Source organism: Magnetococcales bacterium, assembly GCA_015232395.1.
GTDB lineage: Bacteria > Pseudomonadota > Magnetococcia > Magnetococcales > JADFZT01 > JADFZT01.
This window is the reverse complement of sequence record JADFZT010000003.1, coordinates 1-115,343: the sequence shown is the minus strand read 5'-3', so window position 1 is coordinate 115,343 and position 115,343 is coordinate 1. Positions and strand designations below refer to the sequence as shown.

80 protein-coding genes and 1 other RNA gene (1 of these 81 running past the window's edge) are annotated in these 115,343 nt (G+C 55.4%); 53 read left to right on the top strand and 28 right to left on the bottom strand.

The window, feature by feature from the left end; genetic code table 11:
• The 13 genes from HQL52_01920 to HQL52_01860 all read left to right on the top strand — a co-directional run.
• A protein-coding gene (locus HQL52_01920; protein ID MBF0368187.1) for a hypothetical protein crosses the window boundary here: on the top strand, window positions 1-575 show its 3' portion. It extends 256 nt beyond the left edge of the window; only the last 575 of its 831 coding nucleotides appear in the window; its start codon lies beyond the left edge, outside the window; its stop codon occupies window positions 573-575.
• Window positions 576-587: 12 nt separating this feature from the next.
• Complete coding sequence (locus tag HQL52_01915; protein MBF0368186.1) at window positions 588-1,001, top strand: response regulator; 414 nt, start codon at window positions 588-590, stop codon at window positions 999-1,001.
• Window positions 1,002-1,185: 184 nt separating this feature from the next.
• Entirely contained in the window at window positions 1,186-2,124 is a 939-nt protein-coding gene (gene metF / locus HQL52_01910; GenBank protein MBF0368185.1) for a methylenetetrahydrofolate reductase [NAD(P)H], read from the top strand.
• A gap of 2 nt (window positions 2,125-2,126) precedes the next feature.
• Window positions 2,127-3,701 carry a tetratricopeptide repeat protein gene (locus tag HQL52_01905; GenBank protein ID MBF0368184.1) on the top strand — a complete coding sequence of 525 codons (1,575 nt, stop codon included), beginning with the start codon at window positions 2,127-2,129 and terminating at the stop codon, window positions 3,699-3,701.
• A gap of 231 nt (window positions 3,702-3,932) precedes the next feature.
• Window positions 3,933-4,994 (top strand): chemotaxis protein CheW, encoded by a 1,062-nt coding sequence (locus HQL52_01900; GenBank protein MBF0368183.1) that lies wholly within the window; start codon window positions 3,933-3,935, stop codon window positions 4,992-4,994.
• 99 nt (window positions 4,995-5,093) lie between these two features.
• Window positions 5,094-7,247 carry a methyl-accepting chemotaxis protein gene (locus HQL52_01895; GenBank protein ID MBF0368182.1) on the top strand — a complete coding sequence of 718 codons (2,154 nt, stop codon included), beginning with the start codon at window positions 5,094-5,096 and terminating at the stop codon, window positions 7,245-7,247.
• Window positions 7,248-7,278: 31 nt separating this feature from the next.
• On the top strand, window positions 7,279-9,837 hold the full coding sequence (locus tag HQL52_01890) for a hybrid sensor histidine kinase/response regulator (protein ID MBF0368181.1): 2,559 nt from the start codon (window positions 7,279-7,281) through the stop codon (window positions 9,835-9,837).
• Window positions 9,834-10,964: a chemotaxis-specific protein-glutamate methyltransferase CheB gene (cheB, locus tag HQL52_01885; GenBank protein MBF0368180.1), complete on the top strand. Its 1,131-nt coding sequence runs from the start codon at window positions 9,834-9,836 to the stop codon at window positions 10,962-10,964. The genes HQL52_01890 and cheB (HQL52_01885) overlap by 4 nt, the downstream gene beginning before the upstream one ends.
• The gene (locus tag HQL52_01880) at window positions 10,961-12,646 is read left to right on the top strand and encodes a response regulator (protein ID MBF0368179.1); all 1,686 of its coding nucleotides are present in this window, start codon (window positions 10,961-10,963) and stop codon (window positions 12,644-12,646) included. The genes cheB (HQL52_01885) and HQL52_01880 overlap by 4 nt, the downstream gene beginning before the upstream one ends.
• Before the next feature lie 189 nt (window positions 12,647-12,835).
• A non-coding RNA gene (gene ssrS / locus HQL52_01875) (6S RNA) lies at window positions 12,836-12,997 on the top strand.
• Between the two features lie 240 nt (window positions 12,998-13,237).
• Entirely contained in the window at window positions 13,238-15,718 is a 2,481-nt protein-coding gene (locus HQL52_01870; GenBank protein ID MBF0368178.1) for a response regulator, read from the top strand.
• Window positions 15,705-16,520: a hypothetical protein gene (locus HQL52_01865; protein MBF0368177.1), complete on the top strand. Its 816-nt coding sequence runs from the start codon at window positions 15,705-15,707 to the stop codon at window positions 16,518-16,520. Before HQL52_01870 ends, HQL52_01865 begins: the two co-directional genes overlap by 14 nt.
• Before the next feature lie 48 nt (window positions 16,521-16,568).
• Entirely contained in the window at window positions 16,569-17,180 is a 612-nt protein-coding gene (locus HQL52_01860; protein MBF0368176.1) for a hypothetical protein, read from the top strand.
• Between the two features lie 34 nt (window positions 17,181-17,214).
• Here HQL52_01860 and HQL52_01855 read toward each other — a convergent pair whose 3' ends face one another.
• From HQL52_01855 to HQL52_01830, 6 genes are all read right to left on the bottom strand, one after another.
• Window positions 17,215-18,873 (bottom strand): sodium:proton antiporter, encoded by a 1,659-nt coding sequence (locus tag HQL52_01855; GenBank protein ID MBF0368175.1) that lies wholly within the window; start codon window positions 18,871-18,873, stop codon window positions 17,215-17,217.
• Between the two features lie 335 nt (window positions 18,874-19,208).
• Window positions 19,209-21,092, bottom strand: a complete 1,884-nt coding sequence (locus HQL52_01850) for a hypothetical protein (GenBank protein ID MBF0368174.1) — start codon at window positions 21,090-21,092, stop codon at window positions 19,209-19,211.
• Window positions 21,093-21,403: 311 nt separating this feature from the next.
• Window positions 21,404-22,270 carry a hypothetical protein gene (locus HQL52_01845; protein MBF0368173.1) on the bottom strand — a complete coding sequence of 289 codons (867 nt, stop codon included), beginning with the start codon at window positions 22,268-22,270 and terminating at the stop codon, window positions 21,404-21,406.
• A 9-nt stretch (window positions 22,271-22,279) separates the two neighbouring features.
• Entirely contained in the window at window positions 22,280-22,723 is a 444-nt protein-coding gene (locus tag HQL52_01840; protein ID MBF0368172.1) for a hypothetical protein, read from the bottom strand.
• 62 nt (window positions 22,724-22,785) lie between these two features.
• Window positions 22,786-23,280 (bottom strand): prepilin-type N-terminal cleavage/methylation domain-containing protein, encoded by a 495-nt coding sequence (locus HQL52_01835; GenBank protein ID MBF0368171.1) that lies wholly within the window; start codon window positions 23,278-23,280, stop codon window positions 22,786-22,788.
• Window positions 23,277-23,744, bottom strand: coding sequence for a prepilin-type N-terminal cleavage/methylation domain-containing protein (locus HQL52_01830; protein ID MBF0368170.1), 468 nt, complete (start codon window positions 23,742-23,744; stop codon window positions 23,277-23,279). Before HQL52_01830 ends, HQL52_01835 begins: the two co-directional genes overlap by 4 nt.
• A gap of 322 nt (window positions 23,745-24,066) precedes the next feature.
• Between HQL52_01830 and HQL52_01825 the strand changes: the two genes are divergently transcribed.
• A complete protein-coding gene (locus HQL52_01825; GenBank protein MBF0368169.1) occupies window positions 24,067-25,707 on the top strand; it encodes a methyl-accepting chemotaxis protein in 1,641 nt (546 codons plus the stop codon).
• 51 nt (window positions 25,708-25,758) lie between these two features.
• Here HQL52_01825 and HQL52_01820 read toward each other — a convergent pair whose 3' ends face one another.
• Window positions 25,759-26,007 carry a hypothetical protein gene (locus HQL52_01820; protein MBF0368168.1) on the bottom strand — a complete coding sequence of 83 codons (249 nt, stop codon included), beginning with the start codon at window positions 26,005-26,007 and terminating at the stop codon, window positions 25,759-25,761.
• A gap of 295 nt (window positions 26,008-26,302) precedes the next feature.
• Between HQL52_01820 and mobA the strand changes: the two genes are divergently transcribed.
• Window positions 26,303-26,881 (top strand): molybdenum cofactor guanylyltransferase MobA, encoded by a 579-nt coding sequence (mobA, locus tag HQL52_01815; GenBank protein ID MBF0368167.1) that lies wholly within the window; start codon window positions 26,303-26,305, stop codon window positions 26,879-26,881.
• A gap of 698 nt (window positions 26,882-27,579) precedes the next feature.
• Here the strand turns inward: mobA and HQL52_01810 are convergent.
• Window positions 27,580-28,845, bottom strand: coding sequence for a multifunctional CCA addition/repair protein (locus tag HQL52_01810; protein MBF0368166.1), 1,266 nt, complete (start codon window positions 28,843-28,845; stop codon window positions 27,580-27,582).
• Window positions 28,846-29,376: 531 nt separating this feature from the next.
• Between HQL52_01810 and HQL52_01805 the strand changes: the two genes are divergently transcribed.
• Window positions 29,377-32,313, top strand: coding sequence for a methyl-accepting chemotaxis protein (locus HQL52_01805; protein ID MBF0368165.1), 2,937 nt, complete (start codon window positions 29,377-29,379; stop codon window positions 32,311-32,313).
• 923 nt (window positions 32,314-33,236) lie between these two features.
• Here HQL52_01805 and feoB read toward each other — a convergent pair.
• From feoB to HQL52_01740, 13 genes are all read right to left on the bottom strand, one after another.
• Window positions 33,237-35,375, bottom strand: a complete 2,139-nt coding sequence (gene feoB, locus HQL52_01800; GenBank protein MBF0368164.1) for a ferrous iron transport protein B — start codon at window positions 35,373-35,375, stop codon at window positions 33,237-33,239.
• A gap of 391 nt (window positions 35,376-35,766) precedes the next feature.
• The gene (locus tag HQL52_01795; GenBank protein MBF0368163.1) at window positions 35,767-36,258 is read right to left on the bottom strand and encodes a cyclic nucleotide-binding domain-containing protein; all 492 of its coding nucleotides are present in this window, start codon (window positions 36,256-36,258) and stop codon (window positions 35,767-35,769) included.
• Between the two features lie 114 nt (window positions 36,259-36,372).
• On the bottom strand, window positions 36,373-38,127 hold the full coding sequence (locus HQL52_01790; GenBank protein ID MBF0368162.1) for a response regulator: 1,755 nt from the start codon (window positions 38,125-38,127) through the stop codon (window positions 36,373-36,375).
• Window positions 38,128-38,384: 257 nt separating this feature from the next.
• Window positions 38,385-38,813, bottom strand: coding sequence for an Hpt domain-containing protein (locus tag HQL52_01785; GenBank protein MBF0368161.1), 429 nt, complete (start codon window positions 38,811-38,813; stop codon window positions 38,385-38,387).
• Window positions 38,810-39,880 (bottom strand): chemotaxis-specific protein-glutamate methyltransferase CheB, encoded by a 1,071-nt coding sequence (gene cheB, locus HQL52_01780; GenBank protein MBF0368160.1) that lies wholly within the window; start codon window positions 39,878-39,880, stop codon window positions 38,810-38,812. The genes HQL52_01785 and cheB (HQL52_01780) overlap by 4 nt, the downstream gene beginning before the upstream one ends.
• A gap of 248 nt (window positions 39,881-40,128) precedes the next feature.
• Window positions 40,129-42,726 carry a hybrid sensor histidine kinase/response regulator gene (locus HQL52_01775; GenBank protein ID MBF0368159.1) on the bottom strand — a complete coding sequence of 866 codons (2,598 nt, stop codon included), beginning with the start codon at window positions 42,724-42,726 and terminating at the stop codon, window positions 40,129-40,131.
• Window positions 42,727-42,729: 3 nt separating this feature from the next.
• Window positions 42,730-44,919, bottom strand: coding sequence for a nitrate- and nitrite sensing domain-containing protein (locus HQL52_01770; GenBank protein ID MBF0368158.1), 2,190 nt, complete (start codon window positions 44,917-44,919; stop codon window positions 42,730-42,732).
• A gap of 114 nt (window positions 44,920-45,033) precedes the next feature.
• Complete coding sequence (locus HQL52_01765) at window positions 45,034-46,626, bottom strand: hypothetical protein (protein ID MBF0368157.1); 1,593 nt, start codon at window positions 46,624-46,626, stop codon at window positions 45,034-45,036.
• A 6-nt stretch (window positions 46,627-46,632) separates the two neighbouring features.
• Entirely contained in the window at window positions 46,633-47,223 is a 591-nt protein-coding gene (locus HQL52_01760) for a chemotaxis protein CheW (protein ID MBF0368156.1), read from the bottom strand.
• 173 nt (window positions 47,224-47,396) lie between these two features.
• On the bottom strand, window positions 47,397-49,037 hold the full coding sequence (locus tag HQL52_01755) for a tetratricopeptide repeat protein (GenBank protein MBF0368155.1): 1,641 nt from the start codon (window positions 49,035-49,037) through the stop codon (window positions 47,397-47,399).
• The gene (locus HQL52_01750) at window positions 49,034-49,534 is read right to left on the bottom strand and encodes a chemotaxis protein CheW (protein ID MBF0368154.1); all 501 of its coding nucleotides are present in this window, start codon (window positions 49,532-49,534) and stop codon (window positions 49,034-49,036) included. The genes HQL52_01755 and HQL52_01750 overlap by 4 nt, the downstream gene beginning before the upstream one ends.
• Window positions 49,535-49,597: 63 nt before the next feature.
• Complete coding sequence (locus HQL52_01745; GenBank protein MBF0368153.1) at window positions 49,598-51,841, bottom strand: response regulator; 2,244 nt, start codon at window positions 51,839-51,841, stop codon at window positions 49,598-49,600.
• 522 nt (window positions 51,842-52,363) lie between these two features.
• Window positions 52,364-55,210: an Rne/Rng family ribonuclease gene (locus tag HQL52_01740; GenBank protein ID MBF0368152.1), complete on the bottom strand. Its 2,847-nt coding sequence runs from the start codon at window positions 55,208-55,210 to the stop codon at window positions 52,364-52,366.
• 407 nt (window positions 55,211-55,617) lie between these two features.
• On the opposite strand from HQL52_01740, the gene HQL52_01735 reads away from it, so the two are divergent.
• The 12 genes from HQL52_01735 (at window position 55,618) to HQL52_01680 (ending at window position 67,730) form a co-directional block, all read left to right on the top strand.
• The gene (locus tag HQL52_01735) at window positions 55,618-56,670 is read left to right on the top strand and encodes an RluA family pseudouridine synthase (GenBank protein ID MBF0368151.1); all 1,053 of its coding nucleotides are present in this window, start codon (window positions 55,618-55,620) and stop codon (window positions 56,668-56,670) included.
• The gene (locus HQL52_01730; GenBank protein ID MBF0368150.1) at window positions 56,667-57,332 is read left to right on the top strand and encodes an HAD-IA family hydrolase; all 666 of its coding nucleotides are present in this window, start codon (window positions 56,667-56,669) and stop codon (window positions 57,330-57,332) included. The genes HQL52_01735 and HQL52_01730 overlap by 4 nt, the downstream gene beginning before the upstream one ends.
• Before the next feature lie 57 nt (window positions 57,333-57,389).
• Window positions 57,390-58,427 carry a hypothetical protein gene (locus tag HQL52_01725; GenBank protein ID MBF0368149.1) on the top strand — a complete coding sequence of 346 codons (1,038 nt, stop codon included), beginning with the start codon at window positions 57,390-57,392 and terminating at the stop codon, window positions 58,425-58,427.
• 717 nt (window positions 58,428-59,144) lie between these two features.
• Window positions 59,145-60,110 carry an alcohol dehydrogenase catalytic domain-containing protein gene (locus HQL52_01720; GenBank protein MBF0368148.1) on the top strand — a complete coding sequence of 322 codons (966 nt, stop codon included), beginning with the start codon at window positions 59,145-59,147 and terminating at the stop codon, window positions 60,108-60,110.
• Window positions 60,111-60,162: 52 nt separating this feature from the next.
• Entirely contained in the window at window positions 60,163-60,684 is a 522-nt protein-coding gene (locus HQL52_01715; protein MBF0368147.1) for a DUF523 domain-containing protein, read from the top strand.
• Between the two features lie 71 nt (window positions 60,685-60,755).
• The gene (locus HQL52_01710; GenBank protein MBF0368146.1) at window positions 60,756-61,286 is read left to right on the top strand and encodes an LEA type 2 family protein; all 531 of its coding nucleotides are present in this window, start codon (window positions 60,756-60,758) and stop codon (window positions 61,284-61,286) included.
• Window positions 61,287-61,844: 558 nt separating this feature from the next.
• Window positions 61,845-62,684: a DUF4126 domain-containing protein gene (locus HQL52_01705; protein MBF0368145.1), complete on the top strand. Its 840-nt coding sequence runs from the start codon at window positions 61,845-61,847 to the stop codon at window positions 62,682-62,684.
• 249 nt (window positions 62,685-62,933) lie between these two features.
• Window positions 62,934-63,362 carry a c-type cytochrome gene (locus HQL52_01700; protein MBF0368144.1) on the top strand — a complete coding sequence of 143 codons (429 nt, stop codon included), beginning with the start codon at window positions 62,934-62,936 and terminating at the stop codon, window positions 63,360-63,362.
• 28 nt (window positions 63,363-63,390) lie between these two features.
• Window positions 63,391-64,431 (top strand): flippase-like domain-containing protein, encoded by a 1,041-nt coding sequence (locus HQL52_01695; GenBank protein MBF0368143.1) that lies wholly within the window; start codon window positions 63,391-63,393, stop codon window positions 64,429-64,431.
• A gap of 541 nt (window positions 64,432-64,972) precedes the next feature.
• Window positions 64,973-65,803 carry a flagellin FliC gene (locus HQL52_01690; protein MBF0368142.1) on the top strand — a complete coding sequence of 277 codons (831 nt, stop codon included), beginning with the start codon at window positions 64,973-64,975 and terminating at the stop codon, window positions 65,801-65,803.
• Between the two features lie 113 nt (window positions 65,804-65,916).
• Window positions 65,917-67,071 carry an AAA family ATPase gene (locus tag HQL52_01685; GenBank protein MBF0368141.1) on the top strand — a complete coding sequence of 385 codons (1,155 nt, stop codon included), beginning with the start codon at window positions 65,917-65,919 and terminating at the stop codon, window positions 67,069-67,071.
• Complete coding sequence (locus tag HQL52_01680; protein MBF0368140.1) at window positions 67,068-67,730, top strand: DUF4276 family protein; 663 nt, start codon at window positions 67,068-67,070, stop codon at window positions 67,728-67,730. The genes HQL52_01685 and HQL52_01680 overlap by 4 nt, the downstream gene beginning before the upstream one ends.
• 11 nt (window positions 67,731-67,741) lie before the next feature.
• Here the strand turns inward: HQL52_01680 and HQL52_01675 are convergent, their stop codons facing one another.
• Window positions 67,742-69,739, bottom strand: a complete 1,998-nt coding sequence (locus HQL52_01675) for an ABC-F family ATP-binding cassette domain-containing protein (GenBank protein MBF0368139.1) — start codon at window positions 69,737-69,739, stop codon at window positions 67,742-67,744.
• A gap of 537 nt (window positions 69,740-70,276) precedes the next feature.
• On the opposite strand from HQL52_01675, the gene HQL52_01670 reads away from it, so the two are divergent.
• From HQL52_01670 to HQL52_01660, 3 genes are all read left to right on the top strand, one after another.
• Window positions 70,277-72,748: a response regulator gene (locus HQL52_01670; protein ID MBF0368138.1), complete on the top strand. Its 2,472-nt coding sequence runs from the start codon at window positions 70,277-70,279 to the stop codon at window positions 72,746-72,748.
• A 358-nt stretch (window positions 72,749-73,106) separates the two neighbouring features.
• Entirely contained in the window at window positions 73,107-75,317 is a 2,211-nt protein-coding gene (locus HQL52_01665; GenBank protein ID MBF0368137.1) for a bifunctional diguanylate cyclase/phosphodiesterase, read from the top strand.
• The gene (locus HQL52_01660) at window positions 75,314-75,925 is read left to right on the top strand and encodes a hypothetical protein (GenBank protein ID MBF0368136.1); all 612 of its coding nucleotides are present in this window, start codon (window positions 75,314-75,316) and stop codon (window positions 75,923-75,925) included. The genes HQL52_01665 and HQL52_01660 overlap by 4 nt, the downstream gene beginning before the upstream one ends.
• A gap of 163 nt (window positions 75,926-76,088) precedes the next feature.
• Here the strand turns inward: HQL52_01660 and HQL52_01655 are convergent, their stop codons facing one another.
• Window positions 76,089-76,478 (bottom strand): ankyrin repeat domain-containing protein, encoded by a 390-nt coding sequence (locus HQL52_01655; protein ID MBF0368135.1) that lies wholly within the window; start codon window positions 76,476-76,478, stop codon window positions 76,089-76,091.
• A 555-nt stretch (window positions 76,479-77,033) separates the two neighbouring features.
• Between HQL52_01655 and dsrA the strand changes: the two genes are divergently transcribed.
• From dsrA to HQL52_01640, 3 genes are read left to right on the top strand one after another with little or no spacing between them, the layout of a single operon-like run.
• Window positions 77,034-78,317, top strand: coding sequence for a dissimilatory-type sulfite reductase subunit alpha (dsrA, locus tag HQL52_01650; GenBank protein MBF0368134.1), 1,284 nt, complete (start codon window positions 77,034-77,036; stop codon window positions 78,315-78,317).
• Between the two features lie 59 nt (window positions 78,318-78,376).
• Window positions 78,377-79,450, top strand: a complete 1,074-nt coding sequence (gene dsrB / locus HQL52_01645) for a dissimilatory-type sulfite reductase subunit beta (GenBank protein MBF0368133.1) — start codon at window positions 78,377-78,379, stop codon at window positions 79,448-79,450.
• A gap of 37 nt (window positions 79,451-79,487) precedes the next feature.
• Window positions 79,488-81,380 carry an FAD-dependent oxidoreductase gene (locus HQL52_01640; protein ID MBF0368132.1) on the top strand — a complete coding sequence of 631 codons (1,893 nt, stop codon included), beginning with the start codon at window positions 79,488-79,490 and terminating at the stop codon, window positions 81,378-81,380.
• A gap of 365 nt (window positions 81,381-81,745) precedes the next feature.
• Here HQL52_01640 and HQL52_01635 read toward each other — a convergent pair whose 3' ends face one another.
• Window positions 81,746-81,961: a hypothetical protein gene (locus tag HQL52_01635; GenBank protein MBF0368131.1), complete on the bottom strand. Its 216-nt coding sequence runs from the start codon at window positions 81,959-81,961 to the stop codon at window positions 81,746-81,748.
• 93 nt (window positions 81,962-82,054) lie between these two features.
• Here HQL52_01635 and recQ point away from each other — a divergent pair, with 93 nt between their 5' ends.
• From recQ to HQL52_01610, 5 genes are all read left to right on the top strand, one after another.
• On the top strand, window positions 82,055-83,998 hold the full coding sequence (gene recQ, locus HQL52_01630; GenBank protein MBF0368130.1) for a DNA helicase RecQ: 1,944 nt from the start codon (window positions 82,055-82,057) through the stop codon (window positions 83,996-83,998).
• 386 nt (window positions 83,999-84,384) lie between these two features.
• Window positions 84,385-86,337: a hypothetical protein gene (locus HQL52_01625; protein ID MBF0368129.1), complete on the top strand. Its 1,953-nt coding sequence runs from the start codon at window positions 84,385-84,387 to the stop codon at window positions 86,335-86,337.
• Window positions 86,318-88,165: a hypothetical protein gene (locus tag HQL52_01620; GenBank protein ID MBF0368128.1), complete on the top strand. Its 1,848-nt coding sequence runs from the start codon at window positions 86,318-86,320 to the stop codon at window positions 88,163-88,165. Before HQL52_01625 ends, HQL52_01620 begins: the two co-directional genes overlap by 20 nt.
• A 54-nt stretch (window positions 88,166-88,219) precedes the next feature.
• On the top strand, window positions 88,220-89,230 hold the full coding sequence (locus tag HQL52_01615; GenBank protein ID MBF0368127.1) for a hypothetical protein: 1,011 nt from the start codon (window positions 88,220-88,222) through the stop codon (window positions 89,228-89,230).
• 511 nt (window positions 89,231-89,741) lie between these two features.
• Window positions 89,742-91,415, top strand: coding sequence for a hypothetical protein (locus tag HQL52_01610; GenBank protein ID MBF0368126.1), 1,674 nt, complete (start codon window positions 89,742-89,744; stop codon window positions 91,413-91,415).
• A gap of 335 nt (window positions 91,416-91,750) precedes the next feature.
• Here the strand turns inward: HQL52_01610 and HQL52_01605 are convergent, their stop codons facing one another.
• Together HQL52_01605 and HQL52_01600 are read right to left on the bottom strand one after the other, a co-directional pair.
• The gene (locus HQL52_01605; GenBank protein ID MBF0368125.1) at window positions 91,751-92,662 is read right to left on the bottom strand and encodes a diguanylate cyclase; all 912 of its coding nucleotides are present in this window, start codon (window positions 92,660-92,662) and stop codon (window positions 91,751-91,753) included.
• 3 nt (window positions 92,663-92,665) lie between these two features.
• Window positions 92,666-97,015, bottom strand: coding sequence for a PAS domain S-box protein (locus tag HQL52_01600; protein MBF0368124.1), 4,350 nt, complete (start codon window positions 97,013-97,015; stop codon window positions 92,666-92,668).
• 169 nt (window positions 97,016-97,184) lie between these two features.
• Between HQL52_01600 and HQL52_01595 the strand changes: the two genes are divergently transcribed.
• The gene (locus tag HQL52_01595; GenBank protein MBF0368123.1) at window positions 97,185-98,387 is read left to right on the top strand and encodes a DUF935 family protein; all 1,203 of its coding nucleotides are present in this window, start codon (window positions 97,185-97,187) and stop codon (window positions 98,385-98,387) included.
• A gap of 159 nt (window positions 98,388-98,546) precedes the next feature.
• Here HQL52_01595 and HQL52_01590 read toward each other — a convergent pair whose 3' ends face one another.
• Window positions 98,547-99,068: a hypothetical protein gene (locus HQL52_01590; protein ID MBF0368122.1), complete on the bottom strand. Its 522-nt coding sequence runs from the start codon at window positions 99,066-99,068 to the stop codon at window positions 98,547-98,549.
• Between the two features lie 343 nt (window positions 99,069-99,411).
• Window positions 99,412-100,392, bottom strand: a complete 981-nt coding sequence (locus HQL52_01585) for a ferrochelatase (protein MBF0368121.1) — start codon at window positions 100,390-100,392, stop codon at window positions 99,412-99,414.
• A gap of 170 nt (window positions 100,393-100,562) precedes the next feature.
• Between HQL52_01585 and HQL52_01580 the strand changes: the two genes are divergently transcribed.
• From HQL52_01580 to HQL52_01520, 13 genes are all read left to right on the top strand, one after another.
• Window positions 100,563-102,125 (top strand): cobyrinate a,c-diamide synthase, encoded by a 1,563-nt coding sequence (locus HQL52_01580; GenBank protein ID MBF0368120.1) that lies wholly within the window; start codon window positions 100,563-100,565, stop codon window positions 102,123-102,125.
• 160 nt (window positions 102,126-102,285) lie between these two features.
• Window positions 102,286-102,642, top strand: coding sequence for a sulfurtransferase complex subunit TusD (gene tusD, locus HQL52_01575; GenBank protein MBF0368119.1), 357 nt, complete (start codon window positions 102,286-102,288; stop codon window positions 102,640-102,642).
• Window positions 102,643-102,657: 15 nt separating this feature from the next.
• On the top strand, window positions 102,658-103,059 hold the full coding sequence (locus tag HQL52_01570; GenBank protein MBF0368118.1) for a DsrE family protein: 402 nt from the start codon (window positions 102,658-102,660) through the stop codon (window positions 103,057-103,059).
• 105 nt (window positions 103,060-103,164) lie between these two features.
• Window positions 103,165-103,458 carry a sulfurtransferase complex subunit TusB gene (gene dsrH, locus HQL52_01565; protein MBF0368117.1) on the top strand — a complete coding sequence of 98 codons (294 nt, stop codon included), beginning with the start codon at window positions 103,165-103,167 and terminating at the stop codon, window positions 103,456-103,458.
• A gap of 90 nt (window positions 103,459-103,548) precedes the next feature.
• Window positions 103,549-103,920, top strand: a complete 372-nt coding sequence (locus HQL52_01560) for a hypothetical protein (GenBank protein ID MBF0368116.1) — start codon at window positions 103,549-103,551, stop codon at window positions 103,918-103,920.
• 21 nt (window positions 103,921-103,941) lie between these two features.
• Window positions 103,942-104,673: a 4Fe-4S dicluster domain-containing protein gene (locus HQL52_01555; protein MBF0368115.1), complete on the top strand. Its 732-nt coding sequence runs from the start codon at window positions 103,942-103,944 to the stop codon at window positions 104,671-104,673.
• A 13-nt stretch (window positions 104,674-104,686) separates the two neighbouring features.
• Window positions 104,687-105,883 carry a polysulfide reductase NrfD gene (gene nrfD, locus HQL52_01550; protein ID MBF0368114.1) on the top strand — a complete coding sequence of 399 codons (1,197 nt, stop codon included), beginning with the start codon at window positions 104,687-104,689 and terminating at the stop codon, window positions 105,881-105,883.
• A gap of 556 nt (window positions 105,884-106,439) precedes the next feature.
• Complete coding sequence (ltrA, locus tag HQL52_01545; GenBank protein MBF0368113.1) at window positions 106,440-107,843, top strand: group II intron reverse transcriptase/maturase; 1,404 nt, start codon at window positions 106,440-106,442, stop codon at window positions 107,841-107,843.
• A gap of 538 nt (window positions 107,844-108,381) precedes the next feature.
• On the top strand, window positions 108,382-109,428 hold the full coding sequence (gene gspC / locus HQL52_01540) for a type II secretion system protein GspC (protein ID MBF0368112.1): 1,047 nt from the start codon (window positions 108,382-108,384) through the stop codon (window positions 109,426-109,428).
• Window positions 109,429-109,608: 180 nt separating this feature from the next.
• On the top strand, window positions 109,609-111,771 hold the full coding sequence (gene gspD, locus HQL52_01535) for a type II secretion system secretin GspD (protein MBF0368111.1): 2,163 nt from the start codon (window positions 109,609-109,611) through the stop codon (window positions 111,769-111,771).
• Complete coding sequence (gene gspE, locus HQL52_01530) at window positions 111,758-113,275, top strand: type II secretion system ATPase GspE (GenBank protein ID MBF0368110.1); 1,518 nt, start codon at window positions 111,758-111,760, stop codon at window positions 113,273-113,275. The genes gspD and gspE overlap by 14 nt, the downstream gene beginning before the upstream one ends.
• 311 nt (window positions 113,276-113,586) lie before the next feature.
• Complete coding sequence (locus HQL52_01525; GenBank protein MBF0368109.1) at window positions 113,587-113,814, top strand: hypothetical protein; 228 nt, start codon at window positions 113,587-113,589, stop codon at window positions 113,812-113,814.
• A 6-nt stretch (window positions 113,815-113,820) separates the two neighbouring features.
• Entirely contained in the window at window positions 113,821-115,317 is a 1,497-nt protein-coding gene (locus tag HQL52_01520) for a trypsin-like peptidase domain-containing protein (protein ID MBF0368108.1), read from the top strand.
• The last annotated feature ends 26 nt before the right edge of the window (window positions 115,318-115,343 follow it).

Here is a 115,343-nt window from a genome sequence, read left to right as displayed (position 1 = left end):
ATGAGGATGTGTTGGATGAGGATGGCCAGGAGCAGATGGGCCTGATCATCAGCCGGGTAAAACGCATGGAGAGCCTGATCAACGGGGTGCTGCAATATTCCCGTATCGGTCGCATGCGGGAGGCGATTGTGCCGGTCAACCTCCACAAGCTGCTGGTGGAGGTGATCGATAGTTTGAGTCCGCCCGGACACATTCAAATCACCATCCCCGATGAGATGCCTGCCATTACCGGTGAAAAGACCCGTCTGGGGCAGATTTTTCAGAATCTATTGTCCAATGGGATCAAATATATGGACAAGGAGGCCGGTTTGGTGGAGGTCGCCTGGGAGGCGGAAGGGGAGAGCCATTATCGATTTTCTGTCACCGATAACGGTCCCGGCATCCCCAAAAAGGATCACGAGCGGATTTTTCAAATTTTTCAGACCCTCCAGGGTGGTGACGAATATGAATCCACCGGTGTGGGGCTCACCCTGGTCAAAAAAATCGTCGCCCTCCACGGGGGGCGGGTTTGGCTGGAATCGGCACCGGGAGAGGGGAGCACTTTTTATTTTACCCTGGCCCGGGAGGCCTCTTAGGAAGGAGCTGTCATGAATGCCACGCAACCCATTCTCCTGGTGGAAGATGACCGGGTGGATGCGATGACCGTCAAGCGGGCCTTGAAAAAGATCCATGTCACCAATCCCCTCTTCAGGGTCGGTAACGGCGAGGAGGCGGTGGCTTGGCTGGATGACAAGGAAAACCCCTGGCCCTGTATCATCCTGCTGGATCTCAATATGCCACGGATGAATGGGCTGGAGTTTTTGGAGGTAGTCAAAAAGGATCCGGCCAAAAAAAGAATTCCAGTGGTGATTTTGACCACCTCCAAGGATGAGCTGGACCGGGTGAAAAGCTTTGATCTGGGGGTGGCGGGCTATATGGTCAAACCGGTGGATTATATCCAATTTGTAGATGTCATCCGCACCATCAGCATCTATTGGACCTTGAGCGAATTGCCGGAGTAGAAATATCCGGCTGGCCAGTCAGCGAAATCGATAGGCTGTAGCTGAATCGATGGCTGTCGCTGGATAGAGGGTCTGAATGGGGTTGATGGCGTTGGCTGGATGGCTCCCCCGAAGGCAAACCAGAGAGAGATCATACCGGGTGCACCTTGATTGAGGGGGGTGTCTGGTGGAACAAGAGGAATCGATGGAGAAGATTATCCAGGGAAAAGCGCCCACGGGCGGTGTGGCTGGGGCGGGTATTTCCTTTGAATTTTTCCCCCCCAAGCTTAAAGAAAAGGAGCCGGCCTTTTGGAAGGCGGTCAACGGCCTGGCCCGTTATGGTCCGGAGTTTGTCTCCATCACCTATGGCGCCGGGGGGGGCAGTCGGCAGCGGACTCTGGAGTTGATGGGGGATGTGGTTCGGGGGATAGATGTTGAGACCGTGGCGCACCTGACCTGTGTGGGGGATGACGCGAAGGCCCTGACAGCGGTTCTTGACACCATCGACAGCCACGGCATTACCCACCTGCTCGCCCTGCGGGGGGATCAGCCCCAGGATATGCCCCAAGGGGCGTTGGAGCGGGGGGCTTTTCGTTATGCGGATGGTTTTGTCGCCTTTATCCGGGAAAAATATCCCCATTTTCGGGTGGGGGTGGCTGCTTATCCGGAGGTGCACCCGGAGGCTGCGGATGCCCAAACCGATCTGAGCCATTTTCGCCGCAAGGTGGAAGCCGGGGCTGCGTTTGCCGTGACCCAGTTTTTTTTCGAGAACAGCGCCTATTTCAGCTTTGTCGAAGCGTGTCGTAAAGAGGGGATCAACATTCCCATCATTCCAGGGATCATGCCGGTGACTGATTATAAACAGATCCGTCGCCTGGCCCAACTGTGTGGTTCAGCCTTGCCCGGTTGGTTGACTTCCACCATGGAGCGGCTTCAGGGAGATCCGGCCCAAATGAAGGCAGCGGGCATTCAGTTGGCGGTTCGACAGTGTCGGGAGCTCCTGGACGGTGGGGCGCCGGGACTGCATTTTTTCACGTTGAACCAACAAGGCCCGGTTTCCCAGATTTTGGATGCCTTGGGGTTCCAGGCTGACGCGGCCCCATCTGCCACCTCTTCCGGGGGTGATGCCCCCGCCGGTGCTTGACCTTGGACAGTGCCCTGCTGGAACGCTTCAGTCAGTTGATCGCACGGCATACCGGCCTGATTATTCCTGAGCCCGACTATCTCCTGCTTGCTAAACAGATCCGGCTGCGCACCCGGCGTTTCGGCTTTTCCGGTCCCGAGCTTTATCTCTCCCTGCTGGAAACCCCCACCCATGAGAGCGAAATGGAGTGGCGGGAGTTGGTGTTGGAGCTGACGATTGGAGAGAGTTATTTTTTCCGGGATGCGGGGCAGATGGCCCTGCTCAAACGCACCCTCCTGCCGGAACTGCTGGCCAAACGTTCTCCCAACAAACCATTGCGGATCTGGAGTGCGGGTTGCTCCACCGGGGAGGAACCCTACACCCTGGCGATGATGCTGGAGAGTCTCTCCCTGACCTTGGATAAGTCGGGGGTGTTTATCTTGGGGAGTGATATCAACGGTACCGCTCTGAAAACAGCCCGTCAGGGGATCTATGGTCCGTGGTCGTTCCGGGGGATGGATAAAGACCTGTTGGATGTTTATTTCCAGCGGGTCAAAGAGGAGTGGCAACTTGTTGAGCGGATCCGTAAGCGGGTCAAGTTTTCCCGAATCAACCTGATTCGCGATGGTTTTCCAGGTATTGTCGGAGATTTGCGGGAGATGGATCTGATCGTCTGCCGTAACGTTTTTATCTATTTTGATCAGGAGACCGTTGCCCGGTTGATGACTAAATTTGCCCAGACCCTGCGTCCCGGGGGATATCTTATGACCGGTCATGCCGAGCTTTCCCCCGAGGTACGTCAGGCCGCCACCCGGGGGGAGAGTGGCTTGGTGTTGAAAACCTTTCCCGAGTCGGTGGTGTTTCAGCGTCCCCTGGAATCGTTGGCTGCGGACTTCCCTTCTTTTCCCTCTTCGGAGGTTCCTCTGGCTTCTCCTCCTCCCTTCAAGTCGGAAAAAGCGGGATTCAAGGGGGGGGTGGGTTCATGGTCCAAAAAGCCTGTCAGCACCTCGAAAAAAACCACTGCCCAGCCCTGGAAGGGAGGCCGTTCGACTTCTGCCAAGCCGACTCCCAAAGGGATTGCCAAATCGCCGGATGTGGAGGGGCTTTTTGCAGAGGCGTCGGATCTTTTTGGGCGGGGGGCCTATGCCGAGTCCGCCGCCCGAGCCAAGCGGGGATTAAAACAGTCATCGAATCATTTTGGTCTGCTCCATCTGTTGGCCCGCTGTCACGCCAACCTGGGGGATCGACGGGCGGCAGAAGGGTGTTGCCGCCAGGCGATGCAGGTGGATGGCTTCAACGCCGCGCCCCTTTACCTTTTGGCCCATATTCTTGAGGAGCAGGGGCAGGATGGAGAGGCCAGGGAGTTGTTGAATAAGGTGATCTATCTGGACCCAACCCACATTCCGGCCTTTTTGGAGTTGGGGGCGATCTATCAGCGGCGGGGGGATCTCCCACGGGCTCAAAAAATGCGCCAGTCCGCTTTGGAGCTGCTACGCAGTTTGCCGGATGATGCCAGCATTGAGACCTATGAGGAGTGGACGGCTGGGGCGTTGGTTGCTCAAGTGGAAGGGATGTTGGGAGAAAAAAATAGGGAGTGAATCATTCTGAAAGGGAGGATTTTGTTCCCGGTAGTGCCCTGATTGAATTCTGGATGGTTGAGTGTTCGAATTCCATGTGGTTGGGGGCTCGAATTCCAGGTTGTGAGGAGGTCGCTTCTTTTTGGAAAATTGGAATTTAATTGTAAATAGTTCGTAATAACACTAAATTAACCTGTCATTTTGTCTTGAGTGGTAGGGTGTTTTTCCATCAGAAAGGCTTTGGCTCTCTCCATGGACCATTCCCTGGATCAAGGTTCCCATCTGGTTTTCAGCCTGACCGGTAAGCTCTACGGGGTCAATGCCACTCTGGTGCGGGAGATTGTCCGGCTGCCGGAGATCACCCCCATGGAGGAGGCCCCTCCCTATATCGTCGGCGTGCTCAACCTGCGGGGGCAGGTGATTCCGGTGATGGATCTCAATATTCGGATGGGGTGCCATACCAAACCCTATCGTTTGACCGATGCCATCCTGGTCTTGGATGGGCCGGATCGGGGGTTGGGGCTGGTGGTCAATGAAGTCCTGGAAGTGCGGGTTCTGGGGGAGGGGGAGGTGGACCAAGCCCCGGCTTTTGGCGAATTTGAATCCCGACGTCAGCAAAAATTTATCACCGGGGTCGCCATCGACGGCGAAGAGATGGTGATGCTCCTGGATGCGGCACGGCTGTTCCGTTTTATTCCCCTGGGAGGGGATCCAGGGGAAGGGGGTGAGGAGGAGTCTGAAGAGACGGAGTTGGAGCTGCTGGCTGAGCCCCGGCTGTTCAACCCGGAGGCTACTGAGTCCGAGAGAGGGGTTTTTCGGGAACGGGCCAAACGCCTGATGCGTGCTCTGGATGAGCAGGTCATGGAGGGCTTGGCCTCTTTGGCAGTGGTGGAGTTGTATGGCGAGCGGCTGGGGATTGGTCTCGACATCGTTCGAGGTTTTACCCAGCTTCGGCAGGTGACGCCGATTCCCTGCTGTCCTGATCATATCGTCGGCTCGATGAATCTGCGGGGTGAAATCCTGACCATGGTGGAAATATCGGGATTTTTGGGGATTCCCCCCTTGCCCGATTCCCCTCCTGCCATGGCCTTGGTGGCGGTGGTGGGGGAGATTACCGTGGGGGTGTTGGTGCATGATGTGGTGGATGTGATCCACTTGTCCCCTTCGGAAATCACCCGGGCACCCTCTGCCGTGGGCACCTTGAAAAAGGACTTTTTAAAGGGTGCGGCTCGCTATGAGGAGGAAATGTTCAGCCTCCTCAATCTGGAAAAGGTGTTGGGGAGCGAAGAGCTTTCCGTCAACGAAACAGTATAAGTTCCGACCGGGTATTTTTTTGGTAATTCATCTGGCTGTCGGAGAGGGAGTTTTTCCTTTGACGGCCTCTGGAAATAGCAGGCGGGGGAGAGAATAACCATGGGGAAGATGCGACTGTCCACCAAATTGATCGGATTGTTTTTGCTGATGGGTTTGGGGCCATTCATGTTTGTAGGGCTCTATGCCTACCAAACCAGCAGCGAAGCCTTGCAGCAGGATGCCTTTAACCGTCTTGCCCTGATCCGGGAGTCCAAGCAGGCCGAGATCAATCGCTATTTTCAGGTGATCAACAACCAGGTGCTGACCCTCTCCGAGGATATCATGATTGTCGAGGCCATGGAGGGACTCACCGGGGCTTTTTTCGCTGCGGAAGAGGAGGTGGGGCTGGGGTATGATCAAAACCTCAAAGAGAACGAAGAGCGTCTGCGGGCGCGTTATGTGCAGCAGGAATCCGATACCGACAACGCCCCCGACAACGCCCTCTCCCTCTGGTGGCCCCGCAATCGGGTGAGTCGTATTCTGCAACATCTCTACATCTCGACCAATCCCTATCCCGTGGGGGAAAAACACAAGCTTGATACCTCCCGGGACCATTCCGAATACAGCCGCCTCCATGGCCAGTTCCATCCGGTTTTGCGTAATTTTGTTGATAAATTCGGCTATTACGATCTATTTCTGGTGGAGCCCGATAGCGGCCACATCATCTATTCGGTTTTCAAGGAGGTGGACTTTGCCACCCGTCTGAGTGATGGCCCCTACAGCAATACCAATTTGGGCCGGGTGTTCAAACAGGCCCTGGCTGCCAATGCCGGTGAAAGCGTCTATCTGGCTGATTTTGAGCCCTATCCTCCCTCCTATAACGCTCCAGCCGCCTTTATCGCCTCTCCCATCTACAACGATGACGGCAAAAAGAGCGGTATCCTGATCTTCCAGATGCCCATCTCCCGTATCGACGGCATCATGACCAACGATGGTCGTTGGGAAAAAACCGGACTGGGCAAGAGCGGGGAGAGTTTTTTGGTTGGCCCTGATTTTAAATTTCGCTCCAACTCCCGTTATCTGATTCAGGATCAGGACGATTTTCTCTCCAGCTTGAAAAACAGCCATATTTCTGACCAGGATCTGGAGAAGATCCAGGTCCACAAAACAGTCATCGGTATTCTGAGTTTTAAGACCGAGCACGTTGAGGAGGCCCTGACCGGAGAGACCGACCTGGAAGAGAATACGGTGGATTATCTGGGCAATGAGGTGCTTTTGGCCCATGCGCCCATTCGCATGCCGGGGGGGAGTAAATGGGCGCTCATCGCCACCATCAGCCAGCAGGAGGCCTATAAAGCGCTCAATAATCTCAATCGGATGATGTGGATTTTGGGCATTATCTGTAGCGTGGTGGTGGTGGCTGTGGGGTGGTATTTTGCCCGTTCCATCAGCCGTCCCCTGAACGAAATCATCAACGTGGTCTCCACCTCATCCGCTGAAATAGCCACCACCGTCAACCAGCAGGAGCGGGTTTCGGCGCAACAGGCGGTTTCGGTCAATGAAACCAACACCACCATGGAGGAGCTGGGCACCTCTGCCAGACAATCTTCCGAACAGGCTGATTCGGCTGCATCCGGGGCGCAAAAGGCCCTGGAGTTGGCTGAGCATGGCATGGGCCGTGTGGAGGAGATGTTGGAGGAGATGGGAGGGACGCGTTCCAAGGTGGAGGCGATTGGACGGGAAATCTTGAAGCTTTCCGAGCGCACCGGGCAGATTCGGGATATCACCGATACGGTCTCCGAGTTTGCCAACGAAACCAAAATGCTTGCCATGAATGCCGCCGTCGAGGCCGTTCGGGCCGGGGAGCACGGCAAGGGGTTTTCGGTGTTGGCGGTGGAAACCCGCAAGCTTGCGGATGAGTCCAAACGTTCCGCTGCCCGGATCAACGATCTGGTGGGTGAAATTCAAAAGGCCACCAACACCACGGTGATGGTGACCGATGAAGGCACCAAAACCGTAGAGCAGGGGGTACTCATCGCTCAAAACACCGCTGAAACCTTCCGTGAGGTGGCTGAGTCGGTCAATGCTGCGGCTGAAAGCGCCCAGCAGATCTCCATGAACGTTCGCCAACAGTCGGTAGCGATCAAGCAGGTCGTGGAGGCGATGAAATCCTTGAATACGGGAGCCAAGGAGACCTCTTCGGGGGTAGGCCAGATCAAAACCGGCATCCAGACCCTCAATGACGCCGCCCAAGTACTCAGGAACATGGTCTGATTGGCCTGAGAAATAAGGGTTGGAGAGAGGCATGATTGAAGACGTCGAACTGAGGGAACTGTTCCAGGCGGAGAGTGAAGAGCATCTCCAAAAGCTGGACGAATCCCTGCTCCATCTGGAGAAGCATCCCGATGACAAGGGGGTGCTCAAGGAGGCGTTCCGTGAGGCCCACAGCCTCAAAGGTTCAGCGCGGATGCTGGGGGTGGGCGACGTTGAGACGTTGGCTCACCGTTTTGAAGATGTCCTGGGAGCAGCCTCCAGGGGGGAAACGGTTTTTACCCCTGATGTGGTAGACCACATGATGGGGGGGCTGGATGACATCCGGGTTTTGGTGCATGAGGCGGTCACCGGTGAGCCAGCTGGGGTCTCCATCACCGACGCCCTGGCCCGGATGGAGGGGAAAGGGGCTAAAAAAACAGCTCCGCCAGCCCCACCCGAGACGATTTCACCCCCTCCTCTGGTCGATCAAACACCCCCAGCCCAATCCGCACCCCCATTGGTGGACATTCAAGCGCCAGTCGTTGAAGTGCAGGCCCCGGTGGTGGAAGTACAAGCGCCAGCCCCGGTGGTGGAAGTTCAGGCCCCGGCCCCGGTGGTAGAGGTCCAGGTTCAGGCCCCGGTGGTGGAAGTACAAGCGCCAGTCCCGGTGGTGGAAGTACAAGCGCCAGCCCCGGTGGTGGAAGTACAAGCGCCAGCCCCGGTGGTGGAAGTACAAGCGCCGACCCCGGTGGTGGAGGTCCAGAGATCAGAACCGGGTTCTCAGCACGTTTCTTCTGCCACTCCAGCGGCCTCAGACTCTGAAGAGAGCAGCCAACGTTCAGGTTCTGGAGAGAGTAGCCAGCGCCCTGTCGATGAAGAGTCCTATCGAGTCGATACCATCCGGGTGGAACCTCGCCGACTTGACCAGCTGTTGAATCAGGCTGGGGAACTCACGGTGGTCAAGACCCGGGTCAAACGGCGGCTCACGGAGATCGAAGAGGCGATTGCTCTTTGGGAAACGAGCCTGCGGGAAGTCCACGCTGCCGATGGCCATGGTTTGAATGGTGGAGAGGGTGGGGAGAGCAATCTGGATCGGTTGGGGGCCGGTCTGCACCAACTGCGTCATGCGGTTTTTGAGGATGAAGCGGGTCTGGACATGGTGGCCCGGGAGTTGGAGGAGGGGATTCGCAATCTGCGTCTTTTGCCTCTTTCCACCATCTTCAACCTCTATCCCCGCATGGTTCGGGATTTGGCCAGGCAGCTGGGCAAACAGGTGGAATTGATCCTGGAAGGGGGGGATACCACGGCGGATAAGCGGGTGATCGAGGAGATGAAAAGTCCCTTGATGCACATGATCCGCAATGCTGTGCATCACGCTCTGGAAATGCCTCGGGAGCGGCAGCAGGCGGGCAAACCCCCCTTAGGCACAGTTCGGCTTAAAGCTTCCAGAACCGCTACCCATGTGGTGATCGAGGTGATCGACGATGGCCGTGGGCTTGATCCCAATGCCTTGCGCCGGGTGGCGGTCAAAAATGGCCTTTATTCCCCAGCTGAGGCCGAAACCCTCTCCATGTCCCAGCTCAAGTCGGTGATTTTTTCCTCTGGTTTTTCCACCTCGGCCATGGTCACCGATGTCTCTGGGCGAGGTGTCGGGCTGGATGTGGTACGCAACAACGTCGAGCGGCTGAAGGGTTCCATTCAGGTGGATTCAGAGGCTGGTGCGGGTTGTCTGTTTACCATTCGTCTGCCAATCACCCTGGCGACGACGCCGGTTTTTATCGTTTCTGCCCGCAAGTGCACCTTTGCCATTCCCCTGGATTATGTCGAGACGGTACGACGGATTCCTTTGGATTCGGTCTTTCCCATTGATGGTCGGGATACCATTGATCTTAATAATGAGCCGGTCTCTGTGGCGCATCTGGGGGATCTGCTGGATCTTCCCCCTCATCTGGTCTCCTTGGACCCCTCTCCCCTGACCCCCTGTCTGGTCATCCGCTATGGAGAGGAGCGGTTGGGGGTGTTTGTGGATGAGCTTTTGGACGAACAGGAAGTGGTGTTAAAACCCCATGGGGCGATCCTGAAACGGGTTCGCAATGTTTCGGGGGCAACGATTTTGGGCTCTGGGGAGGTGTGTATGGTGCTCAACCCCCAGGATCTCATCAAAACCATTCAAAAACGCACCATCGCTCATCTGGGCGCCAGAGGGGGGGAGTCGGGTTCGGAGGAGGAGGTTGCCGACCAGGAGAGGAGGCAATCCATTCTTTTGGTAGAGGATTCCATCACCACCCGTACCCAGGAAAAACGGATTCTGGAGAGTGCTGGATATGATGTCGTGGTGGCGGTAGATGGCCTGGATGCCTTGACCCAGCTGGGCAGGCGTCCCTTCGATGGCGTGGTCTCCGACGTTCAGATGCCCAACCTGGACGGCCTCGATCTGACCCATCGCATTCGTTCCAACAAAGCCTATCAGGAACTGCCTGTGATTCTGGTTACCTCTCTCTCCTCGGAAGAGGATATGCGTAAGGGCATGGAAGTGGGGGCCAATGCCTACATCACCAAACCCACATTTGACCAGAAAACCTTTCTGGATACCTTGAGGAGAATTGTGTGATTCGGGTTCTTTTGGTGGATGACTCCCTGATAGCACTGACCGTTTTGCAGCGAATGCTCAAAAACGAGCCGGGTATCAAGGTGGTGGGCACCGCTGCCAACGGCATTGAAGCGCTCTCCCAGATCAATCATTTGAAGCCTAACGTGGTCTGTACCGATCTGCATATGCCCAAAATGGATGGGTGGGAGCTGACCCGGCAGATTATGGCCCGCCATCCCCTGCCCATTCTGGTGGTGAGTGTTTCGGTTCAGGAAAAAACCAACGAGCACAATATTTTCGAACTTCTGGAAGCGGGGGCGGTAGATGTCTTTCCCAAACCCCGGGGCGGATTGACCGTTGCCGATGAGAGTGTCCTGGCCCAGGAATTTGTTCGTAAAATCAAAATTATTTCCGGGGTGGTGCCCATCAGCCGCCACGCCAGCCGCTATGCCTCTCTTCCGGAAAAAAAGAGTCCATCCCCATCGCTCTCCAAGGGTCAGGTCAAAACGCCCATACGTCTGGTGGTCATTGGTGCTTCCACCGGCGGACCCCAGGCACTGTTAACCATTTTATCCTCTCTGCCAGCCCGTTTTCCCACCCCCATTCTCTGCGTTCAGCACATCAGCTTTGGTTTTTTGGAGGAGATGATCTCCTGGATGAAAAGCCATTGCAAAATGCCGGTGGAGATCGCACAGGTGGGGAAGAGGCCTCAGGCTGGCGTGATCTATTTTCCACCGGAACGCAGCCATTTGGTTGTGGATCGGGAGGGACAGTTTGCCATCCCCGGCCCTGCTGATCTGGGCATGATCCCCAATGCTCAGTTGGGTCATTGTCCTTCTGTGGATGTGGTTTTCCATTCAGCTGCCAGGCGTTTCGGGCGGTCGACTCTGGGAGTACTGCTCACCGGTATGGGCAAGGATGGGGCGGAAGGGCTGCTCTCCATTTACAAAGCCGGAGGCATGACCATCGCCCAGGATGAGGCTTCGTCGGTGGTTTTCGGTATGCCCAAACAGGCCATTGAGCTGGGGGCGGCCCGGGTGGTGCTGCCGGTGACGGATATAGCTCCCTTTTTGATGAAATCGGTTCAGATCAACACCGGTCTGTCACACACCACAAGCACGAAGCCGGGACGGGGCATCCAAACATGAAAAAGGCTGAGTCCATACTGGTCGTTGAGGACTCCGCCACCCAACGGGTGGTTTTGGAGAGACTCCTGCGGGAGGCTGGATTTACCCCTCTGGGAGCGAAAAATGGTTTGGAGGGATTGGAGCTGGCCCGGACCCATATACCACGCTTGGTGATCAGTGATGTGGCCATGCCTGAGATGGATGGCTATCAGATGTGTCGGGAGATCAAGCGGGATCAAGCTTTGGCCAACATTCCGGTGATGCTTTTGACCGGGCTTGATGATCCCAAAGAGGTGATTCGGGGCTTGAGCGCTGGAGCGGATCATTATCTCACCAAGCCTTTCGACCCTGATGATCTCCTCTCACGCATCCGCTATCTGATGGAAGCCCCTTCGGATGAGACGGATGCCGGTGACGAGGATGGCTTGAAGGTCAACTTTGCCGGTGAGATCCATCTGATCAAGGCAACCCGCCGCCGGACCCTGAATTTACTCCTCTCGACGTATGAAAGTGCGGTACGAAAAAATCGTGAGTTGAATCAGTTGCAAACGGAATTGCGACTTTTGAATGAGCAGTTGGAGGAAAAGGTTTTGGAACGGACCCGGGATTTGGAGGATGCCAACCGGGCTCGAAACACCTTTATCTCCAATCTGAGCCATGAATGGCGCACCCCCATGAATGCCATTATCGGCATGACCGATCTGGTTTTGATGTCGGAACTCAACGCCGATCAGCAGGAAAATCTGGACATTGTCCGCTCAGCAGCTGACTCCTTGATGAACCTTCTCAACAGCCTGCTTGATTTTGCCCGTCTGGAGACCGGCTCCCTCAAGGTGGAAAACCATCCATTTGCTCTTCGGGAAAGCCTCAAGGGTTTTATCCAGCCCTTTTTGGAGCGGGCAGAAGAGAAGGGGCTTTCATTTTTTTATCAGGTGGATCCGAAAGTGGGGGATCGGCTGGTGGGGGATGTCCGACGGATCCGGGAAATTTTGTCCCAGTTGATTGGCAATGCCGTTAAATTTACCGAAGCGGGAGGGGTTCGTGTAGAGGTTTCCGAACTGGAATCGACGCTCTCAGAGGGGACGCCTCCCTCTGATCATCTCTTCTTACGGTTTGCAGTGATTGATTCCGGTATTGGGATTGTTCCGGAAAGACAGGCACTTCTTTTCCAACAGTTTACCCAGGGGGATGGCGGCACCACCCGAAAATATGGCGGTACCGGTATCGGCTTGAGCCTGGCCAAACGTCTGGCCGAACGGCTGGGGGGGGAGGTGGGGTATGAAAACCAGGAGAGCGGCGGATCCTGTTTTTATCTGGATATCTCCCTGGAAGTGGCCGATGGGGAAGAGGCGGACCAACTGTTTGCTGATGAGGTGCCGCTGTCACCGGAGGAGCTTGGCTCACCCCTCTCCCATGGTTCCCAGGAGGCGGACCCGGAAACATTGACTTTGGATACCTTTCCAGAGGCGATGGAGCGAGAAATCGGTCGATTTCTTGTCGCCATGGAGGGGGGGAATCCCCTCGCCACTGATCTACCCGCCCAATGGCTTAAAAAGTGTGCCGGGTTGTTTGGTGATGAAGCCCTGCGCCGGGAGGTTTTGCGGATGGTGTTGGCAGCCCGCAACTCTGATCGAAACAAGGCCCGGGAGCATCTGGAGGGAATTGTCGACTGGCTTCAGCACTATCGAAATGCCAAATCATGATTCCATTTTTTCTGCCGGGAGAGGTGGTTCATGACCGTTTTTTGTCGATAGGGTGCTGATTTTATGCCGCAATTTACAGGGATTATTTCATACTGTTTCCGAGGGTCATTGGATGACTTTGTGTTGCGATAAAAATGGTTTACTTCTTCGCTCAACTGGTGTTTGATAGTAGACAGGAAAAAGAATGAGATTGTTCTGCGGCGTTTGTGAGGATCTGATCCACCTGAGCCGTTCTTTGTTGCTCTGGAACCACGCTCTGGCCGTCAAGGTTCGCCTGGTGCGGCCAATCGGGGATCCCCTTTACAATCGGGGTTCAGGCCAAGGAGGTTCCACGGCGTCCGCGGGACATTTTAAAAGACGTACGATACCTTCGTACGTCTTTTTGTTTTTTAAGTGGGTGGGGGGCTTTTCAGAACTTTCCCGTCTTCGTCCAAACATCCCGGCACCCTCCTGTTTTTACCCACACACACCCATGCTATCCCGTTTTAACCTACGTTCTGTTTACCCCATCCGCTGTTCCCGTGGCATTTTTTCCTGGTTGGATCGCTCTCCTTTGGCCTACTCACCAAACCTGACGTGGGCTTTGTCATCATGAATCCCCCAGACAAGGCCACTCTCAATACCATTAAACCAGGAGAGGAACCGATCCAAATCCTCCTGGTAGACGATCAGATTATCACCAAGGCCGTGTTGCAGCGGATGCTTCTGGATGAACCCGACATGGAGCTGCATTTTTGCAACCAGGCTACGGAAGCCATGGCAGCAGTGGCTCGGATTCGCCCCACGGTGATTCTTCAGGATCTTTTCATGCCGGGGATCGATGGCTTGACCCTGCTTTCCCATTATCGTGAAAACGCAGCCACCCGGGAGGTGCCGGTGGTGATGCTGACGGTTCAGGATGAGCCGGAAGCCAAGGCCCGGGCTTTTTCTTTGGGTGCCAACGACTATGTGATCAAACTGCCGGACCGGGCGGAGATGGTCGCCCGCCTGCGCTATCACGCCCGGGCAAGCGAAAACCGCCGACGATATCGCCGCAGCGAGGCGCGGTTTCGCAATTTATTCGCTTTTTCCAGAGAGGCCATTTTTATCGCCGATGCGGTTACGGGGCTGCTGGAGGAGTGTAACGAGGCCGCTGAAAAACTGATGGGTCAGGCCCGCCAGGAGCTGATCGGCCAACACCATACCCGGCTTCATCCCCCGGAAGAGACCGCTTTTTATCAGACTCTTTTCACAGGCACCGCTCAGTCCCGGGATGCTCATCCCCTTTTTATCCAGCGTGACGGTGACGCCTGGATACCGGTGGAAATTTCCTATGCCCACTTTGACGATGGGGAGCGGGAATTGGTCCAGGTGGTGATACGGGATATTTCCGAACGTCGGCGCATTGAAAAGCGTAACCAGCGGATTTTGCAATCCCGGACTGCCATCAACACCCTCCTGCGCTTGGGGTTGAAGTCGGGTCTTTTTGCCGAGCAGCTCAAGGTAGCCCTGGACCTGATCCTGAACGGCTCCTGGCTCGCCACGGCCAATAAAGGGGCCATTTTTCTCCTGGATGAGAAAGAGGAAGTCTTGAAGTTGGCGGTACATCGGGGTCTCAATAAAACCCTCCTCAATGTTTGTTCCCGGGTGCCCATGGGACACTGCCTTTGTGGACGGGCAGCCCACTCTCGGGAGATTCTTTTTGCTTCGGGTGTGGATCATCGCCACGACAACCATTTTCCCGATATGCAGCCCCATGGTCACTACTGCGTGCCGATCATCTCCAAGGATGCCATCCAGGGGGTGATTACCCTCTATCTGGCCCAGGGACACACCCAGGATCCGGAGGAGGAGGAGTTTCTCCTGGCTATGGCCAACTCCTTGGCCGGTATCATCGAACGCAATCGGATGGACAAGGCTTTGGAGCGGGCCAAGGAGGCGGCGGAAACAGCCAATGCCGCCAAAAGCGCCTTTCTGGCCACCATGAGCCACGAAATTCGTTCGCCGTTGAATGCCATCATCGGTATGGGGGAGTTGCTTCTTGAAACCGAACCGGATTTGGAACGGCAGCGCTACCTGAAGGTTTCCAAACAGGCAGGGGAGGCGTTGCTGGCCCTCATCAGCGATATTCTCGATCTATCCAAAATCGAGGCGGGGCAGTTGGATTTGATCCGGGAGCCCTTCAATCCGGCCATGGTGCTTGAGGGCAGTGTGTCCATTCTCACCCCCCGAAGCCGGGACAAGGGGTTGGCCCTTTCGTGTCAGGTAGCACCTGATCTGCCTCAGGAGGTGATGGGGGATGCCGATCGGGTGCGACAGGTATTGTTGAATCTTTTGGGCAACGCCATCAAATTTACCTCGGCCGGAGAGGTGGAAGCCCGTCTTTCCCCTGGGGAGGGGGATTACTTGCACTTTGCGGTCAGGGATACTGGAATTGGTATTCCCCAAGCCAAGCAGGGGCTTATATTTCAACCTTTTACCCAGGCGGATGCCACCACCACCCGACGTTTTGGGGGAACGGGGCTGGGGCTCACCATCTGTCGGCGACTGATCGAAAAGATGGGGGGGTGGATCCAGGTGGAGAGTGACGAAGGGGAGGGGAGTACCTTTCATTTTGAAATTCCCCTGCCGGTTTCAACGGCTACCACAGCGGAAAGCTCGCCACTTCCTGGCAAGGTGAGAGCCCTGGGAAAAGAAAGTGTTGGCGAAGATCAGACGGCTCCTTCCCTGTTGTTGGTGGAGGACGCTGATGACAATGTTCTGTTGATACAGGCCTACCTGAAAAAAAACCACTACCAGATCGAGGTGGCTGAAAATGGTCAGGTAGCGGTGGATAAATTTACTTCAGGGGTCTACGACATGGTCTTGATGGATATTCAAATGCCGGTGATGGACGGCTATGAAGCCACTCGGCGCATGCGGGCCTGGGAGGAGGAGAACGACAAGCCCCCCACCCCAATCATTGCCCTGACCGCCCACGCCCTCAAAGAGGTCACTACGCAAATTTTGGACGCCGGTTGTGATCTGCACCTGACCAAGCCAGTCAAAAAAAGCCGACTGTTGGAAGTTCTGTCCCGCTATGAGCCCTCCTGATATTCCTGAATCAAAACCCTTGAGGGAACCAAACCTGGCGGCATCAGGCGGAGGTGACCTGGAGGTAAAGATTCCGGTCACCCGGATTCTTTATTTTTTGTTGCTGGTGGAGATTGTTTTTTTTGGGGTGGACTGTCTGATCTATTTTAACGACATCATCGATTCCAGACATATCCGCAGATTATTGGACATCACCAAGGAGACCAACCTGCCCACCTGGTTTTCCAGCATTCAGTTCGTGGTGGTGGGGTTGGTGGCGGCTGCGGCTGCCCTGTATCGCTCCCACGAGGGGCGGGGGCGATTGGCTTTGGGGTGGTTGTTGGTGGCGCTTTTTTTTGTTTTTTCCGGGATCGACGATACCGCCATGATTCATGAGCGGTTGGGCTCATTTGCCGAGGATCTAGCCAAGGATGCCCGTGAAAAAAGTCTGTTTGTTCAGGCTATCGATGCTTGGCCCAGCTATTATTGGCAGATAGTGGTTTTGCCTTTTTTTATTGGATTTGGGCTCTTTATGACGGTTTTTTTCTGGCGGGAGCTGAAAGGTCGGGATGTGTGGGTGCTGTTTGCCGCAGGCCTGTTCTGTTATGCCGGTGCAGTGGCTCTGGACGTGCTGGAAGGAACCAAGGATTACAAGGTGTTGATGAAGGCCCTGTCGATGAAGTCAAAGGAGGTGCGCCACCTGATGCGCAGTGTGGAAGAGGTGACCGAAATGGTGGGGACCACCCTTATTTTGACCGCTTTTCTGGAAAATTGGCGGCGCTTGGCGGGTAAGGGGGGGGTTACCTTTCGGGTGGTGGGGTAAGGTTTTGCCTGTCGGACATGATTCGTAGCCAAACAGAAATTATCGTTGGTGAGGGAAGAAATGGAGGCACTTTGGGATTCGTTTGATGTTATTTTTCAGAAGGAGGTCTTGAGGTTTATCTCCTCCTTCGTTCTTCTTCTATTGGCATGGGGCGTTGGTCAGGGTCTGACAGTTTCCTGGAATATCCGTCAAAAGCAGAAAGAAAACGATTTAACCACGGCTCGTGATTTTCATCTGCTTTACGGTGAGTTTTTCGCTATCTGGAAGCTTTGGAACTATTTGATTCGTGATGTTGGCCCAAGTGAGCTTCCGGAATTATCCAGATGCGATTTATTGACTCGGATTTGTGAGTCCGAAGGGCGCCTTGAATCAACCCTGGTGCGCATTGCTTGTGAGCGAAGCCTGACGAATTCAGATATTGAAGTACTTGGAAAGTTTCGGCAACTTTACCAACAATTACGGCAATCCATTCGAGACAGGAAGCCACTCAAATGGGATTCTTCTGAACATCCTGATTATGTTGCATTTAAGACGTTGGCACCAAAAGTTGCGTCACTTATCGTAAACCACAGTGGGGCATCTCCTCAAGTTGAGGAACCATCAGAAGCTCTCAAAAAAATCACTTCGAATAAATGGGAGCACCATATCTATGGATTTTGATGGTGTTTGTTGAGACCTTTTTCTGTCCTGATAATCAAGTGAAGAAAAAAGCTGTCGCCGTCCAGCAGATGGCTGCCAAGCCTGCCGCTATGGAGGCGTTGGGGATCTGGGTTTTGACGTGATCCATCAGGTCACAGCCGGTACACATGGAACTCAATACCGTGGTATCCGAGATGGGGGAGCATTGATCCCCATAGACCGAGCCATCCATCACCGCCGCAAAGCAGATGGTCATGAAGAGCTGGGGGTGTTCGAGCCCAGCAGATTGGGCCACTGCCCAGGCCAGAGGCATGGCCAAGGGGAATGCAACGGCATAAGTCCCCCAGCTGGTGCCGGTGGAAAAGGCGATGATGATGGTGAGTACCTGCAAAATGACCGGCAGCAGCCAATAGGGAATCCGATCCCCCAACAGCTCCACCAGATAGATCGCCCCCCCGGCCTCTTTGCTGATGCCGCCGATGGTGATGGCCAGCAGCAAAATTACCGAACCCAGCAACACCCCTTTCATTCCTTCGGAAACCCCCCCCATCACATCGTGGAGGCTCATTCCCCTGAAAAGCGCCATCAACAGGGCGATCAGGAGTGCGGCCCCAAAGGCCCACCTCACCTGGGGGGAGCCAAAGGCGATGAAGGTGCCGATGGCAATGCCGATCAAGGTTAAAAGGGGGATGAAAAATTCAGCAACGTGAGGGGAATAACCCTCTGGAATATTACTGAATTGCAGCTCCTTGGCACTCAAGGGGCTGGCATCGGGGCCGTCCAACTCGCCTGTGGTGCGGGCTCGAGTGACCGCCTCACGCATCTGCCTGGACATGAAGGGGAGTTTGTCGATGGAGAGCAGGAAGGTGCTTAAAACGGCAAATATGGCGTAAAAACAGAAGGGGACACTGGCAAAAAAGAAGCTGATCCGGTCTCCTTCGGTGAGGAGAAAGGGAACGCCAGCCACGAAAATAAAGGCCTGCACATAGCCGGGCCAGGCGTTGAAAGCCAGTTGGGAGGCGATGGGGGAGGAGGTGGAGTCGACGATGTAGGAAAGCTCTTCGTGGCTGATGTTTTCCTTGTCGGCGATGGGTTTGACCGTGGTCCCCACCAGCACCGAACTCATGGTGCCTCCCTGGAAAAAAATCACCCCCAAAAACCAGGCGACCAGTTTCGCCGAGCGGGGTCCACGCACCACCCGCCGGGTCATCAGCTCTGCAAAGGCCTGGGCGGCTCCGGTGCGTGACCAGACCCCCATCAATCCCCCCAGCAACCAGAGATAGAGCAGCAATACCCCTGCGGCTCCGGTGGTAGCGAGTTGGGGCACCAAAACGTCATCGGTGATATCGGGTCGTCCCAATAGAAATGCCCCCGCCACAATACCCCCGAAGAGGGCGGTGACCGGTTCCCGGGAGACGAAGCAGAGGAGAACCGCCACGATGGCTGGGAGCAGGGACCAAAAACGCCAATGTTTTTTGGCGATGTGGTGTTTATAGAGGGTGTGGGTGGTCCCATCAATGATTTCGGTGTGGCTGACCACCTCCGACATCACCTGAGGGGCGGCTTCCTGTTGGTTGAGCTCAGCCAGAATTTCCGGGGTGAGGCGGGCTTCGTGGGCCGCTGTGATGTCCGGAAGATATTGGGGCTTACCCTTCTTGACATAATAGAGGTTCCCCTTCTCATCGCTCTGAACATCCAGGGTGACCGATTCCATGGTCCAGGTGGGGGTGACCCAGGCTCCGGCATAAAGGGCCAGAAGAGCGCCGACGACGAAAATCCAGGGGGTGGGGTTTTTCAGTCTTTTATCCATCGCCTGTGCCCTCAGAATAAAAAATGGAGAGGTGAAAATAGTCGCCAAAAAACGATTTTCAAAACCTTGACAGACTAACAGAGGTACAGCTTCCGGTCTACGAATTGGTCGAACGGGGGGATCATTCTTGGGAAATTCGGAAATTTAATGGTTGTGGAGGGAATAAGTGCCCCAAACATCAAAAAAAGCCCCCGATGTAGCCTGGGGGCTTTTTTTGATGATCGTGATGATCGCTGGCTTTAGAAGGTTTCTTTCCAGGAGCCTGCTTCGATGGCACCACCGGCAGAGCTATCACCGGCATAGCCCAGGGTTTCCAGGACTGTAGCGATGTCGTCGTTGAAGGTGAGGGCGCTGTTTTCACCAATGGTGACGCTGCCACCGCTCGCTACCGCTCCGGTAAATTCAACCCCGGTGCCCATGGTGACATCCGTGCCGTTATCCGGAGCCAGGATGATCGCCTTGGTGATGGAATAGTCGCCGATATCGACACTCCCAGGGGTGAGATAGGTGTAGATCAGAAGATCTTCCGCATCCCCACTGGAGTTGACCAGGGTATCGGTACCAAAAGTGGCACTCTGGGTGTGGAGGGTGACGGTCCCACTCGGGCTGATCTGCAGGATGGCACCATCTGCCAGAATCAGCTCTTCGATGTAATAGACACCGGGTTGCAGAATGACGGTCTGATTCGCTTCAACCGTCACCGTGCCATAATCTCCAGGAGGAAGGATGTTGCTGCTCTCTTCTACTTCTTCCTCCCCTTCACTGCCACCACCACCGCTGTCACCCTCGGAACATTCACCCAGCTCGTCACCATGGCCCAGATGACCATCGAGAGCGGAGGCGTTGACCGTCATCGTCTGCTCTGCAGGAGTGCCGGGTTGGTGGCAGATCGTTGTCTCTTCTTCCCCTTCACTGCCGCCACCACCGCTCTCTTCCGCTCGGGCATCCGAAATCAGGAGATCAAAAACCGTTGAGATTCGGTTGGCCAGGACATTTTTCTTGAGAGGCCACAAGCTGACAGCTGATCCACCGCCACTCTCTCCACCTTCACTGGCCCCACCGCCACTACCCCCACCGTCATCGGAGTCGGAGATGGTGACATCCCCATCCGTTGCGGAGCCGGGATAGCTGCCGAGGCTGTCAAAATCGATGGTTTCTTCTTCCAGAGGGCCGGATTCCGTCAGGATGTTGCAGGTACCGATATAGGCATTGGAACTGCTACTACCGCCACCGCTGGCTTCCCCTTCACTGCCACCACCACCGCTGTCACCCTCGGAACATTCACCCACCTCATCACCATGACCCAGATGACCATCCAGAGCGGAGGCGTTGACCGTCATCGTCTGCTCTGCAGGGGTGCCGGGTTGGTGGCAGATCGTTGTCTCTTCTTCCCCTTCACTGCCGCCACCGCCGGAATCATCCGCTCGGGCATCCGAAATCAGAGCGTTGAAAAAATCAGGCAAAAGTTCGACAAAAAGGGTGTCCATGAGGGGGGGCAGTCCAGCTGCCGAGCCACCACCACTGGTACCCCCTTCTGATTCGCCCCCTTCAGAGGCCCCTCCACCGTCAGAAGCTCCACCTCCACTGCCGCCCTCTTCACCGCCCTCTTCATCCCCACCTTCTTCAGCTTCGCAATCGATGACAGTGTTGTCATTGATGGTGACGGTGGCGTGGATTGTCAGGTTGGCTGGATCCTCCACCATGATGGGATGCGCCCCACTATCGGAGCCTGCGCAGGAGACCTCCACCTGGGTGATGCGTTGACCAATACCTTGAGAATAGGCGGTATAGATGTCGGTTTGACCAGCTGGGGTGGGGGTAAATGTGACCGTAAATTCACCCATGCCGGATATGGTTTGGGTCACATCCACGGAGCCGTCGCCGTTGACCACAGCGCCACTCAGGGTGTTGGGATCGCAGTCGTTGGCCAAAAGCTGACCGATGACGATCTGGGCCCCCGATTCCGCTGCGTCGAAGGAGTTGCTGCCCTCTACCACTTCCACCGAGGTTTTGGCACCCCCCACATACATCTTGGAGATGCTGATACCGATGGTTGCCACCACCACCATGACGATGATGGCGACGATGATGAGGGAGCCCTGTTGCGGGGTTTGGCGTTTCATGACTGTTTCCTTCAACTGGGGCAGATCCCAGGCCGGGCCGTTCACTATAAGAACCGACCGATATCGTTTGGGTTGACGGTGCCGCCTAACAAAAAAGATGCAAAACAAAAAAACGCAAAAAACGTAGCAAAAAACGTAAGTAAAAAAAATTTAGCCATTCCGCCCTCAATATAAAATTATTGATGGGGGATTGCAAGAAAAATGCGTGTTCCAGGGGGGGTCGCTGTTTTGTTGAAATCGTTGCCAATCTATTACAAAACAGTGAAATGGAGTTCAATATTTGCGTTGGAAATCGGTATGTGGATTTTATTTTACGTCTGTTCCCGCCAGTTGCCCAGAGTAAGGCTTGCTGGAGTGGATGTGCATGATTCAGGAGGGTTTTTGTCGAGGCAGGGGACGCTGAGGTTGAGTTCTTCTCCGCTGCTTACCCCTGAAAGCTTGATTTGGACGAATTTGATATTCTCAGGGTCGAGAATGCCGAAATCAAATGTATGTGAGCCGTTGCCTTCAAGGGAGGCTCTTCGTTTTTCATCAAAATCGTTGCTGTTGGACTTTAAACGCACTTCGATGGTGAGGGATCCGGTGATCTCATAATCGAAGGTCAGATAGATTGTCTCTCCGCTATAGCTGGGAAAGGAGAGAAGATTGTTATCGGACTTACTGGTGCCGTTTTGGGAAAAAGTAAAGCTGCCGTCGGCGTTGACGCTGTTGCTGCCGTTCATGCTCCAACTGGTGGGCGCATTGCCGCCATTGGCCAGGTTGCTGCCTTCGCCGTTGCCAGGCGTGCAGAGGAGTTGCCGCTCCACGGTGCGTTGGTTGTTGGTGGTGATGTCTACGGATTCGATCAGATATTGATTGGGTGTGGTGGCGGTTTGATCGGTGATGCGGGCGGTGATGGTTTTTTGATCAATGGGGAGTGACAGGGTGGTGACGGGATCCACGGTCACCCCTCCGGCCACCGCAGAGGGATCACAGTTGGCTTGGAGCAGGAGGCTTTCTACCAGCTTCAGGCCTGACTCACTGCCATCAAAGGCGTCGCTCCCTTTGACGCTCTGAACCATGATATGGCTGGTTCCCATCTCTATTTTGGAAACCGCCAAGCCAAGTGTTCCCGCCAAAACCATGATAACGATGGCTGCGATGAGTAGAGAGCCTTGCTGGCGGGAGGCTTTGGTCATCTCTTCACGTCAGTTTCTCATGTGGACTCCGGTCTGGAAGGGAATTTCGATGGTGCCACCCCCGGCAAAATCAGAGAGGGTGTACTCCAGAACGAATCGCAGCTGAACGTAACATTTGCTGGTATCGATGTTGAAAGTGAGACTGCCAGCCTGGATATTTTGGCCCAGGATATCGCTGTCCATGAAGATTTCAGTGTCGGTTTGGCTGAACTGGATGGTGTTGGCTGGAGAATCGGCATCGTCAAACTGGAGGTCGTCCGTACCCCCTCCTGGATTGGAGACAGTAGCGCACTGCCCTTCCTGCAGTTCACGCACCATGCGTTCCATGATGACGTGGCCCTGGTTGGAGAGAGGGACGATATCCCGGCTCATGAAATAGGACTTCATGGTGTTGCTGATCATGGTGGAGCCGACGCTGGCCAGGATGGACATGATGACGATCACCATGATCATCTCAATGAGACTGAATCCCCTTTGGGAATGATGGGCAGAAGAGTACCTGGGGAGGTGGCAAGTCATCGTACGAATACCCGTTGGGAGATGGCCAGGGTGTTACTGTCGGAAGAGGCAACTTTTACGGTTACCGTGACACAGCCATAGTCGGAGCTTGGGCTGGGAGCGGTGTCATAGTCGCAGGTAACGGTCGTTCCGGAGAGGGTGCCCTCACCCAGGGTGATCAACCGGTCGAAATTGATGTTGGCACCAATATCGAGATCGAGATCCCCTGGATAGTTGGTGCTGTTGATCCGATCAAATCCGGCAGAGCCGTTTTCATTGACATCACCATAGATCTCTTCGAGTACTTCCTGAGCCAAAAATCGGGCTTGGATATTTTCCCGGACAAAGGAGCTGGAGAGGGCCTCCATGAACATGGGGACGACACCGGCGATGGTGATGGAGATGATGACGATGAAGATGATCAGCTCAATCAGGCTGAAACCCGCTTGACGGTGTGCTTTAAAAATACGGCAGGTTCCCGGAACCTGTTGGAAGGGTGAGATGTTGTTCATTGGATGATCACCGCACCGGTATTTTTGATCACCACTATATCCATGCTGTTGCCATCGGCGGTTACAGTGATGGTTGTCGTGGTGCCACCAGGGTCTCCCTTGCCATCGAAGGTGATATCGGCAAAGGGGCTGTCAAAAGTCACATTTACCAGATCATCGCTGGCTATGGTGGAGCCGTCAGCATCCTGACGTATGAGATAGGAGTCGGAGTCTACATAGACAAAGGAGTGATCCTGGGTGGTTGCGCCCAAGGCCAGGGCATTGCCAGCCATGGCCAGGGATTGCGTATAACGGATCTCCTGGGCAACCTGCCTGGCAGCGGCATCGACATTGAGGAGGCTATCCGGGGCTCGATCCACGGCGAAAACGCTGATGATGCCGATGATCACCATCACCATGATCAGCTCCACCAGGGTGAAGCCGCTTTGGGAGGAGGGGGGGGGCGTTTTAAGCGGTGCAGCCATATACTTGAACCCAAGGATTTGCGGGGGTGTCGGAAGCGTGGGATATTTAAGATCTCTCCAACATTCCCCGGGTTTAGTCAGCCAGCCATGCCCGTGTGTTCGTTATCGATAATCTGAAATAAAGGCAATACTACGCCAGATATCTCCCATTATAAGGTATTTCCCGATAATTTTCCATGATATCGTGCCGGGTTCTCTCTACCATGTTTGGATGGGGGAGCGGTGCATTTGGTTCCTCTGTTTTGGATGCCTGAAAAATGGCGACTTGGAGGGGTGGGAATAGACCTCCGGGTCGCGGAAATACCGATAAGAGGGGTGGGTGATGGGGGAAAATGGATTTTTCAGAAATCTTTCCGTGGGCCAGCGCATGGGCATGGGGTTTGGCCTGACGGGGCTGATGTTTTTGGTGGTGGTGTGGCAATATCACACCACCCTGTATGAGGCCCTCAATCGCTATGACCATCTCATGGAGGTGCATGAGACCAAAAAAAGCCTCTCTTTGAATATCCACCGCTACATGCTGGAAGCCCGCCGTAGCGAAAAGGATTTTTTGTCCCGTAAGGATCATCAATATATAGAGCGTGTCGCCCGGCAGGTGGATTTGGCTCTTCAGGATGCCCGGCAGTTGCAGGGGATCGAGGAGCGGGCCGGGGGGCAACGGGTGGCCGAACGCATCCGGGAGCGGTTGGGGGTCTACCACAACGCCTTCAAACAGATCGTCGAAGCCTGGGAAATCAAGGGGCTCGATCACAACCAGGGGTTGCGGGGACGCTTTCGAGAGACCATCCACGCCGTAGAGGAAAAAGTCGGTCAATTTAAAACCAGCGCCCTCTATCTCACCCTGTTGCAGATTCGTCGGGCAGAGAAGGATCTGGGACTGCGCCGGGAGCAGGCCTATCTGAAGCGGGTAGTGGCTTTGGGGCAACAATTCAACCGGCAAGTTCAGGATTCAGGGCTTGTGGCGGCGGATAAAACCAGACTCAGCCAGGGGATGGAGCGTTATCTCAACCATTTTCAAAGCTATGCCGATGGTGTTCTGGCCGGGGAGGATATTGCAGGAGGAAAAGGGCTTTTTCGGGATGAGGCGAGAGAGCTGGAAGCCTTTATACAGGGAGCGCATGTGGCCGACCTGGAAGAGGATATTCTCTCTTTGCGCCGTCGGGAAAAGGATTATCTGATTCGGGGGGATGAACGTTATGCCCGGATGGTGCAGAGGGGGGTGGAGCGGGTTTCAGCCAATATCGCCGCTTCGAAAATCTCCTCTGATGATCGTTCAGCACTGCTGGCACTTCTGAAGCGCTATGAAACCGACTTTTTGGCCCTGGTGGAGCAGAATCACCAAATTGTCCGCTTGACCTCCCTGATGCGGGGGGCGGTGCACCAGGTGGAACCCTTGGTGGAGGCCCACGTGGTTGAGGCGGTGGCGGATATGGCTCGGGCTGAAAAGGTCACCCGGGCCAACTCCCAGTTCCGGACGACGTTTGCACTCTTCCTGGCAGCGACGGCCATCTTGGTGGGGGGGGTATTCTCAGTATTCATGACCCGCCGTATCACAGACCCGGTGACCACCCTGATTCGCCTGGCCGATCTCTTCAGTGGTGAAGAGCCCGATGATCAAGCTCCGCCGCAAAAGGATGAGATCAAGGCTCTGGCGGCGGCCATGGGGCGGATGAGCGGAACCCTGCGGGAAATATTTTTCGTTCTTTCCGAACATGCCGAGGATGAGTCTGAAATAGCCAAGGGGTTTGGGCGGTTGATCGTCGAGATGGAGCAGGAGGCAGACACCCTTCAGGAGCGCCTGCAAGCCTTGAGGAAGGGAAATGAGGCGGATGAAGATCTGAATCGGGTGCATCAATCAATGGCACACCTGCGCGACCTGATTCGGGCGGTGCGGGCGGGAAACAGCGCGGTGATGGAGATGTCTGAAGAGCTGGATGCTTTAGTGGACCGTTTTCCGGTGTAACTGGAAGAGGCCTCCGGGCCGGAGGGGAGGTTCCGACCCGGGGCGATGCTTTTACCAGAACCAGCTGAAGGGATTCCACCAGGTGCTGCCGTAATAGGGATAATAGCCACCGTAGTAGGGATAGCCTCCCCAGCCACCGGGATAGCCGTAACCGCCATAGCCGGGGTAGCCGTAGCCATAGCCGGGGTAGCCGTAATAGCCGCCAGGATATCCCCAATAGGCCTCACTGGAGGTTGGCGTTGTCATGACCGCCATTCCGAGTAGTGCGGCGATGGCCAATGCGGTGGCGCGTTTTTTCATGAGTCTTCTCCCGTTCAAATGATACCAAAACATGAAATCTCCGTTCTGATTCCGGTGATTGCCTGGCGTTGGTGTGCTCCCGAAATCATCACGCAGAGGTGAAAGCCAATGGTTTGGTTGGGCCTCAATTTCTTGGATTTTTGTTAGCGGATTTGGTTTCCTGTTTCAACACATTTTTTTTAGGTTGATTTGGCTGCTTCAGAGGGAAGTGGCCGTTTTTTTGAAAGGAGGTGGGATGAGGGAAACAAAGCAGTTCCAGCCTCTTTCCGACAGACCTGGAGAGGCGCTGGTTGGCGTGATTCTGGCGGGTGGGCTCTCCCGGCGGATGGGGGTGGAAAAGGGCTTGATTGCCTTTGGCGGCAAACCTCTGATCAGCCACGTTTTGGAGCGCCTTGGACCCCAGGTGGATCGGTTGGTGATCAATGCCAACGGCGATGCCAGGCGATTCCAGGAGTTTTCTCGGGAAGTGATCCCGGATAAAAGAGCCGACTATCCGGGGCCTCTGGCAGGGATGGAGGCAGCTTTTTTGGCAACTGATGCGGCTTGGTTGGTCACAGCCTCGGTGGATCTGCCCTTTCTGCCCCGTGATCTGGTGGCCAAGCTTTCGGCTGGGATGGGGGAGGGGCCGACAGCGGTGGTGGCTGAGAGCTGTCAGCGCACCCATCCGGTGGTGGGGCTGTGGCCCCGGAGCGTGCTGCCAGCCATCACCCGGGCTCTGGATGAAGGCCAGTTGCGGCTGATGCGATGGTTGACCCATCTGCCCCACCGTCGAGTGGATTTTCCCCTCTCAGCCACCGGTCGGGATCCCTTTGCCAATCTTAACTCACCAGCGGACTTCCGTCGTGCTGAGGGGTGGCTTTCGTCGGTGGATTGAATCTCTGTCAGCCCTGGGGGGGGCTGAAGCGACCCTTGTGACTCTCCCACCTCGGCATTTCTTTGATGAAACCAAAAGGCGATTTGCAACCGCTTTTTTCCTCCTTGTGCCATTTTTTGTCATCCCGTCAGACGATTGCAAAGAGACCAAAACCTTTCATAGCCCCAGCAGAACGTTAACTCATTCAATAGGCAGGATTTTCCCCCGGTTTTCCGCCGTATGAGGGAATGGGTGAGGGGGGGTGGGGCGGGTGTCGAAAAAGGTGAGTCAGGGCAGGGGGTTGGCGGGTTTATTCGGGGATGTCGGATTGTTTGGTGTTTGGCATTATGATTGCATTGATTATGGCAACAGCCAGAAAAGAGACCATCCACATCTCTTCCCTTCGCTCAGGCAACAGGGAAGCCGGATGCTCTCAACGGTAGCGAACCTCCCAGTTCCCATCGGGGCTGCATGATCATCCAGGATCGGTTTCCGACGTGGAGATCACAGCCAAACCGAACGGAATTTTGGGATGACGACTTCCGGCGCCGGAAGTGATTTTTCAATTTTGATCAAGTGCAGACCGCCCGGCGGATGCCAGGGGGATGGATTTCTCTCCGCCTGTTTTTGTTGGGCTCCTGAAGTGGATTCAAAAACGAAGCCGTTGATCCCTCCCGGGTAAACTTGCTGGCTTCGGATGCCTGATCTGCCTACCTGTTTTATTCCCTTTTGTAACGCCTCGTTGATTCTTCTGTGCTATCTGCTCTCTCTGCCAAGACTGTTTTGACCAACCGTACCCTTTCCTGGTGAAGCGCCTGGGCGAATTGATCTCCCTGGAATCCTTGGGCGAGCAGTTTTTGATGATCCACCTTTTGGCAGGCCTTTAATCCAGCCAGCAAAATGTCCCCTTCGGGATAGCCCTGTTTTTCTGATTGGCCCCGTCCCTGGGCATCGGCCTGGCAGACGGTGAGGAGATTTTGGAATCTATCCGGATGGCGGAAGGCATCGGTGGCGACCAGGAGCTTGACGATTTTTTTGGCCTGCATCTCCTCCGCCAAGTGACAGCGGATGTGAAAGCGGGCGGCCAGCACAGCCAGTTTGCGATAGGATTTGGGGGCTCGAAGCCGTTGGCAAAATTTTTCCACCAGTTGGCCCCCCACCTCATCATGTCCGTAGTGATGAGGGAGTTCATCCTTGGGGGTGGCTCCCTTGCCGAGATCATGCATGAGGCTTGCGAACCGCACCGGCAGGTGGGAGGATAATTCAGCAGCCCGGTCCAGCACCTCCAGAGTATGGACCCAGGCATCCCCTTCCGGATGGTGTTTTGAGGGTTGGCTCTGGCCAATGAGGGCGGCCAGTTCCGGAAAAATCACCGCCAGCCCCCGGCTGATGCGGAGGGTTTCGAAATACCGGGAGGGGCGGGGGGAGGCCAAAGCTTTGACTGTTTCCATCCAGACCCGTTCCGGGGTCAAATGGTCGAGTTCGCCGGAATCAACCAGCTGGGTCATCAGGTTCAGGGTGTCCGGAGCGATCTGAAATCCCAGGGCATGAAAACGAGCAAAAAAGCGTGCCACTCGCAGCACCCGCAACGGATCTTCCCCAAAAGCCGGGGAGACGTGGCGCAGAATTCGGTTTTTTAAGTCCTCTCTCCCCCCGAATGGATCGATGATGCGCCCTGTTTTATCCATGGCCAGGGCATTGATGGTGAGATCCCGGCGCTCAAGATCTTCTTCCAGAGTCACCCCAGGATCAAAGTTGACTGTAAATCCAAGATATCCCGGGCCGGACTTGCGTTCGGTACGGGCCAAGGCATACTCCTCCCCACTCTGGGGATGAAGAAAAACTGGAAAATCAGCCCCCACCTGCCTGAAACCCAGGTCGAGCATGGTCTGGGGGGTCGCTCCTACGACCACCCAATCCTGGTCGGAAACCGGTAACCCCAAGAGATGATCCCGGACTGAACCACCGACTTTGTAGGTTAACAATGGCCTCACGATTGACTCTCTCTTAATGTCGCTATCAGGAATGTTAGGCAAATATACAGCAGTTGCACTCTTGAAAGCTGGGAAAATGACGGATTTTTCTGACAGAAGAGGGAAGAGGGAAGAGGGAAGAGGGAAGAGGGAAGAGGGAAGAGGGAAGAGGGAAGAGGGAAGAGGGAAGGTAGGCGTTACACTTTCCAGAGAAAGATTTTTTTATAGGCCATGAAAACGGCTATTTATTAAAGATTTAATCGATGTGGGTGTATGTTTTTTCTTGTTGCATTTATTGGGATGATGTTGCAGTATTTTTTCGGTTGATAGGGGGGGATTCTAGACGCATCATCCGAATATGTCCTTTTTGCAGGATCACTTTGGCTGAGGACCGCTTGGCGATAACCCCCCTGTCTGCCCGTTACATTTCTATCTTTCATGCTTGAATATACACGAATTGGTTGGTTTCTTTGTTTGTAATCAATAATTTTTTCTGTTCCAGTCAATGAGGTCGGTCCACTATTTCGGTTATCTGGAGGTATCATGCTGAAGTTGGGTAACATCAAAATTCGGACGAAACTGATCGGATTCTTTCTGACGGTTGGTCTGATTCCCCTGACCATTGTGGGCTATATCTCCAGTGATCGGGCTGAAGAAGCCTTGATGAAGACTGCGTTTAATCAATTGGTCGCCTTGCGAGAGGTAAAAAAGAGCCAGATCGAAAAATATTTTGCAGAGCGGGAAGGGGATATGGGGGTGCTGGTAGAGACCGTCAACACCCTGCGCGAGGAATCCTTCCGCAAATTGGGGGCGGTACAGCAGATCAAAACCACCCAGATCAAAAATTATCTGGGCTCCATCAAGGAGGATGTCCAACTCCTGGCTGGCAATCACATGATGATTGATGGCCTGGAGGCTTTCGAGGCGGGGTGGGACCAGCTGGGTAGCAGCGTCACCTCAGAGCTGCAGCGGATGTATATCACCGAAAATCCCAATCCGGCGGGTCAAAAACATCGGCTGGATGCCAACACGGAGGATACCCTCTACAATCGGGCTCACGCCAAATTTCACCCCTGGATCCGCAATTTGCTGGAAAATCGAGGTTACTACGATGTTTTTCTGGTCAATGAAGCGGGCAAGGTGGCTTACACGGTCTACAAGGAGCTGGATTTCGGGACCGACCTGAATAGCGGTCAATGGCGGAATACCGACTTGGCTAAAATCTACCGTATGGTCTCAGACAATTTTCGGCCCGGTTATGTCGCTTTCACCGATTTTTCTCCCTACGCCCCCAGCGCCGGTGCTCCTGCCAGCTTTATCGCGGCTCCTATCTTCGATCATGCAGGCAAACGCCACGGTGTGTTGGTTTTCCAAATGCCCATCGACCGCATCAACGCCATCATGGGTGAACGCACAGGTCTAGGTAAATCGGGTGAGACCTACCTCATCGGTCCCGACAAGCTGATGCGTTCCGACTCCTTCCTGGATCCCAAATATCACACCGTGGCCGCCAGTTTCGCCGATCCCGTCAAGGGTAAGGTGGATACGGAGTCAGCCAGGCTTGCTCTCAGTGGCAAGCAGGGTGCGAAAGTGATCCTTGATTATAACGACAACCCGGTGCTTTCGGCCTATGCTCCCATAGATTTTCTGGGGGTGCGCTGGGCAATGCTGGCGGAAATCGACGTGGCTGAGGCTTTCAGCCCGGTGGATGATCAGGGCAACGAATTTTTCAAGAAGTATCAGGAAATGTACGGCTACTATGACGTTTTCCTGATGAATCCCAACGGCTATGTCTTCTATACCGCCACCCGGGAGGCGGACTATCAGACCAATATGGTGGATGGCAAATATGCCAGCTCCAACCTGGGTGAACTGACCCGCAGTGTGCTGCAAACCAAGCGTTTCGGCATGGCTGACTTTGCTCCCTACGCTCCCAGCAACGGCACTCCGGCGGCTTTCGTTGCGCAACCGGTGGTCCATAACGGCAAGGTAGAGCTGATCGTGGCCTTGCAGCTACCCCTGGAGGCGATCAATTCCATCATGCAGATGCGGGTTGGCATGGGTGAATCCGGTGAGACCTATCTGGTGGGACCGGACAAGCTGATGCGCTCCGACTCCTTCCTGGATCCCCAGGGCCATACGGTTGCAGCCTCCTTCGCCGGTAGCGTCGCCAGCAACGGGGTGGATACCCAAGGGGCTACGGAGGCGCTTTCCGGACAGGTGGATGCCAAGGTGATCGATGACTATAACGGCAACCCGGTGCTTTCCGCCTATACACCCCTCACGGTGGGCGGTATCACCTGGGCGCTTCTGGCTGAGATCGACCTGGCAGAGGTGGAACAGCCCATCAATGCTTTGATACTGGCTCTGACCATCGCCGCTTTGATTGTTGCCGGTATCGTTGTGTTAGTGGCTGTGATGATCGCCAACACTCTGGCCAATAACATTACTGGCTGTTCCGGCAATCTGAGTAAGTTAGCCGACGGTGATCTCGGTATTACCTGTGCTTCAGAAGATCAGGATGAACTGGGTCAGCTGACCAACGATCTGGGGCTCCTGGGTCAAAAGCTGCGGGAGGTGGTATCGCAAATTTCCGTCGCTTCCGGTCAGGTGTCGGGGGGCAGCAACGAACTCTCCGACAGCGCCCAACAGCTCTCCCAGGGGGCCACCGAGCAGGCGGCCTCCATCGAGGAGACCTCCTCGGCCATGGAGGAGATGGGTTCCAATATTCAGCAAAATACCGACAACGCCCAAACCACTGAAAAGATCGCCTCCAGCGCCGCCAACGATGCCCAGGAGGGGGGTAACGCGGTGAATGAAGCGGTCACCGCCATGAAGGAGATCGCCAGCAAAATCGGCATCATCGAGGAGATCGCCCGGCAGACCAACCTGCTGGCGCTCAACGCCGCCATTGAGGCTGCCCGGGCTGGTGAGCACGGCAAGGGATTTGCGGTGGTGGCGGCTGAGGTTCGCAAGCTGGCTGAGCGGAGTCAGACGGCTGCCGGTGAGATCGGACAACTCTCCACCTCCAGCGTGCAGGTGGCGGAGCGGGCCGGGACGATTATCGATAAGCTGGTACCCGATATTCGCAAGACCGCCGAGCTGGTTCAGGAAATTTCCGCTGCCAGCTCCGAGCAGAATACCGGTGTGGCCCAGATCAACCAGGCCATCTCCCAGCTGGATCAGGTGATTCAGCAAAATGCCGGCGCCTCCGAAGAGATGGCCGCAACGGCTGAGGAACTCTCTTCCCAGGCCGATATGTTGAGTGACGCTATCAGCTTCTTCAAGTTGGATGGCAACACTTTGGCCGGCATGCCCCAGCAGGGTGGTGGGCAACCCCGGAGAGCCCCAGCTCCTCAGGCTGCTGCTCCCAGGCGTGCACCAGCCAAAGCCCTTCCGGATCATAGCGGCGGAGGTGGTGGTGGCGTGAGCCTGGATTTGGGCGGTGGTGGATCTGACGACGAGTTTGAAAAGTTCTAGACGATTCGTTTCAATCCAACGGCTGAATCAATCAAAAAAAGGGTGGGCACGCTATCTACGGTGCCCACCCTTTTTTTTGTTGGATGACCCCTGAAGGGGGGTGATTCATATATTGCAGTTCTCTCTGAAAATTGGACACGATTCCCTGACTCGTCATCCCCGCGAAAGCGGGGATCCAGGGAGATCGTGATGGCCTTCAAGAAAAGCCCATACTAATTCCGGTTCAGAAGGTGAGTCGAACAAAACAAACGTTTAGCCACAGAGGACACGGAGAACACAGAGAAAACCAAAATCGAGCCAAAACGCGTTCCAGGTAGTGTTCGGAATATTCAGCTGTTTTTCATGATTATCCTCTGTGGCCTCTGTGTTCTCTGTGGCAGATTTTTCGGTTTTGAATGAAGATCAAACAATGGCCTTAAGCTCATCGTTTGAGCCAGAATTAGTATGAGTTGATTTGAAAGTCATGGGGATGATTTTTTTGTCTTTGGTTGTTCAATCTGAGCGAGCAGGATTTGGCGGATCTTGCCACCTATCTGAGCGCCCAGATCGTTCCGGTGGAGGAGGGGGGTGCCGTGGAGGGGGAGTCCCTTTATCCTAAATCCGGCAGTTGGGCCTGTGCGGCTGGTGCAGGATATTGGTTCGCATAGTGAATTGGGAGAAATCGCCGTCACCTGATTGGTCACAAGACTTTCTCCCGATTGGCTTGGTGGATCAAGAGGCTGGGGCATGTGCGTACGCCCAACTGCCGGATTTAGGTTTATGGGGGGTCCGTTTTTTCCCGCTGTGGGGAGGCAGCTGGTGGAACAAAAAAAGCGTCCCCCAGGCTGTTTGCCAAGACCAGGGTGACGCCTTTTTTGTCTGAAAACATCCACTTTTCCCACCCCTCGAAGGTGGGGAGAGTGGGGTTCCTCACATCGCTGACCTTATGCCACATACCCCCCTAAAGAGACGATGCCAAAAGCCAGTACCCAGGCGATGCTCAACGAAAACACCACCGAAAATCCAGCCCACCCCCAGCTTTTCGTCTCCCGCTGAATGGCCGCGATGGTCGAGAGGCAAGGGGAGTAGAGCAGGAGAAAAACCATCAGGGCAAACGCAGTGAGAGGGGCCATGGCATGGGAGATTTCCTCCCGGAGGGAGTCGGAGCCCTCTCCATGGCTGCCTTCATCCTGGGCATAAAGCACGGCATAGCTGGCCACCACCACCTCCTTGGCAAAAATACCGGTGACGATGGCGACGGCATCCTTCCAGTCAAACCCCAAAGGCTCAAAAACCGGGCTGATGGATTGGCCCAACACCCCCAGATAGCTTTTTTCCAGCCGCTCCTGATGACGCTGCCGCTTAAGCTGGCTGATGGTTTCAGCGGTCTCAGGGGTGGTCTGCTGGGAGGAAAGGCTGGCAATCTGCCCTTCATAGTCGGTGCCGAAGGGAATCTCCTGGGGAAAGGCCTGTAGGAACCAGATGATGATGGAACCCGCCACGATCACCCCTCCCACCATGCGGACAAAATCGTAGGCTTTTTCCCAAATGTGGAAGAGAATCGATTCCCAGGTGGGGAGCCGATAGGGGGGAAGCTCCATGACGAAGGATTCCTTGCCGCCGTGAATCACAAACCGGCTCAGAAACACCGATGCCCCCATGGCCACCACGATGGAGATGATATACATGGAAAAGATGACCAGTCCCTGGCGATCTGTAAAAAAGGCGCCCGCCAGAAGAATAAAGGCCGGCAGCCGCTGGGAGCAGGACATGAAGGGGTTGATCAGAATGGTGATCAGCCGGGAGCGGGGGCTTTCGATGGTGCGGGTCGCCATGACAGCAGGCACATTGCAGCCGAACCCCATCACCAGGGGAATGAACGCCTTGCCGTGGAGTCCGAAGATATGCATCACCCGGTCCAGCAAAAAGGAGGCCCGAGCCATATAGCCGGTTTCGTTGAAGAGGGCTAAAAAGAAAAAGAGAATCAGGATATAGGGTAGGAAAACAATCACTGCTCCCACACCGGCAATCACCCCCTCTACCAGGAGATCGTGCACCAGCCCCGCAGGCAGGATGGCGCTTACCCCGCTGGAAAACCACTGCACACCGGAGTCGATCCATCCCGCAGGAAAGTTACCCATGGTGAAGGTGGTTTCGAACATCAGCCACATCAAAAACAGAAAGAGGGGCAGTCCCAAAAATTGATGCAGCAGGAAATGATCCACCTGCCGGGTCCACTCCATGCGCTTGGCCGGATCTTCCACCGTGGTACGGGTTTCGGAAAGGAGGCCGTTGATAAAGCCGTATCGGGCATAGGCGAACATGGTTTCGCACTCATCGCCATGGGAGCGCTGTAGATCGAACCGCTCCCGGCGGACCATTTCGATGAGTACCGTGTGGTCCGCTTCCTGGCGCTCCAAAAATTCATCGTCCCCCTCCAGGAGTTTGATCGCCAGCCATCGGGTTTGATGGCTGTCCATCTCGTCCGGGTGGAGTTCGGCGATCAGCTGTTGCACATTGGTGACCGAACTCTCCAGATGGCTGTCATAGGTGATATCCACCGGTTGGATTTCGTCATGATGGGGGCGGGCAATAACCGCATCCATCAAGGCTTCCAGCCCTTCACCATTGCGTGCGGAGGTCTCTACCACCGGGCCGCCCAACATGCTGGAAATCTGATCAGTAGCCAGCCGGATGCCCTTTTTATGGGCTTCGTCGATCATATTCAGAGCGTAGACCGTGGCTTGCCCCATTTCCAAAAGTTGGGTGGTAAAAAAGAGGGAGCGCTCCATGTTGCCCGCATCGAGAATGTTGATCAGGACATCCGCTTTTTCAGAATGGAGAAATTCTCGGGCCAAGCGCTCTTCCGGAGATTTGGAGGTGAGGGAGTAGATTCCCGGCAGGTCCAAAAGTTGGATGGTGTGGCCTTTATATTCAAAAACCGCCTCCTGAATATCCACCGTCACCCGGGGATAGTTGCCGATGTTGGCATTGGCTTTGGCGAGTTTGTTGAAAAGTGTCGATTTACCGCAGTTGGGATTGCCGATCAACCCCACTGTGATGGTGCGCTTGGTGTTTTCCATCTTTCTTTCCGTCCCCCTTTGGACGTAAACCGTTTTACTCTTTACGCCAGATGGTCGCTTCCAACCTGAAATGTCTACTTTGACATATCGCTAAAGGCGTCCAACGCCAGCCTTGAAACAGTTGGCGGATCGATCGAATAAAGAGGTGTTTTCAAATGGCTGACCTGTCGTTCGAAAGGAGGCTTTGGAAAACGGCCTCTCCATCGCTCGAAGAAACGAAGCATGGTCTTCGTACTGAGGAGAAATGTCAACTGAAACCGGGGAAATGACGGGAAAATAAAGAGTTAAAGATGGCTTTTCAGGAACATCTGCTGATTGGCTGGATGGTCTGCGGGCTTGTTTTTGCTATCGCTCGGTCTGTTGCCCACCACTTCCATTGAGAAGGGCTGATCTATGGGCCGGATTGGGCCTCCCGCAACGCCTTGGTGAGCACCTGGTTGGCCATATCCGCTCGGGCCTGGTTGGTGTTCATGTCATCCAGACGCTTGATCAGGATTTCTATCAGTTTGTCTTTGATTTTGATCTGGGTGTCACAGGGCATTTTGACCAGGGTTTTGTCGTCGATACGAAAAACCGTTACCTGGTTGATCGCTATGACGTTGGTGGCCCGGGGGCGGGAGACCAGAAAGGACATCTCACCAATCACGGCTCCAGCGGTGAGCTGTATCAGCTCCTTTTCCCCCTCAGCGCAGTTTTTGGTGACTTTGACATCCCCGGTGACCATCACATAGAGGGGGTAGGTCTCTTCCGGCCCTTCCTTGATGATATAATCACCGGGCTGATACACGGAAAAAAAGCTGTCATCTTTCAGAATGAGCTTTTTTTCCTCTTCGGTCATATCCCAGAAAAATGGGATTTGTTCCAGCAGTTCCAGAATGACCATGAAACTCTCCCCCTTCCCCGGTTTGTCGTTTCAGTCGGCCTGTTGGTGGTTTCCGAATCCTAACCATAAAGGCACGGGAAGGATTCCATCTGTCCGGAAAAAGGCTGGATAATTTTATTTTAGGCCGGTCACCTGATGAATGTCGATGGCTTGATTGAGGCTCGCAATCGGCACGCTTTGGGAGGCTCCCACCCCAACCTTGTCCCGGATCATCTCCAGGGTTTTGTGGCTGATGGAGAGTCCTTTGCCAGAATCAGCCCGGGCCACACAGCGGGCGATCTCCATGTTTTTGCCGATCAGCGCCAAGCTGCGCCCATGGCGTTTACCGCCCAGATGTCCGGCCACCACATGTCCGGAGTGGACACCCACCCGCAAGGTGACTTCACGACCGGCATATTTGCTGAGTTCCGCTTGCTTGGCCAAGATGGCCAAGCCGGCCTGTACCGCCCTTAAGGCTCCGGTCTCCTGACGACCAGCAGAACCCATCAACGAATCCCCCGCACAAGTGGCTTGAATGATGATGTCGTGTTGGTCGAGGACATCGCTACAGGCATCCAGAAAATGATTGAGCAGGGTCACCTGCTCCTCGGAGGTGGTCTCTTCACACAGGGCTGGAAAGTTGTGAATCGTACAGTAGAGAATGGTGCGGAATTGATCTTCAGCCACCACTTGGCTCAGGGCATCAGCGCTTTCCACCTGGCGAATGACATCTTCGGTCCAGTAGTGGCGCATCTCATTGCGGCTTGATTCCAGGCGCTCTTCCGAGAGCACCCGCTCTACCTCGGCGGCAATCCGGTCACCAGAGAAAGGCTTGGCCAGGAACGATTGAATACCCACCGATTTTACCTGCACCATATCGGCCTGGGTGTTGCGCTTGGTGGCAAAAATGATGGGGAGTTTGCGCAGGTTGGGGCTTGGATGCTTGCGGATTTTGAGAGCCAGCTCCAAACCATCCATGTGGGGCATGGTGAAGGCGGTGACCACCAGGCTGAAGGGCCTGGCATTGAGCAGGCCGAAGGCGACCAAGCCATTTTCAGCCTCTTCCACATCAAATCCCTGGGCTCTGAGAGGCTTGGCAACAGCCCCCCGGTCCTCGGCATTGTCTTCCACCACCAGAATGCGTTCAGGTCGGCCTCGATGTTTGTCAATTTCGGTCAGGCGTTTGATCCGGGAGATGATTTCCGGCACGACAATGGGCTTGGTCAAATATTCATCCACCCCCATCTCCATCGCTTCCTGGATGTGCTGCTCTCCGGCGTTGGAAGTCAGGAGTACGAAGGGAATATCCTGGGCCAGGGATTTGCGGATGGATTGACAGAGCTGGATGCCGTTCATGGCGGGCATTTCCATGTCTGAAAGAATCAGGTCCACCTGGTTTTCATCCACCATGTCCAGGGCTTCCCGCCCATCCCACGCTTCGATCACCCGGAAACCCTCTTCCTGCAGGGGGGGGACGATAATCTTATGGGGCAGGTCGTTGTCATCCACAAACAGGACTGTTTTTTGAGGCGGATAGAGCGCACCGCTCACCTGTTTGACCGCTTTGGGTACAAAGGGGATGGTCAAAAAGCGGTCGGCCCGGTGGTGAATGGCCTGTTCCCGAACCTTGGCGTCGGTGGAGAGAAACACCACCCTGGTATCCGTAAGATCCGGGTGGTTTTTAATGCGGTCGCACACCTCCAGTCCGTTGGCTTCCTTAAGCTGGGTCCGTAAAAAAACCAGGTCCGGCTTTTGGGCCGCAATCGCCTCAATAAAGCCCTCCGCACTGGAATCAAGGACCGTACTCTGGAAACGCTCTTCCAGAGCCGATTGGATGATGCGGTTGATCATGGATGAATCGGTAATCAGAAGGGTATTGATATGGGACATGTGGTGGCCTGTTTTTTTAAAAAAATTGATTTGATAGGAACTTTTTTCCGCCAAAGTGGCTGGGGGGTCAAGGGTTGAAGTGGAGAGCGATGCCGAAAGAGGGGGGAGAAAAGGGGGTCAGAGGTACCTTGGGCCAAGGTGGTCAATGGCCTTTTTAGGAGGGATATCAGAGGGGTTGTTGAAAATGGCGCGAAAGGGAAAGAGAGATTGGGGTCATCCCGGAATTTGCGGGAATTTTTTTCGACCACACCCTGATTTCACAGGGGGGCCAGCAGGCTTTTCATACGGTGGGTCAGGTGGCGCACATCCTTTTGTTCTTCTATGGAACCGGGATCAGCCCCCTCAAAACAGCGGCTGGTGAGTTGTATGGCGGCTTCAAGAAGGTCACGAATGTGTGGATCAAGATCCGATTGCTCCCCACGCTTGCGGGTATTTCGGGCCACCTGGGCCACCAGGCGGGAAAATCCTTCAACGCCCTGGAGATTGGCAGCCCGGGCAGCGCCGTGGAGGCTGTCAAACTCCTGATGTACGCGGTTGCAGCAGGTTTCAACGGAGAGTTCCGCTGGGCACAGAGCAAGGGCTTCCTCCGCCCGTTTCATCCGTTCCCGGCACTCCCTCTTCATGGCTTCCAGAAGGTCAGGGAGCTGTTCGGCCATGGGGTTGTCGGGGGGCTTGGCGTGGGTCATTTGATCAAGGACTCCAGGTGGGAAGCGATGCTCTCCAGAGGGAGAGCGGTCTTAGTCGCACCGATGGCCAGGGCTTCAGCGGGCATGCCATAGACAATGGCACTTTTTTCATCTTCAGCGAAGGTGTGGCATCCCGCCCGGTGCATGGCGAGGAGCCCTTCGGCCCCATCGTGGCCCATGCCGGTGAGAATACCACCGACGCTTTGACCCGGGAGATGTTCGGCCAAGGATCGAAAAAGAGGGCTTGCCGAGGGACGGAAGCCGTTGACCGGTGGGGTGGCGTTGAGCGCGATGGAGAGGCCGGAAAGATCCCGTTTCAAGACCATGTGGTAGCTGTCCGGGGCGATCAGGACCGTGCCGGGAAGGGGAACCTCCCCCTCTTCGGCCAGTTTGACCCGAAGTTGGGAAGCGCCATCCAACCAGGAACAGAGCCCTCCGACAAATCCTGGAGAAATGTGCTGTACCACCAAAACCGGAAAGGGCAAATCCCCCGGCAGATTGGAAAAAATGTGGTGCAGCGCCTGGGGGCCTCCGGTGGAACAGGCCAGGGCGACCATTTTAAAAAATCCGCTGATGGGGGGGGCAAACGGATGGGGAGCCACATGTGGCGGCGTGATGGCGGGAGGTGTGGGAGAGGTTGGCCGACGGTGGAGATAACGGCGCACGAGCTTGATCTCGGACATCGCCCGGATGGTGTCGATGAGATGGCTGCGAATGGCGTTAAAATCGGGATGGTGCATCCCCCGGGGTTTTTCAATCACCGCCAGCGCCCCCTCCTCAATGGCCCGGAAGGTGATGCTGAGTTCTTCGTCATCAACGCTGGAAGAGACCACCACGATGGGGGTGGGGCGGGTGGACATGATCAGCCGGGTCGCCTCGAAGCCATCCATGATCGGCATACGGATGTCCAGGGTGATCAGGTCGGGGCGCAGGGTTTTGACCATCTCCACCGCTTCCTGGCCATTTTTGGCGTGTCCCACCACCGTTATATCCACTTCCTGCTCAAGGAGCGCCTTGAGCAGCAGAGCCACCACCTGGGAATCCTCAACGATCAAAATGCGAATCATGAGCGGATTGGGAAATCTGTCTTTTTGATGAAAGTCATATTAAACCTTGATGGATATTGTTTCGATTGTTGATGGGTGTCGTCTTGGCAATTTTGATGGATTTTATCTTATCCCCGTTGGATTACAATCGCTCTTTGGGGCACACCATGTCCACCATCCCGGGTATCCATCTTGCCCGTTTTCAGGGGAAAGGGTGTCTGGGAGGGGAGAAGGTTTTATTGATATACAGGGGGACTTTACTCTCTGGTTCAATATAATAGCAGCTGTTCCACCACCTCCAGCAGCGCCCGGGTTTCGAACTGGTTTTTGACGATATAGGCATCCGCTCCCACCTCGATGCCCCGCTCCTTGTCTTCGTCCCGTCCCAGTGAGGAGACGATAATCACCGGGGTCTCCTGGTGGGTGTCGCTCTGCTTGATGCGTCCGGTGAGGACAATACCATTGGTGATGGGCATCTCGACATCGGTGACCACCAGGTCGAAGGAGCGGGTTTTGAGAATTTCCCACGCCTCTTCACCATCGGTCGCCACGCTTACCTGGTAGCCGGCATTTTGCAGAATCGATTTTTCCAGAGTGCGGGTGGTGATGGAGTCGTCCACCACCAGGATATGGGGGATTGGCTTTTCAGCGGTTTCCGACTCTTTGGGGGTCCAGCTCATATCGTTTTTGAGGCGTGGGGCTGACTCCACCAGATCCCGGGGGTCGAGGACAATCACCACCTGGCCGGTACCGGTCACCGCTCCCCCGGAGACGTTTTCCACCCGATGGAGGGGGGGTTGGAGTTTTTTGACGACGATTTCCCGCTCCCCTTCCACTTCATCAACGATGAGTGCTGCCATATGCCACTCCTGGGCCACCACCACCACTTTGATGGTTTTGTCAGGATTGGTAGGGGGTTGTGTCGATTTTTTTAATCTTAAAATATCAGAAAGGGCGGCCAGGGGGACGGGATGGTCGTCGAGAAGGATGGCATCGTTGTTTTCCACCCGCACAATCCGCTCAGGGGTCAACTCGATAATGCGTTCCACCGAGAGGGTGGGGATGGCGAACAGCTGTCCCCCGGTGTGGACCAGCAGTCCCCGCTCCGTAGCCAGGGTGAGGGGCAGCTCCAGGGTGATGGTGGTGCCCTGACCTTTTTTACTCAGGAGGGTGGCCCGGCCATTGATGGCGTGCATGTTGGAGCGCACCACATCGAGCCCAACCCCCCGCCCCGAAATGGCCGTGACGATCTCCCGGCTGGAAAACCCCGGACGAAAAACCAACTCCAAAATTTTTTGTCGGTCCAGCCGCTCAACCTCCTCCCGGGTGAGGAGCCCCTTCTTGACAGCCTGTCGGGCGATCCACTCCGGGTCGAGTCCTCTGCCATCATCCTGAATCCGGATGAGGATTCGACTCCCTTCCCGGGTGATGTCAATGGTGAGGCGTCCCTCTTCCGGCTTGCCTGCGGCCAACCTTTGGTCCGGGGGTTCCAGACCGTGATCCAGGGCGTTGTTGAGGAGGTGGGTCAGGGGGCTGCGGATGCGGCCCAGAATGGAGCGGTCGATTTCGTTGTCATCACCGCTGATGGTAAAGGCGACTTTTTTCTTCAACTCCCGGGCCAGATCCCGAACCGAGCGCACCAGAGGACGGGTGAGGGTCGCCACCCGCACCAGACGCAGCTGGCGGATGTCGTGCTGCATGGAGTGGGTGAGCACTTGCAACTGCCGGGTGGTGGCGAGCAAATCCTGCTGGAGATGGGCTGAAGCGCGGCGCAGCTCTCCCAGAATGTCGAGGGTTTTGACCGATGGCGTCCCACCGGATTCGATGGCGCGTCCCAAATTTTCAGAAAGATCCAGAATCGAGCGGGTCGCCCGGCCATGGAGTTCCATATCCACCAGGCTTACATGCAACTCTTCCGCCCAGGCCCCCAGTCGTTCCATGCGCTCTACCGGTACCTGCAACACCTCCCCTTGACTCGATTTGCGACGCTCCTTGGTCGTGTCAGCCTGGGTTGAGGCGGGCGGGGGGCTTTTCTCTTCGGTGGCTGGAATCGTTTCCGGCTTGGGTGGTTGGGGCTTGGGGGGCTTTACAGTTACAGTGGGCTCTTGGCTTTGGGATGGCTGGGATGGCTTGGGGAGTGGGGCTTCCTCCCTGGTGGGCCTCTCCATGGCCATCGGGGGCTTTTGCCGACGAATGCCCATGGGGGGTGAATCGGTTTTGGTTTCAGGTTGCGTTTCAGGGGGGTCTGGCAACGAACGAGGGGGTGAAGGGGAGAGAGTCTTCTGAACTTTGCGGTCGGGTGCCGAGTCCTGGGAGGGTGCCAATCCATCAGCTTGGGGTGCTCCAACACCTTTGGGTTTGGAGCCACTGACCGGTGCCGGGGTAGCCATCAGCTCGGGGGGCAGGGCAGGGGTGGATCGCGTGGTCGCTGGGAGAGGCTTGCCACCCGGTTGGATCGACTGGGTCAAGCCGTGGATCCGATCCCCCAACGCCTGGACTTTACCGGCTGAGGCCTCCTGTCCCAGAACAAATCCCTCAAAGGTCTCCTTCATAAAGTCGAGGGTTTCCAATATCAGATCAGCCATCTCTCCTGAAGGGGCCAGCGAGGCCCGCTTGAGTACCGTGAAGAGGGACTCCAGACGGTGGGCCAGATCAGCAACCTGCTCCAGGCCAATTCCCCGGGAAGCCCCTTTGACGTTATGAGCTGCCCGAAAAATATCTTCCAGAAGCTTTTTGCGATCCGGGTCCGGAAGCTCTCTTTCAAGCTTCATCAGACAATCGGCAATGGCATCTATCTGTTGGCCCAGTTCCATCCGGAAGACGCTGATCAGCTCTTCCTTCAAGGCGGGGTCCAGGTCTTTGAACATGACCTATACCTTATAGAAGCGGATGGATTCCTTGAGCTTGCCGGACAGGTTGCCCAGATCAGTGGTCGCCTGCACCGCCTGCTGGGTCGCCGAGACAAACTGTTGGGTCACCTTGTTGATTTCGGTCATGGCGGTAGAGATCTGGTCGATGCCGGTGGCCTCCTGGCGCACCGCTGCGACGATCTGCTGGCCAGCCATGGCGGTCTCCCGAATCACCTCCGACAAGCTGCGCACCGAGGTGCCGGTCTGCTCCATGCGGATCACCCCCTGATCCACCTCCTTGGAGCCCTCTTCAGTAGCCATCACCGCCTTGTCGGTGGCGTGGCGGATCTCTTCCAAAATCCGGTGCACCTGGGTGGTAAACTGCTGGGATTGCTCGGCCAGATTTTTGACCTCTTCAGCCACCACCCCAAATCCCTTGCCCGCCTCTCCCGCTTTGGCTGCTTCGATGGCGGCGTTCAAGGCGAGCATTTTGGATTGCTGGGCCAGGTTGTTGACCGAGGAGGTGATTTCGCCGATGCGCAGGGTCTGCTCTGAAAGGTCGAGAATGTTTTGGGCGATTACCTCCACCTTGGCGCGAATTTCCCGCATGGAGGCCAGACTCTCCTCTACCGCCAGATGGCCCTGTTCGCCTTCGGTGCGGGTGCGATCAGCCATGCGGCCCAGGGTTTGGGCCTTTTCCAGGGTCTGGGTGGAGGTGGCGCGGATCTCCTCCAGGGTGGTGGTGGTTTCGTTGACCGCTGCGGCCTGCTCCGAGGCGCCGGAAGATTGCGCCCGGGCCGAGCCTTGGACCTCTTCCAGGGTGGTGGCCAGCGCCTGGGTGACCTCTTCGGTCTGGCGGGCCATCTGGGCCAGGCTTTCGATCATGGCGTTCAGATTTTGCCCCAGCTGGGAGAGTTCGTCATCCCCCTGGGCCGGGGTGCGTTGGCTGAGGTCACCCGTCGCGACCCGAGCGATGGTTTGGCGCAACAGATCCACCCGTTCCCGAAAACGCCGGGCCTCTTCCCGATCTTCCAGGGCGCGTTTTTTTTCCTCTTCGGTGTTGATCTCGATCCGATTGGCCATCTTGTTGAACGACAGCCCAATGCGACCGATCTCATCCCGAAAGGCCCCTCCCATGCGTTCGCTCAACGCCCCTTCGGCAAAGCGTCCCATGGTGCGTACCAGCTGTCCGGTTTGGGAGGTGATGTGATGGGCGATGGTCAGCACCAGGATCAGGGTGAGTCCGATGGCGCCGATATTCAAGGCGATGAAGAACATGAAATTATACCGGGTTGAGGCCATCAAATCGCTGATATGGCTTTTGATGTCCGACACCAGCTGATCTTCCACCTGTTTCAGGTGATCGATTTTGCAGGTGATGAGATCAAACCATTGGGAAGCGGTGGCTTTGGGGAAGGCAGCTGTGTGGTCACCCAGCAGGTTTGTTTGAATCTCCTCCACCTGGGTGACACAGTCGGCAGCCATGACCGTGGTATAAAATTCCCGGCTCGTGGTGTCGGCATGGCTTAGATAAAGATTGAGATAGATCTTCTTGGAGGCGTTCAGTTCCGTCAGGCGGACCGCATCCTGCCGGGTGGCTTCACCCATATGGAGCACCTTGCCGGTTTCGGCCCGCTCCAGCCCCAGAAGATCTTTTCCTCTGAGCAGCATGAGATAGCTGATCAGATGATTGCCGACACCGGCCCGGGTGATGGAGCTGGAGACCTTTTCCACCAGATCCAGCAGGCGGGCATTGGTGGTGGTATAGTAGGAGAGGGCCTCCCGGGCGGGAATGGCCACCTGGTCTACTCGATCTCGCAGCTGTTTGAGTCCATCCAGTTGGTTATGGATGGTGCGGCCCACTCCCTCCAGGTCATCCCCGTCCAGTTGCCCCAAAAAGGTGCCCAGGGAGGCTGCAAGGGGGGCTTTTTTATCATCGGTGGCTTGGCGCTGGTCGGCCAGGGGAGTGGCATATTTTTTACCCTGAGCAGCCAGATAGAGGGATGTGCGGCCCCGCTCTTTTTGCATTTCGTGGACAAACACCCCCACCTGAACCGAAAAGACCGAGAGCCGGTCCAGGCGTTCCAATTCCGACATCAGGCTTTTTTGCTGCTGATAGCCGGAGCCTGCATAATAAAGAAGGCTTAAGACCGGCAGGGTCAGCATGAGAGCGAGTTTGGTTCGGATTCCGAGATTGCCGATGGTTTTCATCTTGTGTTGCACCTTGTGGGCAGTGAGCCACGCGATTCATTGGATGGGGATCGATCAGCTCCATGGATGAAGCCGGACGATTTGATCGCAATCAAATTGGATCGTTGAAAATGATTAAACCTTGTAAGCGGAAACAGTCGTTTCCAGCTTACGCACATGTTGCGTCATGACATCGGTGGTTCGGTCCATCTCCCGGGCCGCAGCCACAAACTCTTCGGTCACCCGGTTGATTTCGGTCATGGCGATGGAGATCTGGTCGATGCCGGTAAACTCCTGACGTACCGCCGCACCGATCTGTTGGCTGGCCATGGCGGTCTCCCGGATCACCTGGGAAAGATTTTCCACCAAAGCTCCGGTCTCTTCCATCATGGCAAGCCCTCGATCCACCCCCTTGCCTCCCTCTTCGCTGGCCACCACGGCTTGGTTGGTGGAGTGGCGGATCTCTTCCAGAATGCGGTGGACCTGGCTGGTAAATTGATGGGACTGTTCGGCCAGATTTTTGACTTCATCTGCGACGACTGCGAACCCTTTGCCCGCTTCTCCGGCTTTGGCCGCTTCGATGGAGGCGTTCAGGGCGACCATTTTGGATTGCTGGGCCAGGTTGTCCACGGCAGCGGTGATTTCGCTGATGCGTTGGGTGCGATGGGAGAGGGCTTGGATCGCTTCGGAAATATTTTCCATGCGTTGACGGATCTCCCGAACCGCTGCCACAGACTCCTCCATGGCCACCAAACCCCGTTCCCCTTCTGCCTGGGTGTGATCGGCCATCCCGCCCAACCCCTGGGCTTTTTCGAGATTTTGCCGGGAGGTGTTTTTAATCTCTTCCAGGGTGGCGATGGTTTCGTGAATGGCGGCAGCTTGTCGGGAGGCCCCGGCGGATTGGGTCTTGGCTGCATTGCGAACCCCTTTAAGGGCAGCGGCCATCTCCTGACCGGTATTCCGAATGTTCAGGGCCATCCTGCCCAGGTTGCCGATCATGGTGTTGAGCCACTCTCCCAGCTGGGACATATCCCCTTGGCTGGCCACCACGTCGAAGCGTGCCCGCAGATCCCCCCGGGAAACCCCTTCGATGAGCCCCCCCAAAACCTTCACTTGCCCCTCGATGGCCTCCCGGGAGAGGCTTTCGCGTTTCAGGTTTTTCACCAGGCTCTGGATATAGGCCTCCATGGCCAGCTGCATGTCCAGGGCCAAGAGGCGGTTCAAGGCGATGAGGCTGCGACGACGGCGGAAGGGGCGAAAGCGATAGCGTTTGACAATCAGGGGGAGCAGCAGCTGAAAATAGATGCTGTAGCCGCCGATATACCAGCTGGGGTCGAGCCCGATACGGTAGTGGACCAGACCGATTTTATAACGCTTGGCCACATAGTCCGCCCCATAGTCGCCACTGAAAAGTCCCAGCAGATAGTCCCGTTGGGTGGCTTTCAGGGCTTCGGTGGCGATGCCGGTTTGGCCGATGATGGTGACCAGTTCCGGAAATTGTGCCACATGGTTGTAAAACTCTTCCACAACCCCTTCAGCGTGGCGCACCATCAAAGGATGCATCTCCTGAAGCAGGCGGGCATCCCCCTGGGAAAGCTGTAGATAGCCCCAACGTTTTTCGATGGCCATCCCGGAGACGATATCTTGGGCCTGGGTGGTCTCGATGCGGCCACTCTCCGGCAGGGGCTCTGTTTCAGGCTTGGGGGGGAAGATTGTTTCGGGCTGCATGGTGGGTCACTTTCCCTTTTCGTGGCGAACGGCGAGGGTTTGGCTGGCAAAGAGGGGCTCCAGATCCAGAATGGCGATGCGTCCCTTGTGGATGCCCTCTACCACTCCTTTGCCCGCCCCGCCGTTGGGGTTGAGGGGGGGAGTGAGCTGGCCAGCAAGATAACGGTCGTTGCCGATCACCTCATCCACCAGCACCCCAGCGGTGATCTCCCCCGCATGAACGACCACGATGCGAGCCTGGGGTCCCATTTCCAAATGATCTTGGCCAAAAAAATGTTTCAGCTCCACCACCGTCAGCAACTCCCCTCGGCGGTTGATCACCCCGGCGATAAAACCCGGGCTACATGGGACTGCCGCCAACCCCACAGGAGAGATGATCTCATCGGTAAATCGATAGGGAATGCCGTAGTGTTCCCGGGGGCCCAGTCGAACCAATAAAAACAGCTCCCCTTGGGCTCTCTCCTGCTTGGGAAGATCCCCTCCGGCCAGGGCTTTGGCCCGCTGCTGAAGAACTTCCCGATCCCGCTTGGAGGCAGGCAGGCGGGTGGTGGGATCGTTTTTGTGAACGGTCTCTCTGGAATCAGAAGTGTGATTCATCTTTGTATCCGATCATCAAACGGTTTCACCAGGGGATGGTTTTTTCAAGCCATGGTTTCCCCAACCCACAATTCACAAGGTCGCTGCTCCCCCATCCCGTGGGTGGAATTTTCACCGGTGAGAGGTGATTCAGTCAAAAATAGCCCCATCAGCCATGGTCAATCAGGGTGGGGTCATGGGTCGTAAACCGATAGTTCTTTCTGCAACACACTTGCCAACTGGGAATAGGAGATGGCCCGGGCGTTGTGAACCTGCCAGTCGGGATGGCCACTCTGTATGGCCCGGGCGGCATTTTTGAGCGCTTTGATGCCTGCCTGACGGCGTTTGGATTGAATCAGGTGCATTCCCAGATGAAAGTGACACTCCACAAAGCCCCGGTCGAGAAAAATACCCCGGCGCAGGCTTTTTTCCGCTTCCCCAAAACGGCCCGCTTCCAGAAAAGCCTGACCCTGAATCAGATAGATGTGTTTGTCCGTGGGGTCAGCGGCGATGGCGGTTTGGCAGAGTTCCAGCGCTTGATCCATCTGACCCAGGTTGGCCATGATTTTGGCCTGAAACTGCCCCATGAGCGGGTGTTGTTTTTCACCCTCTGCAAGCTGCTCCAGTTCGGCCAGGGCCTCTTGCCACTCTTCCCGGGCCAACCGGGTGATGAGCTGTTGCCTGGTGGAGGCTGTGCCCCTGGTTGTGGAAGGATCGAGCAGGGCTGGCGTGTCCGGAGTGGATGGGGCCTGGGTGGCTGTGAAAATCCCAACCTTTGAGGCGGGGGGGAGGGGCTGGGCTGATGATCTCTTGCCGGGCTTGGCTGATGGGGGCCAACTCTCTTTCAGTGCCGTGGTCGAGGTGGGAGGGGATTTACCTTTCCATCCCGGGGAGGATCGGGGGCTGGATATCTCTTGCCAGCTGGGTTGGGCCGGGGGGGAGGATTCGGCTTCGGTCAGCTTTCGGAAGTAGAGATGATCCCCATGGAGCCGGGCTTCACAACCGGGCACTTGATCCAGCACCAGATCCGAAGCTCCCAAAATGAGATATCCCCCGGGAACCAGACAGTCGACAAATTTGGCCAACACCCGGCGAACGGTTTCAGGATCAAAATAGATAAAAACATTGCGGCATAAAATCAGATCCAGGCCGTTGGTCTGGCTCAATACCGACGGAAAAGTGTCGTCTACCAGATTGAGGTAGGCGAACTGGGACATGGATCGAATGGTTTCGTTTACCCGCCAGGCGTTATTTTCGCTAATAAAATAGCGTTGGCGCAGGGTCATCGGGGTAGCCCGAAACGACCACTCGGGATAGCGGCCGATCATCGCCTGGGACAGGGAATTGGTGTTGATGTCGCTGCCCAAAAGATGAATCTTCCAGAGGGGATGGTCGGGGATGGTTTCCTGGAGCAGAATGGCCAGGGTGACCACCTCCTGCCCGTTGGAGCAGCCCGCACTCCAGATGCGTAAGCTCAGCTCCCCAGCCTCCCGTTTGGCCGCCACAGTCTGGGGAAGCCAGGTATCCCGCAAAAAGGCGATTTGGTTTTCATCCCGAAAAAAATAGCTCTCCCCAACGGTGATGCGGCTGATCAAAAATTCCAGCTCCGGGGAGGTGTCGGGCAGATTTTGAAAATGGTTCAGCAGGGCTTGGCAATCTGCCAGGTTGAAGCGTTCATAGAGTGCTGCCAGGGTTTCGTTCAGATTGTCCAGCTGATGGGGGCGTATGACGATGCCGGTGCGCTGACTGATGAAGGCAACCACTTTGGCCCGACACTCCGGATCCGGGGGGGAGGGGCCTTGTTGTCCTCCTTTGCCGGTGTGCTCCCAGGTCACGTGCCAGCCTCCAGCTCCAGCTGGGAGATAAGCTGGGCATCCACCCCATCGGTCGGGGTCATCTCCGTCAAGACGATATCCAATATGCGGATGGGATCCAAGACCAGGGTCAGCTCCCCCTCCCGGGTCTGAAAAAGCCCCAAAAATGGCTGGTTGCTTTCGGCAAAGAGATCGGTTCGCTGCAAGCCGCCAGTCTGGACGCTCTGCACACCCAGCACCTCCTGCAACACCAATCCGGCCCGTTTTTCTGCCGCTTCGATCACCACGATGGGGGTTTCTATGGAATAGGAACCAGGCTCACCCAGCCCCAGACGCAGGGAGAGGTCCAGAATGGGCAGCCCTTCTCCCGCCAGATTGAGAAGACCCAAAAACCATTCCGGCGTTTCCGGTACCGGTTGCCAGGCTGCCAGGGGCAAAACCCGGACAACGTTTTGCAGGGGCACGGCCAGTTTTCGGGAGGGAGTGGCTAAAAGCAGCAGTTGCTGAATATCATTCATGGGGGACCACCATGGCTTCGAGGCGGATTCCGGAAAAAGCCGGAGTGTGGCAAGGGAGATGAACTAGCCGTTGTGGCCGTCCAGAGCTTCGCCGAGAGCGTCCAAAACTTCGTTTACTTTTAATGGTTTGACCAAATACTTGTCAAATCCTGCCCGCAGGCCGTTTTCGACATCCTGGGGCATGGCGTTGGCGGAAAGGGCGATCACTGGAATGTGTTTGGTTTCCGCCATGTTTTTCAATTCTTTCAGGGCATCGTAACCGCTCATGCCGGGCAGGTTGATGTCCATGATAATGGCTTGGGGAAGGGCTTCCCGGGCCTTTTCGATGCCGATTTCGGCGGTTTCGGCCTGGAGACAGGTCATCCCCGGAATCCGCCGGATAATGCGCATCATCAGGCGGGCGTTGGAGGGGTTGTCTTCGACATAGAGAATGGTCTGTTCATCGGGGAGTTCCAGGGGTGTTGGAACGGTTTTTTCATCCATCACCGAGGCCATTTCCCCCATCTCCTGGTCGTTGATGTCGGCCATGGGCAGGCGAACCCAAAAGCGGCTGCCTACCCCTTCTTCGCTGTCAAAACCGATTTCCCCGTGCATCATCTTGATCAGTTTTCGGGTGATGGTCAGGCCGATACCGGTGCCTTCGATATCGGTGCTTTCGGCATTGAGGCGACTGAAGGGCTCAAAAATCTGGGGGCGCAGATGTTCGGCAATGCCTTGGCCGGTGTCTGTGACCGTTATCTGCAACATTCTGGAGGCGGTTTCTTCGTGGCTCACCACCACATGCCCCCCAACCCGATTGTATTTGACCGCGTTGGAGAGGAGGTTCAACAGCACCTGTTTAAAACGGGTTTTGTCTCCCTGGATCCAGGGCAGCTGTTCCGACTCACAGCGGTTGATGAGGGCGACAAATTTTTTTTGGGCTTCGGTTCGGGTCAGGGTGAGGCAATTTTCCAAAATAGGGGCGGGGTTTAACCGGGTGGGATTGACCTCGGCCCGGCCCGCTTCAATCTTGGCCAGATCGAGCACTTCGTTGATCAACTCCAATAAATGTCGACCCGCTTCCAGAATGTGTTCCAGGGAATCGGCCTGGCTTTCGCTGAGAGGCTCTTCGGGATCTGACTCCAGGAGTTGGCCAAAACCCAGGATGGCATTCAGGGGGGTGCGCAGTTCGTGGCTCATGCGGGAGAGAAAGTCGGACTTGGCCTGGTTGGCCAGTACCGCCTCGTCCTTGGCCATGCGTAGGGCTTCAGCCACCCGTTGGCGGTCGGTGATGTCCCGGATTATCCCGACCGTACCGATAAATTGGCCCTGGGGGGTGTCGGTGGAAATCTGATACATGCCGGAGCTGTTGACCTCCACCACCAACTGGCTGGAATCCATCGTCTCCAGGCGTCCCACTTTTTCGTGGCCGGGTGATTTGGTCTTGAGTACCACCTCCAGGCCCATGGTCTTGCGGGACCCGGTGCGTTTTTCATCAAACAGTTTGGGGGGAGCCGGGGGGGGGTCGGAACGGCTTTTGTAGTCCGGCAGGACTTTTTTTCGGGAAACCTGATCCACCTGGTGGGGGGCGATGAGGATGGAAAAATGCTCTCCGATCAGTTCGCTTGGTTCATACCCCAATTTGCGGATGGCATGATTGACAAAGGAAAAACAGCCTTCCTTATCGATGCGGTAGATGATGTCCGGGGCGGTCTGCACCAAGCTGCGAAATCGGGTTTCCGACTCTTCCAGGGCCTGGGTGCGTTCGGAGAGCTGTTCGTTGATCACCCGCAGCTGGGCCTGAATTTCGGTCAGCTCGGTGTTACGGCGGATGGCGTTATCGTAGATGGAGAGCAAAAAGTTGAGAATTTGTCGGCGACTGGATCGGATCTGGTGCTCCCCGGAATGGAGCTGGACCGACAGGGGGGGGCGGCTTGCGCTCTCTTCGGCCTGTTCCTCGGTGTTGACAGCCACCAGTTGGGCTACGTTGCGGACTATTTCCTCTTCGTCGAAGGGTTTGATGATATAGCTGTCGGCATTGGCTTCGAGGCCGAGGAGGATATCTTCTGTTTCAGCCAGTCCCGAGAGCAGCATCACCGGGATTTGCATGAGCTTCGGGTCGCTTTTGATGCGATGGCAGAGTTCATAGCCATCGATACCCGGCATCCGGATATCGGTGATGACCAGATCCGGAAGGGAGAGGGTGTGGAGGAGGCGCAGCCCCTCATCACCATCTCTGGCCAGAGTGACCCTATACCCGGCCTTTTGTAAAATGGCTTTGAGCAGGAGCCCCTGGGTGATGCTGTCCTCAACGACGAGGATGTTCATGGATTGGTTTCCATCGGTATTGGCAGCTTATGGAAGGCAAGCCCGGCAGCCGGTAAATGGATCTGGATCCATGTTGGCAATCAGCTGTTTGGCGTACTCATCCTGAGGGTGTACAGCCAGGTTTTACCTAAGGTGGATGGAGAGAGTGGTACTTTAAGCTGGAAAGGATATTTTATTTTTCCTGGCTTGGCATGGAGTTTCTTTGTTTTTTTCGAAATAGTTCGATATCGGACAGTTGAATGTTCAGGGATTGAGTTCTTTTTGACTTAAATCACTTTATTGATCATAGCTCCAGCGGCAACCAAGGGAGCAGGTTTGGTGACAACTCTGAAAGGGATCTGTTTTTTTGATGCCTGGAAATGGGCGGTAGCCACCATTTATAAAATTTATCATCGGTCAGAAAGGCAGGAAATTCAGCGAGGTCAGGAAGATTTGGTTTTCAGCAGGGTGGGGGAGGGTATTTTATCTCCTCCCCCACCGAATCAACAGTGACTGGATAAGCTGTCGAGCATTTTGTTTCGATCAGAAGGGTGGTGGATCGTCATCTATCTCAATAGCAGGGGAAGGCTTCCCAGAAGGGGCCTGTTCCTTGGCAGCTACCTGAGGGGCTTGTTCCAGGGTCTGGGTGGCTTCTTCAGGAGCCTGCTCACGAGGTGCTACCTGAGGGGCCTGTTCCTTGGCGGCTTCCTGAGGGGTCTGCTCACGAGGCGCTTCCTGAGGGGCTGTTGTTTTGTCAGCTACCTGAGGGGTCTGCTCTGGAGGCGCTTCTTGAGGGGTCTGCTCTGGAGACGCTTCTTGAGGGGGCTCTTTATTGCTGGAATCCCCTGAGGTCTGCTCGCTATTTTCCGATGAGGATGGCTGTGAAGAGTCCGTTGCTTCTGCCTCTGTGCGCTCCCGAGCCGGTTTGCGCCGACGCCGACGTCTGGAGCGGGAGGCGGTGCGGGGTTTGGCTTCTGTATCTTCTGCCTCGGTGCTGGCCGCTTCATCGTCAGGCGGGGCCGAGGGAGGCGCATCGGGGCTGGCCGCTTCATCGTCAGGCGGGGCCGAGGGAGGCGCATCGGCTACGGGTTTGTCCGGGGTGTTGAGTACATAAAGCCCGGGAACTCCAGTGGTTTTAGCCGGGCTCGGAGGTGGGGCAGCTGCTTCATTGTTGGCAGCTGGGGGAGCAGCACTATCCGACTTTCCATCAGCCTGCTCAGAATCCTTGCTGACAGGGAGGGGGGGTGGGGACGGATCTCCCAGGGGTGTGACAGGTTGGGGGCCGGAACCGGGGTGTGCCGGGGGCTGGTTGGCCTCTGGCGCGTTTGGCTCCGATGACGGGCTCTCTTGGTTGGGCTGCTGATTGGCCTGATCGGATTGTGACTGGCTGTTTTGGCCGCCATCCTTACTTTCCCCAGAGGATTTTTTCCGCCTGCGCCTGCGTCTGCGTTTACGACCGCTCTTTTCTTCCTGTTCCGCCGAGGTGCCCTCTTTGTTCTCTTCGGGGGCATCGGGCTGCTGGGGAGCAGGGTTTTCTTTACGATTGGACTTGTTGCCTTTTTCCCCTTTGTTGCCCTTGTTGCCCTTGCTGCCTTTTTCTCCCCGGTTATCCTTGTTGGCTTTTTCTCCCCGGTTATCCTTGTTGGCTTTTTCTCCCCGGTTATCCTTGTTGCCTTTTCTGTCTTTATTGCTTTTTTGGTCGCCGGAGCCGTTGGTTGCATCACCCTTGGGGCGGTCCCGTTTGAACAGTGGGGTCTCCAGGTTTGCATCCCCCTGGATGATGATTTCAACCTTGAAGGTTTCTTCCAGCTGTACCAACTGGTTGCGTTTGCGGTTGAGAAGAAAATTGGCCACATCCTGGGGTGTTCGGAAATAAATTTGCCCTTGTTTGCCGCTGCCAGCTTCTTCTTCGATCAGGCGAAAGATGTGGATGGCGGAGGAGTCCACCGAGCGGATGGTGCCCAGACCCTGACAGCGGGGGCACTCCTGGCGGTTGGTTTCACTAAAGGTGGGTTTCAGCCGCTGGCGGGAAAGCTCGAACAGTCCAAACTGGGAAATTCGGCCCAATTGGATTTTGGCTCGATCCTGCTTGAAGGCTTCCTTGAGCCGTTTTTCGACCTCCAGGTTGTGCTTTTTTTCCTCCATGTCGATAAAATCGATCACCACCAGCCCGCCCAGATCCCGCAGGCGCAGCTGTCGGGCAATTTCGTCTACTGCCTGGAGGTTGGTCTTGAAGGCGGTGGTTTCGACATCTTTTTCCCGGGTGGCCCGACCGGAGTTGATATCGATGGTGACCAGGGCTTCGGTGATGTCGATCACCAGATAGCCGCCGGAGCGCAGTTGAATGTTACGCTCGTGCATCAACTCGATCTGGTTTTCTACCTGAAACCGGGAAAAGAGGGGCAGGGGGTCTTTATATTGTTGGACCACCTTGACATAGCGGGGCATGAGCAGCCGCATGAAATCCTTGCCCCGACGGTAACCCTCTTTGCCTTCGATGAGAATTTCCGTCATATCGGAAGAGTAGAGATCCCGAATGGTGCGAATGATCAGATCTCCCTCCTCGTGGATCAGGGCAGGGGCATTGATTTTGGCTGATTTTTCTTGGATCATCCGCCACAGACGCAGCAGATATTTCATGTCCCGGGAGATGTCCCGCTTGGTATGGCCCAGGCCAGCGGTGCGGATAATGAGGCTCACCTCTGGTGGGACTTCCATGGAGCTGACGACTTTTTTCAGCTCTTTGCGCTCTTGAGGATCCTGGATTTTTCGGGAGATGCCACCACCACCATGATTTTCAGGCAGCAGGACGGTATAGCGACCGGCCAGGGAAATGTTGGTGGTGAGAGAGGCCCCTTTGCCTCCCCGGGCTTCCTTGACCACCTGAACAAGCAGGGTCTGGTTGGCGGAAAGAATTTTTTGGATGGGTAGTCGCCGCCGCCGGTGTTGAGATTTGGGTGGGCGGGGTGTTTTGGAGGGAGTAGGCTTTTCCTTGGTTTCCTCTTCCTTGTTTTCATTCCCAGGCTCGTTATTTTCGTCCTCTTCCTCTTCATCTTCGTCCGCTTCCACCTCATCCCAGGGTGTGGGTTCTTCAGCGGCAAGGGGTTCGGGAGGGGGGGGAGGGGTGTCCCGGCCTTTTTTTTCATCGACGGGATAGAGTTTGGGATGCAAATCCGATACGGAAAGAAATCCTTGCCGACCTCCGTTGAAATCGACAAAGGCGGCCTGGAGAGAGGGTTCTACCCGGGTGACCCGGCCCAGATATATGTTACCTTTGATCTGTTCCTTGGTGGCTGTTTCAATATCGAGGTCGAGAAGGCGATTATCCTGAACAATCGCCACCCGGACTTCTTCCGGATGGGTCGCGTCCATAACCATGCGTTTGGTCATGCGGTGTGTTGACTCCTGTCTTGACAGCCGTTCGCGGCGCGTCCCTGTTGGGGGCCACTTTAAAATTGGGAACGGCTGGGTTCATTGGGTTTATAAAAATGTGTGTTGGGTTTCGTGTGATGCCTGACAAAGCATTAAAAAATTATTTCGATATTCATTTATCATACGGGATTTTGCCAGAGGAAGCAAAGTCGCCCGGGAAATGAAATGAATCCATCGTGCGGGGGCAAATCAGCCCCCAAAAGAGAGGGGTGAATGGACTAAACGGGCTGAATCAGGCTGTTTTTGGCTTGGATGGGAGCCATAATCAGCCCCAACAAACAATCATGGCTCCTCCCTGGAAACAAAAATGGCCTCCCTGACTCAAGGAGTGAAAACCTGATGGTGAACAATGGCGAGAAAAACGTATGACTGAAAAAAATAAGGGTGAACGCCGGGAAGTGCAGCGTATCCGGGTAGAGGCGGATGTGGCGGGCATGCGCCTGGATCGTTTTATCCGGGAGCAGCTCCCAGGCGTGCCCATGGGGGCGATTCAGCGTTTTTTGCGCACCGGGCAGGTGCGGGTCAACGGCGGACGGGTCAAGGGTCATCGTCGCCTTGAAACCGGGGAAGAGGTACGCTTGCCTCCGGTGCATCTGGAACCTCTTCCGGATACCCGTCCCCGGGGCCTCCCCAAAGGGGTTTTGCAGAAACTTGAAGCGGGCATTATCTATCGGGATCCTCATCTATTGGTTTTGAATAAACCCGCTGGCCTGCCGGTCCATGGGGGCAGCGGACAGCCTTGGGGGGTAGTGGACGGCCTGCGGGAAATTTTTGCCAACGAATCCGGGGCAGGCCAGCCGGAGCTGGTCCATCGCCTGGATAAAGGCACCTCCGGATGTCTCCTCTTCGGCCTGGATCGCCCCACGGTTCGGGCTTTGGCGGAATCGTTCCGGGAGGGGCGGATCAAAAAGGAATATCTGACCCTGATTCGAGGACACTTGAAGCCGGGGCAGGGGCGTATTGATCTCAATCTGGTCAAGGGCGTCACCCGCTCCGGAGAGCGGATGGTGGTGGCTGGGGAGGAAGGCTCCTCTGCCCAAACCCGCTATCGGGTGGTGAAACGTTTTGCCGACTCCTCTCTGGTAGCGGTGGGGCTCGATACCGGCCGCACCCACCAGATCCGGGTCCACTTTCAGTGGTTGAAGCATCCCCTGGCCGGGGATTCCAAATATGGGGACCGGGATTTTAACCGTTCCTTGCGGGAGTTGGGGCTCAAACGGATCTTCCTGCATGCGGGGAGGCTCTCTTTCACTCACCCGATTTTGAAGACATCCATCCAGGTGGAAGCCCCCCTTGATGCCCCCCTGCAAAAGGTTCTGGAGGCGCTTTCCAACAGGGAAAACAGCTGCTCTATCAGCGGTAATTGTGACATGCCAGTGCGGAAAAACCGCTCTGGTTCCCGGAGAAAACGATCATGAAACAGTGTGAATTGGTGATTTTTGACTGTGACGGCACTCTGGTGGATAGCTTGGCGGCCATTGCCCGGGCGGCCAATCTGGGGTTGGCGGATGTGGGTCATACAGAGGCAATACCCCACTCCCAGGTGGCCCAGGTGGTGGGGCTCTCCCTCCACGAAGCGGTGAGTGTGTTGCTGCCGGGGGCCTCGGAGGAGACCATTACCCAGGGGGTGCAGCGCTATAAGTTTCACTATAAACAGATGGTCGAAAGCGGCGAGTTGACCCCCCCTCTCTTTCCAGGGGTGCGGGAAACCCTGGAAGCGATTCACCAGGCCGATTTGCCCATGGCCATTGCCACCGGTAAATCCCGCAAGGGGCTGTTGCGATCTCTCAGCGACCACGATCTGGGTCACTATTTTCAAGTTCTCACCACCGCCGACGATGCCCCATCCAAGCCCCATCCCCGGATGGTCGAGTTGGTTTTGGAACAGACCGGGATCGATGCAAGCAAAACCCTGATCGTGGGGGATACCGACTATGACATCCTGATGGGTCGGGAAGCGGGGATAGCGACCTGTGCGGTGACCTACGGCTGCCACGACCGCCAACAGCTGGCCCGCTCCAAACCCGACTATTGGGTCGAGCGCCTTGATCAATTGCTGCCTCTGCTGGGGCTTGAATAAGGGCCTGAAACTGGGGTCGAGGGGTTGTCGGCACTCTTTGGCTGAAGGAAAAAAAAGATGGCTACGCTGAGTTTGCCCCCCTGTAAGCGCCTGCTTCTCCTGGGTGGAGGTGGGATGGTGTTAAGGCTTGCCCGTTGGGGTCTGGAGGTGGGCTTTGAGGTGCAGGTGATAACCGCTCCCCGGCATGCCCAATCCCCGGTGGCTGAAGGGCAAACCCTGGTGGAAGCGCTTGGGAAGCTTGACGTTGATTTTGTTGTTTTGGAGAGCCTGGACGGGGCGTTGGCAGATCAAGCCATCGGTTCTATGCACGATACTTTTGCCCTGTCGATCTGGGCGCCCTGGACCCTGGATCGGCAAACCATTGCCCAACGTTTTGATGATCGCCTTTTCAACCTCCACGGCACGCGTCTGCCCAGGGATCGGGGGGGTGGGGGCTTTTCCTGGCGGATTTTGGCCGGGGATCGGTTTGGCCTTTCCCTCCTGCAACGGATGGAAGGGCATATGGGCAGGGAGATGGATATGGGGGAGGTGGTGGCATTTCAGGAATTTCTCTTCCCCCCCAGCTGCCGAACCCCTCAGGATTATCAGGCCCTCCAGGAAACATGGGATTTTCGTCTGGTGACGGAAATTCTCAAACATCTCCTCAAAAAGTCGCTCTCTTTTACCCCCCATCCCCAGCCCGACTATCTCGCCAGCCAGTGGCCCCGGCTCCACACCCCCACCCACGCTTGGCTCGATTGGTCGTGGTCGGGGGAGATGATCGAGCGGTTTATCTGTGCCTTCGACGATCCCCATCCGGGGGCCGGTACTTATTTGGAAGAGGAGCCGGTGCGCCTGAAAAAGGCCATGCTGAGCGGTGGGGAGGGGGGATTTCATCCTTTTCAGGGCGGTATCGTTTTTCGGAAAAATTCCCGATGGCTCTCTATTGCGGTCCCGGGGGGGGTGTTGGTGGTCGAGGAAATTTACAGTAACGATGGGGAGGATATCCTGAAAAAAATCAAAGTGGGGGATCGTTTTCATACCCCCCCTGAAAAGCTGTCCCAATGGGCGTGGCCGGTGGATTACACCCCGGGGGGAGTGGTTGGTAAAAGATGAATGGGGTCGGATAAGTGGCTCAATGGTGGAGATGTGGCGGTTTTGGATGATCAGGGAACAGAGTCGGGAACATTTTTCTCCCTTGGGATCACTCATCTTCCAGAGCGTATGAAACGAATCGGCAGCTCCAGCTGAATAACAGTGGGCGGATTGGCAGATCGTTCAAATTTTATAAGTCGGAAGTGTGAATCCGGGGGAGTTTCTGAATGGATCGATCGGAATGGTTCGAAGGGGTATCAGCTTGATCGGGTTACCCTAGCAGACCCCCGTCCACTTTAGTCAGGGACGGGGGCTCTGGAAGGTAGTTTCTCTCTCATACTCCGGGAAATCCCGCTACGTCTTTGCCAGAACCAGTTTTCAAAGATGTCCCTGTCTTCGTGTTTTTCATGGAAAGCATACCAGGGATGACCGCAATATGTGAGTTGTCTGGTTTACTGCAAGGGGTGGGCCAACTTCAAAATTGATCGTAATTGGTTTTTATAAGACAATGAAATAAAAAGAAAAATTTCGAATCATTCCCGGTGGGCTGGAAGAGATGGTTTTTTCTATGGGGGTATTTTTTGCCGGATGGGCATTATTTTGTCGATGATGACCCGGTCGGAAATCTGACAGATCGTCAGATATTTGGTCATGACGTTTGATTGGTGCCTTGGATCAGTCGCACAAATGGTCGGGTTTCGATGATGGTCGTACAGGTTTTTGGCTGGGAGAAGAGGAATGCGGGCGCTGGTGGTGGATGAAAAAGGGGGGTTGGCCTTGCGGGAGGATGCCCCAAAACCCCAACCTGCCGGGGGGGAGGCGCTTATTAGAGTGATCCTGGCCGGTATCTGCCGCACTGATCAGGAGTTGGTGGGAGGGTATAAAGGGTTTCGGGGGGTGTTGGGTCATGAATTTATCGGCGTGGTGGAAGCCGTTGCCGATGGTGCCAGCGATCTGGTGGGCAGCCGGGTAGTGGGGGAAATCAACCACGGCTGTGGGAGGTGTGACACCTGTCTGAAAGGAGAGGGGGGGCACTGTGCCCAACGGCGGGTGCTGGGGATTCATGGTTGGGATGGGGCGTTGGCGGACTATTGCGTGATGCCGGTAGAAAATCTCCACCGTGTTCCTTCTGGGGTGAGGGATGAGCAGGCGGTCTTTGTGGAGCCCCTGGCCGCCGCCCTGGAAATATTGGATCGCATCCATCTGCGGCCCTCGGATAAGGTCACGGTGATTGGGGATGGCAAGCTGGGGGGATTGATTGTTCGGGTGCTGCGCTTGAGCGGTTGCCAGCTACAGGTGGTGGGGCGGCATACCCATAAGCTCCAAACCTTGGCCCCCTTGGGGGTCGATGTGTTGATGGCGGAAGAAGCGGAAGATTTACCCCCATCCGACGTGGTGGTGGAATGTTCCGGGAGCGCTTCGGGATTGACCCTGGCCCAAAAGCTGGTGCAACCCCGGGGAAAAATCATTTTGAAGAGCACCTTCCGGGCTCTGAGCGAAATATCCTTCACTGATCTGGTGGTGGGCGAGGTTACCCTGGCAGGCTCCCGCTGCGGCCCCTTTGCCCCGGCCTTGCGTCTTTTGGCTCAAGGGCTGGTGGCGGTGGATTCCCTGATCGAAGAAGTGTATGGCTTGGATCAGGGCTTGGCCGCTTTCAAAAAAGCCGGAAAAAAAGGCGCCCTGAAAGTTTTGGTCAAGCCATGAGAGAGTGCGACACCTTACAAAACCGATATGGCCCGATGGGAAACCGGAGCGCGTGAATTCCAACAAAAAAATTACCATCGGTATCAGTGCCTGCCTCCTGGGGGAGCCGGTTCGCTACGATGGCGGCCATCAGCTGGATCACGCCTTGGTGCAGGTTCTCCTCCCCAGGGCCACCCTGATCACGATCTGCCCGGAGGTGGAGTGCGGCTTTGGGGTACCCCGTCCAACCCGCCGCCTGGAAGGAGATCCCCACGCTCCCCGAATGGTCACCGTGGAAGAGGGTGTGGATGATACCGAACGCTTCATGGCTTGGGGAAATAAACGCCTGGTAGAGTTGGCCCATGTGGATGGCTATATCCTCAAAGCCCGCTCCCCCTCCTGTGGCTTGAAGGTGGCAGTCCATCAACGTAACGGCGAAGTGGTTTCCTGGGTGGGGAGGGGGCTCTTTGCCATGTTGGTACAGAACCAATCCCCCTCGCATGGGGGGCAATCAATACCCCTCCTGGCTGAATCCGAAGCGTTGCAGAAGGGAGATGCCCTGGAAACCTTTCTCAAGCAACTGGCAGGCGGTTGAATGGATGGAGAATCAATGGTAAGCAGAACAGATGGCTAAACGGGGCCGGGTGTTTGGAATCTTGGAGGCGGATGATGGGGATTAAAAAATGGTTGGTGGTGCTTCTTTCGTTGATGTTGGCCGGTTGTGCCACAGCGCCCAAGGTGCTGGATCCCCCGGAGATCTCTCTGGCAGGACTCAATATCGTCAAAGCCAATTTTTTTGAGCAGCGCTATCGGCTAAAGCTCCTGGTGGAAAACCCCAACGCCGTGCCCCTGCCTGTGAGCGCCATGAAGTTTCAACTTGATCTTGATGACGAGCCCATCGCCAAAGGCATCCGCTCCGAACCCTTTACCGTTCCCTCCTATGGCGAAATTCGCCTGAGCGTCGAGGTGACCACCGATCTTTTCAGCACCATCAGCCGCATTGCCAAAATCATCAAGGATCGTAAAACCTACCTGGATTATAATATCTACGGCGACGTGGATATCGACCTGCCCCTGGCCGGATCCATCCCCTTCGACAAAGTCGGACGCATCGGTATCCCCTCATCCCTCTCCGAAGATGATAATAATGACGATGGGGAAAGCTCGGAGACATCCGTGGGGGGCGAACGGATCTGATGTCATTGGGTGTCTAAGAGGGGGGCTGAAAGCGTTATATTTCATGCGTTTGACGCTTCGAGGGGAAAGATCCAAGACCAAAAACAAGGCCAAAGGATATCGTCATTCCAACTTTAGAATGGCACGCACGCTTTACCCCGATATGGCATTTCCGGGAGGAAATTTGCGTAGGATGTGGTGAGCAACGCGAACCGCATCAATCAAGCCTGATGTGCCATTTTTATTTGGAATGACTAAGAATATAGATAGAACGACTAAGATCAAAGACAAGACCGTGGGGGCAAGCCCCCACACCCCCAGGGGGTTGTAAAGCAAAATCAAAGGATAAGATCAAAGGATAAGATTATAAGATCAAAGGATAAGATCAAAGGATAAGATCATAAGATCAAAGGATAAGATCAAAGGATAAGATCATAAGATCAAAGGATAAGATCAAAGGATAAGATCAAAGGATAAGATCAAAGGAAAAACCTTTGGGGGAAAGAATTCCCCCAAGCCCCCATCTTTTTTTTTAATAGTTAGAGTCAAAACCATATCATTTGACCCGGGAGCTGGGAATTGGAAGCCTATCAAGAGCTTATTACCGCCATAGCACTCGCCATGGGAGTAGGATGGGCCAGTGGCATCAACCTCTACGCCACCATGCTTACCCTGGGATTTATGAGCATGACCGATAACATGGTCCTGCCCCCAGACCTGGAAGTGCTGGGCAATCCCCTGGTCATCGGAGCTGCCGGATTAATGTATGCAGTGGAATTCTTCGCCGATAAAACCCCGGGAGTCGATACCGCCTGGGATACCCTGCACACCTTCGTGCGAATTCCCGCAGGCGTGGTGATGGCCGCCGGAGCCGTGGGAGATGTCTCCCAAGCCGGGGTCATCGCAGCCGGTATCGTCGGGGGTACACTGGCAACCACCAGCCACGTCACCAAAGCAGGCAGCCGGGTGATGATCAACACCTCCCCGGAACCCTTCTCCAACTGGACCGCCTCCTTTGCCGAAGATTTGGCAGTTATCGGCGGCTTGTGGGCAGCGCTGCAACACCCCGTGCTGTTTTTAATCGGACTGTTCGTTTTTCTGCTGTTTCTCATCTGGCTGCTACCCCGCTTGTGGCGAGGCATTTCATCCCTGTTCAGCAAAATCGCAGGCTGGTTCGGCGGAGGATCCCCAACACCCGCTCAACCCCCCTGGCCACCAACACAACAACAACCCCCACATCCCCCACAACAACTGCCAAACTCACACCAGACTCCAAACCATCATCCCCCCATGCCCCAAACCCCAGCACCCCCGCCGCCCACTGCCCAAACCATGCCGCCAGAACTGACCACACCCACCGCACCCAAAAAACGCGGCATCAGCAAACGCATTACCCTGCCAGATCGTGACCGGGATTGAGGCTTGATTTCCCAGGGTGAGCGGATTTGGAAAAAAGGGCTTGGCGGCTTTGGTTTGAGGGCGTTATTCCTCCCCCAGGGCGATTTTTTGATCGTGCTTTGCTTCAAACTGTTGTCCAGGATCTGTGGAGGCCGCTGTCAGAGCGTTGGGAAGGGGTTACTTTGAGCTTGACTTTCTGTTGATTTTTCACGTTAATCGTAGGGTGAAAAACGTCCCCAGTCCTTCCGATTAAAAAAGGCCCGCCATCCTGTGAATACGGTCAAGATATTTATCACCATCATGTCCATTCTGGGCGTTACCCTGCTGTTGGTGGCTGGGATGCGTTGGTTTTCGGGGGATGTGGCCATCGGCAAGCGGCTTGCAGAAAACAACTGCGAGGTGTGTCACGATCTGACCGTTGAGCAGATCCATGAAAAGGGGCCGTTCCTCTGGGGGATTTATAATCGTCCTGCGGGCATCACCGGATTTGCCTACAGCCCGGCTTTCACCAAAATGGTCGAGATGGATCCTTTCGTCTGGGATGACAAAAATCTGGAAGCCTTCATCACTGACCCCAGCCAGTTCATACCTGACACCCGCATGGCCAAAAAGGATTCCGACCATCCTATTTCCTTCGATGGCGTCACCAGTGCGGAAAATCGTCAGGATTTGATTTCCTACCTGAAAACCCTGCAATAGCCTGAAGCCCTGTCCAGGCCAATCTCTCGTGGATAAGCCAGAGGTTCCATCCGACCCCCAGGAAAATTTTTCTGCTGGGGGCAAGCGCGCACGCGCTGGATTTTGGTTTGGCCTTAAGTTGGCTGTTGCTGTTGGTATTGTGACTTGGTTGGTGCAGCGGGGGAAGTTGGATCCGGGGATGCTTTTGGCTACTGGTATTCATCCTTGGCTGTTTGCTGGGGTGGTGGTGTTTAATTTGGGGGTGATTGTGGTGGCGGCTTATCGTTGGCGCTTGTTGTTGGAGTGTCAGGGGATATGTCTGCCTTTTTTCAAGACCATTCAGATTACGTTTATCGGATTGTTTTTTAATTCTTTTCTGCCGGGTGGTGGGGTGGGGGGGGATGCTTTGCGGATTGCTTATGGGGTGCGGGCGGCACCGGATAGGCGTTCGGCGGCGGTGATTTCCATTTTTGTGGATCGTTTGGTTGGGCTTTATACGTTGTTTGTTTTGTGTGTTGTTGTGATGGTTTTGAACCCTGGGGAGGTGTTGGCCAATCGTCCGTTGCAGTTATTGGGTTTGGTGGCGGTGGTGTTGGTGGTTGGCGCGCCGTTGGGGGTGGTGGTGATTCATTTGGTGTGGCGTCGGAGTGAGAGGCTTCGGGAATTATTTGGTCGGGTGGGGATTTTGCGTCGTGTGGAGGAGGCGATTGTTTTATATCGGCGGGGTGGTTGGCGTTTGGTTGGGGTGTTTGGGGTGTCGTTATTGATGCAGATTTTGGGGATTTTGAGTTTGGTGGTGTTGGCGATTTTGGTGGGGATTGATGGGGTTTCGCCTTTGGGGTATGCGTTTGTTACGCCTTGGACGTGGTTGGCGAATGTGTTGCCTGTGAGTCCGGGTGGGATTGGGGTTGGGGAGGCGGCATTTGATCAGGTATGTCGTTGGGTGGAGCCGGTTGTGAGTGGTGCGGCGTATGGCACTATTTTTTTCGTTTATCGGATTAGTGTGGTGTTGGCGTCGTTGCCGGGGTTGGCGGCGTATCTTTTTTACCGTGATGATGTGGAGAGTGCATTGAAGGAGGCTGAAGGGTGATGTTTTTTTTAGTCTTTTGAATTTAAACTATTAAAAAAAAAGATGGGGGGATTGGGGGGAATTCTTTCCCTCCAAGGTTTTTCCTTTGATCTTGATTTTGCTTTCAATCCTTTGATTTTGTTTTCAATTTTTTGATTTTATCTTTTGATTTTGCTTTACAACCCCCTGGGGGTGTGGGGGCGAGCCCCCACGGTTTTTCTTTTGATTTTATCTTTTGATTTTATCTTTTGATTTTTCCTTTTTTATCTTTGTGATTTTCCCTTTTTCAATTTACAAGCTGCCAAGGTGACCACACCCTTCATCCTTCCTTGTCATTTTTTTTCACCCTGCCCAAATTTTTCATTCAACCAAACGCGCTGACCAGCCGAAGAGAATATGAAGAGGTGGAGTGCGAACCTCTACAGCTGCTTGACAGTGGGCTTTGTGTCCACTAAATTGGGATGATCAGAGGAGTATAAAGCCGAAAAGGCACACGCTCCCCCGTCATCCTGACGAGGTATGGGGCAACCCACTCCCTGACGTATAAGTTGGAGACTTTGACATGGCTCTCTCGATCAACAGCAACTCTGCATCGTTGCTGGTGCAGCGCTATCTGCGCTCGTCTACCAGCGCCCTCAACGTTAATTTCGAACGCCTTTCTTCCGGTCTCAGAATCAACGGCGCCAAGGATGGAGCTGCCGAACTTTCGGTCAGCACCCGCCTGACAGCACAGATTCGTGGCTTGAACCAAGCGGTCGCCAACGCCAATGATGGGCTTTCTCTGGCTCAGATTGCCGACGACGCCTTGGAAGAGACCACTGCCGCCCTTCAGGATATCCGCGATATGGCGGTGCAGGCGAGCACTTCGACCCTCACCGACAACGACCGCTATGATTTGCAGGTTCAGGTGGCGGACTTGGTTTCGGAGATCGACCGGATTGCCGAATATACCGAGTTTAACGACACGGTACTCCTCAGCGGCACTTTTACCGGAAAGACCTTCCATGTGGGGGCGAACGCGGGTCAGACCATCACCATCTCCATTGATGATGCGGGTGCGAGTGCTTTGGGTTTTTCCACGGGTGGTGAAAAGGTCAACGTTTCCACCACGGGTTCGGCTTCCACGGCGATTGGCTTGGTGGATAACGCTTTGGATTCGGTGACTTCGATCCGGGCGACGTTGGGTGCGGCGCAAAACCGCTTTGAGTCGATTATATCCAACCTGGAAAACATTTCCGACAACACCGACATGGCCCGCTCCCGAATCATCGACGCCGACATCGCCGAGGAGACTACGGGGCTGGCGCGCAATGCGATCTTGCAACAAGCGGGGGTAGCGATATTGGCCCAAGCCAACCTGCAACCGCAGATGGTGTTGGAGTTGTTGGATTAGCGGTTTTTCTCTTCGGTACGGATAAAGTTATCTTCTCAGCTTGCCAACCCTCCTGATTTTGGGGCAATGTTTCCCCATGTCCTGTTTCATCTTGCTGTCAGGAGCGGATTTTCATGATTACCCGCCTCATCATCAAACACTATAAAAGCATTGAGCATCTGGATCTGAAACTCGGACCCATCAATATTTTGGTGGGCCCCAACGGCTCCGGCAAAAGCAACGTGGTGGACGCCCTGAAATTTGTTCGGGATGCGCTGCGTTTTGGGCTGGATCGGGCTGTTTCAGATCGGCATGGGATTGATACTATTCGGCAGTGGACTCCCCGGGGGGCGAAGCAAGTTTCCTTTGAAGTGCATGTTAAAAATGATTTTCTTCAAGGTGGGCTTAAATTTTCTCTAGGATCCTTTAAAGGTGATTACTCGGTTATCAAAGAAGAAGGTTTTTTATTGGCACAATCTGTGGGATTTGAGCTTGATTATGAATTTCCTTGTGATGGTTTTGTTGAATTTTTTCGTGATAAAAAAGGAACAATAAAGTCTTCCAATAGCGAAATAACGGATAGATACATTCTTAGAGATAAGAGCGATTTGTTTTTCAATTTGCATGTTGGTCCATTTTCTGCGCTTCATGGTAGTTTGGTTCGTTGTGATACTTATTCAATTTTCCCAAATACCCTCCGAGCACCTCAAAACCCTTCCAATGACAAGCAGTTGAACTCCGATGGAAGCAATTTGACTTCCATCTTCAAAATGATGCCCAAGCTGGATAGTGGGAAGGAAGCGAAGCAGGAGATCATATCTGCTCTACAACGTATCATGCCCAGCTTGGAGGCTATTCGGATTCAGAGTCTTGGTGGGATGATGGTACCCGTTTTCCGAGTTAGGGAGAGTGATGGCAAGGGGCATGATTTCCAGGTTTCTCAACTCTCGGATGGCACACTTCGGGTATTGGGGCTGCTGACCGCTCTTTATCAGCCGGAGAAAACTGGAACGATAGCCCTGGAAGAGCCGGAGCAAACCGTTCATCCAGGCGTGTTGGCGGTAATTGCCGATGCCATCAAAGAGGTGAGCGACCAGACCCAGATTATCGTCACCACCCACAGCCCGGATCTGGTGGATCATTTTGATCCAGAGCATATTCATGCCGTGGAGATGGTGGATGGGGTGACGAAGGTTGGTCCCATCAATCAAGCCCAGGTGGATGCGGTTCGGAACCGGTTGTTTTCACTTGGGGAGTTGATGAGCCGGGAAGGGCTCTACAGCGAATGAGCAGGCCCTTCCACAAGCCGGTGCTCCTGGTGGAGGGGGAGGGGGATAAGGAGGCGGTGGGTAAGCTCATTCCTCTCACCTTGAACCAGCTTGGTATCAAAGGGATCCATCCGGCCAGAAATCCCATCAAGGTAGGGGATATCCCCAAGCTGGAGCGGGAAGGGGAGCTGGAAAAATTTGTTCACTATGCCTGTACCAGGCGGGATGGAGATTCGGTGTTGCTGGTGGTGGATTGTGACGACGCCTGCCCTTTGGAGGTGGTCCGGGCGTTTTCTCAGCGTATCCAGCGGATGCACCGGCCAGAAGAAAAACCGGTCGGGATCGTTTTTTTCCACCGGGAGTTTGAAACCCTGTTTCTTTTTTCCCTGCCGACTCTTGCCGAGCAATTCCCGGATTATCGTTGGCAATTGGAATCGTTTGATGTCGAAAAGGATATGGAGGAGATCCGGGGAGCCAAGGAGCAGTTGAGTGGTTTGATGGGGTCCAGTAAGCGCTACAAACCAACCCGGGATCAGACTCGATTATTGGCCGGATTGGATTGGGAGCGGTTGCGATCCAACTCCCGCTCCTTCCAACATTTTGAAAAAACCCTCCTCTGGCTGGCTGGGCGTCACCGTCGGGAACTTTCGATCTATCCAGCTGTGAAATCCACCTCCTGATAACCGCGGATTCACCCCTCCAACCCTTCCAGCGCCTTCCGGGCAGCTTCCTCTTTTTCTTCGATCTCCATGGAAGCCCCTTCCCAATCGTTCATGGTTTGCTCCAACTCCTGGGCGACGATTCGGTTTTGATCGAGAAGCTCCGTCAGGTGCGACTTTTGGGACTCCTCATAGAGGCCCGGGTCGGTGAGGCGGGTGTCGATGTTCTCTTTTTTTTCTTCCAACTCCTGGATGCGACCTTCCATCTTATCCGCCTTTTGCCGCAAGCGTTTGGTCTCCTGGTGGAGCTTGTTACGGATTTGGGCGGCGAGGCGTTTGTTCTCCTTGGCTTTGGCCCGGCTACCCGTGTCCGGCTTGGAGACATCCGAGCCATCGCTGCGGGCTGATCCCACCGTGCCCCTTTGGCTGGTCACCCGCTCCAGATAGTCATCCAACGAACCATCCAAAGCTTCCACCCGCCCCCCCGAAACCACCAGATAACGGGTGCAGGCCGCTTCCAGTAAATCCCGGTCATGGGAAACCAACACCAGCGTTCCGCCATACTCTTCCAAAGCCTCTTCAAGAGCCGTCCTGGCTTCCATATCCAGATGGTTGGTGGGCTCATCCAACAGGAGCAGATTGGCCCCGGTCAAAAACAGCCGCGCCAAAGCCAACCGCGCCTTTTCTCCCCCGGAAAGCACCGGGATCTCCTTGAAAACCGCATCCCCGGAAAAGAGAAACCCCCCCAGCAGCGTGCGAATATCGGTTTCCTTGGTGTTGGGGCGGGCAGTCTCGGTGGCTGAAGCAAGCACCGTGTGGTTGAGATTCAAGCTATCCATGGCGTGCTGGGTAAAAAGGGCGCTCTTCACCCGGTCACCCAGGGTGATGGTGCCGGTATCCGGGGTCAGTGCGCTGGCCAGGAGCTTCAGTAAGGTCGATTTTCCCGCACCATTAGGCCCCAACAGCCCCACCTTATCCCCCCGTTGCATCTCGACAGAGGCGTTTTTGAACACGAGAGCCCCGTTGAATGATTTTGCCAGATCGTGAGCGGTCAAAGTCTCCCGGGCACAGGGGTTGGGCTTGGGCAAGCGGATTTTGGGGGCCTGCTTCGGGGAGCGGTGGCGCTCTATGGGTTCGATGCGCTCCCGAGCCTTGACGCGGCTTTGCACCTGACGGGCTTTGGTGGCCTTGGCCCGAAAACGGCGGATGAAGCGATCCAGCTCGGCGATTTTGCGGGCCTGCTTGTCGGCATTTTTTTCAGTCAGCTCAATGGCTGCCGCCTTCAGCTCCAAAAAACGATCAAACGGGGCGGCATAGCGGGTCAGAACACCCTCTTCCAACTCCACCGTGATGCGGGTGACCCGATTCAAAAAAGCCCGTTGATGGGAGATGATCACCACCGTGCCGGGAAGTCGGGAAAGATGGCCCTCCAGCCAGGCCACCGATTCCAGATCCAGATGGTTGGTCGGTTCATCCAGCAGCAGCAACTCCGGACCAAAAAAAAGCAGCCCGGCCAACGCCACCCGCATCCGCCACCCTCCTGAAAAGGCGCTCAGAGGCCGATCAAGCTCCGCCCGGGTAAAACCCAAGCCCATGAGAATCGCCCCGGCGCGCCCTTCGGCGGAAAAGGAGTCCAGCTCCTCCAGACGATGATCCACCTCTCCCCAGCGTTGGGTGAGGGCGGTATGGTGGTCGCTGTCGGCGGGGAGGCTCTCCAGTTGTTCATGCAGGCTTTCTCGCTCCAAACGCAACGCCATCATCTCCCGGTGGCCGTGGAGCACCTCTTCCAGGATGGGCCGCTCCGAAGGGGCGAGTTCCTGCCGCAGGCTGCCCATTTGCAGGCGTCCCTGGAGGCGAATCTCCCCTTCATCCATCTCTTCCAACCCTTCGATCAATCGGAACAGAGTGGATTTTCCCGTGCCGTTGCGGCCCACCAGCCCCACCTTTTCCCCAGGGTGTACCACCAGAGAGGCCCCCTCCAGGATGGTTTGGTGGCCATAGTTTTTGTGAAGATTTTCAATATGGATCATGGTTTGACCAATGGTTGGGCTCGGGGATGGTTGGGTTGGGAAAAGTGTCGAAATGTGAGAGTGATGAGAGGATCCCGGTTGGGGACGAGGAAAATTTTATAGTTAAAAATAGCATTTGATTAAATAAAAAAATTGAATAGAGTTAAGTGGTTGTGAAAGGGGTTGGCAGGGCAAAAAATGGGGTTTGATTTTTTGAATGGGATTGATTCCCACTGGCTGATCACCAGCAAATATTCGGTGGTAGGTTGTTTTTTTTCGCGCTTCCACTTCTATTGAACGGTGCCCTGTTTTTTGAACGGTGTCCTGTTTTCGGTTTTTTTTAACCTCATCCAGTCTACCAGATTGTACTCCTTGTTATTATCCAACCGACAATATACCAGAGATTTACCTCGCCGGCAGGGGCCGGAATCCTCTTCCCGTGGCGGTTTGGGCACAAGTGCGGCGCTCGGCAGGTTCCAGCTCTCCACCGACACTCTATCTGTATCATTGGGAATATGGTTGCCGGTTGAGGCGTATGGCTTTGGGGGAGTTTGAATCATGAACCGGTCTGTCACCCATGTTGCCGGGGAAGGGAACGATCTGATCCGGGAGTTGCTGAGTCACGCTTCCGATACCTTCCTGTTGACCGACGGCGAAGGCCGTTTGACCTTTGTCAGCCCCAATGTTCTGGAGGTGTTTGGCTGCACAACGGAAGAGGCCATGGCCATCGGGAAGGTGTCTGGTCTTCTGGGGCAGGAGTTTGCCCACCAGGAGGGGCCTTTCAAGCAGGGCAATCATGCCAACATCGAAACCCGCATTGTGGATCGAGCCGGGGGGGTGCGCACTCTGCTGGTGGATGTGCGGCGTTTTGCCTCCATGGAGGGGGCCACTCTCTTTGTTTGCCGGGATATTTCCAGGCACAAACGGTCGGATGAGCGCAATGAGCAGGTTCAGCAATCCACCATCGCCATCAGCGCCCTGTTACGCACCGCCCTGGAACCCCTGACTCTGACGGAACAGCTGAAGCGGGCGCTGGATCTGATTTTGGCCATTCCCTGGCTTGCCATCCAGTCCCGAGGCTCCATTTTTTTGATGGACTGTGAAAGTGACGAGCTGGTGCTGTCGGTTCAGCGGGGGTTGAACGTTGGCCTGCTTTCCCATTGTGCCCGGGTTCCCATGGGCTATTGTCTCTGTGGTCGGGCGGCCCAGGAGCGCAAGCTGGTTTTTGCCGATGGTCTCGACCACCGCCACGATGTCCAATATGAAGGGATGCAGGACCACGGTCACTATTGTGTGCCCATTCTTTCCGGCGACAAGCTCTATGGCGTGATCAATCTCTATCTCCAGGATGGCCACATCCGGGATCCCCAGGAAGAAGATTTTCTCCACTCCATGGCCAACACCCTGGCTGGCCTCATCGAACGCAAACAGGCTGAAGAGACCATCCGGCGGTTGAGTCACGGCAACAAGTTGCTGCTGGATGCGGCGGGGGATGGCATCTATGGCGTGGATCGGTTGGGGCGCACCACATTCGTCAATCCCGCCTCTCTGCGGATGACCGGCTGGCAGACAGAGGATCTGGTGGGTCAATTTTCCCATAAGGTGATGCACCACTCCCATCCCGATGGCCGACCCTATCCACCGGACGAGTGCCCCATCCATCTGGCATTTAAGGATGGCATTGTGCGTCATGTGGACGATGAGGTGTTTTGGCGAAAGGATGGTACCTCGTTTCCCGTCGCCTATACCTCCACCCCGGTTCGGGAGGAGGGGAAGATCACGGGTGCGGTGGTGGTGTTTCGGGATATTACCGAACGCCTGCGGGTGGATCTCGCCTTGAAGGAAGCCAAAGATGCAGCGGAAGCGGCCAACCGGGCCAAATCCTTCTTTTTGGCCAATGTCAGCCACGAAATTCGCACACCCCTCAACGCCATTGTCGGTTTTTCCCAGATTTTACTCAAAAACAAGGGGTTGATTCCGGATCGATTCCATCAATATCTGGAAAATATTCGGGTCTCCGGTATCAATCTCACCGAAATTATCAGCAATGTGCTGGATCTTTCCAAGATCGAAGCGGGCAAGGTGGCGGTGGTGGAAGAGGAGCTGGATCTGCAATTATTGGTGCAGAGCCTGCTTCATGTCCATAAATCCAAGGCAGCGGAAAAAGGGGTGCGCCTGGGGTTTAACCTCGATCCGGGATTTCCTTCGGCCATTCGTAGCGACCGAACCAAAATCAACCAGATATTCATGAACCTGGTGGGTAATGCCGTCAAATTTACCGGCATTGGTGGCGAGGTGGTGATTGAAGTGAGCCGGGCAGAAGATCGGCTGATGAATCTTGTGGTTCGGGATACCGGCAAGGGTATTCCGCCGGACCGTCTGGAAACCATCTTCGAGCCTTTTGAACAGGTGGATGGCTCCATCACCCGGGGAGAGGCCGGGGTGGGGCTGGGGCTGGCCATTGTCAAAAACCTGGCCCGGGTGTTGGGTGGTACGGTGGCGGTGGAGAGTCAGTTGGGTCGTGGCACCACCTTCAGCGTGCAGCTACCCTTGATTCCCGGACTGGGGGTGATGGAAGGGTCTGGAGAGCCTGACTGGAGTGGCCTGCAATTCAGCTCGGATGTTCGTTTGCTGCTGGTGGAAGATCATCCCATGAACCGGGAGATGATGCTGGCGGTGCTTGGGGAGGTGGGTTTGGGGGCTGAAGTGGCTGAAAACGGCCTCCAGGGGGTGGCGATGGCCCGGGAGCTGAAACCCCATTTGATATTGATGGATATTCATCTGCCCCAGATGGATGGTCTTTCCGCTACCCGAAAAATTCAAGCCGAAGAGTCTACCGCCAAAATTCCCATCGTGGGTATTTCCGCCGATGCCTTTCCAGAGCGGCGGCGGGAGGCATTGGCAGCGGGAATGGTCGATTTTTTGGTCAAACCAGTGGATCTGGCTGAGCTGATGCCGGTGTTGGAGCGTCATTTGGCCACCTTTAAAAAAAATCCATCACCCAAGAGTGATGGATTGAGCCAGCTGTAGCGGAGATTCCTCCCTCACTGGTTTTGATTTTCACCCTCAGCAGCTCTCTATCTCTCTATAGGGATGGCTGCCGTCGTCGCCAGACTCTTTCCCTCGGGTCCAGCCGATGGATCGCTCTATCCTTTCCTTGGCTCCCTCCCTTCCCAGCCAATCCAGTTTGCTCCACCTCTATTGATGATGATTCCAGCGGGATAAATCCTGTTCGTTGGTTTTTCAATCTTCTTGGAGCCTGTTTCGTTTTTGTCATCCGGTATAGTATGGTCGAAAAGTTTGCAGATTGCTTTTTGTCACTATTTTTTGTGCGGTGGAACCCAATGATGCATTTGGATAAATCCCTTTTAGCCCAGTGGAGTGTGACATGATGCGCCGTCAGGTGTGGTGGGTATTGATGATTCTCGGGGTGATCGGGGTGGCTGCGGTGGTGGCTTGGCTGGCGGCCTGGCCCATCCATCCGGCTTGGCTTGAGGAGGTCCATACCGCTCTGATGAGCTCTTTGGTGGTGATTGCGGGGGGGGTGATACTCCTGGTTTTGCAGATTTTGCGTCTGTTTCGCAAAGTCCAAAAGAAACAGGTCGCCTTGACAGTCACCACCGATGTTCTGGATGCAGAAATCGAAAGTCGGGGTGTGGCGGAAGAGCGCATTCAGAGTTTGGCCCGGTTTCCCGAGGAAAACACCAATCCGGTTCTGCGTGTGGGAAGCGATGGCATTTTGCTTTATGCCAACTCCGCCAGTGATTTGTTGTTGCGCACCTTGAAGGCGGCTCAAGGGGAGAAGGTTTCGGGGGCATTTTTGGAAGCGGTGGTGGCAGCCTTTGGTTCCAGAAAGAGTCAGGAGCTATCGGTATCCTGCGATGATCGGCTCTATTCCCTCCACTTGGTGTCGGTTCTGGATGCCGATTATGTCAATGTGTATGGCTCGGATATAACCGAAAAGGCCCGAGCTGAAGCGGAAATTCGTAGTCTGGCGCGGTTTCCCGAGGAGAACGCCAATCCGGTCTTGCGGGTGGATGGAGAGGGGCGGCTGATTTTTGCCAATGGTGCCAGTGCCCCACTGCTGGACACCTGGAAAGTCCAGGAGGGGGAGTGTCTTCCCGGAGAGTGGCGTTGGGTGGCGGAGGATTGTCTTAAATGTGGCTCCGGTAAGGAGCTGGAGTTGATTTGTGGGGAGCGGACCTTTTCCATCCAGCTGGCTCCGGTGACTGAGTCGGGCTATCTCAATCTTTATGGTCTGGATGTGACGGAGCGAAAATATTATGAGGAGCAGCTTCTTAAACAATCCAACTTCGATACCCTGACGGAACTGCCCAACCGGGCACTGTTTCAGGATCGTCTGGATCGGGCTTTGGTGGCGGCGCGCAGTGGCCAAAAGCTGGTGGCGATTTTGTTTATTGGCCTGGATCGATTCAAGGAGGTCAACCAGGCCTTGGGTCGGGATGGGGGGGATGATCTGCTCAAAGCGGTGGCTGTGCGCCTGAAGGAGAGCTTTCCGGCGGCCACCACTGTGGCCCGTCACAGCGGCGATGTCTTTGCAGGCATTCTTTCCGGGCTGGGCTCGATTGCCGAAATTGTCGATCGGGTACAGGAAATACGCGATCACCTCTCGGAATCCTTTCTGATTCGGGACAATCCCCTGGACGTGGCCTTTTCCATCGGGGTCAGCGTCTACCCCAGCGATCACCGGGAGGGGGGGCGTCTGGTCCATTTTGCCGACCTTGCCATGTTTCGTGCCAAGGCTGACAGCCGTGACGGCTATCGTTTTTATGAAGGGGGAATGGACGAGGAGGCCCGGGAGCGGCACAAACTGCTGGGGGATCTGCGCCGGGCTTTGGAGGAAGAGCAGTTTCGGGTCCACTATCAACCCCAGATGGATCTGGCGACAGGTCAGCTTTCCGGGATGGAAGCTCTGGTGCGTTGGCAGCATCCGGAAAGAGGCATGATTTCCCCGGGGCGGTTTATTCCCCTGGCGGAAGAGAGCGGATTGATCGTGCCTTTGGGGTGGTGGGTGCTCAAGACCGCCTGTCGCCATAACAAATCCTGGCAAAGGCAGGGACTTAAGCCGTTGCGGGTGGCGGTCAATCTTTCCTCGGTGCAGTTTGGTGAGGCGGATCTGGTGAAAGGGGTTGGACGTATCCTTGAGGAGAGTGGGCTTGATCCGGACTATTTGGAGTTGGAGATTACCGAAAGTGTTGCCATGCACGACGCCAATACCACCATCGCCACTCTGAAAGCCCTCCACAGCTTGGGGCTCAGGCTCTCCATCGACGATTTTGGCACCGGTTATTCCTCTCTGGCCTATCTCAAACGGTTTCCGGTGGACAAGGTCAAGATCGATCAATCCTTTGTCCGGGATCTGGGAGAGGATTCGGAGAGTGGGGCCATCTGCAACGCCGTGGTGCAGTTGGGTCATGCCATCCGTCTCAAGGTGATTGCCGAGGGGGTGGAGGAGGCCCCTCAGCTGGAGCTGCTCCGGGGGATGGGGTGTGACCAGATTCAGGGTTATCATTATAGCCGTCCCCTGGCTGAAGAGGCCTTCGAAGCCTTTTTGGCAAAGCATGGGGCGCGCAAATGAGTGAGCGTAATAAATCTGGTTCCGCCTCATTGCTGGAAGCGGTTGTCAGCAATCCACCGGTCGCAACGGTGGTGGTGGGGGGGTCGATTTTGTTGTTGCAGTTTGCCATTGCCGAAGCTTCCGGGCCGTGGCCTGAGATTCACTATTTGACCTGGATTGTGCCCTTTATACCGCCTTTTTTTATCACCCGGGCTGCCAAGCGGATCAATCAGCGGCGGGCGGAATATGATTTTATCAAGGATGCCGAGCCGTTGGTGTTCGTGGCCTTTCCTAAAGAGCTGGCGGTTAAATCCCTCCTTTCCACCTATCCCGATATGTTGAGTAAAAGCGCGAGCCGTCACCTTCAACAGCCTGAAGAGGTGTTGTTGAATCAGGAGGTTTTGGATGGCGTCTATCTGGCTGATCCCACGGAGCGGGAGCGCATAGCCAGCCATCTGATCGAGGATCTGAAGGCGACGGGGGAGACCGGTACGTTGCGGCGCAAGCATATCCACCTCCTTCCCCATGGTGAGACCGAACCGGTGCCGTACCTGATGAACAGTGTTCTGAAAGTGGGACAAACCGGTCTCAAGTGGCAGGGCACCCTCATTCGCCAGGGATGGCTTTGACAGGGGAGAGATGGAAAAGGTCAGAGATCAGAGGAGAGATTTAAAGAGAGAGGGGAGGGGCTGTTTGGCAGGAGAGGGAAATAAAAAGGGGGCCACCCGGCACGACTTCACCTGATGGCCCCCTCGGAGGGGTCATGGGTTACGACTTTGGAAATGAGGCAAGTCAGGCGGAAAAATCCGCAGAATGCTCTAAAAGCAGGGTGATCACCTCCCGGTGATTGTTGCCGATGGCGAGGCTGAGGGCGTTATGGCCCCACCAATCTCGTAGATGCACATCCGCCCCGGCATTGATCAGACGGTTGGCCAACTCAGCCCGACCGTTTTCCGCTGCCCACATCAGAGGTGTTCTACCCCTGAGATCAACGGTATCGGGATCCCCGCCGCGAGTCAGGAGGGTTTCCACCATCTCCGAATCGAGAGAGAGAGCCGAGGCCCGTTCAATAGGAACCGTTCGCTCATTGGTCTGATTGGGTTGTTCATCGGCTTTGAGACTGACAAAGCTTGAGAGCATCAGGCCTGGAATGATCAAGAGCAGTCCGGTTATCCTCTTCATGTTCTGTCTCCTTGCGGCTACCAGCTTGGCAAATATCGCCAAAATTCGGATTCGACATGATCGGCTGTCGTGGCCGGATCCGGTGTGGGTTAATTGGATTGATGGCTGGATATGTCTGTTTTAATGCAAAGGGTGTGCCGGGCTCTTTTGTGTTTGAATTTAATGATATATTTCAATGTATTGCAAGATTATATCTATTGCCTGAGCAGAGGGGGAAGAGGGGGTGAGGGGGCAAAATGGACCAGGGTGGGGCTGATTTTTCCGGTTTGGTCAGGGGAAGGGAGGGGGCTGGGGAAGGGGTGAGTCACGATTCTGAAGAGGTGTCGGGTGGTTGCTGGATACAGGATCTCTTCTCATGATTAATTTATTTTATTCTTATATTTGCAAAATTAAATTAGAATATCGTTATTTTCATATTGTCTGAGGGCCAATCCCCAGGTAAGATCCCCTGAATTTGTCTGAATTTTGTTTCGTAATCCGAGAGAGAAGCGTTCCGGATAGAGGGAGAAGTTGGCGGTCCCCAGTCCGCCAAGAGACGATCTAGAGGAGTGTCACATGACCCAGAATGCCCAGAAACAGCCTTTGAACACCCCGATGTTGAACGAATTGGAGTCCGGTCCCTGGCCGAGCTTCGTGACCGATCTGAAAAATTGGTCTGAGACGCGTCCCCAAGTGGGTCAGCTTCTCAATCAGCTGGAAGAGTCTTATCAAAACCGTTGGAACTATTGGCAGGGCACCATCCTGAACGTGCCTGGCTACGGCGGCGGCGTGATTGCGCGTCTCTCCGAAAAGGCGGATAAATATCCTGACATCGCCCAGTTCCACACCATCCGCATCATTGAGCCTTCCGGCTGGCACTATTCCACCGCTGCCCTGCGCAACCTGGCTGACCACAGTGAAGAATTTGGTGCAGGCATCCTTCAGCTCCACGGCATGAGTGGCGACATTCTGCTCTTGGGCTTTGACAACGAAAACACCTTCAAAGCCTCCGAAGCGCTGATGAACGACGGTTGGGATATGGGTGGCTCCGGTGCCGCCATGCGTACCCTGCAGTGCTGTGTGGGTCCGGCCCGCTGTGAGATGGCTTGCTACGACACCCTGAAAGCCACCAAGCACATCACCGACACCTTCATTGAGTATCTCCATCGTCCCGAGTTCGTCTACAAGTTCAAATTCAAACTCTCCGGTTGCGCCAACGACTGCGCCAACTCCATGCAGCGCTCCGACATGCCCCTCATGGGTACCTGGCGCGGGCCGATGCAGGTCAATCAGGAGAAAGTGGCTGAGTTTATCGATGACAAGGGTATCAAATATCTCATCGACAACGTCCTCACCCGCTGCCCCACCAACTGCCTCTCCGTCGACACCGACAAAAAAGAGCTTTTGGTTGACAACGACGAGTGCGTCCGCTGCATGCACTGCATCAACGTCATGCACAAGGCCCTGAAACCCGGTAAGGATCGTGGCGTAACCGTGCTGTTGGGCGGCAAGCGTACCCTGATCGTGGGTGACACCCTGGGTTCGGTGCTGGTGCCCTTCATGAAGTTGGAAACCGACGAAGACTTGGTGGCCCTCACCGACTTCATTGATCGGATTTGGGAATTCTGGAACGACAACGGTATGGATCACGAGCGGATTGGTGAGTTCATCAAGCGCGTTGGTATGGCCACCTTCCTCAAGGGTGTTGGCATTGAGCCCGACGTACAGATGGTCCGCGCCCCCCGTACCAGCACCTACATCAAGTTCGAGGAGCTGGCTCCCGGCCGTTTCGATGGAGAGCAGAATCAGGATCCTCCCGTCTGGAACCGTGAAGTGGAATCCACCGAGGCGGCCTCCTGATTCCAGGGGTACCGAATCGGTTAGCCAGTATTCATGAACATTAAGAGGACTGAGAAAACATGAGCAATACGCAAATGGCACCTCGGGATCAAGGTGCTCCCGACTATACCAAAATGCTCCATCCTGCCATGACCGCGAACTATGGCAAATGGGACTATCATGAGCGGGTTCGTCCCGGCGTTCTGGTGCATGTAGCCGAGAGCGGCGACAAGCTCTATACCGTACGTGGTGGTTCCCCCCGGACATTGAGTGCAGCCACTGTCCGCCATATGTGTGACATCGCTGATAAATATTCCAAGGGCTTCATCCGTTTCACCACCCGCAGCAACGTCGAGTTTTTGTGTGACGACGAAAGCCAGCTGGATGACCTGATCAATGCCGTCGAAAAGGAGCTGGGCTTTCCCATCGGTGGTACCGGTCCTTCGGTCTCCAACGTGGTCTGCACCCAGGGTTGGCTCCACTGCAACCTGCCTGGCTCCGACGCCGCTGGTGCGGTGAAGGCGCTGTTGGATGAGTTGATCGACGACTTCAAGAACGAAAATCTCCCCAACCGGGTGAAAATTTCCACCTCCTGCTGCCAGATCAACTGCGCCAGCCAAGGGGATATCTCCATCATCGTGCAGCACCATCATCCCCCGCGCATCGACCACAACAACATGCAGATCTGTGAGTTGCCCAAGGTGGTCGCCATCTGTCCGGCTGCGGCGATTCGTCCGACAGTTGTGGACGGCAACCAGACCGTTGAGGTGGTTGAGGAAAAATGCATGTATTGCGGCGCCTGCCACGGCCAGTGCCCCAGCATGGAAATCCGCGACTCCGATACCGACACGCTCTCCATCTGGGTGGGTGGTAAAATGGCCAACACCCGCGGCGGCCCTGCCCTGCAAAAGCTGGCTGTTTGGGGTCTGCCCAACAATCCTCCCCGTTGGCCCGAAGTGGGTGAGGCGGTGAAGAAGATCATCGAGGCCTACAGAGAAGGTGGTAAGCCTTGGGAGCGGATCGGCGAGTGGATCGATCGGATTGGCTGGCAGCGTTTCTTCGAAAAGACCGGCTTCCCCTTCACCCGCTACCACATTGACGATGGCCCAGAAGCCCTTCAGACCCTGAACCGGTCAAGCCACGTCCGCCTCTGATGCCCAAGCGCCTTAAATACCGGAGGAATTTGCAGCAATGAGTAAAGAAACAACTATCCTCAAGAGGCAGTCTCGGGAAGACGTGGAGGCCGGGCTGAAGTTGCCGGATGCGGAGGAGATCATCGTCCGCAACGCCCGAAGCTATAAATGCCCCACATACGTCCAACGTATGCCCCCTTGTCGTAACGAATGTCCTTCCAGTGAGGATATTCGTGGCTATCTGACGTCCATCGCTCAGGCGGACATGTTCAAGACTCCCATCGAGGATGCCTTGGACAAGGCGTGGTACACCCTGACCGATAAAAATCCCATGCCGGCCATCCATGGTCGGGTCTGCCCACACCCTTGCGAATCAGGATGTAACAGACAGCACATGGAAGATGGGGCCGTTGCCATTAACAACATGGAACGGTTGATCGGCGATCACGGGATTGACCGTGGGTTGAAACTCAAGATGCTGACCGATGAGAAGAAGGGCAAGAAGATTGCCGTCATCGGTTCCGGTCCCACGGGTCTCTCCTGCGCTTATCAGCTGGTTCGCAGGGGCTATGACGTCACCATTTTCGAAGCCTTCGAAAAGGGTGGCGGTATGCTGCGTTACGGCATCCCCTCCTACCGTCTGCCCGAAAAAGTCCTTGATGCTGAAATCCAGAACATCTTGGATCTGGGCGTTGAGATCAAATACAACACCCGCGTGGGTCGAGATATCTCCTACCAGGATCTCAAAGACCAGTACGATGCCGTCTATCTGGGCATCGGTGCACACAAGGGTACCAACCTGAACGTTGAAGGTGAAAATTCCGCCAACGTTTTTACGGGTGCTGGATTTCTCAACCGGGTCAATACCGGTGCACAAGTGGAAATCGGCGCTCGGGTGGTGGTGATCGGTGGTGGTGACTCCGCCGTTGACGCCGCCCGCGTTTCTCTTCGCCTTCACTCGGATAACGAAGAAGCCTGGGAAAAGGCTGAAAAGAGTGGTGATACTGCGGCCATGGAAGCGGCCAGCAAGGCGATTGATGAGGAAGTCGAACGCTCTGGAGCCACCATCGCTGCTGAAAAGCCCGCCATGGACTCCGCCCGGGTGGCCAAACGGGTTTCCAAATATTCCCAGGTCACCATCCTCTATCGCCGTACCCGGGAAGAGATGCCCGCCATCTCCAAGGATGTGGATGAGGCGGTTCACGAGGGTATCAAGTTTGAGTTTCTCTCTGCACCCATCGGTTTCGAGACCGAAGGGGGCCGGGCCACCGCCATCAAGTGCATCCGCATGGAGCTGGGTGAGCCGGACAAGTCCGGTCGTCGCCGCCCGGTACCCATCGAAGGTTCCGAATTCACCCTGCCGGTGGATACCGTGATTGTTGGTATCGGTCAGGTGCCGGAGCTGGAGCAGGGGATGGAAGACCTTGCCAACAAGTGGGGCTTCATTGGTGCCAGTTCCACCATGCAGACCAAGGAAAACGGCATCTTTGCCGGTGGTGATGTGTTGGGACTGGGTATCTCCACCCGCTCCGTGGGTCAGGGCCGTATCGCTGCCCGGGCTATTGATGGTTACCTTAAAGGGAAAAGATATCAACTTCCCCACAAGGGCCGTCCGGTGCGTCATACGGAAATGCGCTTGGGCATCTATCCGGCTGCTCCTCGTAACGAAGAGAAGCAGATCCCGGTGGAAGAAGCGACCAAGGATTTCCGGGAGATCAACCAAACCCTCAGCATTTCCGAGGGAATCGCTGAAGCCAAGCGGTGCCTCTCCTGTGGTCTCTGTTTTGTCTGTGACCAGTGTCGGATCTACTGTCCTCAGGAAGCGATCCATCGCAACCTGAAGCGGCCCCAGGGTCGTGTGATGTTTACCGATTACACCCGCTGTATCGGTTGTCACATCTGTCAGGAAGTCTGCCCCTGCTCCTATATCCAGATGGGTATGGGTATGTAATCTGTAAGATGTAGCAAGACTCTTCGGGGGGGCTGATCACCGGCCCCCCCGAATATCCCCCCGGCTTTTCCTGTTTGACCGACGTTTTTTTCCAGCCTCTTCTTTTTCAACTCCCCTGAAATATAGCCGTGCCAACGGAAAAGGCGCACCTGCTGAACCGGTACGCCAAAAACCGTGGGAGCCTATAGGATGTGGTGAGCAACGCGAACCGCATCCATCAAGGCTGATGGGTCATGTGACCTTGATGGATGTGGTGAGCAGCGCAAACCACATCCATCAGGGCTGATGGATTATTTTCTCCTGGAACAACCCTGTAAGCGTTTATTCTGTCTTTTTCAGAAAAGTGTCATCCAGCAGAAGAGGCCTTACTCCTCTTCCTTGGTCAACTCTCTGCCGTGGGCAAGCCAGACCGCAAAGGTCTCCATAGCTCCCTTCAGCTCCCGGGCTTCCCGGGATTGCAGGATCTCCTCGGTTTCCACTTCCAGGTCGAAATCCGCTGCCAACTCCTGGATCAGACGTGTCTCGGCATCTTGAATGGTTTTTTTCGCATCCGTCAGAATTCGATCGATTCCACAGACCATGTTAGGCTCCCTTGTTTGATCATTGTGACGCGCTATCGTAACATAAAGGTTTAACGACATCCTCCTGTTCTTTTATCTTTTCCGGTGCTCTTCGTGTCTCACGTAACCAACCAGCTCCATCCAGCCGATTCTTCCGCCCTCACCTGCCTGAATACCGTTTTTGGTTATGAGGCCTTTCGGGGTGATCAACAAGCGGTCATCGACCATCTCATCGGGGGAGGGGATGCCCTGGTGTTGATGCCGACGGGGGGGGGGAAATCTCTCTGCTATCAGATACCGGCTCTCGTCAGGCCCGGTATCGGGGTGGTGGTGACCCCCTTGATTGCGCTTATGCGGGATCAGGTGAACGCCCTCAGGCTGGCCGGGGTGCGGGCCGCCTGTATCAATGCCACCCAAACCAGCGAGGAGCGCTGGCAGGTGATCCAACGGGCCTCCCAGGGGGATCTCGATCTTCTGTATGTGGCTCCGGAGCGGCTCACCCGGGAAACCTCCCTCGATTTTCTCGCGGGGCTTGATGTTGCCCTGTTTGCCATTGATGAGGCCCATTGTGTCTCCCAGTGGGGCCATGATTTTCGTCCCGATTATATGGGGTTGGGGGTGTTGGGGGAGCGTTTTCCGGGCGTACCCCGCATCGCCTTGACCGCCACAGCCGATCCCCGCACCCGGGAGGAGATTGTGGAGCGGCTGGGTTTGGGGCATGCCCGGGTTTTTCTCGGTGGATTTGACCGCCCCAACATTCGCTATCACGTCGCTCCCAAGGATAATGCCCACAAGCAGCTGCTTGCCTTTTTAAAGGGGGAGCATCAGGGGGAGTCCGGTATTGTCTATCGCATCTCCCGGAAAAAGGTGGAGGAGACCGCTCGGTGGTTGGTGGATAAGGGGTTCAATGCCTTTCCCTACCATGCCGGATTGCCCGGGGAGGAGCGCCAGCTGCATCAGGATCGTTTTTTGAAGGAGGAGGGGGTGGTGATGGTGGCCACCATCGCCTTTGGCTTGGGCATCGATAAGCCGGATGTGCGTTTTGTGGCGCATCTGGATCTGCCCAAAAGCCTGGAGGCCTATTATCAGGAAACCGGTCGGGCGGGGCGGGATGGTGAACCGGCCAACGCCTTCATGATCTACGGCATGCAGGATGTGGCGACCCTGGGATTTTTTATCGATCAATCGGTTGCTGGCGAGGAGCAGAAGCGGCTGGAGCGGCAAAAGCTCTCCACATTTTTGGGCTATTGCGAAACCATTCGCTGCCGTCGCCAGGTGTTGCTGGAATATTTTGATGAGGTGTTGGCCGAGCCTTGCGGCAACTGTGACACCTGCCTGGAGCCGGTTGAAGGGTGGGATGGTACGCGGGAAGCGCAGATGGCTCTCTCCTGTGTCTATCGCACGGATCAGCGTTTTGGGGTGAACTATCTGGTGGATGTGCTTCGGGGGGTGGAAAATGATCGGGTGGTTTCGTTTCGCCACCACCGTCTATCCACCTACGGCATCGGTAAGCATTTGGGAGCCAAGGCGTGGCGCTCCATCTTTCGGCAGTTGGTGGCAGCGGGGTTTTTGCGGGTCGATTATGAAGGCCATGGGGGGCTCAAACTGGAGGAGTCCTGCCGCCCGGTGCTCAAGGGGGAAAAACAGGTGAGGTTGCGGAAGGATCCTGTTCGCACCCGGAAAGCCAGAGCCTCCGGGGCGGCGTTTGATTCATCGGGAAAACCAACCGCCTGGAAGTCCAGGAATTCTGAGACGGCGTTTGATTCTTCAGAAAGCGCAACCCTTTGGGAGCGGCTGCGGGAGATGCGTCTGAGGATTGCCAAGGAGCAGGAAGTGCCTCCCTACGTCATTTTTCATGATGCCACCCTCCGGGAAATGATCCACCATATGCCAAAATCTTTGGATGAGATGGCTGGAATTCCGGGGATTGGGGCTTTCAAACTGAAACGCTATGGAGAAGTTTTTTTAAAGCTGCTCAACCTTTCCGAGGAGAGGGCTCCCCCAGGGAGAGATCCGGTGAAGGCCAAAGGTGATCCTGATCTGTCGTCGGAGTTCTGACTTGTCCATTGGTGAGCGGCTGACTGGTGGCAAGGGGGCGTTTTGCAGAAGAGGTGAAAAGCGGTTTTGGAATCGTTTTATCCTGGCGGGAAAAGGGTGTATGCTTGATTGCTGGGAGGGGTTGGATTTTTTGTATCATTCATATCGTTGGGTTGGACCGTTTTGACTGGATCAACGGGTTCATCCCATTCTTGCCATATCCACTGAGACCTCGTTGCCAATTGGTGAGCTGACTCAACTGGATCGACCCATCCCTTGGGCTTCCTCGACAGCTGTTTTTTTCACTGCCAGTTGGGGATTATTTATCGGCCATCGGCAAGCTTGGGTTCCTCATCATGGCAAATCCCACAGATTTATCGCCTTCCCCCGAGAGCGGAAGTAACCCCGTGGCACTGGCCAGACAGGCCCTGCTCCAGGAGCCGGGGCATCTCTCCATGGGCTTGCTGTTGGGGTTGGACCAAACCGTCCGGCAGAGTCAAAAGGGGGAGGGAACCCCGGAGAGCCGGAAACAGATGGCCGCAGCCGCCAAGGAGGCCCGGGAGCTTTTGGTGGATGCCAGCCAGCTCTATGACCTCTCCCCGGTCTGTCGGGAAATCCTTCAGGCTGCCAATAAATTTGGTGATCAGGGCAATTTAAATACCAAGCTTGAGCTGCTGCGCAAGGCGGTGGCTTTTTCCGGTTCACCGGTCTCTCCGGCTCTGCGCCGATTGTTGGGCGAAACCCTGGCGGAAAAAGCCATCAACTCCGTGCGCTCTCTCCTGGGGGATGGCAAAGATGGGGGCAAACTGGAGCAGGCCCATCTGCCTCTGCTCACCACAGCACTCACTCAACTGGAAGAGGCCAGCCGCTTAAAGCCCAAAGATCCAACCATCGAGTCGGCCCTCACCAAAGCCCAGCGGTTTGTTGCGGAATTGGGTGCTGCCGGGAATGATGGCAAAGGTGCCGGGAGCGCCCCCAAAGCCAAGGGCAACTGGAGTGGAGAGCCACTGGCGCTGCCCTCCCCGGAAGCCGCCCTGCTGAAATCCTTTTCCGGAAAAAAACAGAAAAGCAAAACCTACCTGCTTACCCTTCTGCTGGCGGTCTGCCTGGTGGGGGTGGTGCTGTTTAAATATGAAGCCATTCGTCCACAAAAAATATTGAGCCTGGTGACCGGCGAAGTGGCCATGGGTGAAGGGGGGCCGGTGGCGGTTGAGGCCACGGCTGATGGTGAAAGCCAAAGCTCCGGGGTCGGCAACGCCGCTTCCGGAGCAGCTTCGAGTCCGGGGGCTGACTCCGGGCAGATGCCAGGGGGCTCGACTGTCGGGGGTGGGGTGGATATGGAGATTCCTGCTCCCCGGGATGGCCTCACCTCTGAGGAAGCGTTGGCGCGCATTGAGGATCTGGGGGTGAAGGTGCCGGAGGGGGGTGGCGGTGCTGGTTCAGGGTCGACCGGGCCTGCCGACGCTTCCCCAGGGATGGCTTCGGCTGGAGGCGCTTCGACTGCCACGGATGGTGCCCCTGAGATACCCGCTCCCCGGGATGGGATTTCCACAGAAGAGGCGTTGGCCCGCATCGATGAGATGGGGGTGAAGGTGCCTGGTGAGGGAGGGGCTGGCGGTTCCAGTTCTGGGGCTTCAGCTGCTGGAGATGCTGCCGCTTCGGTGTCGGGTGTCGGTGCTTCGGGGAGTGATTCTGGCATACCCGCTCCCCGTGACGGAATGTCCACCGATGAAGCGTTGGCCCGTGTGGATGAGATGGGGGTCAAGACGCCGGGCGTTGCCACTGGCGATGGGGGTGGTTCTGCCGGTGCAGGGGCTTCCGTATTTTCCTCAACCTCTGCTGGCGCTTCCGCTACTTTGAGTGCCGGGGCTGCCGGGAGTGCCCTGGTAGCTGAAAGTGCTTCAGGGGGGGAGCGTGGTGTCAGCAGGAGTGGCAGTACGGGGGGAGTCGTCTACCAAACCCGAGCGCTTTCTGCCCAGGAGGCCGCAGCCCGCCAACAAAAATGGACGCCCCTGATCGATTCTGCCGTGCGTATCCATCTGGATACAGAGACCTTCCAGCAGCTCTATCTCAAATCCATTGACGGCGAGTCTGTCCGGGCCATCCGTACCCCGGATGATTATCTGCCCCCCATGGAGATTCCCCTCTCTGCCATCACCACTATTGAGCCGCTGGCCGATCCTCTGGTGCTTTATGTCGACCGGCGGGTTCGGGTCAAACTCAAACAGGGTTTCACCAAAAAAGGGATCCTGAGAAATACCGATCCGGAAATGCTCTATCTGGAAAAAAAGATTTTTGGTGGCTTCCTACAATTCGAAATAGAAAGGGAGAACGTGGAAGATGTCCGCCTCGCCTCCTGATTTTCCAACCGGAACCGAACCTCCTGCAAAACCGATCCCCACCGATCCGGTCGATAGCCCCAAGGGGGATGGGGGGGTGTTGGCACCCATTAAAAAGCGCCACATTTTCGGCATTGGACTCCCCAAGCGAGATCAAAAAATTACCCTCGTTTGGGTGCCGGGGCGCTATAAAATGCAGCTGCCCGGGGCCGAGGAACTCAGCCAGCGTTGGAATCGCCAGTTTGAAGCCGGGGAGATGGCGACTCTTTTGGGGGATATCGCGGCTTATCTGACCAAGATGCTCAAAGCCTCCAATCTCACCCTGGAGGAGCGGTCCAATCGCCTTAAAATGGCCCTGCTCTACGCCTTCCCGGTGATGGAAAACATCTATTTTCGTTATCGCAAAAAGGTCACCATTCCCGCCAGCGATGCCTATTCCGCCATGCTCAACGGGGCCATCCAGGCTGCGGAGGCTCTCCTGAAGGGCTATGGCAATCTGTTCGATCTCTATTATCGCCGTCCCAACTATCGCTATGCCAAAATACGCGACCAGGTGCCTGAAACCGCCTTTCACATTCTGGAGCTGATTTGGTTGCTGCAACACCTCAACGGCCTGCTCTATCGCAACCTGCCTCCGGTCTATCTGGGGATGGCCAACAAGCTCTATTTTATGCTCAGGAGCTATGAATCGGTGGAGGAGCGTTACCATCACCTCTCCTCATCCGGGCTCGGCCTGGAGACCGGTCTTGCCGGTTTCAGCGTGCCTCATTTGGGTACTGACAGCTTCGAGTCTCTCTATATCAAGATCCAGCTGTGGTCCATGCTCGATTCACAGCGCTGGTCTCCCAGTGATCTGCATTTCTTGACGGCCTTTTTGGAGAGCCATAAAAATCAGGTCCGGATTGATCCCTGTGACGGACAAGCGCCTGGCAAAGGGGAGGCTCTCATCGCTTTTGGACAGGAAATTCCACCTGTTTTGGGTCAGGGTGAGCCTGGCAAAAAACGGGATTATCTTTTCAGCCTGGAGGCAATCCGCAACGTTCTGGAGGGGTATCTCAAAGGGGGTTTGGGGGAGGTGTCGGGTGGGGGAAATGGTGTCACGGAAGGGGAGCCCCTCTTCAGACTGCATCCCATGGAGCGGCCCCACCTGTTGCAGGGGCTGAAACGGGATTTTTCTCTGGGAAGCGTTGGCATCAAACGGCCCCATTTCCGCAAGGATCCCGATCTTCACCTCTTTTTTGGCTTTATGAACGCCTACGCCATGATTCGCAACCGGAGGGAAAAGGGGGCGGAAAAATTTCGTGAAGAGTCCTCCTTTCATCTCACCCTGGCCCGTTCCTCATCGGTGCTGACCAATGTGGAGGATAAGCGGGATCTGGAGGAGATCAACCAGTGGCAGATCGATCCCGAGGTGACGGGGCGGGGAGAGATTCAGCTGCACCTGATCGAGGGCTACGCCACCCGACCTTTTCGTATCGGCACCATGGTCGCCTTTGCCCGTCCCCCTGACTACACTTTCAGCGTGGGCTACGTTTCCCGGATCGTTCGGGAAGAGGAAAATTTGGTCGATTTTTCGGTGCGTCTTTTGAGCGCCGACTCTCAGCCTTCGCTCATCCATCGGCTTTTTGAGGAAGATGAAGCGGGGGATCCCCTGAAAATCATTCACTTCAGAAAGGGCAAGCGGATGTTTTGTCTCTATCCCCGTCTGCCGGGCTATCATCCCCTGTTGCGGATGGGAGAGACCGTTTCGATCCCTTTTAACGATAAACACTATAAGTTCAAACTCGGTCAAATCACCTATGGGGGGCCGGAAATCATGATTCGGGAACTGTTGCCACCGGAACGCTAACCCCCGGTACATATTTTTCCCGAAGCCCCTTTTGACATCAGGAGCCTTATTGATATGAACCCCGATGCCCCCCCCGAGGAGCCCCAATCCCCCCCGGTGGAATCGCCTGCCGAGGCATCTCCTCCCAAGGTCTCCCGCCGGGAAGAGAGCCACTCCGAGGCTTCCCGCCCGGTGAAGGTTTCTGATGAGGAGTTGTTTCCCGAATATGAAGGGGACCGTTTTATCCCCAAGGGGGAGGTGGGTAACTTTATCACCGACAAGTTGGGACTCTCCGGCGACCGCTATCAGTGGGATTTTATCCTCTATGTCGAAGCCCTGATTTTGACCATAGCGAGCCTCTATGTGGGGTTTATGTTTATCGCCCCTAAAGCCGGAACCTTGGCGCTGTTTTTGATAACCGGGGCCATGACCCCCCGCATGAACCAAATTCTCGACCTCAACCGTCACCACATCTGGGTGGAAAAAAAATCTCCCCTGGTGGCCAATTGGCGCACCTTTACCGCCATCATGTCCATCGCCATCGGGGTTTTCGTGGGGTGGCTGTTGATGGGGTCGGTGATTGAAACCGGCACCTTGGAATCGGAGCTGGGGGAAATCTTTGCCGTTGGGCCTTTGGGAAGTGCCTTTTTGGAGTGGCGGTTTGAATCCAGTCTGATTTTACTCGGTCATGTGGTGGGTTTTTTGGCCGCCCTGCTGTTGGCTTTTCTCTATAAAACCTTCGGTGCGATGTTGGTGATCGTTCTCAATGTCAGTTTTTGGGCGATCTCCCTGATTCGTTTGATCCATGGTGATTTGGCGGCGGGGGAGTCCCTGACGGTATTCAGCTATGCCGGGGCTTTTGCCACCTTTTTTCCCCATCTTTTCTTCATGTGTGCTGCCTACGTCCTCACCTGCCTGGTGGCGATTTTTCTCTCCAAGGGATTGGTGCGCTATCGGCTGAAGGAGAGACGGCTTTTGAAGGTCTTTTTGGGGGTGATGCCTCTGGCCCTGGTGGCTTTTGTGGCCCTCGCTGTTTCAGTCTCCCTGCAGATCTATTATGTCCCCTGGATGTTGACACTGTTGTAGTCAATTCCCGGAAAACGATCTGTTTTGCAGTCACTTCGTAGGCGCTTTCCCGGTAGCGCGTACCTGCTGAAGAGATGTTTCTCCAGTAGGATTTTTCCCCTGCCTCAGGGTGGGGCAGGTTTCCTCCCGGATGGATGTTGTGTCTCTCGGCTATTTTTCCACCTCCCCGGTTTGGTCATGTTATGATGGATCTTCAATCGTGATATTCCCCTTGATCCCAATGGATCCCCATGTCTCCTTCGATCCCAGCCAAAAGAGCGTTCAGCGTTAGAAGTTTTTCCCATCTTCCGATTTTGCTGGTTTTTCTGGACTGTCCCACAGATGATTCCAACCCCGACCACACCCGCCATCGCCAAAAGAAACTGTGGGCGGTGGGGGCTGTTCAGGAGGGGTGATGGTGGCTCTCCCTTTTCTGAAGTTTTCAGGTAGGCTGAGAGATTCCGGGAGGGGGAGGTTTCTATCTCTTCCTTGGTATGGGTTTCTGCTGCTCTCTTGGCTGATGGTGGGGAGCTTGGTTTGGCCCTTTCAGGAAGCCCAGGGGGAGGAGGGGTTGGCATGTCGTGCAGATTCCCAGTGCCCGGTGGATCAAGCCTGTCTGATCAACCAGTGCCAACTCCCTCCGCTCTATCTGTTTCTTTTTACCCACACCGAAGATCACATCAATCACACTCTGAGCGAAGAGCGTTTTCAAAGGCTCCTGCCCACAGTCACAGACTTGAGCCGTGATTATCCCGATCTTACGCCATCCTGGACCCTGGCATTTATGGGGGCGGACGCTGAAACCCTGGCAGAGCGTCACCCTGAAACCGGCTTGCTCAAGGTTTTGCAGGGGGAGGATGCTTCCCAGGGGGGTGTTCTCCATTTTGGTTACCACGGCGCTCACGAACCCACCTATACCAACAATGCCCTGACTTCCCTGGAGGGAGATCAGGCCGATTGGGAGCGCACGGTGCAAGGGGCGCTGGCCTATCTGACCCTGGGCAAGGATCCTCTCTTGGGAGGGGTGGATCCCAGTCGTACGGGAGGGGTCAAAAAGGTCGAAGAGGTGTGGGGAGAGATCCAGGTGGTGAGTGGTCTGGCTCTCGACCAGGCCCTGGTTTTTACCCTGGATCGGTTGCTGGGGGATTTTGTCATGTTCGGCTTTCCCGACCACGGCCCCCTCTCCAATCCAGACTATGGGGCGGCTCTCAAGCGCCTGATCTCTCGTCTGACCCCGGAGCACCGCACCCCTGCCGGGCTCTTTTGGATGAACGGCCACCTGCGTATCAACGACGGCAACCCCCTGGATGGGGTGGGGGCGTTAAACCTGATCGAAAGCAGTGAAACCCTGGCCGGGGAGTTGGCGCTCCTTGATCCGGCCCGGCTCCAGGTGATCAACGCCCATCTGGCCAGCAAATATCTCTACGCCAAGGAGAGCCCCACCGACTATGCCTACGATCACCCCGAAGCCCCGGAACTGACAGAGGCCGATCTTTGGAGCGAGGAGGCGCGGGAGGGGCGTTATCAGACCACGGCTGCCAATCTGAAATATTTGGCTGCTGAGATGCTTTCCGGGATGGATGGCAGCCGATTTGTCTCCCCTCGGGATTTGGTGGACCTTTTCGTCGATGAATCGGGGGAGGAAATTCCCCTGGAGCGTGTGGAGAGAGTGGCCCGCGCCCTGTTGCAGACGGTAGACGGGGCTTTGCCCGATTTTGTGGTGGCCCGGGGATACTATTATTCTCTGGCGGAGTGTTGGTCGTTGTTGGTCCAGGCCCTGGCCACCTATGACAAACTGGGGGAGCTGCCCGATGGGGTTTTGCTAAAGCCGGTCTATGGGCCTCTTGCCAGCACGCCGGCCATCTCCCAATCACGGCTTGTGGCGATGTCGGATCTTTTGCAGGCGGCTCAAGGGGAAAGCCTCAAACTGGAAGCGGGTTCTGGCTTTCCCATGCCCCAAAACATCATTCCTGCCCAGGTGACGCTCCCGGGGGGGAATATCAATGCCGCTGAATATCTACAGGCTGTGGCCCGGGTGTTGGTGCGAATCAGCGAATGGTCCCCAGAGAGCGAGTCAGGCCTGGGGGGGATGGTGCGGGTGGCGCCACTTGCGGGGGTGGCTGGAATTCATGAGCTGCTGGTGGCTGTTCAGGAGCCCCGCTATCCCGGTACCAGCTGGACATTGAAGCCCGCCAGGCACCGATAAAAGCCAATACCGTTAGGCGATGATCCCTTCATCTGTTTAATTAGGGCCTGTTAACACTTGAGGTGAAGATCGCGTTTTTGCATATAGCAGTTCTATCTCAAAATTGGACACTCTTCCCTGACTCGTCATCCCCGCGAAGGCGGGGATCCAGTGAGCTGATGATTGCCCTCAAGGAAAAAACCAAATCTTCAAGAAAGGCCGGTATTTTGCTGAAAGTGATGCAAGATTTGGAAAGGTTTGCGCCACACTCCCTGGATTCCTGCATTCGCGAGAATGACGGTAAAAATGCAACGGCATATGTCCAATTCTTGATTCGAATGGCTATACCAGTTTAATCAGGAAACCAGGCGGTTGCGGCCCTGCTCCTTGGCCAGATAGAGATTTTTATCAGCGAATTCGATCAGCTCCTGAGGGGTGTTTGTCTGGGAGGGAATCGCCGTGGCAAGCCCCAGACTCAGGGTGACATGGTCGGCGGCTGCAGAGTAAATATGGGCAATTTTTTGTTCCACAACCTGACAGCGCAGTTTTTCACCGAGTAGAACCGCCCCCTCTCGACCGGTTTCCGGAAGCACACAGACAAACTCTTCCCCCCCATAGCGCGCCAAAAGATCTGCCGGACGATCCAAAGTATCCTTCAACGTGGTGGCGATACGGCGCAAGGTGTCGTCCCCTGCCAGATGGCCATAATGGTCGTTATAAGGTTTGAAACAGTCGATATCCATCATGATGAGGGATATTTCGGAGTGGGAACGCACAGCGCGATTCCACTCCTGGTTTAAAAACTCTTCGAAGCGGCGGCGATTGGCGATGCCGGTCAGTCCGTCGATGGCGGAGAGATTTTTATAGTGATCCCGTAGCGCTTTCAGTTCCAGATGATTGCGGACTCTCAAACGCACGATGTAGGGATTGATGGGCTTGGTGAGATAGTCAATTCCTCCCAACTCCAAGCCGACGGTTTCGTGCTGCTCCCGATCCAGGGCGGTAATGAAAATGATCGGAATTTCCTGGGTGCGGGGATCCGCCTTGAGTTTGGTGCAGGTTTCATAACCGTCCATCTCCGGCATCATGATATCCAGGAGAATGAGGTCTGGTAGTTGTGTTTTGGCGGTCTCCAGGGCATCGGGTCCGTTGGTGGCATAGAGAATCCGATGATCCTGGCGAAGTATTTCGCTCAAGATGCGCACGTTGTTGGGGGAATCATCGACCACCAAAATGGTCTGCTTGGGGAGTTTTTTGTATACGTCCATGAGTTACCGGGATAAAGCTTCCAGTTGCTGGATGAGATCGTTCAAGGGTTTCAAGGCGCCATCATGGTCCAGCTGATGAATGCTGCTTTCAAGCCTGTCCAGAAGTACTTGAAAGCGGGGATCTGCCTTGAGCTCTTTTTTGAGGAGTTCCAGGTGACTGTCAGTCTGCATATCCCGGGCTGCGAGAAATATGGCCAGTTCCCGTGAGCGACACAAGGACTCTTCAATATCGATGGTGTTTTCGGAATGGTTCCCTTTCACTTGCGTCGGAGTGGTCTGTTCGTTGTACCCGACCAGGATATGAGCCGACTGCTCCAGAGCAGCCAGGTTTGTATTCAATCGGGGCAACTTGTCAGCGGCCATTTCAGCTTTTCCCTGCCACAAAATATCTTCGATTTGGCCAGCGGTTGTTGCGAGATCCATGGCGGCGATATTGGCTGCCGAACCTTTCAGACCATGGGCCAGGGAGAGGGCTGTTTCGGTATCTTCCTGGTTGAGGGCTTCTGCCAGTGTTTTGTAGAGCCCCTGGGCCTCTTTGGCAAAATCAGTGATGATGCGAGCCAGAAATGTGTGATTGCCCTCACACCTCTGTAGGCCTCGGGGGATGTCGATGCCTGGCAGGTGATCGGGGAAGGTGGGATGATCATCTCCGGGAGCGGTGGCCTTGTCGGGGGTGTTTTCGGTCGATTCTGTCCTTTCATCCCTCTGATTGCTGGGGGTGACCCATCTGCTGAGGGTGTCGAAGAGCGCTTTGATTTCCAGGGGTTTGGCGATATGGTCGTTCATGCCAGCCTTGAGGCAGCGTTCCACATCCTGGGTCATGGCGCTGGCGGTCATGGCGATGATCGGTAGCTCCTGAAATTTCCCATGGCTGCGAATGATCCGGGTGGCCTCGAAGCCATCCATTTCCGGCATCTGGATATCCATGAGTACCGCATCAATCAGTTCCCCGGACATCTCCATGGTTTCCACCGCTTCCCGACCGTTTCGGGCCAAGGTGACGCGGATTCCCCGGCGGGTCAAAATTTCCTGGGCCAACTCTTGATTGGTCTTGATATCCTCCACCAACAATATTTGGGCACCCTCAAACATCATCAGCCCCTGGAGTGTTGCCTGGGGGGGGAGTGCGGGTATCGCATCCGTTGCACCCTGCTCGAATACATTCAGGATGGCGTTGAACAGCGTGGAGAGACAGACCGGTTTGCTTAAAATTCCCGCCAATCCCATATCCTTGGCCGGTCCCATCACCACATTTTGTTTCAAGGCGGAGGCCATCAGCAGAATGGGGGGCTGGGGAATATCTGTCAGCTCTCGGATGGTGCGTGCGATCTCCAAGCCGTTTTCAGCCCCCATCAGCCAATCCACCAGGATCAGTTCATAAGGGCCTTCCCCAACTTGCATCCCCCGCTGCAGCTCACCAATCGCCTTCTCTCCCGAACCGACAGTCTGGCAGAAAAAGCCCAGGGAGGTGATGAATTTTGCCAATATGTCCCGGGAGGTGGGGTTATCATCCACTACCAGGATCCGCAATCCTGAAAGCTCTGCTGGCGTATTGAAACGTTTTTCATCCCCTTGGAGTTGACAGGGAAAACGGGCCGTGAAGGAGATCGAGGTGCCTTGTCCCGGTTCGCTTTGGATATCGATATGCCCCCCCATCATCCCCACCAGATTATTACAGATGGAGAGCCCCAAACCCGTTCCGCCATAGCGACGGGTCGTGGAAGCATCGGCCTGCTGGAAGGGTTCCAAAAGCCGCTTGACCTGCTCCGGGTTCATACCGATACCGGTATCCCGGACCGTAAAGGAGAGGAGGGTTTTGTTGGGAGCGGTTTCCACTTGGGTGATGGAAAGGACGATTTCACCCCGTTCGGTAAATTTAATGGCATTGCCGCAAAGATTGGAGAGCACCTGTCCCAAGCGGGTGGCATCTCCCACCAGATCCCGGGGAAGATCGATTGGGGCGGAGACCAATATTTCGATCCCCTTGCTGTCTGCCTGGGCCAGGGTGGTGTCAATCAGCTGGTTGAGCACCTCCTCCAGGTTAAAGGGGGCACTTTCCAGCTCCAACTGTCCCGCTTCGATTTTGGAAATATCCAGAATATCGTCGATGATACGCAGCAGGGATTTGGCGGAAAGATCGATCTTGTTGAGATAATTTTTTTGCTGCTCTTCAAGCTCGGTCTGGCGCACCAGATAGCTCATGCCGATGATGGTGTTCATGGGGGTGCGGATTTCGTGGCTCATGTTGGCCAAAAATTCCCCCTTGGCCCTGTTGGCTGCCCGAGCCGCTTTTTCGCTCATGCGCAGGGCATCTTCCATCTGCTTGTTTTCAGTCACGTCTCGGGCCACCACAACGATGCCACCAACCGTGCCATCCGTTTCCAGATGGGGAAAATAGGAGACATCCATCCACAAGCGACCCGTTCCGGAAAAATCAAACCAGGCCTGATAGTGGACGGTATTTCCAGCCAGGCATTTCTCCAGATTTCCCTTGATGTTCTCAAAAATGGCCTCGCCAAGGAGTTCAATGACCGAATGACCGACAATCTCCTCCCGTTTTTTGGCGTGGTGACGGAGGTAGGCGTCATTCACAGCCAGATAGACCAGATTTTGATCAAGAAAGGACATGTGGTCCGTTGAGGCGGAAACGATGCTGGCATAGCGACTCAGGGTCTCTTCAGCCTGTTTGCGTGCAGTGAGGTCATTATAGATAGCGACGATTTCACCGGATTCCAGTTTGTAAACATCGTTTTCCAGCCAACTCTTAAGATTGTCGTCAGTATAGTAGGTGATGGGATGATGGGTGGGTTTCCCCGTGCGATGGACCTTCTGAAAGACCTGAAACAGGCCGAACTCCTTGACTCCAGGAAAGGCCTCGGTCACGCGTCGGCCCAGTACGTCCTCGCGTTTGACATTGCTGATGGCTTGGCCTGACTTGTTGAGGTCTTTAATAACGAAATCTTCCCCATCATTGACCGGTTCGTAGATCGCTACACCACTGACCATGGTGTCGAACAGCATGCGAAAGCGCCGTTCACTGGTTCTCAAGGCGTTTTCGGTTCGCTGGTGGGCTTCCGCCTCCCGCAAGCGGAGAATGGTTTCTGATATTTGGTGGGAAAGGGTGGTTAAAAATTGAATCTCCAGATCATCGAACTGCTCGGTATGCCGGGAGAGGAGATTGAGCACACCAAAAGGAATCCCTCGGTTTTTCAGAGGGAGGGAGATCACTGAGGCAAACCCCCACTGACGCGCATCCTTCCGATAGGCTGCAAACAGCGGATCCTGGAAAATATGGTTGGTCAGAGCTGGCATCCCGGTCAGGAGGGCCATCACTCCGGGTTCCCAATCCTGGCTACGGGATTTCCAGGCCCCTTGCATGGCTTCGAAGGCCTTTTTTTCCAAGCCGTAAAGGGCAACGGGAATGGTCTGTCCACCAGCTTCTCTTTCGGCAAATTCCACCCAGGCCACCATAAAATCAGCCTCTTCGACGATGGCTTGGCAAAACTGGTTCAGCGTTTCCGCTTCCTGGGTGGCAGAGGCTAAAATTTCAGAAAAGTGGTAACGGGTTCGCAGAATACGATTGGCTTGAGAGAGTTTTTTTTCCGCCTGTTTGCGTTGGGTGTCATCTTCCTGAACCCCAACGAAATGGCTGATTTTTCCCTCACTGTCCCGGACGCCTTTGATGGAGATCGATGCCCAGTAAAGTTCTCCCGATTTTTTTTTGTTGAGAAATTCTCCGCGCCAATCCTTGCCCGACAGGATCTGCTGCCAAAGTTGGGTATAGACAGCCGGTGGGTGCTCTCCCGACTTGAGCAGATTGGGGTTTTTTCCCATCACCTCCTGGGGGCTGTAGCCGGTCAATTCCGAAAAGCGGGGATTGACATAATCGATGCGTCCCTGGGTATCGGTAATGATGACCGATACCGGGCTCTGCTCCACGGCACTCGACAGTTTTTTCAGCTCCAACGCCTGCTTTTCCAGCTTGGCCAGGCTCTCATGGGCAATGCCCAGCACAAAGGCGGTGACCCAGATGGTGATGAGGGCGTAGAGTCGGTTGGTGAGCACCACCCAGGGGACGCCCCCCTCGGGGGAGTGGAGATAACCTACCAGGGTCAGGAGGGAGGAGAAGAGGGCCAACCAAAGGATGTGGCGGCGTTTAGGATACCACCAGCCGGTAAAGACCACCGGCACATAAAGCACACCACCCGCCACCCCCAGGGGCAGCAGCAGATCCAGAGCGAGACCGGCGGCGGCCAGGAGTGTCGTCAAAAACACTTGGCTGATTTGGATGCTTTCGGGGCCGCTGGAAGTGGCTTTTGAATGGACGGCCGGGGTGGTGGATGGTGATGCCATCTCTTAAAGTCCCCAGATGGATTTTTTTTGGGTCATTTTAACAGAAAAGCGGTAGTTGCTGAAGTGCTTCTCATTCTCCTGGGGGTTCGGTTGATTTTAGGATAGCGGTCAGATTTCTGCGAAGTGTGTGTTTTTCGCTCATTTTTTTGACCTCTACAGGAGTTGCCCCATGCCTAAAACAACCAAAGCCCCCCAATCTCACCTGTTCCAAGAGGTGGCCACCACCAGCGATGGACGGGATATCACCCGAGGTTATGCCGTCTTTCCCGGACTGATGACCCCCCAGGACTCGGTCCTGCAGGATCGGGGAGGGGATTATGCCGTTTATGAGGAGATCCTTCGGGACGATCAGGTCGCCTCCACCTTCCAACAGCGCCGATTGGCCGTCACCTCATCGGAGTGGGAGGTGATTCCCGGGGCCGAGGATGCTGAAAGCCTGAAAGCCGCTGATTATCTGCGTGAGAGCCTGGAGCGGATTGGCTGGGACAATGTGACCGACAAGATGCTCTACGGGGTTTTTTATGGCTTTTCAGTGGCGGAGTGCCTCTGGGGGCGTGAAAATGACTTGATTGTTTTGAATGCAGTCAAGGTGCGCAAGCAGCGTCGTTTCGCCTTTGCCACTTCCACTTCGGTCGGTAACCCTGAACCCGCTGGAGGGTTACGGCTTCTCACCCTGGACAATTCTCAGGGAGAGGCGCTGCCCGAGCAAAAATTTTGGCATTTTCGAACCGGTGCCGATAACGACGATGAACCCTACGGCCTGGGGCTGGCCCACTGGCTCTACTGGCCGGTCTTTTTTAAACGCAACGGCATGAAACTTTGGCTGGTTTTTATGGATAAATTTGGCATGCCGACGGCCCGTGGCACCTATCCGACCCACGCCACGGAAGATGAAAAACGCAGGCTCCTGGAGGCGCTTCGAGCGATTCAGACCGATTCCGGCATCATCGTGCCTGAAGGGATGCGGGTGGAGTTGATCGAGGCGGCCCGTTCCGGGAGTGTCAGCTATGAGGTGTTTTTGGATCGGATGAACGCTGCCATCGCCAAGGTGGTCCTCTCCCAAACCCTGACCACTGATGCCGCAGGGGGGCAGTATAAATCCGATGTTCATCAAGCGGTGCGCAACGAGGTGGTGAAGGCGGATTCCGATTTGGTTTGTGCCAGCTTCAACAACAGCGTGGTCCGCTGGCTCACCACTTGGAATTTTCCCAAGGCATTGCCACCCAAGGTGCGCCGCCGGGTGACCCAAGAGCCTGATCTGCGCCCCCGGGCCGAGCGGGATCGGATTCTCTATGACATGGGATTCAAACCCAGCCTGGATTATGTGCGCAAAACCTATGGGGAAGCGTGGGAGAGCCGCGTCGAGAGTTGAACTGAAAGGATTTTCTTATATTCCCAAACCCAATCGCTCCTCCTGTACCGATCACCGGCAGGGATGGGGCGGTCGGTTGGGTTCCCCCCCCGAAGAGGTGTTGCATGCACTCCCTCCGGGGGTTGGGGCCGGTGGAAGAAGAGCGGGAAAGGGGGGGAATCAGGTCAGCTCGTAGGGCTCTTCATCGTCAAAGTCGGAATCGATGGGAACGGGAGTGGCTCCGGGATTGTTGGAAATTTGCAGAACATCGCTGTTGGATTGGCGAATCACACCAATGCTTTGGGTGATTTCGTTGGCTGTATTGGTGGCTTCAGCGGTGTTTTTGCGGATTTCATCCATCCGTTGGGAGATCAGGTTGGTGGCTTCGGCGGTTTGCCGGGCGAGATCCTTGACCTCGTTGGCCACCACAGCAAATCCCTTACCCGCTTCACCGGCACCTGCGGCTTCGATGGCGGCGTTCAGGGCCAGCATGTTGGTTTGCCCGGCGATGTTTTTGATCATCTTGACCGACTGCCCAATCTCCTGGGCGGAGGTGGCCAGTTTTTTGATCACGTCGGTATTTTTCCGGGTAAAACGGTTGGCTTGATCCAGGGCTGAGGCGGATTCGGTGGCCTTTTGGTAGAGGGTGTTGATCAGTGACTGGGCTTCTTCCAGTGTCTGGGCTTGAGGTGCGCTGTTCATGGTGTTTGCCGTTCTCCCCTGGGCGGATCCCGTTTCTCACTGCTTATTAAATGTAATCGACCCGTAAGTTTACCCCAAAACAGATCGGAATGGGTAGGATTTTACGTTGGCTTTTCAACGGGAAGTTTAAATCCGGTTTCCCCCCGAGGGGTTGTTCCTTTTCCTCTCCTCTGAAACAAGCCCCCCCAGCAGCCCATTTTGCAAGGCAATTCCTGGAAAAATCTAACAATATCTAGTCTGTAAAGAGCTGAATTTCTACTGTATTCCTTGGGATGCCTGATCCAAATCAGAAGGGGATACATTGGGTATAGCCAGACTGGATCAGGGGGCTGGTCCGTCTGATTCAGCTTTCCCAGCCAGACAATTCCCGACGAACGATACGGGTGAGGGCATCGATCCATTGGGGGCTTTCATTCAGGCAGGGCACATAGAGAAACGACTCTCCTCCCGCCGCCAAAAATCGCTGACGTTCCGTTTTACCGATCTCTTCCAGGGTTTCCAGGCAGTCCGACACAAAGCCGGGGCAGACCGCCACCACCCGTTTGACACCTTCCTTGGGCAAGGCCTCCAGGACGGTATCGGTCCCGGGGGTCAACCAGGGCTCACGGCCAAAGCGGGATTGAAAAGTGAGCCGCCAGCCATCATCGGCCAGTCCCAAGGCGTTCGCCAGGCGCTGGGCGGTGGCGGCGCAGTGATCGCCATAGGGATCCCCTTCATCCACATGGCGTTGGGGCAGGCTGTGGAAGGAAAAGAGATGCAAGGCGTGGGGGGTATAGCCAGGGGTGGCCCGCACCTGGTGGGCCAGGGCGGCAATGTAGCCCGGGTCAGCATAAAAAGGGGAGGCCATGCGGAAGGCGGGTATAAAACGCCGATGAGCCAGGGCCGCCTGAAAAGCATCGGCGGTGGAGGCGGTGGTGGAGGCGGAAAATTGGGGATAGAGGGGAAAAAGCAGGAGCCGTTCCACCCCTTGGTCCAACATTTTTGCCAATACTGAGGGGATGCCGGGGTTGCCATAACGCATGGCAAATTGAACCTGGATGCCCTCGCCCAGGCGCTTTTGCAGGGCGAGGGTCACTTCCCGGGTATGGTGGAGGAGGGGGGATTGTCCATCCTTCCGCCAGATTTTTTGATAGAGGGCGGCAGAGCGCTTGGGACGGGTGTTGAGAATGATGCCGTGGAGCAGGGGCCACCAAAGCGCCCGGTTGAGATCCACCACCCGGCGGTCGGAAAGAAACTGTTTCAGATAGCGCCGTACGGCAGCAGGGGTTGGGGCATCTGGAGTTCCCAGCTGGGTGAGGAGCAGGCCGGTGCGGGAGTTGGACATGGAGGCATATTCCTCAAAGGGGGCGGATCGCCACGCTGGCATCTATGGCTATGGGTGTCCGATTGGATCAAGTCGATTGTTTTTGATGGTCGCTATTTTTAATCAACCGAAGGATCCTGACGAGGAAAAAAACCACCCTGTCCACAAGGAAAAAAACCACCCTGTCCACAATGGAATGGCCCTACGGGGCGTTCCTCTATTGCGTCAGAATAATTCAATGGAAACCAAGCACCAAACAAATTCCGCAGGGATTGTGGTCATGCGGGGTTGACGAATGGCGTTTCAGGGCGCACCTTCGGCGACGGCCAAGAGGTAAACCGCACTTTTCAAGGATCGCACCATTGAACGGGCAGGTTCCCCGCATATTGATTTCAGCTCCCCGGAAAAGCTCTGGCAAGACCATGGTTTCCATTGGTCTGACGGCGGCTTTTGCCAGTCGGGGCTTGAAAGTAGGCACTTTTAAAAAAGGGCTCGACTATATCGATCCCCGCTGGCTGGGGGTTGCCGGGGGGCGAGAGTGCCATAATCTCGATTTTTTTGTCATGGGCCGGGAGGGTATCCAGCGCAATTTTCACCGCTATAGCCAGGAGATCGAACTGGCGCTGATCGAAGGCAACATGGGGCTTTTCGATGGCCAGGAGATGGACGGCTCAGACAGTGGGGCGGCTCTGGCCAAGGCGTTGGATTGTCCGATATTGCTGGTGGTGAATTGTCAGGGGATGGCCCGCAGTGTCGCCCCTTTGGTTTTGGGGCATCTGGATTTTCCCGGCGGGGAGCAGATTGGTGGAGTGATTCTCAATAACGTCGCCACCCCCCGTCAGGAGGACAAACTCCGCCGGGTACTGGAGCAATACAGCCGGGTGCCGGTGTTGGGGGTGTTGCCCAGAAGTTCCGAAGTGGTGATTGATGAGCGCCATCTGGGGCTGGTGCCCGTGGGGGAGAAGGAATCTCTGGCCAGTCGGGTTACCGCCATCGGTCAGCATGTGGCCCGCCATCTCGATCTCGACCAGATTTTGGATTTGGCCAAGGGGGCTGGCGCCTACAGCTGGCCCGGGGCATCCAATTCCCCTGTTTTGCCGGTGGCTACACCCCCCAAGGTGCGTATCGCCATCGCCACCGATCAGGCCTTTTCCTTCTATTATCCCGAAAATCTGGCAGCGCTACGGGCTGCTGGCGCTGAGCTGATTCCCTTCTCCTTTCTCAAGGATTCCGCCCTGCCCCCTGTGGATGGGCTCTATATCGGCGGGGGGTTTCCGGAAATGTTTATGGAATCCCTCTCCGCCAACCGGGCGCTCATGGGGCAGATCAAAGGGGCTGTGGAGGCGGGGTTTCCAGTCTATGCCGAGTGTGGCGGGTTGATGGTGTTGGCGGAAAAAATTCACTGGGAAGGTCGTGCTGCCCAGATGGTTGGGGCTCTACCCATAGAGGTGGAGATGAACCGACGGCCTCAGGGCTATGGTTACATGGAGATCGCTGGTACCGGTGCTTTGCCCTGGCCTGGGAAGGATAAAAAAATACGCTGCCATGAGTTTCACTATTCTCAGGTAGTCAAGGGTGCGGATAAAGTTAAATTTGCCTACCGGGTTGAACGTGGATCCGGGGTGGATGGTGTTCGGGATGGCTTGATTTATCGGAATGTTTTGGCCTCTTACGCCCATATTCATGTGGATGGCGCGCCCCAGTGGGCCACCTTCCTGGTGAATTTTTGGCAAAGGGGGGTTGGCGTCACTTGACACCCCGCCCAGGAACCTTATATTACCTCATTCTAATATGAACATTTCGTAATGTACTCTATGAAGGACCCGGTATTGGGCTGATGTCGAGGCGGCGGGGTGGCAAGTCGGGAACCACGTCAAGATCGGTCAACGGCGTTTTGCGGAGGATGGTATCGTCATGAAACTGGCTGTATGCATTTATGAGGGCCCTTACAACCACGAAGCATCGGACAGCGCCTACAATTTTATCCTGGCAGCGCTGGAAAAAGGGCACACAATCCAAGGGATCTTTTTCTATCACGATGGCGTGTACAACGTCACCAAGCTGATGGAGCCCCCCCAGGATGATCGGCACATCGCCAACCGCTGGTCGGAGTTGGGCGGTAAGGGGATCGACATTGTTGTTTGCATTGCTGCGGCCAAGCGCCGGGGTATTGTCGACGATGTGTTGGTACCCAATGTGCGGATTTCGGGGCTTGGTCAACTCACCATGATGGCCATTGAGGCCGAACGCATGGTGGTTTTCGGAGATTGATGGGAGGCTGTCAAGATGTCGGAAGAAGTCAAAAAAATCATGTTCACCGTGCGAAAGCCTCCCCACGGCTCCATCTATGTCTATGAGGGGCTGGAGGTCAAGCTCATCATGGCCGCCTATGACGCCGATATTTCGGTGGTGTTCATGGACGATGGCGTCTTTGCCCTGAAACAGGGTCAGGACACCAAGGAGCTGGGTATCAAGGGTTTCGCGGCTACTTATGGCGTGATGGTGGACTATGAGATCAGCAAAATGTATGTCGATCGCAAATCCATGGAAGATCGCGGCATGACCGAAGATGACCTGCTGGTAATCGGTGAGGACGAAGACACCGAAGAGCCGGTCAAGCCCAAGGTTGTGGAGGCCGAAGAGATCGCCGCCATGATGGGCGAGCAGCACAATATCCTTGTTTTTTAGGGGGTTGTACTCCAGAACCTGATGTTTCAGGGGCTGGTATTCCCAGGCCCCGCAGGCCAGGAATTGCGTTCACATCATCAAGCGTAAGAGTAGGAGAGAACGAGAATGCTCCATACTGTCAATAAATCCCCCTTTGGGAACGGCTCGCTGGAAAGCTGCCTTCGTTTTATGAATGCCGGGGATGTCCTTCTGCTTTTGGAGGATGGCGTCAACGGCGCCATTGCCGGTACCTCCATGGTTGGTCTCATCGAGCAGGCCATGGCCAAAAATGAAGTCTACGCCATCAGCGCAGACCTGAAAGCCCGGGGGTTGACCAACCTGATCCCCGGCATCAAGGTCATCGACTATGCTGGCTTCGTTGACTTGGTGGAAAAGCATACGACCCACGCTTGGCTTTAAGCCCAAGGGTTGACGTTGCGAAGAGATGGCCGACTTGGGTCCGCTCAAGTCGGCCATCTCTCCTGTTCCCGCCATGACGGTGGGGTTTTCGTGATCGTTCCCGCAATCGGAGGAATGGCAGTGGCTTGGTTTCGACCGGCAGCACTATTGATCGTCTTCATTGTGGTGGGGTTTGCAGCTGTTTTGCCGCAACCCGCCCATGGCCAGGAAGGCCCTCCCGTCACTCTGCAAAAAGCCAAGGGTGAGGCTTGCGTCGAAGATACCGCCTGGATGCGACGCAATCACATGGACTATCTGAAACATAAGCGGGATCGCACCGTGCGTGAGGGTTATCGCGCTCCCGATGAGAGTCTGCTCAACTGCAGGACTTGCCACACCAGCCGGGAGCAGTTTTGCGACCGCTGTCACACCTATGTCGGTGTGAAACCGGACTGTTTTGAGTGCCACAACTATCCCAAATGACCACCAACGGGGTTTAGGAACATGACGATGGACAGAAGATCGGTTCTTGGACTGGGAGGAGCCGTTGCCGCGGGTGTGGCGCTGGCCCCGGGTGTCCACCTGATCGCAGCGACACAAACCACCGAAGCCTCCGGCAGCAGCCGCTGGGCGATGCTGATCGACGTGAACAAATGTTCAAGCGATTGCAACGCCTGCACCGATGCTTGCCGCAAGGAAAACAACGTACCCCTCTTTGGGGATCCTGATCGGGATATACACTGGATCCGCAAGATTGAAATTCGCGACAAAGAGGGGCGGCGTCCCACTGTTAGCCTGCCGGTTCTCTGCAACCACTGCGAAAACCCACCCTGTGTACACGTCTGCCCAACGGCGGCTTCTTTCGTGCGCAAGGATGGTATCGTGCTGGTGGATAAACACCGTTGTATCGGGTGTCGCTACTGCATGATTGCCTGCCCTTACAAGGCCCGCTCTTTGGTCTATTTTCCCACTGAACTGCCTGCTGACGGTAATCCGGACGTGCCGATTCGAGGCAAGGGTGTGGTGGAAAAATGTACCTTCTGTGTCCATCGAGTGGATGCAGGATTAGCCCCGGCTTGTGTGGAAGCCTGTGACAAGGCATCTGAAGGGGCGATGCTCTTTGGGGATCTCAACGATCCCACTTCAGAGATTTCCAAGCGGGTGCGGGAAGTTGCCACCAAGGCCATCCGTGAGGATCTCGGTTTGAAACCCCACGTGCACTACCAGGGATTGTAGGGAGCGGTATAGCATGATCAGCGAATTCACCACCGTTGAGGGGCGCCTCCCCGCATTTTACACACTGCTCATCATCCTGGGCGGTTTTGTAGGAATGGCGGCTGCGGCCTTTTTCTATGTGGAAATTTATGGCCACGGCGTCACCGGAATGAACAACAAGGTGGTCTGGGGGTTGCCCCACATCTTTGCCATTGCCATGTTGGTGATGGCCTCCGGGGCGCTTAACCTGGGCTCCATGTCCACCATTTTTGCGGCCAAGCAGTTCAAGCAGTTCGGTCGTTTTTCCGCCTATCTGGCCGTAGCTCTTTTGATCGGCGGTTTGGCGGTGCTGCTTTTTGATCTGGGGCGGCCCGACCGAATGCTGCTCGCCATGATGTACTACAACTTCAGCTCCATGTTTTCCTGGAACGTGATCCTCTACACCGGGTTCATGATGCTCTGTCTGCTCTACCTCTGGACCATGTTTGAAGCCCAGAAATATACCAAGGTCGTCGGCAGTGCAGCTTTTTTCTGGCGGTTGGTGCTCACCACCGGTACCGGATCCATCTTCGGCGTCATCCACGCCCGTGAGGTGTTCCACTCCGCCATCACCGGCCCCACCTTCATTGCGGTTTCGCTCTCTTCGGGCACAGCGGTTTCCATCCTGCTCCTGGTAGCCACCTACAAGGCAGCCGGGTTGGAGATGGATAAAAAACTGGTGTTTGGGCTGCGCAACGCCCTCATCTTTTTCCTGCTGCTGGTGCTCTATTTTCTCTTCGTCGAAAAGTTCGTCAAGTTTTACTCCCCGGCGTTTTACGATGTAGAGACCTGGATTCTCACCGGTCCCTTGGCGTGGCTCTATTGGGGAGGGGTGATTTTGGCAGGTATTGTGGCGCCTCTGGGAATTCTTTTTAACAGCACTCTGGGCAATACCGTCAAAGGGGTGATGTGGGGTTCGGCCCTGGCGGTTATCGGTGAGTTTGCCTTTGTGGCCCATGTTCTGATCGCTGGCCAATCCTATCCCTTCAACATGTTTCCCGGCTACGAGGTGTCGAGCGTCTTTCAAGACGGTATGGCCGCCACCTACTCTCCCACACTTCCCGAGTTGGTGTTGGGACTGGGTGGGGTAGCGATTGCAGGTTTGATCTACCTTCTGGGCATTCGCTTTCTCCGTCTTCTTCCTGAGAAAGCCGTGGTTCCCAAGGGTTGGGACGTCCCCTGGAATCCTTGAGCAGGAGGGCTTGCCCCTTCCGGTGCTGGTGTGTTTTGTGGAATGGTGTTGATCTTCTCTTTAGAGAAATCCACCTAACCAGCCTGGAAAGTAGACCATTGAAGGAACGAATGAATCGGGCTGCGGCGACGCGGCCCGATTTTTTTTTGGTGCGCCCGGCAGGGCGCACGTACTTGGAGGTGCAAGTCCTCTACAGGCCCGACAGGGGGAACTGTTAGCCGAACGGCAAGGGTGTCCATCGTGAGTTGGAATCTGAAGGAAGCCGAAGGCAAAGCGCTGGTCTGACGAACAGGAATCGCATACAAGGCGGTCATGCCGGATGAGGAGGCCAATATCTTCAAAGTCCGAAACCTGTGCGGAAGGCATGAACGTATATGCGGCGGACATAAGCGCGAAGGTGCGTGTGCATTACCCGGGGAGATCTGCATGTCTGCCTTGTGCTACCGCCATCGAGAGATGACGGGATGGACGTGCAGAAGTCAGCAGAGGGCATAGTAGGTTTTCGACCGAACTGAAGGCCCGAACGTGTAGTACGTGGTAAGGGATTCGAATTTCGATGACGACAGGAGAAGCAGATGTCCGGTCTGAGATGCCCGGAACCGCCGAGGGAGGCAACGGACGGAATCCGCTATGGCCCTTGGATGGTGCGTCAAACGTCACGGCAAGGAGAGAAGAACCGAACCGGAAGAGTTGTCAGTTGATGGAGGCAGTGGTCGAACGCGAGAATATGAAGTTGGCTTTGCATCGTGTGAAGAGCAACCGGGGGTCGGCGGGAGTGGATGGTATGCCCGTTTCGGGTCTGGGAGCTTATCTCAAGGAGCATTGGCCACGCATCAAGGAGGAACTGCTGTCAGGTCGGTATGAACCGCAACCGGTGCGTAAGGTTGAGATACCGAAGCCCGGCGGGAAAGGGGTGCGTATGTTGGGCATTCCGACGGTTTTGGATCGTCTGGTACAGCAGGCGTTGAATCAGGTGTTGCAACCCATATTCGACGAAGGATTTTCCAGCTCAAGCTATGGATTCAGGCCCAACCGTAGCGCTCATCAGGCGGTACGACAAGCCCGATCACATGTGGCATCAGGTCGGCGCTGGGTTGTAGACATGGATCTGGAGAAATTCTTTGATCGGGTTAACCATGATGTTTTGATGTCGCGGGTAGCCCGTAAGATTGGGGACCAAAAGGTATTGAAGCTGATACGTCGATACCTGGAGGCCGGGATGATGGAAGGGGGTGTGGTATCCCAACGCACTCAGGGTACGCCGCAAGGCGGTCCACTATCCCCCTTGCTGTCCAACATTTTGTTGGATGACCTGGATAAGGAGCTTGAGCGTAGGGGGCATCTGTTCTGCCGGTATGCGGATGATTGCAACATTTATGTTGCGTCGAAGCAGGCTGGGGAACGCCTTCTTGCATCACTCACACGGTATCTTGAGGAAAAGTTGAAGCTCAAGGTGAATCAGGACAAGAGCGCGGTTGCTCGTCCCTGGAAGCGTAAATTTCTGGGTTATAGCCTGACGTGGCATATGAAACCCCGCCTGAAGGTGGCGAAGGCGAGTGTGCAACGTCTGAAGGCAAAGCTCCGGGAAGCGTTTTGCCAGGGTCGGGGGCGCAACCTTGGCCGATTTGTTGCGGATCTTCGACCGACCCTCATAGGTTGGGTGAACTATTTCAAGCTCGCCGAGGTGAAGGGCATCTTCGAAGCGCTGGATATGTGGTTACGGAGGAAACTCCGCTGCATTCTTTGGCGACAATGGAAACGTCCTTTCACGAGGGCCAGAAACCTGATGAAACGAGGGCTGAAGGAAAAGCGAGCATGGTGGTCGGCCAAGAATCAACGCGGTCCGTGGTGGAACGCTGGAGCCAGCCACATGAATGCTGCTTTTCCGAAGCGATACTTTAATGCGCTTGGACTCGTGTCGCTGCTGGGTCAATTGCAACGACTTCAAAGTGCTACATGAACCGTCGTGGTACGGAACCGTATGCCCGGTGGTGTGGGAGGTCGGCGGGGGTGACCCCGCCTCCTACCCGATAGGGGATGGTTTGCTGAATTTTGTCGGAGAGTGGTCTGTTGTCACTCTTGTGAACTGGGTGGGAAGCCAGGCGGCTTATTTACTGGAGCTGGTGGACATTGGGTGGACTCCCGGGCTTGGTCGCAGCTCTTGGGGATGGTTGGCGTTTTTTCTGCAGCCTGCTGGTATCTTTCATGTAATATGGAGGCGTGGCCTACCTTCGGTAGGGTGCTTTTTTGGTGTTTTCAGGGGCAAGGGTCGCAAAAAAAGGGGGGGGATCCCGGGGAGAGATCCTACCTGTTGTTTTTACATTCCAGCCCACACTTCGGTATTTTCTCAATGTAAGGTATCCCTGTTTTACTGCCAGCCATTCCCGGCCTGCTGTTGGGAAGGGTGCACAGGGGATGGGTTTTTTTGATGCCTTGTGGCATAATGAATCGGTTTGGGTCAAGCTGGTCCCATCTATTCGAAAGTTGGAGGGGTGTTCGTGAGTTTTGGCAAGGGGGCATTGGCGAGTGTGCGCCGGATTGGCTGGCGGAAAGCCTCATTAGCCGGGGTTGCATCTGCTGGCAGCGTGGGCCGTGATGTCACTTCGGGGCTGGAGGGAGGGTGGTTGCGTCCTTTGGCCCTGTTGCTCAACGTGGTACTGATTGTGGTGCTGTGCCACGATCTGGCGGGCTTGACCTGGGCCTGGGTGGGGGAGGCTGTCGGCATGGAAACCACGGGTGCCATGACCCTCTCCGAAGTGTTGGATGATCCTGAAAACAACCCAAAAAAATCTGGAAACCGATCCAAAAAACGCATCAAAAAAGCCGATTGGCATCTTTTCGGTCAGGCCCATCAACCCAAGTCTGCCGCCAGGAAGAAAAATGCTACCCCGGTGGACGCCCCGGATACCAAGCTGGATCTGACCCTGCTTGGGATTGTGGCCTTTGATGGGGAAGGGGATGAGGGGCTGGCCTTGATTGATAGCCCTTCCGAGGGGGAAAAACCCTACGGGATCGGCGATCTCCTGCCGGGGAATGCCAAGGTGAGCGCTATTCATGCCGACCGGGTGATTCTGGCGCGTGGTGGCCGATTCGAAACCCTGCGCCTGCCCCGAGAACCTCTGGTGATGGACGGATTGAAAAAGGCTAAAAAGCAGCCTGCCAAAAAGGATAAAAGAAAGAAAAGTAAAAAGAGGGGCAAAAGGAAGGGCAGGGACGATAAACAGGATATCCTGTCAGATGAGGAATTGGATGATTTGCGCCAGCGGTTTGCGGAAAACCCTGAAAGCCTCCTCGAACTGGTCCAGGTGGAGCCTTCCTACCAGGATGGCCGTTTCATGGGGTTTCAACTGGAACCTGGGCAGCGGCCCGATTTGATGAAAAAATTTGGTTTGCGAGCGGGTGATGTGGTCACCTCCGTCAACGGGGTCAAAATGACCGATCCTCTGAAGGGAATGGAAGTGCTCAACCGCTTGACTGAAGAGAACGACTTGCAACTCAAGGTAAAACGCGGCAAAAAGACCCGATCATTCAATTTCACTTTTTGATTCCAGCCCCAGGGCGTGATAACAATTGCCAGGTTGTGGTTCCTGGCAAGGCGAAATCGTTTGCAATGCTGGGGGATTGTGTCCCTCTGTGTGGATTTGAGGACGATTTGACGCCGTCAAGGGCGTGGGACGGTCATTATTAACATACCCTCGGGCAAAGGTTTGGGCCCAGGAGTTCAGATGGCAAAACCCTCATATTTCAGCGGCTTCCCTGGTTGGCTTTTGGGCTTGGCGTTGGGGTGGTTGATTGTTGCTTCTCCCATGCAGGCGACGGCTGCCGACGGCAGCTATACCCTGAATTTGAAGGGGGCTGATATCACCACCCTGATTGAGACTGTCTCCCAGGCGACGGGTCGCAATTTTATTCTCGACCCCGGTATCAAAGGCAAGGTGACGGTGGTTTCAGCGGACTCCTTGAGTGTGGATGAGCTTTATCAGGTCTTTCTCTCCATTCTGGAAGTTCACAATTTGATCACGGTCCCTACCAATGGGGCCATCAAGATTGTTCCGGAGACCCGGATCAAATATAGCGGTATGCCTCTCACCTCCCAGCTGGAGATCGCCCAGGCCAGGGGGGATGAAGTGGTGGTGCGGGTGTTTGAACTGATGCATGTGGACGCCTCCCGCCTGGTTGCGGTGTTGCGTCCCATGATTACCCCCAAGGGTCATCTCGCAGCCTACAGTCCCAGCAACATGTTGATTGTTTCGGACTATGCTTCGGGGGTGCGGCGAATCGCCCGGATCATTAGTCGGGTGGACCGTCCTTCCAGTGGTGAGATCGAGGTGGTGCGCCTGGAACATGCCTCGGCAGCTGATCTGGTGCGGGTGTTGGGATCACTGCTCAAATCCAACACCAGTTCCAAGAATAAATCTTCGGACGACAAACCCATGCTGGTGGCGGATGACCGCACCAACTCCATTTTGATCGGTGGGGATAAGAGTGCCCGCTTGCGATTGCGGGCCATCATCACCCATCTGGACACCCCGGTGGAAATTACAGGGGACACCCAGGTGATCTATCTCCGCTTTGCCAACGCCAAGGATCTGGCCCCGGTGCTCAACAATGTGGGCCGGGATTTTGTCCAGAAGGAAAAAGCCAAGAAGGGGCAGGCTGCCAAAAGTGATGTGGTGGTCAATGTCCAGGCCTATGAATCTGCCAATGCGTTGGTGATTTCAGCCCCACCCCGGATGAACCGCACCCTTTTGGATGTGGTCCGCAAACTCGACATCCGCCGCGCCCAGGTGCAGGTGGAGGCGGTCGTGGCTGAGGTCTCTACGGGGATGGACGATGAATTGGGTATCCAGTGGGGAATCCTGGGGGGCTCGGGGGATGAGCAGGGAATTGTCGCCGGGACCAACTTTTCCGGGTCGGGCACCGGGCTTTTCACTCTGGCGGCCCAGCTGGGTGAGGGCTCCTCCAGCGTCTCTTTTGATCCGGAAGGGCTTTCCATCGGTTTTACCGATGCGTCCCACATTGCAGGCTTGATTCGTGCCCTGCGCAAGGATACCTCCACCAATATTTTATCGACGCCCACCGTGGTCACCATGGACAACGAAGAGGCGGAGATTATTGTCGGTCAGAACGTGCCCTTCATCACCTCAAGCTCTACGGATAATGCGGGCAACCCCTTCCAAACCATCACCCGGGAGGATGTTGGGCTTTCTCTCAAGGTAACCCCCCAGATCAACGAGGGGGATGCCATTCGCATGAATATCGAATTTGAGGATTCGGTGGTGACTCCCAGCACGGTCAGTACGGCGGATGTGGTGACCAACACCCGCTCCATCAAGACTGTGGTGATGGTGGATCACACCCGGATATTGGTGTTGGGGGGACTGATCAAGGACGACCTGGTGGAAACAGCCGACAAGGTGCCGGTTTTGGGGGATCTACCTCTGCTGGGAGGGCTGTTTCGCTATGATACCCACACCAAGGTCAAGACCAATCTACTGGTTTTTTTGCGGCCCACCATCCTGCGCAACGAGCAGGATGGGTTTTTGCTGACTCAGTCCAAATATGACTATATCCGATCCCAGCAAAACGATACCCCTTCCCTGGGGGGGTGGATGAAGATGGATCGCAATCGTCCCCTGTTACCGGAGTTGAACAGCTATATCGATAATTCCGCCAGAGGTCTGTTCAGTCAGGCTGAGGAGGTGGCTGGACGCCTGGATAAACGCCTTGATACAGAGCCGATGGTGCCGGAAGCCTTGCCCGCTGATTCTGGAGCCGGCTTGACCCGCGCCATGACCGAAACCGATTCGGAGAGCTTTGTTCCATCTCCCCAGCAGGAGGGGGTGGAGAGAGGTGCCAATGGATACCAGGATTATGCAGACTGGTAGTGGCCAGGGGGAGGAGGCTTTGGTAGAGGCCTCGGTGGATCACGGCCTCTCCTTCGGTTTTTCCAAGCGTCACGGGGTATTGGTGCAGCCGGGAGCCCAGGGAGCCTTGCGGGTACTCTGCCGTGAGGATGCTTCTCTGCCTGCATTGGTGGAGCTGCGCCGCTGTTTTCGCAAACCCCTCTTGATCGAACGGGTGGAGAACGATCTGTTCGATGATCATTTGCAAAAGGCTTTTGAAAAAGGCTCCTCCCAGGCCATCCAGGAGATGGAAGAGCTGGATGAGGAGCTGGATCTGGTCCAGGTGGCGGAGGAGTTGGGAGAGCCGAAGGATCTGGCCGAAAGCGCTGATGACGCTCCCATTATTCGTTTGATTAACGCCTTGGTAACTGAGGCGGTCAAGTTGAACGCTTCGGATATTCACCTGGAGCCTTATGAAGACCGTTTGTCGGTACGTTTTCGGGTGGATGGGGTGTTGCGCAAGGTGCTGGAGCCCAAGCGGGCTTTGGCTCCTCTGATCGCCTCCCGGGTCAAGGTGATGGCCCGATTGGATATTGCTGAAAAGCGCCTGCCCCAGGATGGCCGCATCTCTCTCAAGATTGCCGGTCGTCCGGTGGATGTGCGGGTTTCCACCATTCCCACTGCCTATGGTGAGCGGGTGGTGATGCGTTTGTTGGATAAACAGTCCGGCAGGCTCGATCTGGAAGAGTTGGGTACGCCGGAGGAGATGCGTAACCAGCTGGATCAGGTGATCCGCAAGCCCAACGGGATTATTCTGGTCACCGGCCCCACCGGTTCCGGTAAGACCACCACTCTTTATGCCATCCTCAAGCGGCTCAACAAAACCAGCCGCAACATCATGACCGTTGAAGATCCCATCGAGTATAACCTGGAAGGGATTGGTCAGACCCACGTCAACACCAAGGTGGATCTGACTTTTGCCCGGGGGTTGCGGGCTATTTTGCGCCAGGATCCTGATATCGTCATGGTGGGGGAGATCCGGGATCTGGAGACCGCCCGCATTGCGGTGCAGGCGAGTTTGACGGGTCACTTGGTGCTTTCCACCCTGCACACCAACAGCGCTATCGGGGCGGTGGCTCGGCTCAAGGATATGGGGGTTGAGCCTTATCTGCTCTCTTCCAGTCTCTTGGGGGTGTTGGCCCAACGCTTGGTACGGCTTCTCTGTCCCCACTGCAAAACTCCTCATCCAGCAAGTGATGCCGAATTGAGAAGTTTGGGGGTCTCCGTCGAAGAGATATCTACCCTCTATCGTTCCCAAGGGTGTGATGTGTGCGCCCGGACCGGATTTGTGGGGCGTAGCGGCATCTATGAGTTGGTCATTTTGGATGATGTCATGCGGGGCAAAATTCATGACGGTGCCGGGGAGCATAGCCTCACAGCTCATGCCAGAACCTTCTCCAAAAGCCTCTGGGATGATGGTTTGCGTCTGCTTCAGGAGGGACGCACGACGGCCAAGGAGGTGTTGCGGGTGAGTCAGGAAGATTGAGTTTTCCTGCAGAATCCAGATCGCCGGTTTCTTTCATGGGCGTTGCCAATTGGCTTCCCATGGGGTATGTTTTATAGGTTTTGCGAAGGCTGTCTAAAATGGGTTTGTTGTCAGAGCGTCTCTCTTCGGGAGAGAGTCTCTGGGAGGGGAGCCATTTAAGTTTAGAGCGTTTTTTGCCGAAACGAGGCTTTGGGAGCGTTTTTAAGCTGTAACAACGTTTTTTTTGGTATTTAAAATGCATTTTTTGGTGTGGGTCGGGATGATCCGCAGGTTGAGACTCTTTTTATCCGCTTACTGTCTGGAGATACGGCATGGCTAATATCGTTTTTGGCTTGGTGGCCATGGCCCTGGGATTGTGGGGACTATCCGTCTGGTGGTGGTCTGTTGCCGAAGTGTTGCGGGGGGTCTTGCCTATTTTTTTGATTCTTTTCGGTATGGTGGCTTTGGGAGCCGGAGTGGCCAAGGTGCGTGATGGGAGCCGAAACAGTTCTGCCCCGGGTGGGGATGTTTTGGGTGAAGCCGGACCGATGGACGAGTAGCAGAGCATGGTTGACGACTCTCAACCAAACCAGGAAGGGGATCGTTTCGGCTATCTTTTCATGATAGCGGCAACGGCCATACTGCTGTTGATCGGCAGTTATTGGTATATGTCCTATTTTTTGGAAATGCCCACCGAAATCAAGCCGAGCGATTTTCGTACTGGATTTACCGAGCCTGCCCCGTTTACTTCCCAAGCTCCCCAAGGTGCTGAAGCTGTCCCCGTGGCTACTTTTGCCGGTCCCGGAGCAACTCCGGTAGCGATTCCTGTGGCTGCTGTCAATCCCGCCGGGGTCAATGGCGTCAACAGGGAGATGGGCCGCAGCCCTTTTTCGGCGGTGGCTGAGCTGATCATGCCGAGTGTGGTCAACGTCAGCGCCACCAGCATGCCGCAACCCAGCCAGATCAAACCGGAAAACCCCAAAGCTCCAGGTCTTAACTTTGCCAATCCCCGCGCTGAAACCGCCATGGAGAGTATCGGCTCCGGGATTATCATTACTGCCCAGGGCCATATCCTGACCAATTATCATGTGGTGGAGGGGGCTCGGCACGTTTTTATCACGGTATTTGGCAAAAAGGGCAATCAACGTCTGGTGGCGGATGTTTTGCGTTTGAACGAACCCTTGGATCTGGCCATCTTGAAGGTGGAGCCTGCCAAGCCTTTGATTCCTGCTCCTTTGGGAGGTCGTCAACCGATCCATGTTGGGGATCCGGTGATTGCCATTGGTTCGCCCTTTGGCTTGGACCAAACCGTGAGTAAGGGCATTATTTCCGCCAAGCGCAAGGCGGTCAATATTGGTGGGACCATGCACTCGGGGTTGCTCCAGACCGATGCTGCCATCAATCGTGGAAATTCCGGTGGGCCTCTGTCTAACCTGAAAGGCTATGTGATCGGCGTTAACACAGCGATTTATACCACCAACCAAGCTTTTGCTGGTGTGGGGTTTGCTGTTTCCATCGCCAAAGCCATGGAGTTTATTGAAGATAATGTAGAGCTACCCCGAATCGAACCCAACCTGGGCAAAACAGCCGCTGGCCGTCCCATCGCTGCGCGTCCTCCGCCGCCCATTGCTGCCAATGCGGCATTGCCTCATGAAGATCGGGGGCCGTGTGAGAGTTGTCATGAGATTTTGCCTTCGGCCAATCCTGTGGCGTTCATGCAGGGTCCCCAGCGGCATATGGGGCAGGGGGCGGGGCAAGGTCAAGGTCAGGGGCAGGGTCGTTTTAATGATGGTTTTGCTTTTGGGCCAGGTGGGGCGATTGGTTTGAATGCTGCCTGGAACGATGGCACAGCTGGTGGTTTGGGAGCGCTTTTGGCGCCTCTGGATCGCAACACTGCCCAGCAGGTTCAAGCGCCTTATCCTGAAGGTATCTTTGCCCAGGATGTCACGGCTGGTTCCATGGCGGATGTTGCTGGTTTGCAGGCTGGGGATGTCATTTTTAAAGTAGATGGTCGTCGGCCAGGAGTGCGTGGGAGCCTGAGAGCAGGCCTACGAAGAGTTTGAGGCTGGAGAGTGCCAGGTTTGCGATC

What these genes read in the sequence shown, in the direction of transcription:
- HQL52_01915 (MBF0368186.1), top strand. Translation starts at nt 588, where the DNA reads ATGAATGCCACGCAACCCATTCTCCTGGTGGAAGATGACCGGGTGGAT.
- metF (MBF0368185.1), top strand. Translation starts at nt 1,186, where the DNA reads ATGGAGAAGATTATCCAGGGAAAAGCGCCCACGGGCGGTGTGGCTGGG.
- HQL52_01900 (MBF0368183.1), top strand. Translation starts at nt 3,933, where the DNA reads ATGGACCATTCCCTGGATCAAGGTTCCCATCTGGTTTTCAGCCTGACC.
- HQL52_01895 (MBF0368182.1), top strand. Translation starts at nt 5,094, where the DNA reads ATGGGGAAGATGCGACTGTCCACCAAATTGATCGGATTGTTTTTGCTG.
- HQL52_01890 (MBF0368181.1), top strand. Translation starts at nt 7,279, where the DNA reads ATGATTGAAGACGTCGAACTGAGGGAACTGTTCCAGGCGGAGAGTGAA.
- HQL52_01880 (MBF0368179.1), top strand. Translation starts at nt 10,961, where the DNA reads ATGAAAAAGGCTGAGTCCATACTGGTCGTTGAGGACTCCGCCACCCAA.
- HQL52_01870 (MBF0368178.1), top strand. Translation starts at nt 13,238, where the DNA reads ATGAATCCCCCAGACAAGGCCACTCTCAATACCATTAAACCAGGAGAG.
- HQL52_01865 (MBF0368177.1), top strand. Translation starts at nt 15,705, where the DNA reads ATGAGCCCTCCTGATATTCCTGAATCAAAACCCTTGAGGGAACCAAAC.
- HQL52_01855 (MBF0368175.1), bottom strand. Translation starts at nt 18,873, where the DNA reads ATGGAATCGGTCACCCTGGATGTTCAGAGCGATGAGAAGGGGAACCTC.
- HQL52_01850 (MBF0368174.1), bottom strand. Translation starts at nt 21,092, where the DNA reads ATGAAACGCCAAACCCCGCAACAGGGCTCCCTCATCATCGTCGCCATC.
- HQL52_01845 (MBF0368173.1), bottom strand. Translation starts at nt 22,270, where the DNA reads ATGACCAAAGCCTCCCGCCAGCAAGGCTCTCTACTCATCGCAGCCATC.
- HQL52_01840 (MBF0368172.1), bottom strand. Translation starts at nt 22,723, where the DNA reads ATGATCATGGTGATCGTCATCATGTCCATCCTGGCCAGCGTCGGCTCC.
- HQL52_01835 (MBF0368171.1), bottom strand. Translation starts at nt 23,280, where the DNA reads ATGAACAACATCTCACCCTTCCAACAGGTTCCGGGAACCTGCCGTATT.
- HQL52_01830 (MBF0368170.1), bottom strand. Translation starts at nt 23,744, where the DNA reads ATGGCTGCACCGCTTAAAACGCCCCCCCCCTCCTCCCAAAGCGGCTTC.
- HQL52_01825 (MBF0368169.1), top strand. Translation starts at nt 24,067, where the DNA reads ATGGGGGAAAATGGATTTTTCAGAAATCTTTCCGTGGGCCAGCGCATG.
- HQL52_01820 (MBF0368168.1), bottom strand. Translation starts at nt 26,007, where the DNA reads ATGAAAAAACGCGCCACCGCATTGGCCATCGCCGCACTACTCGGAATG.
- HQL52_01805 (MBF0368165.1), top strand. Translation starts at nt 29,377, where the DNA reads ATGCTGAAGTTGGGTAACATCAAAATTCGGACGAAACTGATCGGATTC.
- feoB (MBF0368164.1), bottom strand. Translation starts at nt 35,375, where the DNA reads ATGGAAAACACCAAGCGCACCATCACAGTGGGGTTGATCGGCAATCCC.
- HQL52_01795 (MBF0368163.1), bottom strand. Translation starts at nt 36,258, where the DNA reads ATGGTCATTCTGGAACTGCTGGAACAAATCCCATTTTTCTGGGATATG.
- HQL52_01790 (MBF0368162.1), bottom strand. Translation starts at nt 38,127, where the DNA reads ATGTCCCATATCAATACCCTTCTGATTACCGATTCATCCATGATCAAC.
- HQL52_01785 (MBF0368161.1), bottom strand. Translation starts at nt 38,813, where the DNA reads ATGACCCACGCCAAGCCCCCCGACAACCCCATGGCCGAACAGCTCCCT.
- cheB (MBF0368160.1), bottom strand. Translation starts at nt 39,880, where the DNA reads ATGATTCGCATTTTGATCGTTGAGGATTCCCAGGTGGTGGCTCTGCTG.
- HQL52_01775 (MBF0368159.1), bottom strand. Translation starts at nt 42,726, where the DNA reads ATGTTCAAAGACCTGGACCCCGCCTTGAAGGAAGAGCTGATCAGCGTC.
- HQL52_01770 (MBF0368158.1), bottom strand. Translation starts at nt 44,919, where the DNA reads ATGAAAACCATCGGCAATCTCGGAATCCGAACCAAACTCGCTCTCATG.
- HQL52_01765 (MBF0368157.1), bottom strand. Translation starts at nt 46,626, where the DNA reads ATGCAGCCCGAAACAATCTTCCCCCCCAAGCCTGAAACAGAGCCCCTG.
- HQL52_01760 (MBF0368156.1), bottom strand. Translation starts at nt 47,223, where the DNA reads ATGAATCACACTTCTGATTCCAGAGAGACCGTTCACAAAAACGATCCC.
- HQL52_01750 (MBF0368154.1), bottom strand. Translation starts at nt 49,534, where the DNA reads ATGAATGATATTCAGCAACTGCTGCTTTTAGCCACTCCCTCCCGAAAA.
- HQL52_01745 (MBF0368153.1), bottom strand. Translation starts at nt 51,841, where the DNA reads ATGAACATCCTCGTCGTTGAGGACAGCATCACCCAGGGGCTCCTGCTC.
- HQL52_01740 (MBF0368152.1), bottom strand. Translation starts at nt 55,210, where the DNA reads ATGACCAAACGCATGGTTATGGACGCGACCCATCCGGAAGAAGTCCGG.
- HQL52_01735 (MBF0368151.1), top strand. Translation starts at nt 55,618, where the DNA reads ATGACTGAAAAAAATAAGGGTGAACGCCGGGAAGTGCAGCGTATCCGG.
- HQL52_01730 (MBF0368150.1), top strand. Translation starts at nt 56,667, where the DNA reads ATGAAACAGTGTGAATTGGTGATTTTTGACTGTGACGGCACTCTGGTG.
- HQL52_01725 (MBF0368149.1), top strand. Translation starts at nt 57,390, where the DNA reads ATGGCTACGCTGAGTTTGCCCCCCTGTAAGCGCCTGCTTCTCCTGGGT.
- HQL52_01720 (MBF0368148.1), top strand. Translation starts at nt 59,145, where the DNA reads ATGCGGGCGCTGGTGGTGGATGAAAAAGGGGGGTTGGCCTTGCGGGAG.
- HQL52_01710 (MBF0368146.1), top strand. Translation starts at nt 60,756, where the DNA reads ATGATGGGGATTAAAAAATGGTTGGTGGTGCTTCTTTCGTTGATGTTG.
- HQL52_01690 (MBF0368142.1), top strand. Translation starts at nt 64,973, where the DNA reads ATGGCTCTCTCGATCAACAGCAACTCTGCATCGTTGCTGGTGCAGCGC.
- HQL52_01685 (MBF0368141.1), top strand. Translation starts at nt 65,917, where the DNA reads ATGATTACCCGCCTCATCATCAAACACTATAAAAGCATTGAGCATCTG.
- HQL52_01680 (MBF0368140.1), top strand. Translation starts at nt 67,068, where the DNA reads ATGAGCAGGCCCTTCCACAAGCCGGTGCTCCTGGTGGAGGGGGAGGGG.
- HQL52_01675 (MBF0368139.1), bottom strand. Translation starts at nt 69,739, where the DNA reads ATGATCCATATTGAAAATCTTCACAAAAACTATGGCCACCAAACCATC.
- HQL52_01670 (MBF0368138.1), top strand. Translation starts at nt 70,277, where the DNA reads ATGAACCGGTCTGTCACCCATGTTGCCGGGGAAGGGAACGATCTGATC.
- HQL52_01665 (MBF0368137.1), top strand. Translation starts at nt 73,107, where the DNA reads ATGATGCGCCGTCAGGTGTGGTGGGTATTGATGATTCTCGGGGTGATC.
- HQL52_01660 (MBF0368136.1), top strand. Translation starts at nt 75,314, where the DNA reads ATGAGTGAGCGTAATAAATCTGGTTCCGCCTCATTGCTGGAAGCGGTT.
- HQL52_01655 (MBF0368135.1), bottom strand. Translation starts at nt 76,478, where the DNA reads ATGAAGAGGATAACCGGACTGCTCTTGATCATTCCAGGCCTGATGCTC.
- dsrA (MBF0368134.1), top strand. Translation starts at nt 77,034, where the DNA reads ATGACCCAGAATGCCCAGAAACAGCCTTTGAACACCCCGATGTTGAAC.
- dsrB (MBF0368133.1), top strand. Translation starts at nt 78,377, where the DNA reads ATGAGCAATACGCAAATGGCACCTCGGGATCAAGGTGCTCCCGACTAT.
- HQL52_01640 (MBF0368132.1), top strand. Translation starts at nt 79,488, where the DNA reads ATGAGTAAAGAAACAACTATCCTCAAGAGGCAGTCTCGGGAAGACGTG.
- HQL52_01635 (MBF0368131.1), bottom strand. Translation starts at nt 81,961, where the DNA reads ATGGTCTGTGGAATCGATCGAATTCTGACGGATGCGAAAAAAACCATT.
- HQL52_01620 (MBF0368128.1), top strand. Translation starts at nt 86,318, where the DNA reads ATGTCCGCCTCGCCTCCTGATTTTCCAACCGGAACCGAACCTCCTGCA.
- HQL52_01615 (MBF0368127.1), top strand. Translation starts at nt 88,220, where the DNA reads ATGAACCCCGATGCCCCCCCCGAGGAGCCCCAATCCCCCCCGGTGGAA.
- HQL52_01605 (MBF0368125.1), bottom strand. Translation starts at nt 92,662, where the DNA reads ATGGACGTATACAAAAAACTCCCCAAGCAGACCATTTTGGTGGTCGAT.
- HQL52_01600 (MBF0368124.1), bottom strand. Translation starts at nt 97,015, where the DNA reads ATGGCATCACCATCCACCACCCCGGCCGTCCATTCAAAAGCCACTTCC.
- HQL52_01595 (MBF0368123.1), top strand. Translation starts at nt 97,185, where the DNA reads ATGCCTAAAACAACCAAAGCCCCCCAATCTCACCTGTTCCAAGAGGTG.
- HQL52_01590 (MBF0368122.1), bottom strand. Translation starts at nt 99,068, where the DNA reads ATGAACAGCGCACCTCAAGCCCAGACACTGGAAGAAGCCCAGTCACTG.
- HQL52_01585 (MBF0368121.1), bottom strand. Translation starts at nt 100,392, where the DNA reads ATGTCCAACTCCCGCACCGGCCTGCTCCTCACCCAGCTGGGAACTCCA.
- HQL52_01580 (MBF0368120.1), top strand. Translation starts at nt 100,563, where the DNA reads ATGGAATGGCCCTACGGGGCGTTCCTCTATTGCGTCAGAATAATTCAA.
- tusD (MBF0368119.1), top strand. Translation starts at nt 102,286, where the DNA reads ATGAAACTGGCTGTATGCATTTATGAGGGCCCTTACAACCACGAAGCA.
- HQL52_01570 (MBF0368118.1), top strand. Translation starts at nt 102,658, where the DNA reads ATGTCGGAAGAAGTCAAAAAAATCATGTTCACCGTGCGAAAGCCTCCC.
- dsrH (MBF0368117.1), top strand. Translation starts at nt 103,165, where the DNA reads ATGCTCCATACTGTCAATAAATCCCCCTTTGGGAACGGCTCGCTGGAA.
- HQL52_01555 (MBF0368115.1), top strand. Translation starts at nt 103,942, where the DNA reads ATGACGATGGACAGAAGATCGGTTCTTGGACTGGGAGGAGCCGTTGCC.
- nrfD (MBF0368114.1), top strand. Translation starts at nt 104,687, where the DNA reads ATGATCAGCGAATTCACCACCGTTGAGGGGCGCCTCCCCGCATTTTAC.
- ltrA (MBF0368113.1), top strand. Translation starts at nt 106,440, where the DNA reads ATGACGACAGGAGAAGCAGATGTCCGGTCTGAGATGCCCGGAACCGCC.
- gspD (MBF0368111.1), top strand. Translation starts at nt 109,609, where the DNA reads ATGGCAAAACCCTCATATTTCAGCGGCTTCCCTGGTTGGCTTTTGGGC.
- gspE (MBF0368110.1), top strand. Translation starts at nt 111,758, where the DNA reads ATGCAGACTGGTAGTGGCCAGGGGGAGGAGGCTTTGGTAGAGGCCTCG.
- HQL52_01525 (MBF0368109.1), top strand. Translation starts at nt 113,587, where the DNA reads ATGGCTAATATCGTTTTTGGCTTGGTGGCCATGGCCCTGGGATTGTGG.
- HQL52_01520 (MBF0368108.1), top strand. Translation starts at nt 113,821, where the DNA reads ATGGTTGACGACTCTCAACCAAACCAGGAAGGGGATCGTTTCGGCTAT.